Here is a 101,162-nt window from a genome sequence, read left to right as displayed (position 1 = left end):
TGGGGGGTGGAGGGGGAGTTGGAGTTCGTGGGGCGGTCGGATGATCAGGTGAAGGTGCGGGGGGTGCGGGTGGAGTTGGGTGAGGTGGAGGTGGTGGTGCGGGGGAGTGGGTTGGTGGGGGATGTGGTGGTGGTGGTGCGTGAGGATCGGGTGGGGGAGCGGCGGTTGGTGGCGTATGTGGTGCCGTTGGTGGGTGGTGCGGGGGTGGATGTGGTGGGGTTGCGGCGTGTGGTGGGGGAGCGGTTGCCGGAGGCGATGGTGCCGTTGGTGGTGGTGGTGGAGGGGTTGCCGTTGACGGTGAACGGGAAGGTGGATCGGGGGGCGTTGCCGGTTCCGGACGGGTCGCGGCCGGTGACGGGTGGGGTGTTCGTGGCGCCGGTGGGGCCGGTGCAGGAGACGATCGCGCGGGTCTGGGCGCAGGTGTTGGGGGTGGACCGGGTCGGGGCGGAGGACAACTTCTTCGAACTCGGCGGCGACTCGATCCTCAGCATCAAGGCCGTCCACCGGGCCGGCCGTCTGGGGATCCACCTCACACCCCGGATGATGTTCCGTCACCAGACCGTCGCCCGGCTCGCCGCGAACCTCGGGCGGGACGTCCCCGGGGGCGCCGCCGCCACGACGGGCCGCGCCGTCGTGTCCCCGCTGAACGAGAGCACCGCCGACCGCGCCGTCTTCTGCTTCCCGGTGATCGCGGGGAACGTCACCGGCTACGTCCCGCTGGCCCGGGCGCTGCGGGACGAGGCCCGGGTGCTCGGCGTCGAACTCTCCTGGTGGGACGCACCGGACGGCGCCGAGTGGGACATCCGGGCGATGGCCCGCAGCTGCGCCGAGGCGATCCGGAGCAGCCGGCCCGGGGGCCGCTACCTGCTGGTGGGCTGGTCGTTCGGCGGTGTCCTGGCGACCGAGACGGCGCGGATCCTCGACGCGGCCGGGCACGCCGTGCGGGTCGTCGCGCTGGACACCCTCTTCCCCGGGGCCGGGTACCGGGCCGCCTCGCGCGGGACCGCCCGGACCATCGACGCCGTCCTCGCCCACCTGGCGGGAGGCCGGGAGCCGGACCGCGCTCTGCCGGACGACGTGCTCGCCCGGCTGCGTTCGCTGAACATCCCCCCGGAGCTGTACGAGGTCGCCGGCGACGACCTGGTGCGCCACCTGACCGTGATGCGGGGGCTCGGCACGGCCATCAGGGCCTACGCCCCCGCACCGGTGGACTTCCCCGTCACCCTCTACGAGGCGGCGGACCGGGTGCTGCCGGACTGGGTCGAGGGAACGGTCAAGGAGACGTGGCGCCCGTACGTGTCCGGCCTCGACGTGCGCGGCACCCCGGGCGACCACTACTCCTTCCTGCGCTACCCGATCGTCCGCTCCCTCGCCGAGAGCCTCCGCCAGGACATCCGCGACCACGCCTGAGCCCGCCCGCCGCCCCGGGGGTCAGGAGCTGTGCACGGGCAGCCCGCGCTCCCCGGGCGCGTCCACCCGCGGCGCGGTGCGCTCCGGCCGGGCCGGGAGCATCCTGACCGTGAGCACGTACCCGACACCGCTGGCGAGCGCCACGAGGGGGATCGGCAGCACCGTGTCGGGCAGGGCGAGGAAGGCCAGGGCGCCGAGTGCCGACCAGGCGAGGGCGAGGATGTTCACGCCGCCGGTGTAGCGGTAGGGCCCGTGCGGGTCGAAGAGGGCCGGCACGTCGAGGCGGCCGCGCTTGATGACGACGTAGTCGGCCAGGATCACACCGACGAGGGGGGCGAAGACGTTGCCCATCGCCGACATGGAGTCGTTGAAGCCGTCGATGAGCGCGGGGAAGGCGGCCAGGGCCGTTCCCGCGGCGGCGACCACCAGGGTCGACCAGAAGCGCCCCAGCCGGGTGGCGAGGTTCGCCAGCGCCAGGCCGCCCGTGTAGACGTTCAGCACGTTGACCGTCCAGTTGTCCAGGAGCAGCACGACCAGCACGAGCACCAGCGTGACCGGGCCGACGCCGAGACCGGGGATCACCTCGAAGGCGTTCGCCGTCGTGCCGAGGCTCGCGGCGGCGGCGTAGGCGCCGAAGAAGGCGGATCCGGCCGTTCCGAGCAGGGCGGCGGCCATGGTGCCGATCCACATGTCCTTGCGGGACTTCGAGTAGCGGCAGTAGTCGGCCGCGTCCGTCACCTGGCTGAACCACGCCGCCGCGACGGCGTTCACCCACACCGCGAACACCGCCCACTTCCAGCCGGCCGACCCGGAGTAGGAGAACACCTCGCTCGGCGCGAACCCCGGCGCCCGGTGGTTGGCGAGCAGCCACAGGAGGTAGCCGAGGATCACGAGCTTGACCGGGAAGGCCACCTTCGACAGCCACTTGAGGGACCCGTAGCCGAAGAGCGCGACGGACGCCTGGAGCACCGCGAAGGCGAGGCTGACGGCGATGAGCGGGGGCTTCACCCCGAGCCACGCGTCGAGCACGGCCAGGATGCCCATGGCGCCGGCCAGCGTCTGGAAGGCGAACCAGAAGGCCGAGCTGACGGCGCGCAGCAGGGAGACCAGCCAGCGGGAGGCCGCGATGCCGAGGAACGCCCGGGTCGACACGATCCCGGGCAGGCCGTAGTCGACGCCGACGGTGGCCATGACGGTGTAGGCGCAGAAGGCGATGAGGACGCCCAGCACCTGGGCGGTGACCGCGGCCCAGAACGAGAGCCCCGAGACCACGGCGAGTCCGCCGATGAGGATGAGGCCGGGGTTGAGCATCACGTTGAAGATGATCTGGAACAGGTCGTACCAGCGCACGGTGCGCTGGTCGTCCGGGACGGGTTCGACGCCGTAGCGCTCCACGCCCTTCGGCTGGCGGTAGGCGTCGGGCTGTCCGTCTTCGGGGCTTCGTGCACCGGGAACGTCGGTGGGCATGGGGGGCCTCCGGTCTGGGGCGCGGGGGAGGGGACGGAGGAGAGCGGGGGGCGACGCCTCGCGGGCGGGGGGATGCACCCCGGCGCCCCGGACCGGGGTCCGGGGGCGGGGTGCCCTGCACGGGTGGGGGAGGCGGCCCCGCGAGGGGGAGGGACCCGTACGGGTCAGGACGCGGGGGAGGCGGTGCCGCACCAGCGGGTGGCGAGGACGGCGTAGGTGCGGGCCGCGAGCCAGACCTCGTCGAGGTCGACGTACTCGTCGTTGCCGTGGGCGACGCGCAGGTCGCCGGGGCCGAAGACGACGGACGGCACACCGGTCCGGGTGAACACGGTCGCGTCGCACACGCCGTAGAGCCCGGTGTAGGAGGGCTGGTCGGAGAAGCCGGTGCCCCGGGCCGCGGTCCGGTAGGCGCCGGCGACGGACTGGCTGATGCTGTCGTCGGGCGAGGTGACGAACGGGTCCCAGTTGAGCTTCCACTCGCAGTGCGGGCGGTGCTCGCGCAGCCACGGATCGGCGTCGGCCGCACGGTCGATGACGGCCTGGATCTCGGCCCGCACGTCCTCGGGGGAGCGCTCGGGGTGGTACATGACCCCGTACTCGATGGTGGCCGTGTCGGACAGGGCGAACGGGACGGTCAGGTCACCGGGGCCGCCGCGCATGGCACCGGGCAGCAGGGAGAAGTGGCCGTTGTACCAGAGGTCGTGCCGCTGGGTGCGGGCCCACTCGTCCTCCAGCGCGCGCAGCGCCCGGTAGACGAGGAAGACCTTGTCGATGGCGTTCACGCCGATCGCGTCGCCGGGCTGGGTGGGGTGGACGGTGGCGCCGCGCATGGAGCCGTGCACCTTCTTGCCCTCGACCGTGACCGAGAACCACAGCAGTCCGGGGCTGGCGACCACGATCGACAGCGGGGTGGGCGGCGCGCTCGGCTCCGAGACCACCGCGGCGTCCGCGACGTACCCGCGCTCGACCACCGCGCCCGTCCCGCAGGCGTGGTCACCGGTCTCCTCCCCGACCACGGCCTGCAGTTGCAGCTCTCCACCGAGCTCGATCCCGGCCTCGCGCAGGGCGATCGCGGCATAGGCCTGGGCGACCAGCCCGGACTTCTGGTCGGTGGTCCCGCGGCCGTACATCCGGGAACCCACGACTTCGCCGGAGAACGGCGGGGCCTTGGCCCACCCGGCCGGATCCCCGCCGGGGACGACGTCCACATGACCGTTGAAGAGCAGCGAGCTGCCGCCGCCCCGGCCGGCGATCCGGCCGACGGCGTTCTCGCGGCCCGCCTCCACGGCGAAGACGTCCACCGATGCCCCGGCGCGGCGGTAGAGGTCGGCGAGCAGCGCGGTCGCCTCGCCTTCCCGGCCGACGTGCTCCTTGTACTCGATTCCTGGGTACTTCGGGCTCACGGACGGGATCCGGACCAGCTCCTGCAGGCTCGCCGTCATCTCGTCGCGCAGTCCGTCGACGACGGACAGCAGCCGGTTCAAGCGGGAAGTTTCTTCGGGGGAGCTCATGACGCCTCCATTGGCGCGCTCGGAAGGTGCGGCGCCCGCGACCGTCTCGGTGCCGGGCCTCGCCGCTTGGCCAGAATGAAACAGGCGGTAGGTTTCGCCTGTCAATAGCCGATTTCGAAACAGACGTTACATCCAGGGATCGTCAAGTGGCCTGCGCGCGGCGTGGTTCGGCGTCGACGGGCGCGTGTAACGAATGTTTCAGTGGGCCCGGTTTTGGTAGCCTGGAGAAATGGAGATGATACCGGGGGGGCACGCGTCGGTGCGGAAGCTGCTGCTCTCCGCCATGGACGGACTCAGCAACGGCGAACGCAAGGTCGCGCGCGCGGTGCTGGCCCAGTACCCCACGGCCGGCCTCACCACCGTCGCCGACCTGGCCGCCGGTGCCGGCGTGAGCTCGGCGACGGTGGTCCGCTTCGTCACCCGGCTCGGCTTCTCCGGATTCCCGGCCTTCCAGCGCGCCCTGGTCCACGAGCTGAACGGGGAACTGGGCTCCCCGGTGAAGCAGTACGCCGAGAAGGCGCCGGTCTCCGCGAAGGGCGTGCTGCCGGAGACGCAGCGGGCCTTCGCGCAGGTGCTGGAGGCCACCTACGCGGAGCTGCCGGAGTCGGAGTTCGCCACCCTGGTCAGGCTCCTCGGCGATCCGGCCCGGAGCGTACGCGTGACCGGGGGCCGGTTCAGCCGGCTCCTGGCCGAGTACCTGGTCATCCACCTGTGGCAGCTGCGCGCGGACGTCGACGTGATCGGCCAGGAGGAGATGGAGCGTCGCCGGGCACTCGCCGACGCCGACGCCGGCACGGTGCTGCTCGTCCTCGACTACCGCCGCTACAGCGAGTCCAGTCTCCGTTTCAGTGAGGGAATGGCGGCCCGGGGCGCCACCGTGTGCCTGATGACGGACAACTGGCTCTCGCCCATCGCCAAGCTGGCCAAGGTCGTCCTCCCGGCGCGGGTGCAGTCCACCTCGCCCTTCGACTCCCTCGTGGCCGCGATGGCGCTCTGCGAGAGCCTGGTGGCCGCGGTGACGGACGCGGTGGGCGCGGCGGGCCGGGAGCGCATGGAACGGTTCGAGACGGCGACCGAGCGCGCCTGACCGCACGGCCGGGTGCGCCGTCCCGCTCCGGGGCCGGTCGCCGCCGCGGCCGCGCTATCCGGCCGGCACCCCCGGGGCGCCGGCGTGGCTCCCCGGGGCCCCGGCCCCGTCCTTCAGGGCGGCAGCCGTTCCGAGGTACCCCGCCATCAGGGCGGTGGCGAGCGCGCGGACGTCCGCGTCCTCGGGCAGGAACCGCGAGGAGTGCAGCGGCTCGGACGTCCCGGTGCCGACGAACAGCATGACCGAGGGCACGCGTTCGCAGAAGTACGAGAAGTCGTCCGAGCCCAGGGAGCGCAGGTTCCCGGAGACCGCGACCCCCCGGCGCTCCAGTGCGTGCGTGATGCTCCGCACCAGGGCCGGGTCGTTCTCCAGCACGGGCTCCCCGTGGGTGAGGGTCACCGCCGCGGTGCAGGCGTGGGCCCGCGCGACGGACTCGGCGACCTCCGTGATCCGCCGGTGGATCAGCTCCCGGGTCGAGGACGCCAGCGCCCGGACGGTGCCGGTCGCCCGCGCCGTGCCGGCGATCACGTTCGCGGCGTTGCCCGCCGCGAACGACGACACCCCCACGACGGCGGGAGCCATCGGATCGACGGACCGGCTCACCACGCTCTGGAGCGCGACGACGATCTCGGCCAGCGCCAGCAGCGCGTCGTTGGTCAGATGCGGGTACGCGGCGTGTCCGGGCCTGCCCCGCACGACGATCTCGAACTCGTCGGACGAGCCGTTGACGCCCCCCGCGGTGCACGCCACCTCGCCCCGGGCCAGCAGCGGCTGGACGTGGACGCCCACCATGGCGGCGCACCGCTCGGCGTCGAGGACGCCGCTGGTGGTGATGTCCCGCGCCCCGGACGGGTATGTCTCCTCGCGCGGCTGCAACACGGCGAGCAGCGGGACCGGAGGCCCGGTCTCGGCCAGCGCGCCCGCCACGGCGACGAGTGCGGCGAGGTGGGCGTCATGACCGCACGCGTGCATGACGCCCGGGCGGGCCGACGCCCAGCCGACACCGGTCTCCTCGGTGACGGGCAGCGCGTCCATCTCCCCGCGCACGCCGATCGCCGGTCCCGGCCCGCCGATGCGCAGCACGGCACCGGTCTCGGCTGCCTTCACCGCCGCACCGGCCCCCGGCAGCGCGGCCAGCACCGTGTCCCGGGTCGACGCCTCGTCACCCGACAGATCGGGTTCGCGGTGCAGCCGGCGCCTCAGGTCGAGCGCCGCGGGGAGGTGCCGGTCCAGGGCGGACCACAGGGCTTCGCAGGTGTCCGGGTCAGTCATGCGGCAGTCCGTAGAGGCGCTGCGCGTTGGTGCGTCCGATCATCGTCGCGACGCGCACGGCGTCGGCCTCGGCCCACTCGCCCTCCTCGACCCAGGCGCCGAGCGCCCGGGACATGCCGCGCCGCCAGAGCACCGCGCCCAGGTGGTGCAGTTCGGGCGGTCCCCAGGCGTCGGAGGAGTACAGCACCTTGGTGAAGGGGGCCAGTTCGAGGCTCTCGGCGACGACGGCGGTGGAGGCGGCGCCCGTGTAGTTCACGCCCAGGCCGACGTCGAAGTGGACGTGCGGGAACACCTGGGCGAGGAAGCCGGCGTTGCGGTGGAACGGGTAGCAGTGCAGCAGCACGACATCGCTTCCGGCGCCCTCGATCTCCTTCAGCCAGGGCATCAGCAGCAGCGGGTCGCACCGCCGCAGATCCAGGTCGGGGTCGCCGTACCCGGCGTGCAACTGCAGGGGCAGACCGGTGTCCACGCCCGTCCACAGCGCCATGCGCAGCAGCACCGGGTCGGTCACGCGGACGGGGGCGCCCGCCGCCAGGTCGCGCAGCCAGGCACCGGCCGCCCGCTCCACCTCCCGGGCGGAGGGGCGGGCGGGGGCGAAGTCGAAGCCGTAGCGGTAGGCGATGATCGACTTCAGGCCGACCGCCGATGCGGTGGCCCCGGCGAGCGCCGCCCGGAAGTCCTCGGCGAGACGCGCGGCGCTGCTCGTCGGCGCGACGTCCTCAAGAACGGTCTCCAGGCGCACGATCTCGGAGAACCGGGCGGGCAGGCGCCCGGCGAGCGTGCCGGGCGACAGCAGCTCGTCGCTCTTGAAGCCGGTGTCCAGCAGCCAGTCGCTGACGCCGGCCCCGGCGAGGAAGAGGTCCGACAGTTCTTCCGGGGTGCGCTCGGACCGCGCGCTCCAGTACGCCTCCGCCGACGCGTGCGCGGGCAGGCCGAGCAGCGGTGCGCAGTGGCGGCGGATCGCGAAGCCGATCTGCGAGTCGAACTGGGTGACCCCGGCCGGCAGGGGGCGGTCGGATTCGGTGATCAGCGTCTCGAACTGCCCCCGGGTCACCGGCGAGGCGAGCGGGGCGTGGACGTGGTGGTCGACCAGCGGCAGCGCGGCGATGCGGCGGCGCAGCTCGGTGGGCGTCCTCCCGGTGGCCGTCTGCTCAGTAGACATCGGCGACCCGCCCGCACACGTCCCGCTCGTCCAGACCCGCGACCGCGGCCAGCTCCGACCGTTTCACCGAGCGGTGGGTCTCCAGCAGCTCGGCGGAGAACCAGCCGGACACCACGTCGTCCTTGTCGAGTTCGAGGAGCGCCTCCTCCAGCCCGCCGGGCAGGGAGGGGACCTCCGCGAGGTCCGCCTCCCCGGCCTCCTCGGGCCAGACCCGGGGCTGCGCGTAGTCCGCCTCCACCCCGCGCAGTCCGGCCCGGACCAGCACGCCGAGGACCAGCCACGGGTTGGCCGTCGCGTCCGCGGCGCGGTACTCCAGGTTGAACTGGTCGGCGGCCACGCCGCCGCCCAGGCTGCTCGTCGGGCAGATCCGCAGCAGCGCCTCCCGGTTGCGCTCGGCCAGGAACACCCCGGCGGAGCTCCAGCGGTGGGGCGTCAGCCGCAGGTACGAACTGGGACTGCCCGCCGTGAACGAGAGCAGCGCCCGCGCGTGCCGGAGGATCCCCGCGCTGAACCGCCCGCCCAGCTCGGAGAGCCCGCCGGGACGGGAGGCGTCGAACAGGACCGGCCGCCCGGTCGCCGCGTCGCGCAGCGAGAGGTGGACGTGCACGCCGTTGCCGCTGCCCTCGGGGTGCAGCAGCGGCGCGAACGTGGCCCGGTGCCCGTACTGCGACGCGAGGTCCCGGACCACCTCCCGCAGGACGACCGCGCGGTCCGCGGCGGTCATGCCGTCCGAGGGGCGCAGGGTGATCTCGTACTGGTCGGTGCCGAACTCCGGCAGCCAGGTCTCCGGTTCGAGCCCCATCCGGTCCAACAGCGACACCAGCTCGCTGCCGAACGGCTCGGCGGACCGGAACCGGGCGAAGGAGAACGGGGCGCCGCTGTCGAGTCCGGGGATCATGAACTCGTGCTCGAAGGTGGCCACCACCTCCAGTCCGGTGGCCCGCCGCAGGTCGTCGAGCGCCCTGCGGGCGAAGCCGCGCGGACAGTTCTCCCACGGCGTGCCGTCCGGCAGCACCTGGTCGGCGAGGTACAGCCGCACTCCCGGCAGGTCGCCCCGGGCGGGGATGTCCACCCCGCTGGACTCGGCCGGCAGCAACTTCAGGTCCCCGGTCGAGCCGAACGGATTCGGCGCGACCTCCCCGAACGCCGTCACCGCCAGATCGGCCGGAACCCATCCCAGCCCACGCCGCAGCACCCCGTCCGCCGCATTGCCCGGCGCGGCACGCCCCCGGGTGAAGCCGGACAGGTCATTGGTCGCCACGAACACCGTGGTGGGTGAAGAACTCATGTCTACCTCTTCGTTCGGGCCACGTTCCCGCGTCGAGAGTTACAAACATTTCAGACATGGTCAAGGGCGTATGGTGTGGAATCTTCGTTTCATCTGCCTGCTCGTGAGGCGAGCGAGTCGAGTTCGACGGACTGATCCTCTGAGCCCGATCCCGCCGATACACTCGCAGGTCACGAAGCATCGGCCCCGCACGCGCGGGGATTGCTCCGTGTCGCGCCCGGCAGGCGCGCACCTCGACCCATCGGCCCCGCACGCGCGGGGATTGCTCCAAGCGCGACATCGTCGACTCGGCACGGCTCCCATCGGCCCCGCACGCGCGGGGATTGCTCCCGGTGCGTGACCGCCCCGTACTCAGCCTCGGAGCCGTGGTCGTCCGGCTCCACGGGCCGCAGGAGACCGAGCGGGAATCCCTCGTCGAATGCGACTGAACGAGGAACGGTGGCGCTGTGCGGGAGGCGGGGCGCGCGCCCGGCGCACGCTGTGGCGTTCGTGCGCCCTGGTGCGGCCCGGCCCGGGCGGTCAAGCTTCCCGAGGCGGCCCGGTGGCCGACCGGCTCATCGTCAGACTGATTCGCACGCCGATCGGCGAGTGGCGGCCTCTCGCGCGGGACGGGCCGTCGGCCGGTGTGTCACGCGGAGAGGTGGACTCGCATGACAGTGATCCGCAGCGAACCGGACGCACCCCCGGGGGCCCGGCGTCATCGGCGGTCGCGGCACCGGGCGGCGGCCGCCGCGCTGGCCGGCGCGCTCGCCGCTCTGGGCGTGCTCGCGCCCGCCGCGCCCGCGTCCCCGGCGCACGCCACCGCCGGGAGCCCCGCGCACCGGCTGGTCTACGTCGCCAACCTGCGCGGCAACTCCGTCACGGCGTACGACCCGTCGACCAATGCGGCCGTGGCTACCATTCCGGTCGGCACTGCCCCCGAGGGGGTGGCGGTCTCCCCGGACGGCACCCAGGCCTACGTCGTCAACGACGGCAGCAACACCGTGTCGGTGATCGACACCGCCTCCAACGCGGTCGCCGCGACCATCCCGGTCGGCCGGCTGCCCGGCCCGGTGGCGTTCTCCCCGGACGGCTCGCGTGCCTACGTCGGGCACTACGTCAACCCGCGCACCGGCGGGGTGGATGTCATCGACACCGCCACCAGGACGGTCACCACGACCGTCCTGGTCGGCAGCCAGCCGTTCGGCATCGCGCTGACGCCCGACGGGGCACGCGCCTACGTCGCGAACCTCCTCGGCGATTCCGTCTCGGTGATCGACACGGCCAACGACACGCTGATCGCCTCCATCGCCGGCCCCGGCGTCCGCAGCCCCGCCGCCGTGGCGGTCACCCCCGACGGCAGCCGCGCCTACACCGCGAACTTCAACAGCGGGAACGTGTCCGTCATCGACACCGCGAGCAACACGATCACCGCCACCATTGCCGTCGGGTCCGGCCCCGGGAGCGTGTCGATCGCCCCCGACGGCGCCCTCGCCTACGTGGCGAACCAGAACGCCAACACGGTGTCGGTGATCGACACTGCGAGCGGCACCGTCAGCGACACCATCGCGGTCGGCGCCACGCCTGTCGGCGTGCTGGCCGACCCGGCCGGCGGCGTCGCCTACGTGACCAACGGCCGGGCCGACACGGTGTCGGTGATCGACACCGCCACCCGCACCGTCACCGCGACCGCCGCCACGGGGAAGAACCCGTACGGTCTGGCCACGGCCACCGTCGCGCCCACCGTCGCCGGGGTGCGCCCGGGCCACGGCCCTGCGGCCGGCGGCGGCACCGTCACGATCACCGGCACCCACCTGGCCGGCACCAGGACGGTCCTGTTCGGCACCACACCGGCGACCGGCGTCACCGTCGTTGACGACTTCACCGTCCGGGCGACCGCGCCGCCGGGGACCGCCGGCGCGGTGGACATCACGGTGGCCACCCCCGCCGGCACCAGCGCCGTCACCGGTGCGGCCCGGTACACCTACGAGTACCCCTTCAGCGGCTTCCGCCCGCCGGTCGCCGACCCGCCCGCCGTCAACCAGGGCCACGCCGGAAGGGCGTTCCCGATGAAGTTCTCGCTGGGCGGCGACCGCGGCCCGGCCGTCATCGCCCGCGGCTACCCGACCGCCCGGGAGATCGACTGCACCACCGGCGAACCCCTCGGCGGGCCCGCACCGGCCGGCACCCCGGGGAACAGCGGACTGCGGTACGAGGCGGCGACCGACACCTACACCTATGTGTGGAAGACCTCCGCCTCCCACGCCGGAACCTGCCGGCTGTTCACCCTGGGCCTGACCGACGGCACCACCCACACGGCCCTGTTCCGCCTCGACTGACCACCCGCCAACGGCACGCCGGCCCCGGCCCCGGCCCCGCTGGGACGATCAGCACTCCCGGCGACCGTCACCGAGCCGGATGTCCGTGGCCGCCACGGCCGCCACGGACATCCGGCCCCGCCGACTCGACCGACGAGGCGCCCGCCGCGTCGGAGCCCGGGACCCGGAGTCCCTGCGCATGCTCGCTGACCTCGGCCCTCATGCCGCCCGCTACGCGGACCGGCCCAGGGCTCTGGCCGCCGACAACGACCGCTGGGACCCGCGCCAAGGCGGCGCACGCGCTCTGGGCCACGACGGTGATTGCGAGATCAGCGTCCCGGCCATGACGAGCGTCATCCGGGAACTGGCCGACGGAACCTACTACCCGGTCATGCTCCCCGCCGTTCGTCACCTGGCCCGGGTCGGCCACGCTGCCGACGGACTGATTCTCTCAGCCCGATCCCGCCGATAGACTCGCAGGTCACGAAGTATCGGCCCCGCACACGCGGGGATTGCTCCGCGAAGGGGTCCGTGTGCGCGACCTTCAGGTCATCGGCCCCGCACACGCGGGGATTGCTCTGCCGTACACCGGAAATCTGATCCGCATGCAGAATCGGCCCCGCACACGCGGGGATTGCTCCTGGCCGACGCCGCCGCCCTCTCCCGCGCCCAGATCGGCCCCGCACACGCGGGGATTGCTCCCGGGGCCGGCCCCGCCGAGTTCGCGGCCGTGAATCGGCCCCGCACACGCGGGGATTGCTCCCGCATCGTGGCGGGCAGCCGCGAGCAGATGCTATCGGCCCCGCACACGCGGGGATTGCTCCCTGCTGGCTCGGTGGCAGCCTCCCGTTGGCGCACGCCCGGATGCTCATGGCCGACGCCGTCGAGGCCGAGGTGGCCCGGCTCGGGTCCTGACGGCGGCAGCGGCAGCCGCAGCGCCAGGGCGCGGCGTAGCGCTGCGTGCACCACTGTTCTCGGATCCGTCACCGCGCATCCCTCGGTTTGACTGACTTTTCAGTCAGTGCGACGCTGATTCCGGGGTCGGGGTACTGCCGACGGCTCGTTCCCGTCGTTGCGCCGGTGCGCCACGACGCGAGGAGCCGACGCGGCGGAGCATCCTTCCCGACGACGGGTCCCGGGCGCCGGAGGCGTCCGCACGACCGCACCCCCGTACCACCGCACGATCTGGAGACCTGGTGACCCACTACCGCGACGACCGTTCCACCGAGGCCTGCCCCTGGGTCCCCGCCGACGACGTCCCGCACGCGCGGACCTGGATGTCCTGGCCCTCCCGCCGGGGCGTGTGGGGGCTGCGCCTCGGCGGGATCCAGGAGGACATCGCACTGATCGCGAGCACGATCGCCGAGTTCGAGCCGGTGGTCATGTGCGCCCCCGACGACCACACGGCGAAGAAGGCCAGGTCCTGGTGCGGCTCGGAGGTGGAGGTGACGACCGCGATCCCCACCGACGACCTGTGGATGCGCGACATCGCCCCGGTGTTCCGCCGGGACGGGCACGGCGGCCTGGAGGCCGTCGTCCTCAACTTCAACGGCTGGGGCAACAAGCAGGTCCACCACGACGACGCCCGCGTCGCCGAGCGCCTCGCCACCCTCCGCGGCCTGCGCCACTCCTACGCGGACTTCGTCGGCGAGGGCGGCGCGATCGAGACCGACGGGGACGGCACCGTGATGGCCACCGAGAGCAGCCTGGTCAACAAGAACCGCAACCGCGGCATGAGCCGGGACGAGATCGAGGACGCCGTCCTGGAGGCCTACGGCGCCGACACCATGATCTGGCTGCCCGGGATCAAGGGCCAGGACATCACCGACGACCACGTCGACGTCACCTCCCGGTTCATCCGGCCCGGTGTGGTGATGGTCCAGCTGCCGCCGGCGGGACGCGACGACGCCTGGGCGCGGGACGCGCGCGAGCAGTTCGCCATCCTGTCGGCCGCCACCGACGCCCGGGGCCGCCGCCTCCAGGTCATCCCCGTGCAGGGCCCGGACAGCGTCCGTTCCCGCAGCACGACGTTCGTCGACTCCTACCTCAACTTCCACGTCGTCAACGGCGGTGTCATCACGGCCCGGTTCGGCGACCGCTACAAGGACGCCGCCGCGAAGGAGGCGCTCGCGGCGGCCTTCCCCGGCCGCGAGGTGGTGCAGCTCGACGTCGACCGCCTGATGGCCGGAGGCGGCGGCATCCACTGCTCGACCATGCACGAACCGCTGCCGTAGCCGGCAGCACCCGACGCCCCGCTCGAAGTCCCGCGCCCACCCCCGGACGGAAGACCCCCATGCCCACCGCCCTGCCCCGCCGTACCCTGCTGCGCTCCCTCGCCGGTGCGAGCCTGCTCGCTGCCGGTCTGACCGCCTGCTCCGCCCTCGACGACCCCGACGCCCCCGCCGACACCCCCGCCGACACCCCCACCGGCGGCCCCTCCGCCGACCCCACCGGCGGGAGCACCCCCGCGGCGCCCTCGCAGCCCGGCGCCCCCGGCACCCCCGCCGCCTCCGGCGGGCGCCGCCTCGGCGCGGAGTGGGAGAAGCACGTCCGCACGGTGATGTCCTGGCCGGCCTCCGAGGACGTCTGGGGCGATCAGCTCTCGGACGTCCGCAAGGACATCGCCGCCCTCGCCCAGGCCGTCGCCGCCCGCGAGCCGGTCGTCCTGATGGCCCGCCCCGAGCAGCGGGACGCCGCGCGGAAGGCCTGCGGCTCGGCGGTCGAGGTCGTCCCGATCCCCGTCGACGACCTGTGGGCCCGCGACACCGTGCCCGTGTTCGTCGAGGAGGGCGGAAAGGTCAAGGGCGTCGACTTCAACTTCAACGGCTGGGGCGGCAAGCAGAAGCCGCACGCCAACGACAGCAAGGTCGCCCGTGCCGTGCTGGCCTCGTACGGCATCGAGCGCATCGGGACCGGGCTGGTGGCCGAGGGCGGGTCCTTCGAGACGGACGGCCAGGGCACGCTGCTGATCACCGAGAGCTCCATCGTCAACGACAACCGCAACCGGGGCATGAGCCGCGACCGGATCGAGGCCGAGCTGAAGACGCTCCTCGGCGTCACGAAGGTCATCTGGCTGGCCGGGGTCAAGGGCGAGGACATCACCGACGCCCACGTCGACTGCCTCACCCGCTTCGTCGCCCCCGGCGTCGTCCTGCTCGACCAGGCCTTCCCCGGCACCCCGTCCGACGTCTGGTCCCGCTCGGCCGACCAGGCCCGGTCCGTCCTGGCGGGGGCCACCGACGCCCGTGGCAGGAAGCTGGAGGTCATCGAACTCCAGCAGCCCGACCCGGACCGGATCACCGGGCACGGCGACGCCTTCGTCTCCTCCTACATGAACTTCTACATCGGCTCGAAGGGCGTCTACCTGCCGAGGTTCGGCGACGCCCGGGCCGACGACCGCGCCCAGCAGATCCTCAAGCAGCACTTCCCCGACCGCGAGATCGTCCCCGTGAAGATCGACGCGATCGCCTCCGGCGGTGGCGGCATCCACTGCGCCACCCACGACATCCCCGCCGTCGGCTGACCGGAGCGTCGGCCGACCGGAGTGCCGGCCTCGGCCGACCGGAACGCCGGCCTCACGAGGCGGCGGCGGGCTGCTGCTGCGTCGCGCAGTGGATGCCCCCGCCGCCGGAGGCGATGTGGTCGATGCTCAGCTGGATGACCTTCCGCCCGGGGTGGAGGTCGCCGATGATGCCGACGGCGCGGTCGTCGGCGGCCTTGTCGCCGAAGCGGGGGACGATGACGCCGCCGTTGCAGACGTAGTAGTTGAGGTAGGTGGCTAGGAAGTCCTTGCCGGAGCCCTCGATCAGGTTGAAGTCCGGCTCGGGCAGCTCGACGATCCTGAGGGTCCGCCCGCGCGCGTCGGTCGCGGTCGCGAGGACCTGCCGGGCCTGGTCGGAGGCGGTGGTCCAGACGTCCGGCGGGGTGTCGGCGGCCGGGCGGTGCAGCAGGACGGTGCCGGGGTCGGCGAACCGGGCGAGGGCGTCGATGTGGCAGTCGGTGATGTCCTGACCGGCGACCCCCTTGAACCACAGCACCTTCTCGACGCCGAACAGCTCCTTGAAGGCGGCCTCGATCTGGTCCCGGCTCCTGCCGGGATTGCGGTTGTCGTTGACCCAGCAGCTCTCGGTGGCCATCAGCGTCCCGTCGCCGTCCACCTCGATGCCGCCGCCCTCCCCGATGATCGGTGCCTGGACGCGCGCGATGCCGTAGTGGTCGAGCAGCGTGCGGGCGACCAGGCTGTCCGCGGCGTGCGTCTGCTTGTCCCCCCAGCCGTTGAATCCGAGGTCGACCCCGGCGAGCCCCGGCCCGCCCGTGACGAAGGTCGGGCCGGTGTCCCGCGCCCACAGGTCGTCGACCATCAGATCGATCACCTCGACCGACGAGCCGCACAGCTGCCGCGCCTCGGCGGCCTGGTCGGGCCGGGCCATCAGGACGACGGGTTCGAACCCGGCGACGGCCCGGGCCAGACCGGCGATGTCCTGCCGCACCCCGGGCAGTTGGTCACCCCACACCTCCTCCAGGGCCGGCCAGGACATGAAGGTCCGGGTGTGCGGCCGCGACTCGGCGGGCATCGCCCGCGCGGCGCTCGCCGTCCCGCTCGCCGTCCCGCTCGCCGCGCCCCCGCCCGGGCTCGCCCCGCTCGCCCCGGACTCCTCGCCCCCTCCGCCACCACCGGAGGAGCACCCGCCCGCCACCGCCAGCGCGGCGAGCGCCGCCCCGGAGCGCAGGAGCGAGCGGCGGGACGGCCGGCGGTGGGTCATGGGGCCTCGTTCCGGTAGGTGCCTGGGAGAACAGCTCGCACGCTACTGACCGCCCGGTCAGGGCCCGCCGCGGCACGCCCCGCCATCCGGGCGAATCGCCCGGGCGCCTGCGCCTCGGTACCCGCGGCCACGATGCCCACCCATCCGAAGACGCCCCGGGGAGCCGCATGCGGTGAACCGCCCGGTGCGAGTGCCCGGTCGACGGTCTCGGCGATCCCGCGCGGACCTCCGGGGGCGGCGCGCGTGGTGGTCACCCCGCCGTTGACCGGTTGACCGGTTGACCAGTTGACCGGTTCGCCGGTTCGCCGGTTCACCAGGGCACGACGCCGGCGTCCTCGAAGAACTGGCCCGTGGGGCCGTCGTCGGGCAGGGTCGCGAGGGCGACGGCGACGGCCGCGCCCTGCCGGGGGGTGCGCACGCCCTGGAAGCCGTTGAGGTCGGTCGCGACGTAGCCGGGGCAGCAGGCATTGATCAGGATGTTCGTGCCGCTCAACTCCCGGGCGTACTGGAGGGTGACGGCATTGAGGAAGGTCTTCGACGGCGCGTACGCCACGGCCGGCGGACCGGGGGCCGCCCCGCCGGCGGCCCCCGACTGCCGGGCGAGGGAGCCGACGCTGCTGGACATGTTCACGATCCGCGGCGAGGCGGAGCGGCGCAGCAGCGGCATCATCGCGTTGGTGACCCGGACGACGCCGATGACGTTGGTCTCCACGACCGTGCGGATGGTGGCGGGGTCGACCCGGGTGGGCTCCTGGGGCGCGCCGCCGGCGATGGCGGCGTTGTTGACGAGCACATCGAGGTGCCCGGCCCGGTCCTCGATCAGCCGCGCGGCGGCCGTGGTGCTCGCGTCGTCGGTCACGTCCAGCGGCACGCCGAACGCGTCGACGCCGGCCGCGCGCAGCGCCTCGACGGCGGCCTCGCGGCGCCGCTCGTCACGGGCGCCGACGCCGACGCTCCAGCCGAGGGCGCCCAGGCCCGCGGCGATCTCGTAGCCGATGCCCTTGTTCGCGCCGGTGACCAGCGCGATCGTTCGTTCGCTCATGGGGACCATGCTGCTCCCGGGCCCCGGCGGGGGTCCAAGACCGATCGGGTGGGTGGCGATACCCTCCGGGTATCGATCCGGAGTACCGTGCCCGGATGGAGACCAGGGAACTGCGCTACTTCGTCGCTGTCGCCGAGGAGTTGCACTTCGGGCGCGCCGCGCAGCGGCTCGGGATCGCACAGCCGCCGCTGTCCCGGGCGATCCAGCAGCTCGAACGCCGACTCGGCGCGGCGCTGCTGGACCGGACCGGCCGCACCGTCACGCTGACCGAGGCCGGCGCGGTGCTGCTGGCCGAGGGCCGGGCGGCCCTCGACGCGGTCGAAGCGGCCGAGCGCCGGACCCGCCGTGCCGCCCTTCCCCCGACCGGCCGTCCCGGCCTGGTCCTGGTCGCCAAGGCCAGCGCGTCCCGCGAACTGCTGGCGGAACTCCTGGACGCGTACGCCGCCGGACCCGGCGCGGTCCCCGTCGACGTCATCCTGTGCGGCCCGGCCGAGCAGGAGCGGCTGCTGCGCGACGGCCGGGCCGACGTGGCGCTGCTGCACCGGCCGTTCGACTTGACGGCCGGGTTCCACACCGAGGAACTCGGTACGGAGGGCCAGGTGGTGGTCCTGCCGGCCGGGCATCCGCTCGCGGTCCGCACCGAGCTGCACATGGCCGACATCGTCGGGTTGCCCGGGCTGCCCCTGCCGCGCTGGCCCGGCCCCGACGGCAGCCACCCGCCCGGCCCCGGCCCCCAGGTCCGCGACCACGAGCAGCTGCTGCAACTCGTCGCGCTCGGCCGCGCCTGCGCGCTCTCGCCGGAGTCGTGCCGGGCCCGACTGCACGGTGACCTCGCCGCCGTGCCCGTGCTGGACGCCCCGAAGGTCACCACCGTGATCGCCTGGCCGCCGCACAGCCGGTCCAGGGCCGTCGCCGACCTCGTCCGGACGGCGACCGGCCTGCGGTAGCGGAAGCGGCCGCCCGGCTTGATCATTCGAGAATTCCCGCACTATTATCGTGCGGGAATAGTCGAACGATTCAAGGAGGTGGCTGCCGATGGCGCCGTCACGGGTGTACGAGCATCCCGGGGTCGACGAGATCGCGATCCCGCGGGTGCTCTTCGCGCTGAGCGAGCCGCTGCGGCTGTCGATGGTGCGGATGCTCGCGGAACGCGGCGAGGTGGACAGCATCGAGCTGGGCCCGGACCTGCCGCGGTCGACGCTCACGCACCACACCGGCCTGCTGCGCGAATCCGGGGTGGTGTTCGTGCGCGCCGAGGGGCGCAAGTGCATGATCCGGCTGCGCCGCGAGGACCTGGACGCGCGGTTCCCGGGCCTGATCGGCACGGTCCTCGACGGGTACCGGGAAGCCGGCGCCTCCGCCGGGGAGACGGCCTCGACCGGGGCGGACGCTTCGACCGGGGCGGACGCGTGATCCGCCGCCTCTGGCCGCTGGTCGCGGCCGCGATCGCGCTGGGTGTCGACGCCTACGTCCTCGCCGGAGTGCTGCCCGAGATCGCCGACTCGCTCGCCACGACGGTCGCGGCGGTCGGCCTGGGCGTCACGGCCTTCACCGCGGCCTACGCCCTGGCCGGGCCCCTGCTGTCGGGAACGCTGATCCGGGGGAGTACCGCCGGGGCGCTGCTGATCGCGCTGGGCGTCTTCAACCTCGGCAACCTCGTCACCGCGGTCGCGCCGGGGATCGAGGTCTTCCTCGCCTCACGGGTGATCACGGGCGCCGGCGCCGGCGTGCTCACCGCGGTGGCGACCGCGGCCGCCGCCGCGATGGCTGCCGACCACGAACGCGGGCGCGCCATGGCCATGGTGACGTTCGGGCTGTCCACCGGGACGGTCGCCGGAGTGCCGGTCGGGATGGTCATCGGCCACCAGCTGAACTGGCGCTGGACGATGGGCCTGGTCGTCGCCGTCGGCCTGCTCGGCATGGGGGCGCTGGCCGCCAGGGCGCGCACGATCCCGGCACTGCCCGCTTCGCGCGGTCCCGCCTTCACGGTGCTGAGGTCGTCGAGGACCCTCAGCGGTGTCACCGCCGCGTTCCTCCTCGGCGTGGCCAGCCTCGGGCTCTACACCTACCTGCTGCCCATGGCCGAGGCCCGGGGGCTTGAGGGCTGGGGCTTCGCCCTGGTGTGGGCCTGGGGCATCGGCGGGGTCGCCGGCTCCGCCCTGATCGGCAGACCGCTGGACGCCCACGGGCCCCGCGCGCTGCTCCTCGTCCTGCCCGCCGGGCTGCTCGCGAGCTTCGCCGCCCTGTGGATCTTCACCTCCCCGGCCGTGTGGCTGGTCGCGGCGGCGTGCTGGGGAGCGGTGGGGTGGGCGAGCGTCCCCACCCTGCAGCAGGCCCTGACCGGGGACCGTCCCGAGCAGGCGATGCCGGTCGTCGCGTTCCAGATGGCCGCGATGTACCTCGGCTCCGCCGCGGGCGCCGCCGCCGGCAGCGCTCTGCTCGCCGGCCACGTCGATCCGGGCGACCTGCCCGTCTGGGCGCTGGTGCCCGCAGCAGTGGCGCTGCTCCTCACCGGGCGGCTCGCCATCGCCGGCCCGCGGCCTCGCGTCCGACGCGGCGTCACGCCCCTCGTCTGCCACGAGGCCGGGGGCGGAGGCCTGTCCGGCGGGTGAGGAGGCCGCGGCCGCCGCTGGTCGGGGGGCCCGGTCCGGCACGACAGGGCGGCAGCGGTCACCGCCGTCGGACGCCCAGGATCTGACGCCGGAGCAGGACGACGTCGGGGTGTGCTTGTCGGCGTTTCGGATCCCCCGGGCCTGTCGGGGGCCGCGCCCGGTGACCTCGGTCCGGCCATGGCGGCCGGAGGGGGCTTCCCGCCGGACGGCACCGGGGCGGACCTGCGCGAGAATGAGCCCGACAGGGACCGGATCCGTGCCGACCCCACCGCCGTGACCGGGCGTCGCGGCGCTCACCGGCGCAGCAGCCGATACGGTGCCGTACCGGCTGCTGTGCACGTTGCCGGCTGTGCATGTTGCCGTGGGAGGCGCGCGGGCGTACCGAGGGGATCGATGTGGCGACGACCACCGTGGACGTGGCAGTTCCCGACGCGCTGCGGCCGGTCGTGGATGTGGCGGCGTTGCCGGCGGCCCCCGGTGACGCGGGGCCGGCGTGGCTGGTGCTGTCCGGCGGCGGACGGCTGGCGCGGTGGACGCCGACGACCGGCGAGGTGCGGGGCGTGGCCCGGTACCGGGCGGAGAGGCCGGCGGCCGAGTACGGCGGCGGCGTTCGCCTGCGGCTCCATGTGTCCCGGTGCGGCCGTTGGGCGGCGGTGGCGCAGGACCGCGGCCGGTACGGCACCGTCGTCGATCTCGCCACCGGTTCACCGGCGTTGACGTTGGACGGCGGGGACTACTGCTGCGAGACCGGCCCGTTCGCGTTGGCGTTCGCCGAACACGACGGCCGGCCGGTCGTCGTCCACCGGACGAACTGGAACCGGTTGGACGTCACCGATCCCGCGTCCGGCGAGGTGCTCACGGCGCGGGACACCCCGGACGGCGACGAGGAGGACGCGGAGCACGACCTCGACTACTTCCACGGCGCGCTGTTGCCGAGCCCCGACGGGACCCGTGTCTACGACGGCGGTTGGGTGTGGCAGCCGTGCGGGATGCCTGCGGTGTGGAGCCTGACCACCTGGCTGCACGACAACCCGTACGAGTCCGAGGACGGCCCCAGCCATGCGGTGTATCCCGAGGTCTCGCAGTGGAACGGGCCGGTGGTGTGGATCGACGACGAGCGGATCGCGGTGTACGACCGGGACGACGCCGGCCGCGGTACCGTCCACGTCCTCGACCCCACCGCGATCCGACGGCGCTCGCCGGGCGTCCGATGGATCGAGGCGGTCGCGACGTTCCCCTGGCCGGTCGGCGATCTCGGCTTCTTCACCGACGGCGAGCATCTGCTGATCGCCGGCGAGGCCGGTCTGCAGGGCGTCGACATCACCAGCGGACAGCGGGTGTTCGCGATCGACGGGTTCCGCCCGGCGCGTCAGGATCGGCACACCGGAGCGCTGATCCAGGTCGGCAGCGCCCAGGCCCGGTTGTGGACGCCGCCGGAGTGGACGGCGCGCGCCGGCTGAGCTGCCACGTCCCGCAGATCGCCGCCGGAGAAGTCCAGGCCCGTCCCCCGTTCGAGTCCCGACCCGGGCGACCACCCGGCCGAGGGCCGGGCCCGGTCACGGCCAGGTGGCCGGCCGGACGGTCACGGCCGCGGTGACGGCGAGCCCGTCGATTCATCGGGCGGAGGCCGGGCGGGGAACGGGTCATCACCTGATCCGGCGCGCGGGCCGGCCCGGGTATTCATTGCGGTGTACGCGTCATAGAGTGTGAGGTCGTGGGCCGGACGGGCGGGTGATCGGCCGCTGTCGCCCCCCTTTCAACGGGCGAGGCCCCCGGCGCCGGGCGCGCGTGTCTCCACTTCCGCCCCCGCCGTCGTCCCAAAGCCCAGGTCAGCGGCGTGAGACACCGTCAGCCGCCGGTGAAACGGCGTCAAGCCCCGGGGAGCCGCCGATTCTCCGCCTACCTTTGAGCCGAGCCCGGAACTCGCTCCGAGGCCCACCACTCACACCGGTCATCGCTGCCGCACCCGTCGGCGGCGGTCGCCGCACGACCACCCATGGGGGACGAACCATGAAGAAGACCACCGCCGCCCTCGGCCTCATCGGGACGCTCGCCGCGTCCACGATCGCCCTCGCGCCGTCGGCCTCCGCGCTGAGCTGCCAGGAGGACACCCTCTACACCGGTCAGCGCACCGTCGGGTGGACCACCACCAAGGCCAACGACGCCTGCCGGGACGTCAACCTGGTGTTCGCGGGCGCCTCGGGCGGCCGGCACAACGACGGCTACGAGGGCATGTACGTCGACGCCAACGGCAACTGGCAGGCCGCCGCGTCCGGCTACCACTGGCTGAACGACGGCTCCTACAGCCTGGGCTCCGTCGTCCTGATCTCCAACCTGACCTCGGGCCGCACCTTCGGTGTCGCCGCGTACCAGTCCGGCTGGGGCGTCGTGAAGGTCCAGCACTGACATCCGGGGCCGGCGCGGCCCCGCCCGTCCCACCCCGCCGGCAGGCGCCCCGCGCCCGGGGCGCCTGCCGGCACCACCTCCACCACCGGCCACCACCCGAAGAGGACGGCACGTTGCGACGCCCCACCCGGCACCCCCGTCGGCCCGCCGGCATCGTCCAGGCATGCGTGGGCGCCGTCCTGCTCCTCGGCGCGACGGCCTGTGCGAGCACGGCCACCGGCCCGGCCGCGCCGACCGCCGCCCGCTCGGCCGTGCCCCGGCCGCCGATCCCCGTGACCTGGACGATGCCGACGGACGTCTCGGCCATGCTGCTGCCGTCGACCGGCGCGGAGACCCGCTGGTCCCAGGGCCTGGACACCTTCACCACCCTGGTGGCGAACGCCGCGACCCGCTCCTGCGCCCGCTCCCGGGGCCTCGCGGAACCCGTGACGACGCCCGGGATGTTCTTCCGCGTCATGGACATCCCCGACCTGCCCTTCATCCAGGCCCACGGCTTCGACGGCGGCCTGGCCCCCGGCGAGTCCGCCTCCGCCGCCGGCGCGGCCCCGGGCCGCTCCACCCCCGGACCCGAGCAGCAGCAGTGCTTCGAGGACGGCGCGAAGGCCATGCGGGAACTGAAGGACCTCTACGCCCCGCTGCAGGCCCAGTGGTTCACTGCGGCGGCCGCCCTGCGGCGCCACCAGGAGGTCGACGCGGCCTACCGGCAGCTCGACGGCTGCCTCGCCGGGCACGGCGTGCGGGCCAAGGGGGAGGAGGCGTTCTTCGCGGTCGTCGACCAGAGCATCCAGGCCGCCGACGCCCCCGCCGTCTCCCGCCTCGGCGAGGTGTACGCGACCTGCATGGCCCCGGTCGAAGCCGTCCGCGAGCCACTGCGCGCCAAGCTCCGCGACGACTTCCGCGCCGGGCACCGCTCCGAGATCGACACCCTGGGCGACAGCGTCCCCCGCAAGGTCCACGAACTGGAGGAGCGCTACAGCCTCCGGATCTCCTTCCCCTCGCCCTGAGCGGACTCACGCCAGGAAGTCCTCGATCAGCTCGGCCGGGTTGGCGGCCCTGGTGGCCTCCTCCTCCCAGCCCGGGCAGTCCATGTCGAACACGACCACGGGCAGCGGACGGCCGAAGATCCTCGTGACGGTGCCGCTCTCGTGGAGGTGACGGGCGAGGCCGACGACGGCGTCGTGGAAGTGGAGTTCGAGAAGGCCGGACTTCGCGCGAAGCCCGTCGTCCGCCGGCATCCGGCCGAGATCGAACTCGCCGTCGTACCAGATGCCGAGGTCCCTGGCCTCCGCCTCGTAGAGCGGGCCGCCGACCCGGTCCTCAGGAACGTTGCCGAGCCTGTCGAAGCCGTCGAGGATCCAGAAGGCGTAGTTCCAGCGCACCTCCCGGCGATCGGAGCCCAGGCGCATCTGCTCCTCGTACCGGCTCTCCGTGTTGTAGCCGATGTCCACGTACGGACGGCGGTTGTCGGCGTCGATGCGCCAGATGTTGAAGGCCAGGACGTAGATCTCGTGCTTCAGTTGCTCGGGGACGCGCTCCAGGATGCCGGTGGCGGCCTGCCGCAGGTGCGTCCGGAAACTCTGCCGTTCTGTCACGGTGACAGCGTCTCACCCACCCAGCCCCGGGGCCCCGCCGTGCACGCCGTTCTCCCGGCTCAGCGCCCCGGCGCCGCCGGGAGGACCGCGGCGTGAGGCGCGGCCCACAGCGGGACCACGTCGAGGGTGGGGTGGCTGCGGGGGGCGTCCCTGGTGACGGGGATGGAGGCGGTGGTGGTCCGCAGGCCGGTCCTGGCGCGGGGGGTCGTGGCGTTCACGGAGGTCATGGTCGTCAACCTACCGGCCGGGACTGACAGACCGTCCCCTCCCGCCCGGGCCGCCGGCGGGAACAGCACGGCCGGCGGCAGGACGGGCAGCGCCGAGGTGATGGCGCGCAGCCACGACCGCACCCGCGAGCCGGGGGCGCGGTCGCGACTCCCGTTCCATCGGCGGCCTTCGCGATCGGTGCGGGCAACGGCCGGCTACGCGTCGGGATGCTGCGGCAGGGCGAGCCAGTCCGACCACGAGATCTCGCGGCCGAGGAAGCGTGGCTGCTCGAACGGCCAGTCGGCGGCGATCCACTGCGGCACCAGCGCGTCGAGGGCCTGCTCGACCGCGCTGCCCACCAGCTCGTCGACCACCCACCAGGAGATCTCGCCGTCCGCGCCGGCCCGCTCCGGCGGGTCGATGTAGACGCAGCCGAGCAGAGCGGTCTCCGCCGCGTCGAACAGCGCGTAGTTGAAGGACTGGTGTGCGGCGATCTCCTTCTCGTGCCGCAACAGGTCGGCCCGGTCGGCCTCGTAGGTCATGGTGGCGGCCGGCCAGCCCCAGGCCGGGCCGAAGACGGTCCACAGCCGCTCGCGCGAACCCATCACCGCCGGATAGTCGAGCGGGGCGTCCGACTCCCGGATCGGCCGCAGGTGGTGGCCACCCCCCGGCAGCGGTACCAGGACGGGGTGGACGAAGTCATCGGGAAGCCAGCTCATGGCGCCCGACCGTAGCAGCGCGCGGCCGTCCGCTCCTCCGGATTTTCCCCGGGGGCCGACGGCGCCTCCGCCCCCGCGTCCCCACGCACACCGACCCGGCGGCCCCGGTGGGTGACAGGCGGTAGTCGGCGCAGGGACCCGGGAGGGGTTGCCGGAGCCCGGGTGCGGCCGCTGCTGGACAGCGGGTGAACGGACGCCGGCCACCCCGGGAACGCGGGGGTGGGGCAAATCGACCGTTGCTCCGACATGTCGGCCACCCGCCCCGATTGTTCAGGATCCCTGCAAAACCCCTCAAGACCGTTGACACCGCGTAACGGCCCGAGTAGCGTCACTGATCATCCCGCTGATAATACGTATTATCAGCGCCGGCCTTGCCGCCTCCGGAGGAGTTCCCCCGTGTCAAGGATCACGCAGCGTGACATCGCTCGCCTCGCCGGCGTCAGCCAGGCGGTGGTCTCGCTCGTGCTGAACAACAGGACCGACGCGACGACCCGCATCGCTCCCGAGACCAGACAGCGCGTCCTCGACGTGATCCGGGAGACCGGCTACGCGGCCGACCCCGTGGCCCGCCGCATGGTGCGTCAGCTCAACCAGATCATCGGCGTGTTCACCTACGAATCGGTGTTCCCGAGCACCAGCGCCGACTTCTACTACCCGTTCCTGCGCGGCATCGAGGAGTGCGCCGAGCAGCTCAGGTGCGACCTGCTGCTGTTCACCAGCGCTCCGGTCGTCGACGGGCGGCGCAAGGTGTTCCACGAGAACAACCGGCTGCGGATCGCCGACGGCTGCATCCTGCTCGGCCGTGACATCCCGCACGACGAGCTGGCCCGGCTGAATCGCGAGAACTACCCGTTCGTGGCAGTCGGCCGACGCGACGACGCGGGTGGCCCGGTGCCCTGCGTGGGGGCGGACTACGCCGCCGCCACGCAGAAGCTGGTCGAGCGGGCCCGGGAGCTCGGGCACCGCGAGTTCGCCTACGTCGGGGCGGGGGAGGGAGCGGAGTCCGCCGACGACCGGATGAAGGGGTTCCGCGCCGGCACCGGAGGGAGCGGCCGGCACGAGCGGACGGCCGGCCGGTCCGCGGGGGAGACCTTGGACGCGCTGCTCGCCGCCGGGGTCACCACCGCCGTGGTCGAGGGCTACGCCGACGGGGTCGCGCTGATCCGGGCCGCCCGGGAGCGGGGCGTCGACGTGCCCGGTGACCTGTCGGTCGTGGTGACCGGCGTCCCGGCCGATTCGGCGGACGCCGACATCACGAGCACCGGGTTCCGCATTCCGCGCCGGGAGATGGGCTGGCAGTCGGTGGAACTCCTCGCCGCCTTACTGGAGGACCGGTCGACCACCACGCTCCAGCGGCTTCTGCCGTGCCACTTCGTCGAGGGGCAGACCCTCGGCGAACCGAGAAAGGACCGTTCTTGACCGAGATACGCAGTGACGTGCTGGTGGTCGGCGGAGGGCTGGGCGGCGTCGCCGCGGCGCTCGCCGCCGCCCGCGCCGGCCGGACCGTGGTGCTGACCGAGGAGTTCGACTGGATCGGCGGGCAGCTCACCAGCCAGGCCGTGCCGCCGGACGAGCACTCCTGGGTGGAGCAGTTCGGCGTCACCGCCGGCTACCGCGCCCTGCGCGACGGCATCCGCGACTACTACCGCCGGCACTACCCGCTCACCGAACGGGCCAGGGCCCGCCTCGAACTGAACCCCGGCGGGGGCTGGGTGAGCAAGCTCTGCCACGAACCGCGGGTCGCGCTGGCGGTCATCGAGGCGATGCTCGCGCCCCACCGCGCCGCCGGGCGCCTCACCGTCCTCCAGCCGTACCGGCCGACCGCCGCCGACACCGACGGCGACCGGGTGACCGCGGTGACCCTGACCCACCGCGACACCGGCGAGAAGATCCACGCCACCGCCGCCTACGTGCTGGACGCCACCGAGACCGGCGACCTGCTGCCGCTCACCGGCACCGAGTACGTCACCGGCTTCGAGTCCGCCGCCGACACCGGCGAGCCGAGCGCCCCGCAGGTCGCCCAGCCGCTGAACATGCAGGCCGTGTCGGTGTGCTTCGCGATGGACCACGTCGACGGCGACCACACCATCGACAAGCCCGCGGACTACGACTTCTGGCGGTCCTACCAGCCCGAGGTGTGGGGCGGACCGCTGCTGTCCTGGCAGTACCCGCACCCCAGGACGCTGGAGCGCGTCGGGCACGACTTCAGCCCCAACCCCAGCGACGACCCGCTGACGGTCAACGCCGACCAGCGCGTCAACCCCGGCAACGCCAACCTGTGGACGTTCCGCCGGATCGCCGCCCGCGGCACCTTCACCGACGGCGCCTACGCCAGCGACATCACCCTGGTCAACTGGCCGATGATCGACTACCTCGAAGGCCCGGTCCTCGACGTCCCCGATGCCGCCGACCACCTGCGCCGGGCCAGGGAACTGAGCTTCGCCTTCCTGTACTGGATGCAGACCGAGGCGCCCCGCCCGGACGGCGGCACCGGATTCCCGGGGCTGCGGCTGCGCGGCGACGTCACCGGCGGCGCCGACGGCCTGGCCCAGGCCCCGTACATCCGCGAGGCGCGCCGGATCAAGGCCGACTACACCGTCGTCGAGCAGGACCTCTCGCTCGCCGTCCGCGGGGAGCGGGGCGCCGTGCGCTACCCGGACTCCGTCGGCCTGGGCATGTACCGGATCGACCTGCACCCCTCGACGGGCGGCGACACCTACATCGACGTCGGCTGCAGCCCGTTCGAGATCCCGCTGGGCGCGCTCCTCCCGCAGAGGGTCGAGAACCTCCTGCCCGCCGGCAAGAACATCGGCACCACCCACATCACCAACGGCGCCTACCGGGTCCACCCGGTCGAGTGGAACATCGGGGAGGCCGCCGGCGCGCTCGCCGCCTTCTGCCTCGACCGCGGGACCCGCCCCCGCTCGGTCCGGGAGAACCCCGACCTGCTCTCGGCCTTCCAGGACCAGCTCACCGCGGCCGGCGTCGAACTGCGCTGGCCCGACATCACGGGCTACTAGGCCCCACGCACCACCGAGGAGAACACCATGTCGATTCGAAGAGGGCTGGCCACGGTCGCCGCCGCGATGTCCGCAACGCTGGTCCTGGCCGCCTGCGGTGGAGAGGGCTCGGAGGGCGAGAAGGGCCCGGTGAGCCTGCGGATGACGGTCTGGACCTCCAACAAGCCGCACCTGACGCTCTTCAACGAGATCGCCGCCGAGTACATGGCGGCCCACCCCGAGGTCAAGGAGATCAAGTTCGACCCGCTGCCGTTCGACAGCTACAGCACGGCGCTCACCACCCAGATGACCGGCGGCAACGCCCCCGACCTCGCGTGGGTCTTCGAGACGGACGCGGCCGACTTCGTCAGCTCCGGGGCCCTGGTGCCGCTCGACGACACCCTGAAGCAGACCGGCGGCTACGAGTACGACGACCTGATCCCGAGCACCACCAAGCTCTGGAAGCGCGACGACAAGCTGTACGCGTACCCGTTCTCCACCTCGCCGTTCGGTGTCTTCGTCAACCACGACCTGCTGAAGGCCGCCGGCCAGCAGACCCCGGCCGAGCTCATCGGGGCGGGCACGTGGAACTGGGCGACCGTGCTCGCCGAGGGCGCCGAGGTGCACCGCGCCACCGGCAAGGCCGGCATGGTGATCCGTGACTTCGAGTACAAGGAGTGGGGCAACGCGGCCACCTTCTGGGGCGGCTGGAAGGCCGAGCCCTGGAGTGCCGACGGCAAGACCTGCACCTTCGACAGCCAGCCGATGGTCGACGCGATGACCGCCCTGCACAAGGGGATATTCGAGGACAAGGCGATGCCGGGCCCCGGCGAGTCCGCCGACTTCTTCACCGGCGACGCGGCGATGACCATCACCCAGATCAGCCGGGCCTCGCTGCTGGACGGCGCCAAGTTCGACTGGGACCTGGTGCCGCTGCCGGCCGGACCGGGCGGCGACTACTCGGTGATCGGCCAGGCCGGCATAGGCGTCGTCAAGCGGGGCGGCCACACCAAGGAGGCCAAGGACTTCCTCGCCTACTTCACCAACCCGCAGAACTCCGCCAAGCTCGCCGCCTACTTCCCGCCGCCCCGGGAGTCCCAGCTCACCGCGGAGAACCTGGCCAAGACCAACCCGCTGCTGAAGAACGAGCAGCTCGACAGCGTGGTCGTCAGCGGCGTCAAGAAGGGCGTGGTCAAGCCGGGCCACGCCGGCCAGGCCGAACTCGCCCAGCGGGTCCGCGCCGGACTCGACCCGCTGTGGACGCCGAACGCCGACGTCAAGGGCGTGCTCGGCGACCTGTGCAAGAACATCTCCCCGCTGCTGGGGAAGTGACCATGTCCGTCTCCCCGCGAACAGCGGTGGCAGACCCGCCCGAGAGCGGGTCCGCCACCGCGGGGCAGCCGCCGCGACGTCCGTTCTGGACCCGGCGCCGACGTGACCAGCTCGCCGGCCTCGCGTTCATCGCGCCCCAACTCCTCGGCAGCGCCGTCTTCGTGCTGCTGCCCATCGCCCTGGTCCTCCGGTACAGCCTGTACGAGTGGAACGTGCTGGCCGGCGACTTCCACTACACCGGCGGCGACAACTACACCCAGCTGCTGGACGACGCCAACCTGCCCCAGGTCCTGAAGTCCACGGCCCTGTTCTCGGTCGGCCTGGTGGTGCTCAACCTCTCCCTGGCCCTCCTGCTCGCCGTCCTGCTCAACCAGAAGCTGCGCGGAATGACGGTGTTCCGCACGCTCTTCTTCTCCCCCGTCGTGGTGTCGCTGGTCGCCTGGACCATCGTGTGGGGCTTCCTGCTCCAGAACAACGGCGGCATCAACGGCCTGCTGCGCACCGTCGGCATCGACGGACCCAACTGGCTGCGCGGCGAGGGCACCGCCATGCTCTCGGTCATCGTCGTCCAGGTGTTCAAGAACGTCGGTCTGAACATGGTGCTGTTCCTGGCCGCGCTCCAGGGCGTGCCCAAGGAGCTGTACGAGGCGGCCCGGGTCGACGGGGCCGGCGCGTGGACCCGGTTCCGGTCCATCACCCTGCCGCTGATCAGCCCGACGATCCTGCTGACGTCGGTGATCACCATCGTGGGTTCGCTCCAGGTGTTCGCGCAGATCGCGGTGCTCACCCAGGGCGGCCCGAAGCTGTCCACCACCGTGCTCGTCTACTACCTCTACCAGCAGGCCTTCCAGTTCCATCACTTCGGCTACGGCGCGACCCTGTCCATCCTGCTGCTGCTGATCGTGCTGGCGCTCACCGTGCTGCAGTGGCAGATGCGCAAGAGGTGGGTCTTCTATGAATCGTAAAATCCCGCCGCGCACCCGGGTCGCCCTGTACGGCCTGCTCTGCGTGCTCGCGATCCCCTTCGTCTTCCCGACCTGGTGGATGGTCACGTCGTCGTTCAAGCCCATCGGCGACATCTTCTCCTACCCGCCGAAGCTCTTCCCGGCCAACCCGACGTTCTCGGCCTACCGGGACGTCTTCGACGGCCGCCCGTTCGTCCAGCAGTACGTCAACAGCCTCTACATCGCCGCGCTGGTGACGGCGGGGACGATGATCGTGTCCTCGCTCGCCGGCTACGCCTTCGCCCGCATCAGGTTCCGCGGCCAGAACGCGCTGTTCCTGGTGGTGCTGGTGGGCCTGCTCATCCCGAGCGAGGTCACCATCGTCCCGCTCTTCCAGATGTTCAACGACCTCGGCCTGGTCAACACCCACTGGCCGCTGATCCTGGTGCCGATCTTCGGCGCGCCGAGCGTCATGGCCACGTTCATCATGCGGCAGTTCTTCATCAGCCTGCCCAACGAGCTGGAGGAGGCCGCCCGGATCGACGGCATCGGCTACTTCGGCACGTTCTGGCGGATCGCGCTGCCGCTGGCCAGGCCGGCGCTCGGCGCCGTCGGGATCTTCACCTTCCTGCAGAGCTGGAACCTCTACCTGGAGCCGGTGGTGTACCTCTCCTCGCCGGAGAAGTTCACCCTGCCGCAGGCGCTCACCCAGTACGTGGACTCCTACGGCGGGGCCATGTGGAACGTCCAGCTCGCCGCGGCGTCGCTGACCGCGGTCCCGGTGCTGATCGTGTTCGTCATCGCCCAGAAGCAGTTCATCGAGGGCCTCGCCCATACGGGGCTGAAGTGAACGCCACACTCGGCATCGACATCGGCGGCACCAAGACGCTGGCCGCCCTCGTCGGACCCGACGGCGCCGTGCTCGACCGGGCACGGGCCGACACCCCGGCCGCGCAGGGCCCGGACGCGGTGCTGCGGACCGCCGCCGACCTGGCCCGGCGCCTCGGCGGCGCCGGTCCGGTCGGCGTCGGCGCCGCGGGTCTCATCGACCCGGCGACCGGCGTCGTCCGGTACGCGACCGACTCCCTTCCCGGCTGGGCCGGGACACCGGTGGCCGACGCGCTGGCCCGGCGCATCGGCCGGCCCGTGGTGGTGGACAACGACGTCAACGCCGCCGCCCTCGGCGAGAGCTGGGCCGGGGCCGCCCGCGGTCGCGCACACGTGCTGCTGGTCGCGGTCGGCACCGGCCTCGGCGGCGGACTGGTCCGCGGCGGCGCCGTCGACCACGGGGCGCGCGGCGGCGCCGGGGAGACGGCTCATCTGCCGGCTCCGGACGCCGACGAGCTGCCCTGCGGCTGCGGGCGCACCGGGCACCTGGAGGGCGTGGCCTCCGGCACCGGGCTCGCCCGCGCCTACCGGCTGCGCACCGGGGTGGACGTCACCGGCCGCGAGGTCGCCGCCCGCTGCGCCGCCGGCGACCCGGCCGCCGTGGAGGTCCTCGCCACCGCCGGCCACGCGCTCGGCCGGGCCCTCGCGGGTCTGGTGGCGCTGCTCGATCCGCAGACGGTGGTGGTGGCCGGTGGGGCCGGCCGAGCGCTGCTGCCGTACGCCCGGAGCGCGTACGACGCCGAGCGGCTGCCGGTCCACGCCGACGTGTCGCTGGTCCCGGCGGCGCTCGGTGACGCGGCGGTCGCCGTCGGCGCGGCCCGGGCGGCGATGGTCCGGCGAGCCGTGTGCCCGCCGTCCGGTCCGGGGCCCGCCGGTCCGGGGCCTGCCGGTCCGGGGCCTGCCGGCCCGGGATCCACCGGTCCGGGGCGGGTCGACCCCGGCTCTGTCAGTCACGGCTCTGCCGGTCCCGGTCCTGCCGAACGCGGCCCCCGGCCGTAGTCGGTCACCTTCCCGCACGCACCACCGAAACGGAGCCCCAGTGAACGTTCTCGACACCCTCCGCGGCGGACTGGTGGTCTCCTGCCAGCCGCTGCCGGACGAACCCGCCGACCCGATGCGCGACGCATCCGTCCAGGCGAAGGTCGCCGCCGCCGCGGTCCTCGGCGGCGCGGCCGGCATCCGCGCCAACAGTCCCGAGGACATCGCCGCCGTGCGGGCGGCGGTGGACGTGCCGGTCATCGGCCTGTGGAAGGACGGCCCCGGGCCGGTCGTGATCACGCCGACCGGCAGGCACGTCCGAGCCGTCGCGCAGGCCGGGGCGCACCTGGTCGCCGTCGACGCCACCGACCGTTCGCGCCCCGAGCCGTTCGCGGCCGTCGTCGCCGCCGCGCACGCCGCCGGCGTCCTCGTCCTGGCGGACGTGTCCACCGAGGCGGAGGGACGGGCCGCGGCCGACGCGGGCGCCGACGCCGTCGCCACCACGCTCTCCGGCTACACCGCGCACACCCCGAAGACCCCGGGGCCCGACCTCGGCCTGCTGGAACGCCTCGCCGGGCGGCTGTCCGTTCCGGTGATCGCCGAGGGCCGCTACCGCACGGCGGACGACCTGCGACGCGCCTACGCCGCCGGGGCGCACGCCGTGGTGGTGGGAAACGCCATCACCTCACCCCTCTACCTGACCAGGGAGCTGGCCCGTTCGGCTCCCGCTCACGCCGACGCGAACGGAGTGCACCCCTGATGAGAAGACGTACGGTCCTTACCGCCGGAGCCGCCGTCCTGGCCGCCCCGCTGCTGGGCCTCACCCCGCAGACGGCCACCGCGGCCCCACGTCCGAGCCGCCGGATCGCCCTCGTCCCGCTCGACGACCGGCCCGTCAACGTCTACTGCCCCACCATGACCGCCGCCGTCGCCGGCGTCGACCTCGTACTGCCGCCGCGCGAGACCCTCGGCCGCTTCTTCCGGCCCGGGGACGGCGCGGCCGTCGCCCGCTGGCTGGGCTCGGCCGGCGCGGACGAGTACGTGATCTCGGTCAGCATGCTCGCCTACGGCGGCCTGATCGCCTCCCGCACGGGTGCGCCCACCCTCGAATCGGCGCGGGCCAACATCGCGGCGATCCGGGCCCTGCGGGCGGCCCGGCCGAGCGCGCAGATCGTGGTCCACGACACCATCCAGCGCCTCGCGCTGACCCCCGGCAACCCCGACCTCGAACAGTACGTGGCCGCGCTGGTCGAGTGGGCCAAGCTGTACGACCAGGTGGAGAACCTCGGCCGGGAGGACCTGCGGCCCCGGCTCACGGCCGTGCGGGCCACCATCCCGGACGCGGTGGTCGACGACTACCTGAAGGCGCGGGCCCGCAACCACGAGGTCAACCGGCAGATGGTCGAGTGGGTCGCCGACGGCACCATCAGCCATCTGGTGCTCTCCGAGGACGACACCGCCCCGGTGGGCCTGGCCCGGGCCGAACGCGTCGAGCTCGAAAAGCTGGTCGAGCGGCTGGGGGTCGGCTCGCGGGTCGAGGTCTTCCCCGGCGCGGACGAGGTCGACGCGCTGCTGGTCGCCCGGCTGATCGCCGCGGGCACCTCGCCCACCTACCGGGTGGAGTACGCCGGGATCTCCGGCGAGCAGTGGACGGCGGAACTCGAAGGCATCCCGTTCGCGGAGAACATCCGCCGGCACGTGAAGTCCGTCGGCGGCACCGTCGTCGACGGCCGCGCCGACCTGGTGCTCATGGTCAACACCCCTTCGGCGACAGGGGACCGGCGCGCCGCCGACCTCGCCGCGTTCGCCCGCCGGGTCGCCGGGCTGACGGCGGCCGGGGAGTCGGTCGTCGTGGTGGACCCGGTCTTCGTCAACCGCGCCGACCACGACCTGGTGGCCGAACTGGAGCAGCGCGTCGACCTCGCCGCGCTGCTGTCGTACTCCGGCTGGAACACCGGCGGCAACGCCCTCGGTCTGGCCCTGGCCCACGGCACCGCCCGCTGGGCCTTCCTGAAGCGCTCGACCAGCGGAATGGGGGTGCCGGCGCTGACCGGGCCGGGCCGGGCGCACGCGGAGTACCTGCTCTACCGGTTCGTCAAGGACGACCACTGGAAGAACGTCATCCAGAAGGCCGCCTACGCGGAGGCCAGGTCCAGGGGCTGGAACCCGTTGAACCTGACGGCCGAGCAGAAGGCCGTCTTCGACGGCTGGGTCCGGGACCGCCTGGCCCCGGTGACCCGGCAGTACTTCACCGACCACTTCGCCGGCCACCGCCTCCTCCTCGGCCGCCGCGGCGCGACCAGCCGCACCGCCGAGCTCGCCGCCGTCGGTGACATCCACATCGAACTGCCGTGGGACCGCCTCTTCGAGGTGACGCTCGAACCCCACCTCACCCTGGCCTGAGGGGCCGTCGTGATCGGGCTGGTCCCCGGGCGCGCGGTCGGCGCTGCGGCGGCCGGCCTCAAGTGCCGGCCGGGCTCCGACGCGGTCGACGGGGTCGGCGTGCACGCGGTCGGCGGGGCGGTCGGTTCGACGCCGATCGGCTTCCTCGCCACCGGGCACGTCGGCTCCCGGCGCCGCCCTGCGTGATGCACAAGACCGGACCGGGGTTCCGGGGCCGGCCGAACTACGTCACATGACGGAAGCGGCCGCCCATGGAGCGTTCCTATGGTGGGGCCGGCACACCGTTGCCGGCACACCGTCATGTCCTCGGCGTGGACGGGAGAACCTGACACCGGCGGCCGCATCGGACCGGGAACCGGAGCCGTCCACGACGCCTCCGTGAACGAGGACGATGCCTCCGCGGTGCTCCCGCCCGCTCCTCGGACCACGCGATGCCCGGGGGACGGGGACCGGCCGACGCCCGGTCCCCTTCCCCCGGCCCGCCCTCGAAAGGGAACCGAGATGCGCACGGAAGTCTCCGAACCGCCCGCCACCCGCCCGCTGCACCGTCGCGTCCTCGTGCTCGCGGCGCTTCTCGTCGCACTCGCGACCTCCCTCCTGGCGCCGGGTCCGGCCCGGGCCGACGTCAACGACCACGACATCGGTCACGTCTGGCTGAACCTGGGCTCGCCGGGCTCCTCCGCCCAGAACAACTACGCGGCCTTCGTCAACAGCCTGCGGCAGGCCGCCGGGCACGAGTACCGCAACGGCGTCTGGCAGACCCAGTCGCAGCCGACCAGCCGGCTGATCCGCATCGACCTCACCTCGCCGGACGGCCGCACGGTGTGGCTCTGGGTCACGCCGCACGACCTGTACCTGCGGGGCTTCACCAGCCAGGCCAACGGGACGACCTACTTCTTCAACGACTTCACGGACTTCCCCAACCTCTTCCAGGCCCTGAGCGGCCACCCGTTGCTGCCCCCGAACCACAGCCTCAGCCAGCTGTCCTTCGGCTCCAACTACAACGCCATGCGGCAGGCCGCGGGCCGCGGGCGTGAGTCGATGCCGATCGGGTGGAACGACCTCACGGCCTCGATCGACAACCTCGCGAGCACGGGCTACCCGTACGGCGCCGCGCAGCAGAACGTCGCCAGGTCGCTGATGTTCATGATCCAGTTCACCTCCGAGGCCGCGCGGTTCTGGGACGTCTACGGCGTCACCCGGGACATCCAGGGCGGCAACCGGCCGGTGTACCAGGGGCTCCCCGAGCGGCAGCAGTACCTGGAGAACGCCTGGGACCAGATCTCCCGGTACGCCTACGACGTCAGCAACAACCCCAACACCCCGTCGGTCAACGTCACCGGGGTCGGCACGTTCTACTCCTTCGGCGACGTGCAGCGCTGGATGGCGATGCTGATCGGTGTCACCAGCCAGGTCAGCTCCACCGGCGACTGGAACCACGCCGAGCTCTGACCCGGCGGCCCGGACCCGGACCCGGACCCGGACCCGGAGCGGCCGAGGCCGACCACCGACGGCGGCCGGGCGTCCCGGCCTGCGCCTGTGCTCCTGCGTCGAAGGGGGTCTGGCCGGGCGGATCCGTCCGTCGGCGGTCAGCGCGGCGGACGTTCCACTCCCTCCAGCGCGTCGCGGAGGGAGGCCCGGCTGGTGATACCGAGCTTGGGGAAGGCCTGGTAGAGATGGGTGGAAACGGTGCGGGGGGAGAGGTAGAGCCTGGCGCCGATCTGTTTGTTGGACAGTCCCAGGGCGGCGAGGCTGGCGATCTCCCACTGCTGCGGCGTCAGCGGCCCCCGGTCGCCGACGCCGCGGGCCGGGGCGCCGCAGGCGCGCAGTTCCGCGCCGGCGCGCTCCGCCCAGGGGACGGCCCCGAGCCAGCCGAAGGCCTCGCCCGCGGCAGCCAGGTGGTGCCGGGCCTGCGCGGGGGCCTTGGCCCGGCGCAGGCGTTCGCCGTAGTAGAGGCGGATCCGGGCCCGCTCGAACGGCCAGCGTTCGGATCCCGCGACCGCCAGCGCCTCCCGGTACCGCGCCTCGGCCTCGTCGTCGTCCGGGGCCGCGAGACCGGCTGCGGCGAGCACGACCATCCTCAGCCGCGGCGAGACCGTGTCCAGGCCCGCGGCCCGTGCGGCGGCCACGTGGTTCAGCGCCCGGTCGCGTCGTCCGGTGCGCACCGCGGCCTCGGCGGCGTCGAGGAAGACCCACAGGGCCTGTCCGACGAAGGGCGCCAGTGTTCCCGGTGCGGAGATGACGCTCAGGTGCCGGTTCGCCTGCTCGAACTCGCCCTGCGCCAGGGCGATCGTCGCCCGGACCTGCGCGGCGTACCGGCGTACGGCCCCGGCCCGCCGGGAGCCGGCCCACTGGTCCATCCGGTCGGCGCAGGCCCGGGCGGCGTCGAAGTCGCCGCAGGCCGCGGACACGCAGCCGAGGGTGAACGTCGCCGTCCACGATCGCAGCGGACAGTCGAACTCCTCGCAGAGGTCCAGCGCCTCACGGCAGAGGCGCCGCGCCTCCGGCCACCGTCCGGAGAACCAGGCGTGATTGCTCAGCAGGGACAGGGCCTGGATCGCCGGGAGGATGTTCTCGCCCCGGCCGCCCCCGGCCGCCGTGCGCCGCAGCGACTCCTCGACCAGTCCCAGGCGGTCGCCGTAGGCGCAGGCGGTGCCCACTCTCAGGATCCGGACCGGGTCCCGCTCGGTGGTCAGTGCCGCGGCCGCGGCGTCGAGCCGCGCCCAGTCCGACGGCCGGGCCCGGGCCGGGTCCCCGAAGACGGTCCGCATGAGGTGGAGGGTGTCCGGCAGGGGGTCGAGCCCGGTCACCAGAACGTCGAAGTCCGCCCACAGCTCGGAACGCCCGCCGTACACGCAGACCATGAGCAGCGCTGCCAGTGCCTCCGGCAGGGCCGCGTCCGGGATCCGGGCCGACCGCCGCTGCTCGATGGCCCCGTAGAGCAGCCGGAAGGCCGTGTCGACATCACCGTAGCTGTTGAGCAGGAACACCGAGGCCGCCATCGCCTGGGGGAGCGAGTCGGCACCGGGGTCCGCCTCACGGGCGTCCTCCAGCAGACGGGGGACCTCGCGCAGGCCCCCCGTCAGGCTGGCGCCGACGTACGCCGCGCCGGCCAGCAGACGGGCGCGCTCCGCACCGGTCGGGCTCAGCCCGGCGGCGCGGACCAGGGCCTCCACCGCGTTCGGCCCGTCGCCGCGGCGGGCGCTGACCTCGGCGACCTCCTCCAGGAGGGCCGCGATCTCCGCATCGGGGCCGATCGAGGCCTGCGCCAGGTGCCAGACCCGCTGTTCGGGCACACCGGTCCACGCCTCGGCCAGCGCGCGGTGCACGCCGCGCCGCTGGTCACTGGAGGCCAGGTCGACCACGGCCGAGCGGATCAGCGAGTGTCGGAAGCCCAACCGGCCGGTGGCGTCGTCGATGTGGACCAGCCGCACGCGCTCGGCCGGCGCCAGGTGCTTCAGACCGCACCGGCCCGCCACGGCGCGTCGCACCACCTGGAGGTTGCCGCTGCCCTCCAGCGCCGCGACGAGCAACAGGTGCCGGGTCGGGGCCGGCAGGGTCCTGACCCGGGCGGCGAAGGCCGCCTGCAGCCTCTGGGTCAGCGGGATGCTCCGCGGGAGCGGCGCGGCCGCGGTGCGTTGAGGGTCGGTCAGGGCCGCGGGGAGTTCCAGCAGGGCCAGGGGATTGCCCTCGGCATCGGCGATCAGCCGGCGGCGGACCCGTGGGGCCAGTGCCGGGAACCGGCGGGTCAGGAGCGCCTCGGAGTCGGCCGGGCTCAGCGGGCCCAGTTCGTGGACCGGTAGTCCACCGTGGTCGAAGAAGCCCTCCTCCCCGGCTCTGGCGGCGCACACCAACCCCGCGCCGCTCCCCGGGAGTCGTCGTGCGACCCGTTCCAGGACCGCGGCGCTGGAACAGTCCAGCCACTGCACGTCGTCGAGGACGAGCAGGACGGGCCGGTGGTCGGACATGACCTTGAGGAGCAGGACCACGGCCTCGGCGACCGCGTCGGGGCCGGGGGCGGCCCCCGGCTCGACGCCCAGCGCCGCGGCCAGGGCAGGAGCCCCGGTCGCGGCGCGGCTCAGCTCGCGCGTGGCCGTCAGCAGCTGTGACAGGGCCGAGTAGCTCGTTCGGGCACGGTACTGGACACCGGTGGCGCGCAGGACCTGGAGCTTCCGGGCGGTCGCCCTGGCGGCGACGGCCTCCAGCAGTGCCGTCTTGCCCACCCCTGGCTCGCCCAGCAGCACCACGGACCCGCCCGATTCCGGGACGGCGGCGATGAACTCGTCGAACCGGGCCAGGTCCGGTGACCGGCCGACCAGCGATCCGTGCGGGTCGTCCGGTGTCCTGTCCGGGGCCGATTCGTCGAGCATGCTGCCGTGCCTCCACTCGGGCGGTCTGGATGCCTCCATTGAAGTCGCGGCGAGTGCCCACGGGCCAGGCAGAAGCTCGTGCGGACGTGCGGTGTCGGTCCGCCGGTCCGCCTCGGCCGCTCCGCCGGCGCCCCTGCCGTCGTCTGCGGGGCCGGACATCCGGCCCTGTGGGCGACACGATGTCGCCGACCTCATCCGCGTCGCCGCCAGGGCGGTCGCCTGACGCGGCCACGGACCGGGGCCGTTCCCTCAGCGGCGGCCCCGAACCCTCCGGGGGCGGACGAGGTCGAGCAGTCCCGCTGCCCGCGCCCGGGCAGCGGCGGGGAACAGCGCGCCCGCCCCCGGGACGGCCGAGTCGGCAGGCGCGGATCGCTGCGAGGAGTCATAGTGTCGGTACTCGGTGAAGTTCTCGCCGTCATGGGCCCGCCGGCGCAGGTCCGGGCCGAGCAGGCCTCCCCTGATGCCCACGAAAGAGGAAGATCATGGCCGGCAGGGCCAGCATCGTTTTCGCCCACGGACTCTGGGCCGACGGGTCGTGCTTCAACAAGCTCATCCCCGCGCTCCAGGCAGAGGGCCACCAGGTGTCCGCTTCGCAGCACGGCCTCGACTCCCTCGCGGGTGACGTCGCGTGCGTCACCCGCTCCATCGATCACGTCCCCGGTCCGGTCGTGCTGGTCGGCCACTCCTACGGCGGCACGCTGATCACCAAGGCCGGCACCCACGACCGGGTGGGCGCCCTGGTCTACATCGCCGCGCTCGCCCCCAGCGAGGAGGAGACCTCGCAGGACCAGCAGGACACGTTCGCCCGCACGCCCGTCTTCGAGCACGTCGACGTCGCCGACGGCCGCATCTGGCTCCTGGAGCCGGGCCTCGGCGACTTCTGCGGCGATCTGCCCGAAGCCGAGCAGAAGCTCGTCCTCGCGACGGGTGCCGTGCCGGTCCCCGACCTGTTCGACCAGCAGGTCCCCGGCACCGCCTGGCGCACGAAGCCGAGCTGGTACATCGTCGCGAACAACGACCGCACGGTGAACCCGGACCTGGAGCGGGCCGCCGCCGAGCGCATGGGCGCCAAGACCTACGCCGTCGACAGCAGCCACGTACCGATGCTCTCGCACCCCGATCTCGTCCTCGACGTCATCCGCGACGCCGCGAAGACCCTTGAGGCGTAGAGCCGTCGCCGAAGCGGTGTGAGGTCCCCGCGCGACGCTCCGCCGCACCTCCACCGGCCTCGGCGGCCGCACCGGGCCCCGGCCGCCGTGCAGGGCACCCGGGCGGACGTCCGCCCGGCGAACCCGCGCGCTGCGCAGGGACGCCCCGCCGTGAGTGCCGCACTCACCCAAGGTGCCGTTCCCGGGCGGCGACGGCGGGGACCGTCCAGGACGGGCGGGTGTTGACCTGGGTCACGGTGGCTCCGGCCAACCGCTTGTAGCGGGTCGCGATCTTCTCGGCCTCCCCGACGGGCAGCGCCCCGTCGTGCTCCTCGGCCAGCGCGATGGACTTCTCCGGTCCCAGGTCCCGGTTGGCCAGCACGATCGCGTTGACGGTCGGCCGGCGCATCCGGTCGTAGCGGCGGAGCGCGGCCTCGGCGTCGTCGTCCCGGGCGAGGCACCAGGCCAGCACCCGGCTGTCGACGACGGACTGCGAGCCGCCGTTCATGCCCATCGGGAACATCGGGTGTGCGGCGTCGCCGAGGAGGGTGACCCGTCCGACGCTCCAGCGCGGCAGGGGGTTGCGGTCGGTCATCGGGTACTCGTAGACCGCCGAGGAGTCCTCGGCGAGCGCGCCGAGGTCGATCCACGGCAGGTTCCACGAAGCCAGCCCGGCGCGGGCCTCGTCCACGCCGATGCGACGGCCGGGGCCGCCCGGAGGCGGGGCTCCGTGCCGGACCTCCAGCACCCAGTTCAGCAGGGCGTCGGTGCCCGCGGTCGCGGGGTCCTCGATGGGGTAGGCGACGAACTTCGCGCCGGGGGTCCCTCCGGCCACCACGATCGACCGGCCGTCGAGGACGTGCGGGTGTCGTGCGACCCCGCGCCACATGTGGACGCTGTTCCCGGGCGGGAGGCACTCGTCGGGGTACAGCCGGCTGCGGACCACGGAGTCGATGCCGTCCGCGCCGACCAGCACGTCGGCGTCGTCGAGCACGGGCAGACCGCTCGACCGGTCCAGGAAGTGGGAGCGTACGCCGTCCGCGCTCTGTTCGAAGCGTTGGAACAGCAGGCCGGTACGGACGCAGGCCGGTCCCAGCCGCTCGCGCACCGCTGCCAGCAGCAGCATCTGGAGGCGGCCGCGGTGCACGGAGTACTGCGGCCAGCGGTACCCGGCCGCGCGGCCGAGCGGCTCCTCCCAGACGGTCCCGCCCGCCCGGTCGCGGTAGCTCAACAGGTGCGGGGCCAGGGCGACGGAGGCCAGCCCGCCGCCCAGACCGAGTTCGGAGAGCTCCCGGACGGCGTGCGGCAGCAGGTTGATCCCGACACCGATCGCCTCGATCGACCGTGCTGCCTCGTACACCCGCGGCGCGAAGCCCGCGGCGTGCAGGCTCAGGGCGCAGGTGAGCCCGGCGATGCCGCCGCCGACGACGGTCACTCTCATCTGCCTGTCCTCGCCTTTTCGCCGGGGCCGCGGGTCGGCCGGCACACTGCCACCAGCCTCGGGGCCCCGGTCGACGGTTGTCCAATACATGGTGGTGATGACAGCCGTCACGATCACTGATCGCACGAAAGACCGCCGAGCCGGTGCGCGATCGGTCGCGACCCGTCGCAACCGGGTTTCCCGGCGGAGAAGTTGATAATTTGTCAGCCATGGAGCTCCGTACGCTGGAGTACTTCGTCGCGGTGGCGGAGGAGCGGTCGTTCACGAAGGCGGCGGCCCGCTGTCACGTCGTGCAGCCCGCGATCAGCCAGCAGATCCAGGCCCTGGAGAGGGAACTGGGGGAGCCCCTGTTCGAGCGGCTGCCCCGGCAGGTGGTCCTCACCTCCGGTGGCGCCGCCCTGCTCCCGCATGCCCGTGCCTGTCTGGCGGCGGCCGCGTCGGCCGCCCTGGAGTTCGCGGACCGGTCCGGTCTGCTCGGCGGCTCGTTGGCACTGGGGACCGTCGGCGGCCTGGACGGAACCGTCGTTCCCCGGCTGCTGGGGGAGTACCACCGCCGGTATCCGCGGGTCTCGGTGAGCCTCGCCGGGGCGTCGAGCCCCTCGCTGCTGGCGAAGGTCCGCGACGGGGAGGTCGACGCGGCCGTGGTCGCGGGACCACCGGAGGGCGAACCCGCCGCCGTCGCCTCGCGGGTGCTCCTGGAGGACCGGATCGTCGCGGTCCTCCCCGCCGGAAGCCGGCCCGCGAACCGTCCGATGACCCTCGACGAGGCGGTCCGGAGCCCGGTCATCAGCTACGGTCCCGACAGCGGAGTGCATGCGTTCGTCCACCAGGCCTTCGCGGCGGAGGGACTGCGGCTGGACATCGCCTATGCGACGAACGACGTCGCCCTCCAACTGGCCCTGGTCGCCGAGCGGATCGGTATCGCCCTGACCTCCCGCGCGAGTCCGGTCCTCGCGGCCGACCGGCGATTCGTCGTCGTGCCGATGGAGCCCGCCATCCGCCTGCGGAAGGTGTTCGTCTGGCGGGCGGGCACCCGGCCGGGTGCGCCGTTGCGGGCCTTCCTCGATCTGTGGACGGAGCTGTCCGCCCGCCCGCCGCGCGACGGCGGTTCGGCGGTTCACGCGGAGCGGACCGTCCCCCGGTAGCGGCGGGGGGAGAGGCCCGTGGTGCGTGTGAACGCATTGCCGAACGCGCTCTCGGGGCCGTCGAGGCCGGAACCCGCTCCGATCTGCGCGGGCGCGGCCTGTACCGGGCCGTGTTCACCCACGCGCTCGCCCGGGCGAAGGAGCGCGGCTACCGGGGGGCCGTCATGGACGTCGACTCCACCATCGCCATGGCGACCGGGGGCCTTGACGAACGCCTCGGCGCCGCACCTGGACCGGACACGTGCTGGACCTCACCGGCGGCGCCGATCGGCTGCGCTCCGCCACGGGTATCGGGTGAGGCCGGATCGTGGCCGGATTCACAGCTGAATCCCAGGTTCCTCCCCGAAACCTGAAAGGGACGCCCTCTAGCTTGAGTGCTCTTCGAGCGGGACCCGAGCCAAGGAGAGATTGTCATGTCCACGTCGTTATCGGGGGCGTTCCCGTCGGGAATGCCGAGTGGCGATCGGGTGGTAGCGGGTGACTCCGGGCGGTCGGCGCGCGGGTGGCGCGGGCTGCTGGTGGGTTCCGGAGGGGGGCCGCGCTGGGCGCGGCCGGCGCTGTGGGGTCTGTTGCTGGTCGCCGCGGTGCTCTACCTGTGGGGGCTGGGCGCGTCGGGGAACGCCAACTCGTTCTACGCGGCGTCGACGTGGGCGGGCACCCGGAGTTGGAAGGCGCTGTTCTTCGCCTCGCTCGATCCCGGCAACGCGATCACGGTGGACAAACCCCCGGCGTCGCTGTGGGTGATGGCGCTCTCCGGGCGGATCTTCGGCTTCAGCAGTTGGAGCATGCTGGTGCCGCAGGCGCTGGAGGGGGTGCTTTCGGTCGCGCTGCTCCACTCGGCGGTGCGGCGCTGGTTCGGGCCGGTGGCCGGGCTGTTGGCCGGCTTCGTGCTGGCCGTCACGCCGGTGGCGGCACTGATGTTCCGGTTCAACAACCCGGACGCGATGCTGGTGCTGCTCATGATGCTGGCCTGCTGGGCCACGGTCCGGTCGGTCGAGGCGGGGCAGGCGCGCTGGGTGGTGCTCGCGGGCGGGGCGGTGGGCTTCGCTTTCCTGGCGAAGATGCTGCAGGGCTATGTGATCGTCCCCGCGCTGGTGCTGGTCCACCTGTGGGCGGCGCCGGTCTCCCTGGGCAAACGGTTCCTGAACATGCTCTGGGGCGCGCTGTCGATCGCCGTCTCGACCGGTTGGTTCGTGCTGGTGGTCGCGCTCTGGCCGGCCTCGTCCCGCCCGTTCATCGGTGGCTCGCGCAACAACAGCGAGTGGCAGTTGGCCGTCGGCTACAACGGACTGGGCCGGATCTTCGGCGGCGACGGCAACCCGTCGGGCGGGGGTCCTGGCGGCGGGATGCCCGGTGGCGGCCCCGGGGGGATGCCCGGCGGGCCGGGCGGAGGCATGTTCGGCGGCGACACCGGAATCACCCGGATGTTCAGCCCGAGCTTCGGCGGGGAGGTCGCGTGGCTGCTGCCGACCGCCCTGGTCGCCCTGGTCGCCCTGGTGATCTTCACCTGGCGCGCGCCGCGCACCGACCGGGTCCGTGCGGCGGCGCTGCTGTGGGGCGGCTGGCTCGTGATCAACGGTGTGATCTTCAGCTTCATGAGCGGGATCATCCACCCCTACTACGCCGTGGCGCTCGCCCCGCCGATCGGGGCGCTGGTCGGCATCGGTGCGTGCGAGATGTGGCGGCGGCGCGACGTTCCGTGGGCCCGGGTCGTGCTGGCGCTGATGACCGCCGCGGCCGGAGCCTCGGCGTTCCTCCTCCTGGGCCGGGACTCGTCCTGGCTGCCGTGGCTGCGCTGGACGCTGCTGGGGGCGTCCGCCGTCGGAGCGGTGGCGCTGGTCGCGGCGGCGCAGGCGCGGCGCGCGGTGACGGTGACCGCGGTGATGGCCTCGCTGGTCGGTGGTCTCGGCGGTTCCACCGCGTGGGCGGTGGCCACCGCGTCCCAGCCGCACGGCGGCCCCATCCCGGCCTCGGGGCCGAACGGCGCGGGCGGGCCGGGCGGGTTCGGCGCTCCGCCCGGAGCCGTTCCGCCCGGAGCCGTTCCGCCCGGTGGCGGCGTCGGGACGCCCCCGGCCGCGGGCGGGGTGTTCGGCCCGGGCGGACCCGACGGCGGTGGCGTCGCCCCCGCGCTGGTACGGCTGTTGAAGGAGACGGACAGCCGGTGGGCGGCGGCGACGGTCGGTGCCCAGCAGGCGGCGAGCCTGCAACTCGCCAGCCACAAGGCGGTGATGGCGATGGGCGGTTTCAGTGGGGGTGACAACTCGCCGACGCTGGAGCAGTTCAAGCAGTACGTCGCCAGGGGCGAGATCCGCTACCTGGTCGCCGGAGGCCGGATGCCCGGCCGGGGGCCGGCTCCTGCGGTCCCGTCGGCCCCAGCGGCGTCCGCCGGACCCGGCGGGGGGAGCGCGAGCGGGACCCCGGCCGCCCCCGGCGGTCCGGGTGGCGGGCCGCAGCCGCCCGGCGCCGGTCCGACCGGCGTGCCCGGTGCGCCCGGTGCGCCCGGCCCGACTGGCGCGCCCGGCTCGACTGGTGCGCCCGGTGCGCCTGGGGGCCCCGCCACGTCCGGAGGCTTCCCCGGATTCCCGGGTGGCCGTCCCGGCGGTGTGTTCGGCGGCGGCGACGGCAATCAGATCGGCCGGATCGAGGCGTGGGTCGAGGAGCACTACCAGAAGATCACCGTGGACACCGGGACGGTCTACGACCTCACCCGGCAGAAGAACTGAGCCGGTGTCACCACGAGGGCCGGCCGGCGCACCCCGCTGGCCGGCCCTCCGCCGTCCCGGCCGGGAGCCCCGTCGGAGGTGCACTCCGACGGGGCTCCCGTGGTCGGGCCCCGGGCTGACGCCATGGGGCCGGGCCGGGGGAGTCCCGACGGCGACGGACTCCCCGACCCGCCGGCGGCATCCGTTCACCGGCGGGTGCCGACGGCTCCCGAGCCGGCCGTTCCGCCCGGCGGCCTGATGGTTTGTTTTTCAAACTCACACCCCTATAGTGAGTCCGTCCTGTTTTCAAACTCTGCGGCCCGGGCGCTCCGTGGGGCCGATCGAACGAGGAGGCCGCATGAGGGCTTCACCATCCACCGCCACGGGTGCCACCGGCGAGGCGTCCGACCGGGCGGTGCCCGCGGAACGCGGCGACGCCCGCGACAGCCGCCCCTGGCCGGTCCTCGTCGCCGCCTGCCTGGGGCTGTTCACGGTGTTCCTCCAGACCACCGAGACCATCGGCACGCTCGGCGCCGTTCAGGCCGGACTGCGCGTCGAGCCCGCCGACATGGTCTGGGTGCCGAGCATGTACACCCTGGTGGTGGCCTCCTGCGTCCTGGGCGGGGGAGCGCTGGCCGACCGGTGGGGGCGCCGGCGCGTCTTCCTCGCCGGAGCGGCGGCGATGGCCGCGGGCGGTCTGGTCCTCACGCTGGCCGGCGACCTCGCCGCCGTTCTCATCGGCCAGGCGGTCGCCGGCCTGGGCGGCGCCCTGATCACCCCCAGCTCGCTCGCGCTGATCACCCACGCCGTCCGCGATCCGCGCCGCCGCGCCGGGGCGATCTCCGCGTGGGCGGCCGCCTCCGGGCTGGGCCTGGCCGTCGGACCCCTGGTCGCGGGCCTCGCGCTGCGCTGGTGGACCTGGCACACGGCGTTCTGGCTGAACATCGTGATGGCCGGCCTCGCCGCGGCGGTCGCGCTGGTCCGCGTCCCCGAGTCCCGCAACCCGGCCGCCCGGCGTCTGGACCTGGCAGGACAGGCCACCGCCGCCGCCGGACTCGCCTTGCTGGTCTTCTGGCTGATCGACGGCGGCCACCACGGCTACGGCTCCGCACGGGCCGTGGCCGCCGCCGCGGCGGCCGTCCTCCTGCTGGCCGCCTTCATCGCCGTCGAACTGCGCCACAGTGCCCCCATGGTCGACCTTCGGCTGATGCGCGACCCCTCCTACAGCGCCTCCCTCCTGCTGGCCGGGGCCGTCCTGTTCGGCTTCGTCGGCCTCTCCCTCCTCCAGGTCATGTGGCTGGAGCGGGTGCGGGGGCTGACCGCCCTCCAGGTGGGCGTCCAACTCCTCGCGGAATTCGGGGCGTTCATCGCGGCCTCGGTGCTGGCCGGGATGGCCGTGCGCCGGCTGGGCCCGCGGGTCCTGATCGCGGCGGGCCTCCTGCTGGCCGCAGCCGGGGCCGCACTGTTCGCCCGGATCGAACCGGACACCGCGTTCACCGGGTACGCCGCCGCCTTCGTCCTGTTCGGCCTCGGCTGCGGCCTCGCCAACGCCCCCTCCACCGCGCTCGCCGTCAGCCACGTCCCGCACGGCCGCGAGGGGGAGGCGGGCGGCACGGTCAACGCCGCCCGCCAGATCGGCGCCGTCCTCGGCACCAGCATCCTCGGCACGCTGATCACCTCGGGCTTCGCGGAGCGCCTCACCCGCGTCCGGGACCCGCGCGCCGCTTTCACCGACGCCGTCGGCCACGCCACCGGGGTCGCGGTGGCGGTCCTGCTCCTCGGCGCGGCCGTGGCGATCGGGCTGTCGGCACGCTCCCGCCGCACCCGCCGCACGGCCGTCACCGGCTGACCCCGGCCGTCCACGTGCGGGCGGACGGCCGCTGGGAACGGGATCGTCCCTGTTCCCAGCGGCCCGGGGCTGCCGCCCGGTCCGCGAAGTCGGCGGCTGTGCGGCCGGTGGCGCCACCCGCCGTCGGAACACGGGTGTCCTCGACGCAGATCGCGGCGCTCCGCCCCGCGCGAGTCGGGCCGACGCGCGGGCACCGGCGGCAGCCGGGCCGTGGCGGGCCTCGCGCCGCGCAGCCGTGGGCCGTACCCCGGGGCCCGGACGGGCAGGACCGGGGCCGAGGGGTTCACCGGGCGTAGTCGACCTCGGGGAAGTCGGGGGAGGGGCCGTCGAGCAGGCGCCCCCGGTCGCGGAGGTGGAGGTCGAAGAAGGCCCGCGGGTAGGCGCGTTGGAACGCCTGTGCCCGGTGCCCGGGAATCGTTCCGACCTCCATCTCCAGATCGGGCGGTGTCATGCCCAGGAGAGGGGCGAGCAGCGGAAGGATCAGCACATCGTCGCCGAACGACAGGTGCGCGGCTCCCCGTAGGGTGAGGTGCAGGCGCCAGCCGCGCAGACGCGACCAGAACGCGCGCAGGGCGGGGTTGCTCTCCATGCCGCCCTTGCCCAGGGTGTCCACGACCAGGAACGGACGGTCGAGCCCGGCGTCCACCACCGGGCCCGCCGCGCCCCCGTCCAGGCTCGCTCCCGCCGTGATCCGCCCGTCGGTGAGCATCGTCGCGGCGGTGGTGGCCCCGCCCAGGGAGTGGCCGAGCATCCCGACGCGCCGCAGGTCGGGCGCCCCGCGCATGCCTGGGGGCAGCGGGGTGCGGCAGACGCCGGGGTGGCCACCCGAGGCGAGGACGGCGAGCCGGTCCAGGACGAAGCGGATGTCGGCGGTACGGACCGCGAGGGCCTTGGCGTAGTCGCTGATCCCGCCCAGCGGATTCGTCTCGACGCGTCCGCCGGGGAAGGCGACTGCCGCCGCGTCGTAGGTGTGGTCGACGGTGACCACCAGGAAGCCGTGACTGGCGAGGTCCTCCGCGATGCCGGTGCCGAACGACCGTGACGCGTCGGCGCCGGGAGAGTAGAGCACGACGGGCAGGGGGCCCGGTGGGCCGCCGACGGGAGCGCCGTCGTGGCCGTGGGTGCCCCCCAGTCGCACCCGGCCGGGAGGCAGGTGGAGAAGGCTCAGGTACCGGTCGGCCGCGGCGGGAGGCATCCAGGGAACGGTGGGGCGGCCCGCGGGGCCGCGGGCGGGGTACCAGATGCTGATCATCAGTTCACGGCACGGGCGGGAGGGCACCCAGGGGTCCGGCCGCGCGGTGTCGGCCAGGTGCAGCGCGATCGTACCCAGCGGGTACGGTCCGTCCGGGGCGGGCAGCTGGAACCGCACGGGTTCCTCCTGCCCCGGCCGCGCGACGGCCACCGGCGCGAGCGGACCCGGGATCATGGCGGCGGCGGCCAGTCCGGCGCACGAGGACAGCAGTGTTCTCCGGTTCATGGTTCCACTGTTCCGTCCGACGGGCCGGGCGGCTTCGCTCCCGGGGAGGAACCCGGTGTCAGCCCAGGAGGGTACGCCGGGCATCAGCCGCACGGATGACTCAGCCCACGAGATGACGTCCTCCGGGCTGACCGGCCCCGGGCCCCCGCCTGGATAGCGTGGCCGGCATGGGCGAAGGGGAGTCACGGCCGCTGGTGGCCGGGCGTCTGCGGGACGGACAGTGGCACGGCGTGGACACGGTCGCGGCCGTGCTCCTCGCCCTGGCGTTCGGCGCGAGCGAGACGCGGAGCGGTGGCTGGGGCGCGGGAGCCATGGCGGTGGCGGTCTGGCTGCCGGTCGCGGTACGGCGCAGACGGCCGGTTCGGGTGCTGTACACGGTCCTGGCCGGAGCGGTCCTCGCCCTGGCGTTCACCGGGTGGGAGGAGTCCTGGGTCCCCGTCGGGGCCGCCCTGTACACGGTGGCGGCGCGCGAACCGCGGCGCCGGTCCGCGACGGCGCTCGGCTGCTCGCTGGGCGCCGTCGCGGCGGCCATGGCCCTCGTACCGCGACCGGTCCCGGCCTCCGGGGTCGCGTGGGGGGTCGTCTTCGCGTCCTTGATGATGACCCTGCCCTGGCTGGTGGGGACCGCGCTGAGGGAGCAGCGGTCGTACGCGGAACTCGCCGCCCGGCAGGCCGTGACGGACGAGCGCCTGCGGATCGCCCGCGAGCTCCACGACGTGGTGGCCCATCACCTGACGGTCATCACGGTACGGGCCGAGGTGGCCTGCGCGGTGGCCCCCACCGACCCGCAGGAGGCCGGGCGGACCCTCGCACTGGTCGGGACGGCGGGCCGGACGGCGCTCACCGAGATGCGCCGCATGCTCGGCGTTCTGCGATCACCCGGCGACGGAGCCGAGTTGGGGGCCGCCCCCGGTCTGGCGGACCTGCCCGCGCTGGTGGACGGTGCGGGCCCGCGCGTGGAGCTGTCCGTCGACCCGCGTCCACCGCTCCCCCCGGGTGTGGAACTGGCGGTCTACCGGATCGTTCAGGAAGCCCTCACCAATGTCGTCCGGCACGCGGGATCGGCGGACTGCCGGGTGAACCTGACCCGGACGGGCCCCGAGGCGGTCGAGATCGAGGTCGTCAACGACGCGCCGTCCCGGCCCCCGGCCCGCCTCCCGGCCCGGCGTCCTGGCGGCGGGCACGGAATCGTCGGGATGCGGGAGCGGGCGGCCATGTGCGGCGGGACCCTCTCCGCCGGCCCCCTGGCGACGGGCGGGTTCCGGGTGCATGCGCGGCTGCCCTGCGGATCGGAGACAGCCCGGTGAACCGGCCGGTCCGGGTGCTCGTCGCCGATGACCAAGCGCTGTTGCGGGAGGGCTTCCGCCTGCTCATCGAGAGCGTGCCGGACCTCACCGTCGCGGGCGAGGCCGTCAGCGGGCAGCAGGCCGTCGAACTCGCCCTGCGGCTGCGGCCCGACGTCGTGCTGATGGACATCCGCATGCCGGGCATGGACGGTTTGGAGGCCACCCGGCGCATCTGCGCGGACCCGGACGCCGCCGGCACCCGGGTGCTGGTCCTCACCACGTTCGATCTGGACGAGTACGTGTACGCGGCACTCCGCGGCGGAGCCAGCGGATTCCTCCTGAAGGACATCCTCCCCGCCGACCTGCTGACGGCCCTGCGGGTGGTCGCCTCCGGTGACGCCCTGCTCGCGCCTGCGGTCACCCGTCGGCTGATCCGCGAGTTCGCCGGACGCCACGAGCCGCGCCCGCCACTCGCGCGGGAGCTCGCGGGCGTGACCCCACGCGAACGGGAGGTTCTCCGCTTGGTGGCCCGGGGGCTTCCCAACCGCGCGATCGCCGAGCATCTGGGGCTGAGCATCGCGACCGTCAAGACCCATGTCCGGCGGCTGCTGGCCAAGCTCCACGCCCATGACCGGGCCCAGATGGTCGTCATCGCCTACGAGACAGGCGTGGTCACCGCGGGTGGGAACCTCCCGCCCGCAGACTGACGCCTCACCGGCCGGGACGGTGGACCCGGACGAAGGGGACACCCCCGTAGGCTCCGGGTCGCCCGGGGGCGCCTGTGCGGACCCGCTCCCCGGAGGGACGTCGGCCTCCCTCAGCGGTCGTCCTGGGCCCTTGCCCCTCCGTCGGCCACGGGGCGGCCCCGTCCTCGGGCCCGGGCGGTGACGACGGCGTCGTCGTGGTGGTCCGGCGTTGAGCGTTGAGCAGAACGCCACGACCACGCCACCGTGTCCGGCCGCCGGCGGTCACCGTCCGCCGGCGCAGGCCTCGGCCTCCGCCAGGTAGCGGGCCACCGGCCCCAGGGTCAGCAGCCCGCTGGCCGCGCCGGCGTGTTCGGTCCGGGCCGGGCGCAGGGCCGTCGCGGCGCGGGCGGCGGTCCGGTGTTCGCCGAGGCGGACGGCGGCGTGGGCGGTCAGGCACCAGAGCGCCTCCTGAAGGTGGTCGCGGGGCGGTTCGGGCGCCGTGGTGAGGGCGGTGCGGGCTTCCTCGGTCCGGCGGTGGGCGAGCAGCACCAGGGGCTCCGTCCAGGGGCGATAGGGGCCCCAGTCGAGGGCGGGGTCGGTGGGTGCGGGCCGGCCGTGCAGGAGGCGCAGGCCCAGCAGGGCGAGGGCGAACAGGCCGCGGTGGAGTCCCGGCATGCCGGCCGTCGCGGCGAGGGCGTCCTCGGCGGCGCGGTAGTGGGCCGCGGCGGTGGCGGCGGTCGGTCCGCCGGGTTCGGTGCTGCGGGCGGCCGTGGCCCGGGCCCGGAACCAGGCGGTGAGGACGGGGACGAGGGAGGCCTCGGTGGCGGCGGCGAGCTCCTCGGCGGCCGCGGCGTGCGCGGTGGCGGCGTCGAGGTCGCCGAGGGCGGAGGCGGACTGCAGGCGGACGAGCCGGCCCAGCACGGCGAAGTTCGGCAGGTCGTGCCGGGTGGCCAGGTCGAGGATCTCGGCGCCGGTCGCGTCCCGGGCGGCCGCCAGCCCGGGCCGGGTGAAGGACTGCAGGAAGACGCCGTTGAGGGCGAACACCAGCAGGGCGGGGTCGCCCAGCTCCCGGGCCAGCGCCTCCGCTTCGCGCGCCGCCCGTCCGGCGTGCTCCAGGGCGCCGTCCGGCAGGTCGGCGCTGCGGCTCTCGACCGCGACGGTGGCCAGCAGACGGGCACGCAGTTCGGCGGGGCCGTCGGGGCCGAGCGCGGCGAGCGTGCGTTCGGCCGCTTCGACGACGGCACGGGACTGCTCCGGGTCGTCCGCCCGGCTCCAGAGGGCGGGCACGTCGTAGGCGCCGATGACGCGGGCGGTCAGGGTGGTGTCCCCGGTGCGCTCCGCCGCCCGGACGGCGGCGAGGCGGTCGCGCCGCGAGTGGGCCAGGGCGTCGCCGCCGGCCAGGGCCAGGGTGCGGGCCAGCTCCACGGTGGTGCGCGGGCCGAGCCGCAGGCCGCCGGTCCACCCGGGCGCCGGGGGCGGGGGTGTCGTGGGCGGGGGTGTCGGGGTGCCGCGGAGGATGTCGGTCTCCAGGCGCCGGAGCTCGGCCCCGGGGTCCAGCCCGAGCTGGTCCGCGAGCATGGCGCGGGCGCGGCGCAGGGTGGCCAGCGCGTCCGCCTGGCGGCCCGCCCGGTGCAGGGCGCGGGCCAGCAGTCCCCAGGCCGGTTCGCGCCACGGGTGCTCGGCGACGTGGGCGCCGAGTTCGGCGACGAGGTCGGCCCCCGAGCCCGCGTCGAGCAGGAGACGGGCGCGCAGTTCCGTCGCCTCCAGGCGCAGCTCCTCCAGCCTGGTCCGCTCGCGCCGGGCCCATGCGGAGGCGGCCACGTCGGCGTAGGCCGGGCCGCGCCAGGCCGCGAGGGCCGCGTCGAGGTCGGCCAGCGCGCCGGGGGTGCGCCGGGCGCGCGCCAGGGCGTCCTCGAACCGGTGGACGTCCACGTCCTCGCGCGGCAGGCGCAGGGCGTAGCCGGGGCCCTCGGTGACCAGGACGCGCGGCGGGGTGCGGGGCGGCCGCTCGGGTTCGACGGCGCGGCGCAGCGCGGCGACGAAGGTGCGCAGCGCCCCGATGGCGCGCACCGGAGGCTCGGCCCACAGGTCGTCCACGAGGGTGTCGGTGGCGACCATCCGTCCCTCGGCGGCGACGAGCCGGGCGAGCACCTCGCGGTGGCGCGGTCCGCCCAGGTCGACGGGCGTGCCGTCGTCGTGGAGGGCCCGTACGGCGCCGAGCACGTCGATTCGCATGCCCCCATCTTCCGGGTCCGGGCCCCGTGGCGTCGAAGCGCACTGATCGGCTGCTGATCGCCGTCGTCCACGCTGGTCGCACCAACCCCCCAGACCGGGGCCCTCCCGGTCCACCGACCCCAGGAAGGGGCTTCTCGTGACGCTCGCCATCCCCGGCTTCGACCACGTCCGCCTGCCCGGCACGGACGGAGTGGAGCTGGCTGCCGCCGTCGGCGGCAGCGGCAGCCCCGTCGTGCTGCTGCACGGCTTCCCGCAGACCCACCTGATGTGGCGGCACGTCGCCGGGCGGCTCGCCGACCGGTACACGGTGATCTGTCCCGACCTGCGCGGCTACGGCGCCAGCGACAAGCCGGCCGCCACCGGCCCCGAGGTGTACGCCAAGCGCGCCATGGCCGCGGACGTGGTCGCCCTGGCGGCGGCGCTCGGCCACGAGCGCTTCGCCCTGGTCGGCCACGACCGGGGCGCCCTGGTCGCCTTCCGGGCCGGCCTGGACCACCCGGAGACGATCACCCACCTGGGTATTCTCGACGTCGTGCCGACACTGGACATGTGGGACGTGCTGCACGGCGTCCCGGCGGCGGTCGGCTACCACCTCTTCCTGATGGCGCAGCCGCCCGGGCTGCCGGAGACGATGATCGCCAACAGCGCGGACGCGTTCTTCGGCTCGTTCCTCGACGCCTGGGCGAACGACCCGGCCGCGCTGCCGCCGGAGGTGCGCGCCGAGTACCTGCGGGCGAGCGGTGCGGCGGTGCCGTCGATCGTCGCGGACTACCGGGCCTCGGCAGGCACCGACGTCACCCACGACCGGGCGGACCTGGACGCCGGGTCGCAGCTGGCGATGCCCGTGACGGTGATCCAGCAGGACTGGGGCGCCCGGCTGGGCTACGACGCCGCCGGGGTGTGGCGGGCCTGGGCCCCGGACCTGGAGCACCGGCTGACCGGGGCCGGCCACTTCATGGCGGAGGAGGCGCCCGACGAGGTCGCGGGGGCGATCCGCGACCTGCTGCTCCGCTGAACCGGCCCCCCGCCTGCGGGAGGGAGCCGGAGCACCGGGCGCCTGCCTGCCTGCCCGCTGGTCCGCCTGCCCGCCGGTCCGCTGGCCCGCCTGCCCGCCGGTTCAGCCCCGGAGGGTGGCGAGCCAGTCGGTCAGCAGCCGGTTGACCTCGTCGGGGCGCTCCTGCTGGATCCAGTGGCCGCAGCCGTCCAGGAGGTGGGAGGCGGTCAGCCCGGGGAGGGTCGCGGGGTGGGCGTCGACGGCGTCGGACATCCAGGTGGTGGAGGCGTCCAGGGTCCCGCCGATGAACAGGGACGGCTGCCTGATCGGGGCCCCGCGGTACGGGGCGAGGTCCTCCCAGTCCCGGTCCATGTTCCGGTAGCGGTTGAGTGCGCCGGTGAACCCCGTGCGCTCGAACTCCGCAGCGTAGAAGTCGAGTTCACCTTCACTCAGCCAGGCCGGGAGGACGTCCGCGGGGAAGCGGTCGCGCAGTCGGCCGCCGGGGGTGACGAAGTGCGGGTCGGCTTCGTGCGGTGCGGGCATGGTGTCGGCGGACAGGGCTGCGTAGAAGCCCGCGAGCCAGCCCCGGACGTCGGGTTCGATCTCCGCCTCGGCGCGGCCGGGCTCCTGGAAGTAGGAGACGTAGAACTCCTGGCCGGGCCCCCCGACGTGGCTGAAGACCTCGGTGGGGCGGGGGCCGCCGGGCGGTGCGTAGGGCACGCTCAGCAGGCCGACGGCCCGGAAGACCTCGGGGCGGAGCAGGGCGGAGGCGGCGGCGATGTTGGAGCCCCAGTCGTGGCCGACGACCACCGCCGATTCCTCGCCGAGGGCGCGGACGGCGGCGGCGTTGTCCTCCACCAGGTCGAGCATCCGGTAGGCGTCGGCGGCCTCCGGCCTGGAGGAGCGGCCGTAGCCGCGCACGTCGATCGCCACCGCCCGGTAGCCGGCCGCGGCCAGGGCCGGGAGTTGGTGGCGCCAGGAGTACCAGGACTCGGGGAAGCCGTGCACGAGCAGGACGAGCGGGCCGGTGCCCTGCTCGACCAGGTGCAGGCGCCCGGCCGGGGTCCGGACGGTGCGGTGGCGGGACTCGGCGGTCGGCTCGGGCTGCATGGCTTCTCCTCGGTTCGCGGTGGAGGCGGTGACCTGTCGATCCTGCGGCGCGGCACCCGCTCGGCGCGACGACCGTTGCCGATCTGGCAAACTCGCAGAACAGGGCGGTGCGAGGCGAAGGAGGGCGAAGGTGGCAGCCGACGACGCAGGCAGCGCGCCGACCGGGATGGGGCCCCGGCTGCGGGCCGCGCGCGAACGCCGCGGCGCGACGCTCGCCGCCGTCGGCCGCGCCACCGGCATCTCCACCAGCACGCTGTCCCGGATCGAGACCGGCCGGCGCAGTCCCACGCTGGACGTGCTGCTGCGCCTGTCCGAGGAGTACGGCGCCTCCCTGGACGAACTGGCCGGCCGGACGCCCGCCCCCGCCGCCGAGCCGCAGGTCAGAGTGCCGCTGAGCTTCGGCGATGCCAAGGCGGTGCTGCCGCTGACCCGGTACGTCGGCGGCCTGCACGTCCACAAGCACGTCCTGCCCGCCCTCGACGGCCCGGCGACGCGGCCCCGCCAGGTCTCCCACGACGGCTACGAGTGGCTGTGCGTCCTGTACGGGCGGCTGTGGCTCGCGCTCGCCGGCCAGGACCTCGTCCTGACCCCCGGGGAGGTCGCCGAGTTCGACACCCGGACCCCGCACGGAACGGCCAACGCAGGCCCTGGCGGCCCGGTCGAGTACCTGGTCGTGTTCGGACCGCAGGGCGAGCGCCTGCGGTCGCGCACCCCGTCGGCGGCCGCCCGCGGCGGTGCCGGGGGGAAAGCCGCCGAGTGAGCGGCCGTGACGCGCCGCAGGCGCGCAGGCGGCAGCAACCACGCCGCTCCGCCCGGCCCCACCCGCCCCGTCGTCCCGCTCTTGACCGGTGTCCGGCTCCGCAGGTTCGCCCGGCTTCCCGTGCCGGCCGGTCCCTCGGGTGCGGGTGCGGGTGCGGCCTGGATGGACGGCGGACGTCACTCGTCGGTGATCATCCTCCACGCCTCCCGGACCAAGGTCCTGCCGGCTTCGACACACACTCCGCGCAGGAAGGCGCGGCGCAGCGGTGCCACGTCGGCGGGCTCCTCGGGGTGCTCGGGGACCGGGACGGGGCGGGACGCGGCATCGGCCCGCCGACCGTCAGGTCGGCGGGCCATCGTGATCGTTGAAGGTTCGTCGGTGCCCAGGAAGGCGGCTGGTGGTCTACGCGCGCGTCACCGAGGGGCGGGGGCGTTCACGCCGCGGACCGGACGTTGATCGCGTGGCTGAGGGCGGTCTGCTCTTCGTCGGGAAGGCGACGCTCGGCGTGGAGCATGCGCAGGGCGGTGGTGATGCGTTCCTCGTCGTCGGGTGTGCCGAGGCTGCCCATGTACGGGGGCAGCAGCAGACTCAGGGCTTCGAGGTCCGTGCGTGCGCAGAGCCTGGTGAGGAGTTCGCCGACCGGGTCTTCGTGCTGCTGTGGTGCGGCCGGAGTGGTGGCGCGCAGTCCTGCGGCGATGCGGTAGCGGAGCCATTGCTGGTGGGGGCCGGCGGGGACATCGTCGATGTGCTTGGCGGCGGACTCGAAGTGTTCGCGGGCCTGGTCGATCTGGCCCAGGTCCCGGTGGGCTCGGGCCATGTTGCCGTGGAGGGAGGCGTAGAAGCCGCGGACACGGCCGTCGCCGACCTTGTCGGCTCGGTTCAGGCACTCCTGGTTCCAGTGCAGGGTCTCCTGTGGCGTGGGCTGGTGCCGGGCGAGGTAGTGCGCGGCGATGCAGGCGTCGTAGTCGTCCTCGGCCGCTTCCCAAGCTCGCAGGAACAGGTCCCGGGCTCGGTCGTCTTGTCCTTCGGTCTCGGCCTGCATGCCCTGGACGCACAGCTGCACGACGATGTTCTCGGGGTCGGTCATGGTTCTCCTGAGAAGATGAGGGTGCGGTGTTGACGGAAGATCAGCCGGAGGTGTGCAGGGGGACCGGCATGACCAGGGTGGTGAAGCTGCCCTGGTCCGCGGAGCGCACCACGACGGGTCGGTCTGCGGCGGCGATCTCCAGCAGGACGTCGGGCCCGACGCCGGCCTCCAGAGCGGGAGCCAGGACGGCAGGGTCGAAGCCGATCCGCTGCGGCAGGTCTTGATGGCAGACCGCGGACAGGGTGGCGGCATTGGAGTGATCGGCCAGAGAGATGGTCATCTCGTCGCCGGCGAAGCTCAGAGCGATACGTGCAGCGTCGCCATGACTGTTGACCGCGTCGCGAAGGGCCAGGCGGTCCACGATCACGCGGTATTCGGGCGGGGTCAGAGCCGAGAGCATCTCGCGGTGGTCAGGGAACGGGTCATCGACCGTCACCAGGACACGGGACTCCGACGTACTGCGTGCTCGGGTCCCGTCCGGTCCGACCTGGATGGTGACCTGGTGGAATCGCGCCGCCCATTGCCCGAACTCGATCAGGTCAGCCGCGTGCACCAGCAGACGGCAGGGCCCTCCATCGAGAGCCGCAGGTCTCAGGACACGCATCGACAGGCGATAGCGATCGGTAGCCACCAGGTGGACCTCGCCGTCATCGATCTCGATGAGGACGCAGCCAAGTGCAGGGTGTTCCACGTCGGAGGCTGCGGCCGGCACCACCTGGCGTACCGAACTGGCCAACTCCACGCCGTCGATTCGCGCTTCCGTCATGCTGCCGGCGGTCGACAGGGAACGCAGAACCGCCGCGATGGCGGCCTTGGCCGTCCGCGTCCGGTCCTGCATCCTCTCCAAGTGCCGCTCCAGCACCTCCCGGCCCTCGCGCTCGGGCCCGTCGAGCACCAGGGCAACCTCAGCCAGCGGCACTCCCGCTTCTCGCAGACCGCGTAGGAGAGCGGCACGGGCCTCCTGAGCAGGACTGTAGAAGCGGTATCCAGTCACACCGTCAACCCACGCTGGCCGCAGGACACGGCAGTCGTCGTAGAAACGCAGGGCGCTCGGAGCGAGACCGACCCGCCGCGCGAAGGCGCTGATACTCAGGAGTTCTGTGGTGCCGTCCATGGCCCCGATTGTCGACGTTCATCCAACTTGAAGGTCAACTCGCCCTTCGGCCGGTTCCACGCCACCACCTGGCACGGGGAGCTCTCCCAGCGTCAACCCCCGAAGGACTTCGAGAGCCGACCACTAAGGATTCTGGCGCAGCCCCAGGTACCCAGGGCAGTGGTCACATCTGTCCTGTCGTCTGTCGTCTGTCGCCTGTCGCGGCCCTGCGGTCAGGACTATGACCGACTCGGATTCGCTTGCCGCAGAGCGGCTGCGCAGCGTCGGCCGTTGACTGGCCTACGGCGCCAACGGTCACCGCAGTCGCGCGGCGGCGGGTCCGCGGGCGGTGCGGGCACGGGCTGGATGCGGTTCAGTCGTTGATGCCCGCCACCGTGACCGGGCCCGGAGCTGTCGGTAGCTGCCTTGGCGGACCCTGTGGTCGGTTGGCCGGCCTGCTGCGGCAAGATCCCAAGCCGGCTCAAGCAGTTCATCAACTCGACGGGCGACCCGAGGCAAGCAGGGGCGAAGGTCGCCACGTAGTGAACCGGTCAGGTCGCCTGAGCGGGTCGCTTGAGGAGGTCACCATCTGTCCTATATGGCCTCTAGCCTGCGGTTTATGCAGAAACACGAGGACGGCGTCGAGATCCTTGTCCCCGCGAGCCCGGCCGAGCTGGAGGCGTGGCTCGAAGAGCATCACGGGGAGAAGGCCGCGCTCTGGGTGAAGATCGCCAAGAAGCATACCGGCGTCTCGTCGCTCACCTGGGAAGAGATGGTCGACACGGTGCTCTGCTTCGGCTGGATCGACGGTCAGCGACGAGGCTTCGACGACTCGTACTTTCTGCAGCGCACGACACCCCGCCGCCCCCGCTCCGTCTGGTCGCAGGTGAACGTCGACAAGGCCGAGGCCCTGATCGCGGCAGGCCGGATGCGCCCCCGCGGGCTGGCCGAGGTCGAGGCGGCGCGGGCGGACGGCCGCTGGGAGAAGGCATACGCCTCGCAGAAGAGCGCCACCGCGCCACCGGATCTCGTCGAAGCCCTCGACGCGAACCCTGCAGCGCGGGTGTTCTACGACACGCTCGGCAAGTCCGATCAGTTCGCCCTGTACCTCGGTCTGGTCACCGCCCGTACCGAGAAGACACGGCTGGCCCGCTTGGAGCGGATGGTGGCGTCGATGGCAAGGTCCGAGCGGCCATCATGATCGACCGCTCGGGCCACGCGCAGATCAAGGGCATCAAGGCCCGCGGAGGCCCTGAGGGAGCCCCAAGAAGGCGCTGTCACCAAGCGCAACCGTCGTCTCGCGTCTCGGCGATCCCAGTGTCAGATCTTCATTCCGCACAGGGCCCCCGCGCAAAGAGTTCATGATTCAACAGCCCGAACTCTTCGGGAACTCTGCCTAACTGATCGTTTCAGAATGCCATTCTGTGGAGCTGCTGGCGGCCCGTGGAACAATCCCTTCAGTCACGGACTCAGGGGGTTGGCGCCGGATGGAACGGGTTGGGGCTGCACGGGAACTCGTGCTTGGTTACGTCCACGCTCTGAACGCGATTGGCGAGGCCATGAGGGCGGCGATCCCCTCGCTTGAGCGACTCGCAGATGTCCTCGACCTGGTTCGTTCGCGCCGGATCATCAGCCGGAGCGGGCACGTCGGCACGTACGCGTACAAGGTCCATGGGGCCGGGTGTCGCTTCGTGAGCGACAACGGCACCGAGGTTGATGTGGACTTCGCAGCTGACGGGAACGAGGTCTTCGACCTCTGGCGGCTGCACCAGTACGGGCGGAGCCTGCCGGAGCCTCTTGACGTCACGGATGAGGACCTGCAGACGGCGGTGCGGTCGCTGCAACCGCTTCTGGCCGAGGTGCGGCCGGGGTGGTTCAGCGTAGCCAGCTGATCGCTTCAGGAGGAGGTGTGCAGGCGGCGCAGGCATATGAGGCTGCAGGCCAGTTCGAGCAGGCCCTGGTGGAGATCGGCGCGTCGCTCGTAGTGCCGGTTGCCGCCGGTGAGGGTGACGGCGAGCGGGGTTCCGTGGCGGTCGACAATCAGGTGGTGCTTGGAGCCGGGGCGGGAGCGGTCGACGGGTGAGGGGCCGACGTGGTCCCCCCTTTGAGGGCCCGGACGTGCGACCCGTCCACGGAGCAGTCGTCCAGGTCCAGCAGGCCTGCGCGGCGAAGCTCAGCCAACAGGGCGGCATGCAGGCGCGGCCAGACACCGGCCTCGGTCCAGTCCCGTAGCCGGCGCCAGGCCGTAACTCCGGAGCAGCCCACCGTCTCGGCCGGGACGTCGCGCCAGGCGACACCGGTCCGCAGGACGTACAGGACGCCGGCGAGGGCCGCTCGGTCCGGAACGCGAAGCCGCCCTGGATGCCGACGTCGTTCGGGAGCGGGTAGCAGCAACGGGGCCACCCGCTCCCACAGGTCGTCAGGAACAAGATCAGCACGCACCCGGACACCCTGTCGACCAAGATCGTCGAGCACACGACCTGCGGCTCAACTCCTTCTGAAACGATCAGTAAGCCCAATCGCCCCGAAAGGCAACAGCACACCACCCGAGGGTTACTCCAGTCCACGTGGCGTCGTTGACGTTGCCCGGGTGGGCACGGTCGCCGGCGGCAAGCCCCGGCCGTCGACCAGTGGCGGGGAGCCAGTGTGGTGGTGCCGCTGGCGGTGGTGCTGAGTCTGCCTGCGGGGCCGAGGGTGAGCCGTTCCCTCCGCGGCGGTGTCAGAGGAAGTAGAGGCGGTTCAGCGGCACCTCCTCGGCCGGGTCGGAGTGCAGCGGGGCGCCGTCGAGGGTGACCAGGCCCCGCTGGCCGTCGACCAGGATCTGCCCGAGGCGGCTGTTGCGGACCAGGTCGGCCGGCCCGATGCCGCGGGTGTGGCGGACCGGGACGCGCCGGCGCCGGGTGGTCATGGTGTCGTACGGGCGGGTGGTGGTGCCCGCTTCGGCGGCGGCGCGGCTGGTGAAGGCCACCGAGAGGTCGGCCGGGGTGGCGCCGTGGGCGCCGAACAACGGCCCCAGGACGAGGGGCTGGCAGCTCTCGGTGGCGGCATTGGGGTCGCCGGTGACGCCGTAGGCGGGGAAGCCGGCCTTGAGCACCATGTACGGCTTGGCGCCGAAGGAGGCCGGGTGCCAGAGCACCAGGTCGGCGAGCTTCCCGACCTCGACGGAGCCGACCTCGTGCGAGAGCCCATGGGCGATGGCGGGGTTGATGGTCAGCTTGGCGATGTAGCGCAGCACCCGCTCGTTGTCGTCGGAGGGGCCGTCGCCCTCCATCGGGCCGCGTTCGGCCTTCATCTTGCCGGCCATCGCGAAGGTGCGGCGCACGGTCTCGCCGGCCCGGCCCATGCCCTGGGCGTCGGAGGAGGTGATGCCGATGGCCCCGAGGTCGTGCAGGACGTCCTCGGCGCCCATGGTGCCGCCGCGGATGCGGTCGCGGGCCATTGCGGCGTCGCCGGGCAGGTCGGTCTTGAGGCCGTGGACGGAGACGATCATGCCGTAGTGCTCGGCGATCGCGTCCCGGCCGTAGGGCAGGGTGGGGTTGGTGGAGGAACCGATGACGTTCGGCACGCCGGCCATCTTGAGGACGTTGGGGACGTGTCCGCCGCCGCAGCCCTCGATGTGGAAGGCGTGGATGGTCCGCCCTTCGAGCACGCGCAGGGTGTCCTCGACCGACAGGCACTCGTTCAACCCGTCGGTGTGCAGGGCGACCTGGACGTCATGGGCCTCGGCCACGGACAGCGCGGTGTCCAGCGCCCGGGTGTGCGCCCCCATGTCCTCGTGCACCTTGAACCCGCAGGCGCCGCCCTCGGCCAGCGCCTCGACGAGCGGCGCGGGGTGGGAGGAGGAGCCGCGGCCCAGGAAGCCGATGTTGACGGGCCAGGCGTCGAAGGCGTTGAAGGCGTGGCGCAGCGCCCAGGGGGAGTTGACGCCGACGCCCCAGGCGGGGCCGAACTCCTGGCCGATGATGGTGGTGACCCCGGAGGCCAGCGAGGCCTCCATGATCCGGGGGGACATCAGGTGGACGTGGGTGTCGATGGCCCCGGCGGTGAGGATCAGGCCCTCGCCGGAGACGATCGCCGTCCCGGTGCCGACCACCACCTCCACGCCCTCCAGGGTGTCCGGGTTGCCGGCCCGCCCGACGGCGGCGATCCGGCCCTCCCGGATGCCGATCGAGGTCTTGCGGATCCCCTGCACGGCATCGATCACCAGCACGTTGCTGATCACCAGGTCGCAGGTGTCCCGGACAGCCGCGGCCTTGAGGTGCAGGCCGTCGCGGGCGGTCTTGCCGAAGCCGACCAGGAACTCGTCGCCCGGCCGCTGGGAGTCGGACTCGACGCGGACGACCAGCCCGCTGTCGCCGAGCCGGACCCGGTCGCCGGCCCGCGGGCCGTGCACGGCGGCGTACTCGGACGCCTCGATCGCCTCGATCGCCTCGCTGTTGCTGTTCATCGCCGGTTCTCCTCTGCCTGACCCGCCTCGTTGTCACGGTTCGCCCCGAGGTAGCCCTGTTCGGCCGCCCGGCGCAGTGCCTCCCGTCGGACCCGCGGCGAGTCCAGCGGTCCGTCCACCAGCCCGGCGAAGCCGATCGCGACCCGCTCGCCGCCGATCGGGACCAGGCCGACCTCGACGTCCGCGCCGGGGTCGAAGCGCACCGAGGAGCCGGCCGGGACAGCCAGGTGCATGCCGTAGGCGGCGGCCCGGTCGAAGGCCAGGCGCGGGTTGGTTTCGAAGAAGTGGAAGTGGGAGGTGACCGAGACCGGCACGTCCGCGGTGTTGCGGACGGTGAGGGTGAGGTCCGGTGCGGGCGCAGGCTCGGCGGCGCCGTCGGGGAGCACGGCGCCCGGTGCGGCCTCGCCCAGGCCGCCGCCGCCGAACGGGTCGGGTATCACGGCGAGCCGGGTGCCGTCCTGGAACACCGCCTCGACCTGGATCTCGGTGACCAGGTCGGGGACGCCGGGCAGGACGTCGCCGGGGGCGAGGACGGCACGGCCGCGCCGGACGGCCTCGGCCAGCCGCACGCCGTCGCGGGCGGCCTCGCAGACGGTGTCCGAAATCAGCGCGGTGGCCTCGGGGACGTTCAGCCGCAGTCCGCGGGCACGGCGGGCGCGGGCGAGTTCGGCGGCGGTGAAGATCAGCAGCCGGTCGCGTTCGGTGGGGGTCAGTTGCACGGGGGTCCCTTCTCCCTCGGTGCGGAGCGGCGGGGTGGGCGGGAGGGGCGGGAGGGGTCAGCCGGCGGACGGCTCGGCGGTGGCATGCGCGGAGGGTTGCGCGGCGGGCGTGGAGGACGGGGTGGCGGGCTCCGCCGCATCGTCGCCGACCGCATCGTCGCCGACCGCGGCGCAGGCGGTCGCGCCGACGGCGATCAGGCCGGCGCCGGCGCGGGAACGCAGCACCGTGCGGCGCGCGAGGGGGGACTGGGACACGGTGGACTCCGGTGGGCCGAGGGTGGATCCGGTCCGGCACGGCGGCGAGCCTCCGGGGAGTGCTGTGCGGGGCGCCGGTCGGCGGCGGGCGCAGCGGCCCGGCGTCGCCGGAACGTCACTCTTCCATTGACTGAAAAATCAGTCAAGTTTGACGATGAAGGCGCCCGAACCACCCCGATACGACCCGGGCCTCCCCCCACAGGGCCCGGTCCCGACGACGAAAGGCCAGGTGAGGCGAGGATGCTTCGCCATGGACCGGAGCCCTGGCACCTGCTGGTGGTGCTGGCGGTCGTGGTGCTGCTGTTCGGTTCGAAGAAGCTGCCCGAGATGGCGCGCGGACTGGGGAAGTCGATGCGCATCCTCAAGGCGGAGACGGCCGCCATGCGGGAGGAGGACCGGCCTGCCGCCGAACCGGCGGCCGCCCCGTCGGCCGCGACCGGGACGCCCGGTACGGTGGCGTCCACCTCAGGCAAGTCGACCGGCACGGCCCCCGCCCCGGGGACCGGCGCTCCCGGCACGCCCCAGGCGGCCCGCCGGCTGCTCTGATCCCGGGCCGTCGACCAGCGCCGAGAGTCCGTCGCCCCCACCCGTGCCGTGAGGGGACGGGCTCTCGGCCGTTCCCGGAGGTGTCAGCCGTTGCGGCGGTAGTGGTCCAGCGAGACGCTGACCGGCCCGTCCGCGCCCGCCGTCGACAGCACCCGGACCACCGCCAGTTCCTTGCCGTCCGCGGACCGGAGGCAGAAGGCCCCGCGCGCTCCCAGGGCGCTGAACGGCAGCCGTGCGGTCGGCCGGCTGCCGAGCCCCTGGAGGCACTCGGCGAGGCCGAGGCCGGAGTCCCGGCCGATGTAGGAGTCGGCGGTCTCCGGCACGAGGAACTCGCTGTCGGTGCGCCCGACGTACCAGTTCGCGGTGTCGACCGGCACCACCGTGCCGGAGGTCAGGTCGAACTCGTAGCCCGGGTCCGCCGAGGTGAGTTCGACGGCGCGGTAGTCGGGGGTGAAGGCGGCAGCGGGGGGCGGCGGCGTCGTGCGGCTCGGCGCGGCGGTGGCGGAGGGCGAGCGGGTGGAACCGGACGGGCCGGTCGGCGTCGGTGTGGCGACGGGCGTGCCCGGTGCGGGAGAGCCGACGACCGGGGCGTCGGCCGTGGCGGCCTCCACCGGGTCCGGGTCGTCCAGCACGAAGGCGGTGGCCACCGCGCCGACGGCGAGGGCGACCACGGCGATCAGGGACGCGCGCCCCCGGGGCCGCCGCAGCCGTGTCGCCGGCGTGGCCGGAGCGGGTGTCGCCGCAGCGGCGGCGGACGTGCCCGGGACGGCGGCGAGCCGCGTGGGCGTCGGCGCGGCGGCTGGGGCCGGCATCGTCGCGGCCGGGTTCAGCCCCGGTCCGGAGGCCTGGGCGGGTACCTGCGGCAGCTCGGCGTGCCGGGTGATCTGGCTGGTCAGCGGCTGTGGCAGCCAGTCCTCGCCGAACCGCGGCTGACCGCCGACGGCAGGGTGCCCGGCCGCGGCGGCGATCACCTCGGCGGTGGTCGGCCGGTCCTCGGGGCGCTTGGCCAGGCAGCGCCGGAGCAGGTCGCGCAGGGCCTCGGGCACGTGGTCGAGGGCGGGTTCCTCGTGGACCGTCCGGTAGAGCGTCGCCGGATGCGGGCCGTCGCCGAAGGGCGGGGCGCCGCCCGCGACGTGGACGGCCAGGGCGCCGAGCGCCCAGACGTCGGTGGCGCTGGTCGCGGCCTGTTCGGTGGCCTGTTCGGGGGCCATGTAGGCGGGGGAGCCGATGTGCAGCCCGGTGCCGGTCAGGGCGACGGCGTCGGCCGCCCGGGCGATGCCGAAGTCGATGACCCGGGGGCCGTCCGCGGCGATCAGTACGTTGGCGGGCTTGAGGTCGCGGTGGACCACCCCGCTGGCGTGGATCGCCTGGAGCGCCTCGGCGATCCCGGCCATCAGCAGCAGCACGGTGCGCTCGGGAAGCGGACCGAAGTGCTGCACCACCTGCTGGAGCGAGGGGCCGGGCACGTAGGTGGTGGCCAGCCAGGGGGTGGGGGCGTCCGGGCCGGCGTCGACCAGCTGGGCGGTGAAGAGCCCGTGGATGAGCCGGGCGCTGGCCACCTCCTGGGCGAACCGGGCCCGGAAGTCCGGGTCCCCGGCCAGCTCGGGGCGCACCACCTTGAGGGCCACCGGGCGCCCGCCGGGAGTGTAGGCGAGGTAGACCAGGCCCATCCCGCCCGCGCCGAGCCGCGCGTACAGCCGGTGGCCGCCGACCTCGCGCGGGTCGTCCGCGGTCAGGGCCTGGAAGACGGGCTGGAGGGCGAAGGGGGATCGGTCAGCGGACATGCGGGCTGCCTCTCTCGGCGGACGGGGACGGGACGGTGGAGCCGGGCCGCCAGGGTGTGGGCAGGCGAGGCCTGTCCGCGCCGCAGAGTTTAGAGGTTTCGTCAGGATCAGCCGAATCCGCCCCCGGTGGCCGGGGCCGCCCGATCCGATCGAGGGGCTTCCAGCTCGACCTCGACTGCGCCGCGGAGCACTCGGCGTGCCTGCTCGATCGACAGCGAACCGCTCAGCCAGCGTACGCTGAGGCCTTCCACCAGCGCGGTCAGACGTTCGGCGGCGGCCGCGTGGGAGGGTGCGGTGCCGTCCGGGTCGGCCTGGGAGAGCAGTCCGGCGATGTCGTGCACCCAGCCGTGGGTGCTGCGGGCGAGGTCCTGGCGCAGCTCCGGTTCGAACACGGCGGTGGCCCGCAGCTCGCCCCAGGCGGTGCTGTTCTCGCGGACCTCGGTGGTGTCCTGGAGCTCCAGCAGCAGGACCTGTTCGAGGTCGGCGAGCGGGTCCTTGGACGGGTTGCGGCCCTGGTGGGGGGCGGTGCGGTCCTCGGCGGTGTAGTGGTCGGCGCGGTCGCCGATGTACTCCAGCGTCTGCCGCAGGACCCCCGCCCGGTCGGTGAAGTGGTAGTAGATCAGTGCGATGGACACGCCGGCCTCGGAGGCCAGCTCGCCCATGCGCAGTCCACGTACCCCGCGTCGGGCGATGACACGGGTGGCGGCCTGGAGTATGCCTGTCCGGCGGTCTGACATGGGCGCCCACTGTACCTGCCCTGGAGGCGATCGTGGAGAAAGTCTGATTGTTTTGTCAGTTCGTTTCTCTTGATCTGCCCCACAGGGTTGACTGGATTTTCAGTTAGATGCAGGATGCGGGGCAACCCTCACACCTCCCACCACTTCCAGGGAGCGTTTCATGACCATCTCCACGTCTCCCGAGGTCGCTTCCACGACCTCGCGCAGAAGACTGCTCCAGTTCGGAGCCGCAGCCCTGCCGGTGCTCGCCCTCGGCGCGGTGCTGCCCACCGCCGCCCCTGCGGCGGGCGCCGGTTTCCGGGCGGCCCCCGCCACCCCGCAGCTGCGGATGCCGGCCGAGACCGACCGGCACGACCGCACCTTCATGGCCTGGCCGGCCCGGTCCACGATCTGGGGCCGACAGCTCTCCGGCGTCCGCGACGACATCGCCCGGGTCGCCCACGCGATCTCCATGTACGAGCCGGTCGTCGTGGTGGCCCGCCCGAGCCAGGCCGCTGACGCCCGGTACTGGCTGGGCCGGGGCAGCGCCTACGGCATCACCGTGCTGGAGATCGCCAACGACGACCTGTGGATCCGGGACTTCGGCCCGACCTTCCTCACCGCCCCGGGCGCGGTCGCCGGGCTCGACACCAACTTCAACGGCTGGGGCAAGAGCGGCACGCCCTACTACCAGCCCTACGCCGATGACGCCGCCGTCGCGGCCACCCTGCTCCATGGCTACGGCGTCAACCGGATCGCCGCCCCGTTCACCGGCGAGGGCGGCTCGCTGGAGACGGACGGCCAGGGCACCCTGCTGGCCACCGTCAGCTCGCTGGTCAACGCCAACCGCAACCCCGGCAGGTCCCGGGCCCAGGTCGAGCAGGCCCTCAAGGCCGGCCTCGGCGTGAGCAAGGTGATCTGGCTCCCGGGCCTGGCCGGCCAGGACATCACCGATTGCCACATCGACTGCCTGGCCCGCTTCACCGCGCCCGGCAAGGTCATCCTCGACCAGCCCGGTCCGGGCACCGCGCAGATCTGGATCGACGTCTACCAGGAGTCCAAGCGGATCCTGGCGAACGCCACCGACGCCCGGGGCCGCCCGCTGGCCGTCACGGAACTGCCTGGACCGGACCGGCAGTTGATCCGCGGCAGGGGCAGGGACTTCCTGTCCAGCTACACCAACTACTACACCGCCAACGGCGCCGTTTTCGCCCCGCAGTTCGGCGACGCGGCGGCCGACGGAACTGCCTACGCGATCCTCCAGGCCGCCCACCCGGACCGCGACGTCGTCCAGCTGAACATCGACAACATCGCCGGCGGCGGTGGCGGCATCCACTGCGCGACCCAGTCCCAGCCCAGCGTCCCGGCTGCCTGAGTCACCGCCCGAGTCTCCCGGCGGCCCGCAGGCCGACCCCACGGAGCGGGCCGCCGGGTCCACCGTCCCACCCGTACACCGTTCCACCCGCACACCGTTCCACCCGTACACCCGATCCCGAAGAGGTATCCCGTGACCGTCCCGTACCGCATGCCCGCCGAGTGGACCGAGCACGAGGGCTGCCTGATGGCCTGGCCCGTCCGCGAGGACCTGTGGGGCGCCACGCTCGCCGAGGTGAAGCGCGAGTACGCCGAAGTCGCCCGCACCATCGCCGAGTTCGAGCCGGTGACGATAGTCGCTCCGCCCGGCCACGGCGAGGAGGCGCTCGCCCTGTGCGGCGCCGGCGGCGTCACCGTCGTCGAGCTGCCGCTGGACGACTCCTGGTTCCGCGACTCCGCGCCGATCTTCGTACTCGACGGCGAGGGCCGCCGGGCCGGCGTGGACTTCCGCTTCAACGCCTGGGGCGGCAAGCACCACCCCTGGGACGCCGACGACCGGCTCAGCGGCCTGCTGCTGGAGCACCTTCAGGTCCCGGCCGTCCGCTCCGAGATGATCCTCGAAGGCGGCGCGATCACCGTCGACGGCGAGGGCACCCTGATCACCACCGAGCAGTGCCTGCTGCACCCCAACCGCAACCCCGGCCTGAGCCGCGAGGAGATCGAGGTCGAGCTCAAGCAGCGCCTCGGCGTCACCAAGGTGATCTGGCTGCCCTACGGCGGACTGCTGGACACCGAGACCGACGGACACGTGGACGGCGTGTGCGCCTTCGCCGCCCCCGGCAAGGTCGTGGTCCAGCTCCCGGCCGACCCGGAGCACCCCGACTACGCCCGGATGCGGGCCAACCGCGCCGTGCTGGAGCACTCCACCGACGCCCAGGGCCGCCCCTTCGAGATCGTCGACGTCCCGCAGACCGCGTTCGTGGAGGTCGACGGCCGGGAGGTCGAGGTCGGCTACCTCAACTACTACCTGGCCAACGGCGCGGTCGTCGTCCCGGTCGCCGATCACCCCGCGGACGAGGGTGCCCTCGCGGTGCTGGCCGGGGCGTACCCGGGCCGCAAGGTCGTCGGCGTCCGCTCCCGGGTCATCGCCTGGGGCGGCGGCGGAATCCACTGCATCACCCAGCAGGTCCCGGCCGCCCGCGTCTGACGTCCCACCCCGCGCGGTCCCCACGGCCTTGCCCCGCTCCGACCGAAAGCCCACCCTCATGACCCTCACTCCCGCGAGACGCACCCCCTCCCCGGACCGGCTCGTCCTCGCCACCACGGCCGTCCTCTCGGCCGCGGCCCTGGTCGCGGCCTGCTCCGGCCCGCCGCGCAACGGCGGCGACCAGGCCGACGTCCAGCTCTCCGCCACCACGCCGACCGCCGAGGGCGACATCGACTCCTTCACCTGGGCCACCTACGCCGAGCCGCCCACGCTCGACTACGTCCAGGCCTTCGACTACCCGCAGAACACCATCCTGTCCAACGTCTGCGAGAGCCTGATGCGCTGGACGCCCCAGCTCACGCCGGCCCCCGGACTGGCCGAGAAGGCCTCCAACCCGGACCCGGCCACCTGGGTCTACGACCTGCGCTCCGGCGTGCACTTCCATGACGGCTCGGTGATGACCGCCGACGACGTGGTCTACAGCCTCGGCCGCCAGACCGCCCCGGACAACGCCGCGGCCTGGGCCCAGACCTTCCAGAACGTCGACTCGATCACCGCGACCGGCCCGCTCCAGGTCACCGTCAGACTTAAGCGCCCCGACTCCCAGTTCCCGCAGTACATGGCCACCGCGGCCGGCGTGGTCGCCGCCAAGGCCGGGGTCGAGTCGGCGGGCAAGGACTACGGCACCACCGGTGGCCTGGACTGCACCGGCCCGTTCAAGCTCGGCGCCTGGGCCAAGGGCCAGTCGATCGAGCTGGAGCGGTTCGACGACTACTGGGGCACCAAGGCCAAGGCCGGGAAAGCCGTCTTCCGTTTCCTCACCGATCCCTCCGCCCGCACCAACGCGATGCTCAGCGGGGAGGTCGACGGCGGCTACCTGATCCCCACCGAGAGCTACGACCGGCTCAGGAAGAGCGGCCCGGGCACGCTGTACTTCGGCGAGGGCCTGAGCACCGTCAACCTCAACGTCGCCAACCTGCGGGGCGTGCTCGGCGACGTCCGGGTCCGCAAGGCGCTGTCGCTGTCGCTGGACCGCTCCGGCTTCGTGAGGACCGGCCTGGCCGGCGCCGGCACCGTCACCGGCTCGCTCACCACCAGGGCTGCCTGGGCCGGGGCCCCCGACGACGTCCGCAAGGGCGCCTTCGAGAACCTCACCCCCACCGCCCAGGACATCGAGCAGGCCAAGGCGCTGATCAAGGAGGCCGGTGCGAGCGGCAGGACCGTCACCGTCGCGACCAGCACCATCGGCCAGGACGTCTCGCTGCTCGCCACCGCCGTCCAGTCGGCCGGCGCGCAGATCGGGCTGAACGTCCGGCTCAAGACGATCGCCCCGAACGCCTTCACCGCGCTGTTCACCGACCCCGAGGCCCGCGAGGGCCTGGACCTCTTCCCCGAGACCTACTACAACTCGGTGACCGACCCGCTCGACCTGCTCGCCAACTTCAAGACCGGCGCGTACCAGAACTTCGGCGGCCACACCGATCCGACGTACGACGACCTGGTCGACCGTGCCACCGCCGAGTACGACCCGGCCAAGCGCGCCGCGATCGAGGCCGAGCTCCAGCAGACCGCCTCCCGGCAGCTGCTCTGGATCCCGGTCGCCGAGTGGCCCACCTCGCTGTTCCTGAACAAGCGGATCACCGGCGCCCCGACCACCATCTCGTACATGTACTACCCGTGGGCCGCCGACGTGGGGGCCGCACGGTGAGCTTCCTCCGATTCGCCGTCCGGCGGCTGGTCGAGATGGCGGCCACCCTGCTCGGTGCCTCCTTCGTGGTCTTCGGCGCGATGTACCTCGCGCCGGGCAACCCGGCGAGCTTCCTGCTGTCCGGCCGGTCGGCCTCCCCGGAGGCCCTCCACGCGATCAACGCGCAGTACCACCTCGACGACCCGTTCCTGGTCCGCTACCTCCGGTGGCTGGGCCAGGTCCTCCGGGGCGACTTCGGACGCTCCATCACCTACCGCACCGACGTCTCCAGGCTGCTCGCGGACCGGCTCCCGGCGACCGTGCTGCTGGTGGCCATGGCCCTGGTGGTCGTGATCGTCGTCGGCCTGGTGCTCGGCCGGATCGGCGCGGTACGTGGCGGCGCGACCGACGCCACCATCCTGGTCACCACCACCTTCGCCCTCGGGACCCCCTCCTTCGTCGCGGCAGTCCTGCTCCAGGGCCTGTTCGGGGTGAAGCTGGGCTGGTTCCCGACCAGCGGCGCCGGCGAGGGCCTCGGAGACATGCTCTGGCACCTCAGCCTGCCGGCGATCGCCCTCGCGCTGTACCTGATCGGCATGCTCGCCCGGGTCACCCGCTCGGCGATGCTGGAGGCCCTGGAGGGCGAGCACGTCACCGTCGCGCGCAGCCGGGGCGTCCCGGAACGCGAGGTGATCAGCCGTCACGTGTTCCGCAACGCGCTGGGCACCGTGCTGACCACCGGCGGCCTGATCGTCTCCACGCTGCTGGTCTGCACGATCCTGGTGGAGTCCGCGTTCGGTATCGGCGGCCTCGGCCAGCTCCTCGAACTGTCCAGCACCACCAAGGATTTCCCGACCGTCCAGGCCATCTCGCTGATCATCGTCGCCCTGTTCATGACGGTGAACCTGATCGTCGACCTGCTCCACCCGCTGGTCGACCCCCGGGTCACCCTGGGTTCCAGGAGGTCCGGCGCATGAGTACCGGTCTCACCCGACGGCCGGGCCTCACCCGCCGCCCGGGCCTCGCCCGGCTCAGGTCCGCCGGCGGACCGCTGCACCTGGTCTGCCTCGGCTTCGCCGCCCTCCTGGTGCTCGCCGCGCTGCTCGCGCCCTGGCTCGCGCCCTACGACCCGAGCGCCGTCGACCTGGGCAACGCACTCGCCGGGCCCTCGCCCGACCACCTGCTCGGCGCCGACGCAGCCGGGCGCGACACCCTCTCCCGGCTGCTGAGCGGCGCCCGCACCTCGCTGCTCGGCCCGCTCGGCGTGGTGGTCTTCTCCACCGTCGCCGGCCTCGCGGTCGGCCTCGCCGCCGGCTGGCGCGGCGGCTGGCTCGACTCCGTGCTCTCCCGCAGCACCGAACTGGTCTTCGCCTTCCCCGGCATGCTGCTCGCCATCCTGATCGTCTCGGTGTACGGGGAGGGCCTGATGGCCCCCGTCGTCGCCCTGACGATCGCCTACCTGCCCTATGTCTCCCGCCTCACCCGCTCACTGGTGCTGGCCGAACGGACCCGCCCCTACGTCTCCGCGTACCAGGTCCAGGGCCACTCCGCGGTGCAGATCTGCCTTCGGCACGTCCTGCCCAACATCGCGCCGATCGTGCTCGCCCAGTCCGCGGTCAACTTCGGCTACGCCCTGATGGACCTCGCCGGCCTCTCGTTCCTCGGGCTCGGCGTCCCCGCGCTCACCCCCGACTGGGGGCGGATGGTCTTCGACGGCCAGACGGCGATCCAGCACGGCTACCCGCTCTCCGCGATCCTGCCGTGTGCCCTGATCGTGCTCACCGTCGTCGCCTTCAACGTGGTCGGCGAGCGCTGGGCCGACCAGGTCGCCCGGAGGTCGGCATGAACGGGAAACACGTCAACGACCACCGCACCACCGGAGGGACCGCGTGAACGCCCTCGACATCCAGGGCCTCCGGCTCCGACTGCCCGGCACCGCCCGCCCCGTCCTCGACGGCGTCGACCTCACCGTCGGTGCCGGCGAGACGGTCGCCCTGGTCGGCGAGTCCGGCTCCGGCAAGACCCTCACCTCCCGCAGCGCCCTCGGCCTGCTGCCACCCGGCGCCGAGGCCGACGGGAAGGTCCTGGTCGACGGCCAGGACGTCCTGGCCATGGACCCCGGCCGGCTGCGCACCCTGCGCGCCGGCCGGGCCGCGATGATCTTCCAGGACCCCCGGGCCGCCATCAACCCGCTGCGCCGGATCGGCGACTTCCTCACCGAGAGCGTGCGGCTCACCGGCACGATGAGCGCCGCGGACGCCGACCGGCGGGCCGTGGAACTCCTCGACGCCGTGGGCCTCAAGCCGGACCTGCTGCGCCGCTACCCCGGCCGGCTGTCCGGTGGCATGCTGCAGCGCGTGATGATCGCCGCCGCCCTGATGGGCGACCCGGTGCTGCTGCTCGCCGACGAACCCACCACGGCGCTCGACGTCACCAGTCAGGCCGAGGTGGCCGCCCTGCTCGGCCGGCTGCGCGAACGCTTCGACACCGGCCTGCTGTTCGTCACCCACGACCTCGGCCTCGCCGCCGCGATCAGCGACCGGGTCTATGTGATGTACGCCGGGCGGATCGCCGAACACGGCCCCGCCGAGGCGCTGTTCGAGCGGCCCCGCCATCCGTACACTGCCGCGCTGCTCGCGGCCACCCCGGCACTGGACGCCCCGGCCGGCCGGCTCTCCGCCATCGACGGCCAACCACCGGACCTTCGGAGGGCGTTGACCGGCTGCGCGTTCGCCGAACGCTGCCGCCACGCGACCGGGATCTGCCGCGAACAGGTGCCCGCCCAGCAGGGCGGGCACCCGGCCGCCTGCCACCACCCGCTCGAAGGGAGCCGCACCGATGGCTGAGCCCGTTCTGCGGGTCAGCGGCCTGCACCGCACCTTTGGCACCGTGCAGGCCGTGGACGACGTCTCCTTCACCCTCGACGCCGGCGCCTCGCTCGGCATCGTCGGCGAGTCCGGCTCCGGCAAGACCACCACCGCCCGGATCGTGGTCGGCCTCGAACAGGCCGACGCGGGCGACGTGCTGGTCCACGGCCGGCTCCGGAGCGGCCGCGCCCGGAGCAAGGCCGAACGGCTGGCCCGCGCCCGCGAGGTCCAGATGGTCTTCCAGGACCCGTACCTCTCCCTGGACCCGCGCACCAGCGTCGAGGCCGTGCTCCGCGAGACCCTGCGGTTGCACTTCCCCGACACCGGCCACCCGGCCCGGATCCGGGAACTCCTCGACCAGGTCGGCCTGGGCACCCGGGCTGCCGAGGCACTGCCCCGGCAGCTCTCCGGCGGCCAGCGCCAGCGCGTCGCCATCGCCCGGGCACTGGCCGTGCGACCGGCCGTGCTGGTCCTGGACGAGGCGGTCGCCGCGCTGGACGTCTCGGTCCAGGCGCAGGTGCTCAACCTCCTCGCCGACATCCGCGAGGAGACCGGCATCGGCTTCCTCTTCATCACCCACGACCTCGGCGTGGTCCGCTGCGTCACCGACCAGGTCGTCGTGATGCGGCATGGGCGGATCGTCGAATCCGGCCCCACCGCCCGCGTCCTGGACTCACCGGAGCACGCCTACACCAGGCTGCTGCTGGAGTCCGTCCCCCGGCCCGGCTGGGATCCCGACCGGATCGCCGCCGCCCGCCGCGCACTGTGAGACGGCCCGGGCCCCGGCAGGTGGTGGGACCTGCCGGGCCCCGGGACCAGCAAGACTCGCCCCCGGGTCCGAGAGGGCGCCGGGCGCTCTGCATTCCCCCGGACGGCGGAGCCACGCCGCGCCGGACCCCGACCGCTTGATCGTGCGGGCGATCAGGGCGATGTCCTCCTGGACGCCGCCCAGGCGCAGTCCCCGTACGCCCCGGCGGGAGGGCCAGGACATCCAGGTCCGCGCGTGCGGGACGTCGTCAGCGGGCACCCACGGATAGGTCCCGGCGGAGTGGGCGTCGTGGTAGCCGGTCATGAGGGGCTCCAGTTCGTGCGAAGGTGCCGGGCCAGGGTGCGAGGGCCGCCAGAACCACTCTTCGCGAGGCGACGCACCGGCGCACACGGGGAGCGGGCCGGCGGCAGCACCCATCCTGCGTGGTCAGGGCTCGCCATGACTGAAAACTCAGTCAGACTCGACGACGCGTCATGACTCCGTGGTGGGGTGCGTGTGTGGAGCGTGACGAATGGGGCGCAGTGGCCCCGGTGGCGCCCCGGCGCGGGACCCGGCAGGGCCTGATCAGGTGCTGCTCAGGACCCGAGTCGGGATACCTCGGCGTCGATCGCATCCAGCATCAGCGTTCTGGCGTGCGCCAGCGGCAGGCTGCCGCTGAGCCAGCGGGTGCTCAGTCCCTCCAGCAGCGCGGTCAGTCGCTCCGCCGCGCCGGCCAGCGCGACCGCCGAGGACATCGGCTGCGCCGCGCCCAGCAGTTCGGCGATCTCCTGGACCCAGACCCGGGTGGCCCGCGCCAGGTCCTCGCGCAGGGTTTCGTCGAACACCGCGCTGGCCCGCAGCTCGCCCCAGGCGGTGCTGTTCTCCCGGACCTCGACGGTGTCCTGGAGTTCCAGCAGCAGTGTCTGCTCCAACTCCTCGCGGGCGGTCAGCGGCGGCGCGTCCGCGGCGCGCTCGGTCGTGTAGCGTTCGGCCCGGTCGTTGATGAACTCCAGCGTCTGGCGGAGGATCCCGGTGCGGTCCTTGAAGTGGTAGTAGATCAGCGCGGTGGACACGCCCGCCTCGGCGGCGAGCTCCTCCACGCGCAGCCCGCGCACCCCGCGCCGCGCGATCACCCGCGCCGCTGCTTCCATGATCGACGTTTTACGGCTAGACATGATCCACCACCTTACCCGCGGGTCGGGGGAAGGTCGCCCGCTGTGCTGAAAGTCCCGTCAGTCGGGACACGGGGCCGGGAGCGGCGGGCAAGCTGGGGCACGGGGGAGGAACGCTTCGACCCCGCTGCTTCATAGAGGTCGTTCCGTCGAGTCGGGCGAGAACACCCATGAGCACCTGGACGGCCTGCCCTACCTGGGCCAGGTCGTCACCGAAGCCCTCCGGCTGTATTCCTCGGGCTGGTTCCTCACGCGCACCACTGAACTCGCCGGTGTGCCGCTGGCCGCCGGCACCTCATCGGATTCAGCACCTATGCGATCCACCGCGAGGACGCCCACCTCCCCGACCCCGAACGCTTCGACCCCGACCGCACCACCTGCATCCCCTTCAAGCTGAATCGTTTCCAGTAGATCAGCCGACCTCCACTCAGGGCGCGCTGATCGCCGGTGCAGTCCGTGCGCAGGGCAATGGCGGCTGCGATCGTCACTCTGTGCAGGTTGTGCGACGACCGCGGCGGCCGAAGTCGATGGCTCGAACTTCGCGAAGCGCTAAGGGAGTTGGTCGATATCGAAGACCACGGTCACCGGGGCGTGGTCGGACCACCGCTCGGCGTGGGTGGCGGCGCGTTCGACGTAGGCTTCGACGGCCTTGGCGGCGAGCGTGGGGGTGGTGACCTGGAGGTCGATGCGCCAACCGGTGTCGTTGTCGAAGGCGCGGCCGCGGTAGGACCACCAGGAGTAGGGGCCGGTGCGGTCGGGGTGGAGGTGGCGGACGACGTCGGTGTAGCCGGCCTCGTCGTAGACGCGGGAGAGCCAGGCGCGCTCCTCGGGGAGGAAGCCGGCGGACTTCTGGTTGGCCTTCCAGTTCTTGAGGTCCTCGGGGCGGTGGGCGATGTTCCAGTCGCCGCAGACCACGACCTCGCGGCCGTCGGCGGCGGCGCGGGTGCGGAGTTTGTGGAGGTGGACGAGGAACTCCGCCATGAAGCGTTCCTTCTCGTCCTGGCGTTCGGTGCCGACTTCGCCGGAGGGGAGGTAGAGGCTGGCCACGGTCAGGCCGGGGAGGTCGATTTCGACGTACCTGCCCGAATTGTCGAATTCCGCCGACTCGAAGCCGATGACCGTGCGGGTCGGCTCCGTGCGGGAGAGGATCGCCACGCCGGCCCGGCCCTTGGCGGCGGCCGGGGCCCAGACCGCGTGCCAGCCGTCCAGGTCCCGCAGTTCCACGGGGAGCTGCTCGGGCTCGGAGCGCACCTCCTGCAGGCAGACCACGTCCGCCTCGGTGGCGGCCAGCCACTCGATGAATCCCTTCTTGGCCGCCGCCCGGATTCCGTTCACGTTCACACTCGTCACCACGATCACCCGGGCAGCCTACCTACTGCGCCGTGCGGGGGAGTGCCACGACGCGTCCGGTTGCGGAGCTGACGTGAACGCACCATGAAACTGTGCGGGAGTCCCTCCGCGCCGCGCCATTGGTCTTGACCATCTCCCGATCGAACCCCTAGGGTCACTTACTGCAAGGACCTTTAATAAAGAAGGACGGAAAAAGCCCGCTCTCCCACCTGCCGCAACAGCGGACAGCGGGCCGGGATCCGCCCTCTTTCAGCAGGGCGGAAGACACCAGGGTGGAGGACACGGTGGGAACCACAGGACAGCTCACGGCAGTACCGGAACCGAAGTACTGGCACCTGCGCACGGTGCTGCTCCGCGCCATCGACACGGAGTTCACCATCGGCCAGGTCCTGCCGAACGAGCGCGAGCTCGCCGCCCGCTTCGGCGTCGCCCGGGCCACCCTGCGGCAGGCGCTGGACCAGCTGGAGCTGGAGGGCCGACTGGTCCGCCGGCGCGGCATCGGCACCCTGATCGCCGCCCCCCGGGTAGGCGTCCCGGTGAACCGGCAGGAGGAGGGCTGGCCCGGTGCCGCCCGCAGCCAGGCCTGGCGCACCGTCGACTGCACCACCGCCCCGGCCGCCCGGCGGCTGGCCGAGGCGCTCGGCGTCGCCGAGGGTGCGCCGGTGCACACCGTGCGCCGGGTGCGCCTCGTGCAGGGGCGGGCCGTGGCGACCGAGTCGCTGCACGTGCCCGCCGCCGCGCTGCCGCACCTGCCCGGCTTCCGGGCCGAGAGCGACCGTGCCCGTTCGGTGCTGCGCCAGCTGGAGCGCCTGGAGGTCGACGGTGAGTCCCGCTCCGTCGAGCTGGGCGTCGCCGAGGCCGAGCAGGCCGCCCTGCTGGAGCGTCCGCCCGGCTCGCCGGTGCTGGTGATGACCACGCAGTACGCCGCGGCCGGCCGACTCGTCGCGCTCGCCGTCTCCACCTACCGTGCGGACACCTGCAAGCTGACCTTCGGCGAGACCGGCCTCGTCGAGGTCACCCCCGTCGGCGCCGCCCCCGTGGGCGCGGCCGCCGCCTCCTGAACCATTCCCGAAAACCCTCAGGCCCAGGTCCGAGCGCCCCGCCAGGCGCCCGGGCCTGGGCCGTTTTCCGGCCGGGGAGCAGGGGAGCCAGGGGGCGAGGGGGAGTCGGGGAGCCGGGGAGCGAGGCGGAACGGGGAGCGCCGGGCGGGAACGCCGCCGCCCCGCCGCCTCCGGACCGGAGACCGCGGGGCGGGCGTGAGCTGCTCAGGCCCGGGCCGAACCCGCCTCCGCCGTCGGGGGGTTGACGGCGAAGAGCTGCTCCTCGACCTGGTCGAGGGCCACCCGCAGGGCGCCCATCGCGACGACCTCCGAGCCCAGGGCGGCCAGCGCCACCTCCGGGGCGCGCAGGGTGAACTGGGCGAGGCGTTCGCGCAGGGGGTCGAGGACGCCGTCCAGGCCGGCCGCCCAGCCGCCGATCACCACCAGCTGCGGGTCGATGGCCAGCACCAGGGCGGCGACGCTCTGCACCAGGCGGGTCAGGAAGCGGTCGGTCGCGACCTTCGCCACCGCGTCGCCCTCGCGGGCCAGCTTCAGCACCCGCGCCACTGCCGCCTCGTCCAGCGGGTTGAGCGGCTTGCCGGTGGTGGAGAGCAACCGTTCCGGCGTCACCTCCTGGCCCAGCAGGTGCAGCGCGCCGATCTCGCCGGCCGCGCCGCCGAAGCCCCGGTGGAGACGGCCGTTGATGAGCGAGCCGGCGCCCGGGCTCAGGCCCGCCATGACGAACACGACGTCGTCGGCGCCGACCGCCGCGCCCTGCCAGTGCTCGGCGATCGCGGCGAGGTTGGCGTCGTTCTCGATCATCACCGGGCAGCGGAACGAGCGCCGCAGCCGCGCCCCGAGGTCCAGCCCCGTCCACCCGGGCATCGCGGTGCCCAACTGCACGGTGCCGTCCCGGTCGACGATGCCGGGCGTGCCGACGCCCACCGCCCACAGGTTGTCCCGGGAGACGCCCGCCTTGCGCAGCACCTCCGCGACCACCGACCGCACCGCGGTGAGCCGCTCCTCCGCGTCCAGGGTCTCGTCGACCGGCCGGAAGTGGCTGCCCACCACCTCACCGGCGAGGTCGGCGAGGATGATCCGGATGTCGTGCACCCCGATCTCGATGCCCAGGATGTGCCCGGCCTCCGCACGGAACCGGAACCACCGGGCCGGCCGCCCGCGCCGACCGGCGCCGGGCTGACTGCCCGGCTGCGGCTGCTCGACCTCGGCGACCAGGCCGGTCTCCACCAGCCCCTCGATCACGCCCTCGACCGTCGGCCGCGACAGCCCGGTGTCACCGACCAGCTTGGTCAGGGTCACCGCATGGCCCTCGCGCAGCGCCCGGAGGGTCACCGCGGCGTTGATCCGCCGCAGGAGTGAGGAGTCGCCACCGGTGAGTCTGTCCGTCAAGACGCTGCCCTTCGCCGTTCCGCGCGACTGCCCTTTCGCGCGTGCCGTGTACACGGGCACCACCGGGCGACGCCACCGGCCGGTCGCGCCGGCGGCCGCCCCCGGGCGGACCCGCGGGATTCGGCCGCCCGGCGGGAACGGCACGGCGGTGCTGTGTTGCCTGCGCCGGTCCGGGTGACCTCAGCCGGATGCTACCGGGGCCCCGCCCCGCCCGGCGAGCATCTTCCCAGCTCATCCAGGCTTCGGTATCGAAATGGTACGGATCGGGTGGCAGTGCGTGACCCTGCCCTTTCCGCCCTGCCGTCAGAGCAGGCCACCGGTCGCCCCGAGGTTCTGCCCGGACACCCACCGGCCGTCCGGCCCGACCAGGAACGCGATCACGTCGGCGACGTCCGCCGGCTGCCCGAGCCGCCGCAGCGGCGTCAGCCCGGCCACCGCCTCCAGCGCCTGCGGGGGATTGGTGGCGCGCAGCAGATCGGTCTCCACCGGCCCGGGGGAGACGGTGTTGCAGGTGATCCCGCGCGGCCCGAGCTCCACCGCCGCGGCCTGCGTCAGCTGCTCCAGCGCGCCCTTGCCGGCGAGGTACGGGGCGATGCCGGGGACCGGGCGGCGGGTGTTGAGGGTGGAGACGTTGACGATCCGCCCGCCGTCGCGCATGTGCCGGGCCGCGTAGCGCAACGTCAGGAACACCGCACGGGTGTTGACGGCGAGCATGGCGTCGAAGTCCGCCGGGTCGGTCTCGGCGAGCGGCGCGGGGGTGAAGGCGCGCGCCGCGTTGTTGACGAGGACGTCGAGGCCGCCCAGCTCCTCCTGGGCCGCGGCCATCAGCCACTCCGCACCGTCCGGCGCGCCGAGGTCGGCCCGCACCGCGTGCGCGCGCCCGGCGCCCCGCGCGGTCACCGCGCGCACCACCTCCTGTGCCGCCGCGTCGTCGTGCGCGTACCCGAACACCACGTCCGCACCGTCCGCCGCCAGCCGCTCCACCACGGCCCGCCCGATCCCGCGCGATCCGCCCGTGACGACCGCCGCCCGGCCCGCGAGCACCCCGTCCGCCATCCCGACACCCCGTCTCCGGCCGGCCGCACACCGGCCCCGGGGAGAACCTACCGCCCGGGCCGGGCCCGATCGGCGAGGCGCTCCTCAGGCGCCGACGTGCAGCTGCAGTCCGCTGTTCGAGGGGTCGGTCGGGGCCGCCGCGTGTCCCGGGGCCGGCGCAGCGGTGCTTGTGCGCGGGACTTGAGAACCGATGATGTGTCAAAAATGATGAGAAACATCGCGAATGGGATCCTCCGCCGGGCCGTCGGCCCGCTCGTGGGCGTGCGTCCGTGTGGAAGAGCCGGACTTCCATCCGGCCCGGGCCGCAGGGCGGTTGACCGGGCGGGTGCGTGGTGCGGGGCCGGTCCCGGGGGCCGGGTGCGGCGGGGTGGGCGGAGCAACTGCTCACGGGGCTTATGCTGCTGCGCATGCTGAGCGAGACACGCCCGGTGGGTTCGGGGGCGGCCATCTTGTCGGATCAGGAGTTCGTGCGGGCGCAGACCCGGATCGGGCCGGTGCCGTTCGTGCCGGAGGTGCGCCTGCACATGGCGGAGGACGCCATCGCGCTGTGGGAGACCACCGAGTCCGCGCGCGGGGAGCGCGGGCTGCCGCCGCCGTTCTGGGCGTTCGCCTGGGCGGGTGGCGTCGGGGTGGCGCGGTACGTGCTGGACCACCCGGAGCTGGTCGCCGGGCGGACGGTGCTGGACCTCGCGGCGGGTTCCGGGCTGGTCGGCGTCGCGGCGGCGCTGCGCGGTGCCCGTGCGGTGCGGGCCGCCGAGATCGACGCGTACGCCGTCGCCGCCATCGAGGTCAACGCGGCCGCCAACGGGGTGGAGGTGGCCGCCGCCGTCGAGGACCTGCTGGACGGCGACGGTGCGCCGGCCGAGGTGGTGCTCGCCGGGGACGTCTTCTACGAGCGGGCGATGGCGGCCCGGTTCCTGCCGTTCCTGCAGCGCGCCCGGGCGCGGGGCGCGGTGGTGATCGTCGGCGACCCGGGTCGCGCGTACCTGCCGCGCGAGCGGTTCACCGCGCTGGCGGCGTACGACGTGCCGGTGGTCGCGGATCTGGAGGACGCGGCGCTGAAGACCACCACGGTGTGGGAGCTGGCGGGCGCCTGAGCGTCCGGCGGCCGGAATTCCGCGCGCGGCGCCGCGGGGCGCTGGTAGACAGCCACCCATGATCGATGTCACCCTGCGCACCGCGGGCCCCGCCGAGATCCCCGCCGTGCTCGCCCTCTGGGCCCGTGCCGCCAAGGGCACCAGCATCACCGACGACGCCGACGGCGTGGCGGCGCTGCTCGCCCGCGACCCGGGATGCCTGCTGGTGGCCGTCCGGGCGGACGACCCGGCCGTGCTGCTCGGCACCGTCATCGCGGGCTGGGACGGCTGGCGCTGCCACCTCTACCGGCTCGCCGTCGACCCGGAGCACCGCCGGCGCGGCATCGGCGCCGCGCTGCTGGCGGCCGCGGAGGAACGGTTCGCCGCGCTCGGCGGGCGGCGGGCGGACGCGATGGTGCTGGACGGCAACGCGCTCGGCCACCGGACCTGGCGGGCCGCCGGGTACGGGCCGCAGCCCCAGTGGACGCGCTGGGTGAAGCCGCTGGCGGCGGGGCCGGAGCAGGCCGGCTGACGGCCCGCGCGGGCCCGCGCGATCGCCCCCGGCCCGTCCACGGGCGTGTCCGGAGCCGTCCGGGTCCGTCCGGGCCCGTCCGAGCCGGGCCGTCGCCCCTGGGAGCGGGCCGGACGCGGTGGCAGCATCGCCCCGGCCGGGCTCCGGACCACGGGGCCCGGCCGTCGACGAGCGGCCGGCGGTGGCACGCGCCGGCCCGGTCCAGGGAGGGAAACCATGAGGAAGACCAGCCGCAGGGTCACCGCGGGAGTCGCCGTCGCCGTCGCGGCCGGCGCACTGCTGCCGCTGACCGTCTCCGGTACCGCCGAAGCCGCCGGCAGCGGCGGCTGCCGGGACTGGACCGCGCCCGGCGCCTACCCGAGCGGGGTCCAGCTGCGCCCGTGCAACATCTCCTTCAACGGGGCGGACGGCTACGGCTACGTGAACAGTCCGCAGACCGACATCCGGGTCTACCTCCAGGTCGGCTGGCGGCCGGCGTCGCAGGCGGGCGAGCCCACCAGCTTCAGCGCGGTGCTCAACGCCGGGCTGGTCGACCGGAAGTACAACGCGTACGTCGGGGACATCTACGTGGGCGGGGCGCCGGGGTACTGCTTCTACACCCGGATGTGGTACACGAACGGCAGCTACACCTCGGGCTGGACGGAGTCGCCGCCCACCTGCTTCTGACGCCGCTCCACCGGAGCCCTCCCCGGCCGGGCCGCGACGCCGCGCGCCCGGCCGGGTTGGGCCGAGCGGGTGGGTCCTGCGGCCGCCGGGGCGGTGTCGGCGGGCCGGGGAGGGCGCGGGCGGGAGGCTGGTGGCTCCGGAGCGGGCAGGCGGTCGGGAGGGCGTGTGGGTGGTCGCGGTGGAGCGGCGGGCGGCGGTCCCGACGCCGGGGTCCTCGGCACCGCGCTCGGCGTGGTCCTGGCGTTCTCGCTCGCGGAGGGCTCCTGGGAGTGGTTCTCCACCTACCTGGGGCTGACGCTCCTCGCGGTCGTCCTGGCCTTCGGGCGCGTCCCGGTGCGGACGGCCGCCGGCTACGGGTGGAACCTGGCGGCGTACTCCCTGGTGGTGGGCCTGTGTGCGGCGCTCGCGCTGGCGCCGGCCCTGCAGCGGTGGGACTGGCTGTTCCCGATGCCGGGCACGCGGGAGGGCTGCGTGCAGGCCGGCCGCTACGAGAGCCTGCACGCGCGGGCCGCCCTGGGCGACCTCGCCGGGCAGGACGCGGTGGCGCTGGCGTTCGCGCAGGACCAGCAGAGCCGGGTGGCGGTGGACGACTGCCTGGCGGCGACGACCACCCGGTGGCTGCCGGTGTACGCGCTCGGGGCGGCGCTGCTGGTGGGCGGGGGCGCGTGGGCGTGGGGGAGGGCGCGGCGGGAGGGGTGAGCTGCCGGCCCCTCGCCGGATGGGCGCGAACGGCTGGCGGGGGCCGGGGCGGCGTGGTGCGCTGGAGCCATCCGCACACGAACCGACATCACCCCGGAAGTGAGCCACGCCGTCATGACCGCTTCGACCGGCCGCCCGACCCCGACCGCCGAACTCCTCGCCCGGATCCCCGACTTCGAGCAGGCCCTCGCCCTCTACCGCGGCCTGGAACCGGAGTCCGCGATCAACCTGTCCGTCGCGGAGAACGTCCTCGTCTACGAGGGCTCGATGCAGAAGATGATCTTCGCCAACATCGACCTGCTGCCGGAGGAGTACATCCACTACGCCACCCCGTACGGCGCCCTGGAACTGCGCGAGCCGGTCGCGGCCCTGCTGGCCAAGGCCTTCGACGCGCCGGTCTCGCCGGACGACGTGTTCGGCACGGGCGGCGTCGGCTCCGCGCTGGAGTGCCTCGCGTTCGCGCTGCAGTCCCCGCCGAGGGAGGGGGAGGCCGGGCCGCCGCCGTTGAAGGAGGGGGACGCCGTCCTGCTGCCGGCGCCGTACTGGCAGGGGTTCAACTGGTCGTTCGAGCAGCGCCCGAAGCTTAAGTGCGTGCCGGTGGGGCTTCCGACCCGGGGGCCGGACCGGTTCCGGCTGACCCTGGACGTGATCAAGGAGGCGTACTTCAAGTACAACCGGCTGTTCGGCGAGTTCCCCCGGCTGCTCGCGCTCACCAACCCGCACAACCCGCTGGGCGTCAACTACGGTCTGCCGCTGCTCGACGAGATCTACGCCTGGGTGCTCGACGAGACCGACATGCACATCATCTCCGACGAGATCTACTGCCACTCGCAGGTGGCCGGCGTGCGGGTGCCGTTCACGAGCGCGTTCGCGCTGGACGCGTACACGCGGGCGCCGGAGCGGATCCACGTGGTGTGGGGCTTCGCCAAGGACTTCGGGCTCTCGGGCTTCCGGACCGGCTTCGTGGTGTCGAAGTACGGGCCGGTGCGCCGGGCGATGACCGGTGCGACGGACATCGAGGAGAAGACCCACTCGATGTCGTGGTTCACCCCGGTCGACTCGCTGAAGCACTACGTCCTCGGCGAGGTGCTGGAGGGCACGGTGAACGGCGGCACGGAGCTGTACACCACCTACGCGATGCGGCAGTACCAGGAGATGCTGAGCGAGAGCTTCGAGCAGGTGCGGGCGAAGCTGGTCGAGAAGGGGATCGACTTCGTCCACACGGAGGGCGACAACCCGGCCCAGTTCTTCTGGCTGGACCTGACGGCCTACCTGGGCAAGCGCTCGGGCGAGGCGCCCTGCGATCCGCAGAAGTTCACGCCGCCCAACGACATGGACCCCGACGAGCAGTGGCTCTTCGAGTACCTGCGCTGCGAGCCCACCGAGGTCACCCTCCTGCCGGGCCAGACCATGCACAGCCCCGCGCCCGGCTTCTTCCGCCTGTGCTTCACGGCCTACCGGCCGGACGTGGTCTGTCAGGCGATCGACCGGGTGGCCGACGCCCTGGCCCGGCTGGGGTAGCCGGCGGCGGAACGGCCGGCCCCGGGGGACGGGCGCCTCCGGGGCCGGCCCGCGCCCGCGCTGCGGAAACCCGGTTGACGCGGGGTGGACGATGGCAGGGTGATCGACAGGGAACGTGCGATCGGGCTCGTCGAGTCCTATCTGGAGAGCGAGCGGCCTGCGGCGGGCGAGCGGCCTGCGGGGCCCGGCCCCGAGCCCGGGTCGGAGCGGGTCGTCCACGCCGTCGAGGAGCACGAGGTCGGGTGGCTGGTGTTCTGGGGCCCCTCCCCGGACGACCGCGCCCGCAGCGCGCACGACAGACCCGTCGGCGGCCACAGCCATGTGCTCGTGGACCGGTACGACGGCAGCCTGCACTACGTCGCCGAGGCCTGGTGGCAGCCCGAGGGGTGGGAGGACCACTACCTGCTCCAGACCAAGGGCGTCCGGCGCCCCGATCCGCTGGCCGCCGAGGTCCGCGCCCTGGTGCGCTCCGCCGGGGTCGTGGCCGCGATGCGGGAGCTGCGCAGGCGGGCCCCTCGACTGGGGCTGCCGCAGGCCAGGGCCTACATCACGGCGGTGCGCGACGGCGCCGAGCCGCCGGAGGAACTGGCGGCCCTCACCCGCAAGGAACCGCTCGCGCCGTTCTGGCCCGTCGACACCCTGGCCGGTCCGGTGACCTAGCGGTCCGGCCGGTCCGGCCGGCATGGATCATGACGAACGGTCACGACACGCCTCGTCCTTCGGCGCCGCCGCCGTAGCCGCCGTCGCCTGCGCCGAGCACCGGCCCGACGACGCGCAGGCCGCCGTGCGACGGGCGCTCGAAGCGGCCCCCGGCCCCCGGGTGCTCGACCTCGGCGCCGGGACCGGCAAACCGACCGCCGCACCGGTGGCCCCGGGCGCCGACGTGGTCGCCGTCGAGCCGGACCCGGCGAGGCCGGCCCGGGCCGGAGCGGGGAGCTCAGGCGCCCGGTCCTTCCGCCGGTCCCTCCCCGCTCAGCGCGCGGGCCTCCGCGAGCTCCTGGGCGGCCATCACCTCGTCACCGTGTTCGAACGCCCAGGCGCCCACCACCTCGATGGGGGCGAGGAAGGAGCGGCCGAGCGCGGTCAGCCGGTACTCGACGCGGGGCGGGGCACCGGGCACCGCGCGGCGCTCGACCAGGCCGTTGAACTGCAGGCGGCGCAGGGTCTCGGTGAGCACCTTGGAGCTGATGCCGCCGATCCGCCCGCGCAGTTCCACCGGGCGCAGCGGGCCGTCGCGCAGGGCCCGGAGGACCACCGCGTTCCAGGTGTTGGCGAGCAGGTCGAAGGCGAGCCGGGCGCGGCAGTCGGCGAGGAAGGCGTTGGTGGTCACGTACCGAATGGTGCCCGACGGGTTCCCTAACGTCGCAGGAGACGGTCCCGAACGACGAACGGAGAGCAGCCCGATGAGGATCGGTGTGCTGGGCACGGGCAACATGGCGGACGCGCTCGCCACCCACTGGGTGCGGGCCGGGCACGAGGTGACGGTCGGTGGGCGCGACGCCGACCGGGCGCAGCGGCTCGCGCGGCGGATCGGGGGCGGGGCGCAGGCCGCCGGGCTGCGGGCGGCGGCCGCGGCCGGTGAGGTGGTGCTGGCCGCGCTGCCCTTCGGGGCCGGTGCGGAGGTGGTGCGGGACCTGCGCGCGGAGCTGGACGGCACGGTGCTGGTCGACTGCTCCAACCCCGTCGGCCCCGGCTTCCGGCTGCTGACCGAGGGCGGTCCCTCGGCGGCGCGCCGGCTCGCCGAGGCCGCCCCCGGCGCCGAGGTGGTGAAGGCCTTCAACCTCTGCCACGAGGACGTGTGGCGGCTGCGGCCACCGGTGTTCGACGGCCGGCCGCTGGCGGTGCCGCTGTGCGGGGACGGCGCGCAGGCCCTCGCCCTGGTGTCCGGGCTGGTGCGGGACACCGGCTGCCGGCCGCTGGCCGCCGGCGGGCTGGACCGGGCGGGCCTGTTGGAGGCGACCGCCGCGCTGTTCATCGGCCTCTGGGTCGGCGAGGGCGCCGACGCGCAGGCGATCGCCCCGCCGCTGGCGTACGCGACCGGCGGCGCGCTCGACCCGGGCGGCCCGCTCAGCCCAGGGGACGCGGCTGCGGACGGACGGTGAGGATCTGCTCGGCCTGGCCGACCGGGCCGTCCACGTCGTGCAGCACGGTGCTGGTGAGGCCCTGGCCGGCCGGGCCGAAGGTGACGGTGGTGTCCAGGCCGGTCCACGGCCCGCGCGGCGCGCGGTGGAGGTGGATCGTCAGGTCGACGTTGGGGAACATCCACGCGGCCGGGTCCTGCTGCGGGGCGATGCCGTTGGCGGTGTCCACCAGGGCGACGAACGAGGCCAGCGGGCTGCTGGGCTCGCCCGCGACCAGGTCGACGCCCGAGGTCAGCCAGGCCGTCGCGCGGCCCCGGCGGGCCGGCGGCACCCGGCGGACCTCGATGGAGGAGATGTAGCCGCCGTCCCACGCGTCGCCCATGGTCCAGACGGGGAGGTCCTCGGGCGCGGGCAGCGGCTCGCGCGGACTGTCGGCGACGGCCGAGGTGTCCAGGGTCGCCAGCAGCCACGCGCGGGCCCGCACGACGGCGCGGCCGCCCGTGGTCACGGCCGCTTCGAGGAGTTCGATGGTGCGGCCCGGGCGGAGGGTGCGCACGGTGATCTCGCACTCGTCGAGCGCGATCCGCCCGAGGATGTCGTAGCTGATCCGCGCGAGCGTCAGACCGCCGGGGCGCCCGTCGAGGTACCGGTCGACGGCGTGCACCACCAGGCCGGCCAGCGGGCTGAAGTGCTGCTCGTCGGCGCTCCACGCCCCGCCCGCGTGCGCGGTGGGCTTGAACGTGTGCTCGCCCGTCCGCTCGTAGTAGCTCTCGCGCGCGATCGTGCTGGTGGTCACGGGTGCCGTCTCCTTGAGCGGGGCAGGTGCATCGTTCCCGAATCGTAGGCGGGCGGGGCGGCGGGGGTCGCCGTGATCTGGCCCACAGCGGGACGAACCGGGGGCGACCGGGACGAGGGGCGCACGACGGCGCAGTACCGCGACGACCACGGCGCGGACGTCGATCGCGGTGCCCCGCGGCGCGGTGCCGTACGGTGGGCCGCGGGGCCCACGCCCGCCGCCCCGGCGTTCCCGGTCGACGGCGTTCCCGCTCGGCGGCGTTCCCGCTCGATGGCGGCCCCGCCCCCCGTGCGGGGCCGGCACCGAGCGGCACCCGTTCAGCATGGGGCAGGGAGGCGGGCGGCTCCTTGTACGAAAGCGAACCCGGTGGGCCGCGGCGGGGAGTCCGCGCGCCGAGGGCGAGGAGGGGACATGGGGGCGAGGAGCGGCGGGACGGCCGACGAGCGGGGCGAGAACGTCGAACGGCGGCCACCGTCGTGGATGCGCGGTGACGTGGTCAGGGTCCGCGGGTACCGGTCGGTCGGCGTCCAGAACCCGAGGGTCACGCTGCCCAGCGCCGCCGTGACCCTGCTGGTGGGCTGGGGCGAACCGCTGCACATCCGTCAGGGTCTCGGCGGCACGGGGCGCGCGGAGACGCGGCAGGCGATGATCGCCGGCCTGCAGACGGCACCGGTGCTGGCGGGGTTCCGGGGGTCGGGCCTCGCCGTGGAGATCGAGTTCACGGCCGTCGGGGCGTCCCGGGTCCTCGGCCTGCCGCTGCACCTGCTCACCAACACCGCCGCCCACCCGGACGAGGCGATGGGCCCGGGCTGGACCGCGCGGCTCACCGAACGGCTGGCGCAGGCGCCGGACTGGGACGCCCGCTGGGCCGTCGTGGACGACGCCCTCGCACCACGGCTCGCCGCCGCCCCGTCCGCCCCGGGGCTGGCCGTCGAGGCCTGGCAGCGGCTGCGCGAGGCGCACGGCGGGCTGACCGCGCGGGAACTCGCCGCCGCGACCGGTCGCGGCGAGCGCCGGCTCCAGCGCGTCTTCCGGGACCACGTCGGCGTGCCGCCGCAGACGGTGTCCCGGATCCTCCGCTTCCAGCGCGCGCTCGCCCTCTCCGGCCGGGCGGCCCACCTCTCCCTCACCGAGGTGGCGGCGATGAGCGGCTACCACGACCAGGCCCACATGAACCGCGACTTCCGCGCCCTGGCCGGCCGGACGCCCGGCGAACTGCGCCTCGTCGCCGACCGGTTGACGGCCGGGGCCGGGGGCGGGGGCGCGGCGGCGCGGGAACCCGGCTGCCTGAGCGACTTCTTCGAGGCCGGCGCCGCGGACTGGTAGGCGTGGCAGCGCCGGGCGGCGTGGGCGGGCGGGCGGTGTGGCTGCTGGTGGCGGTGTTGTGGGCCGGGTCGGCGTTCGGGGGGAGCGTGGCGCTGACGCTCGCGGCGTTGGTGTTCCTCCTCAAGTGACCCGGGAAACCGTTGCGGGTGATCGCGAACCGGTCTTGAATGGTCCGGACCACAACGGGAGGGGTGCGAACCGATGACGGTTCCTCAGCGGACGATCGTCCTGGGCACATTGGGTTTCGGCACGATCGTCGACGAGGAGACCTCGTTCCGGCTCCTGGACCACTACGTCGAGCGCGGCGGGACGGTCCTGGACACCGCGAACAACTACGCCTTCTGGCTCGACGGCGCCACCGGGGACGAGAGCGAAGCCGTCATCGGCCGCTGGCTGGCCAGCCGCGGGGCGCGCGACCGGGTCGTCATCAGCACCAAGGTGGGCGCCCGGCCCATGGTGCCCGGGGCCGGGCTGGAGGCGGCGGAGGGGCTGTCCGCGAAGGCGGTCCTGGCCGGCATCGAGGGCAGCCTGCGGCGCCTCGGCACGGACCACGTCGACGTCTACTGGACGCACATCGAGGACCGCTCGGTGCCGCTCGCCGAGACCGTGCAGACCCTGGCCGGGCTGGTGACCTCGGGCAGGGCGGGCGCGGTCGGCGCCAGCAACCACGCCGTGTGGCGGGTCGAGCGGGCCCGCGCGCTCGCCGGTGACGGCCCGCGCTACGCGCACCTGCAGTACCGGTACTCCTACCTCCAGCCGCGCTTCGACGTGCCGCTGCCCTCCTCGGCCCATGTGCACGTGACGTCCGAACTCCTGGACTACGTACGCTCCGAGGGTGATCTGCGGCTCTGGGTCTACAGCCCGATCCTGTCCGGCGGCCTCACCCGCGACGACGTCGCGATCGGCGCCGCCTACGACCACCCGGGCACGCCGAAGCGCCTCGCCGCCCTGCGCGCCGTCGCCGAGGAGACCGGCGCCACCGTCAACCAGGTGGCACTCAGCTGGCTGCTCGACCACGAGGCGGGGATCCTGCCGCTGGTCGGGGTGAGCAAGGTCGCCCAGCTCGACGAGGCGCTCGGCGCGCTCGACGTGACGCTGACGCCGGAGCAGCGCAGGCGCCTGGACGGGGCCGCCCTGTAGCGCCGTCCGCGGGGGCCGGGCCCGGTGGTCGGGCGGTCAGCGGCGCAGGGAGATCCGCAGGTCCTGGGCCCGGTGGTCGGACAGTCCCCGGTCGTCGACGAAGGCGTAACGCCGCACGGCGAGGCCCCGGTTGGTGAACGCCCAGTCCAGGCGCCACCAGTCGGTGCCGAGGACGCCGCCCCAGCTGCCGGGGTAGAGCTCGCCGCTCGCCGAGCGGGCGTCGTCGAAGCGGGCGCGCAGTGGGTCGAGGTCGGCCATGGCGGGGCTGGTGTTGAAGTCACCGGCGATCAGCAGGGGGTTCGGGTTGGCGGCGGCGTCGCGCTCCAGGGCCGTGAACTGTTCGCGGCGGGCGGTGTCGGCCTCCCGGACCACCCGGTAGAACGCGCCGTCGAACACCGACTCCCGGGGTTCCACCTGCACCGGGATGTGCACGTTGTAGAAGGACACCGTGCGCCCGTGCACATCGACGTCGGTGCGCAGTACCTTGCGCCGGTCGAACCGCTCCGCCCAGGGCGCGTCCGGGGCGAGCGCCGGGCCGACCGGTGGCGCGGCGAGCACGGGGAAGCGGGAGAGGGTGATCAGCTCACCGTCGGCCACCACCTGGTAGCCGGGGAACTCCCGGTGGATGCGGTCGAGTTGGTCGACCTCGTGGTGGGAGCCGTGCGACCATTCCAGGTATTCCTGGAGCAGGTAGACGTCGGCGTCGCGGGAGCGCAGGAAGCGGTAGAAGGCGTCCGGGTCGTCGGTGGTGTCCCAGTACTCGGTGTTCCAGGAGAACACCGAGAGTTCCGGCCCGGCCGCCGGGGCCGCCGCGGCCGGCGAACCGGGCACCAGGGCCGACCAGTTGAGGCCCGCCCGGGGCAGTCCGGCGACCAGCAGCGCGACGGCCGCCGGCACCAGCCAGCGCCGCGCCGCCCGGGCCGGGACCGTCCACACCAGGGCGAGCAGGGCCACCGGGACGGCGAGGAAGAGCAGCGGCGGCGCCAGCGCGGGTATCAGCCAGAACCACCACCGGCCGTTCGCCAGGAAGTCCAGCAGCAGGAAGACCGCCCACAGCCCGACGAGGCCGGCCGACAGCCGTGAGCCGCCCGAAGACCGAAAGCGCGGGGAATCGGAATCCGGATCCATGCGGCGGAGCCTAGCAGCCGGCCGGAACGCCGGAATTCCGCCGTCCGGTTCGGTGGCGAACGCGCCGGGAATCCCCGGGAAAAGGCCGGAACGCGGGTGCACTCACGGGGGGGGATCGCCTGTGGGCCACCGGCCGAGGGCGGGCCGTCCCTCAGCCGCTGTTGCTCAGCGCGTAGGTGCGGAAAGTGGCCAGCAGCGGCAGCACGTCGGTCTTGCTCGGCTCCTCGGTGACGGCCCGCATGGCGTCGATCACCGCGTGGGCGATCACCTTCACCACGGCGAGGTCGTCCCCGGCCGTCTCGCCCCAGGCGCAGAGCGTCCGGGTGAGCAGGGCGCTCATCCGGGCGCCGATGTTGGAGCTCACCGCGTCGGTGAGTTCGGCCAGTTCCTCGTCGGTCATGCTGGAGCGCAGCCCGAAGGCCAGCGCCATCAGCGTGTCGACCGCGTGCTCGCCGTACAGCGCGACCAGGGCGGCGAGTGGCCGTTCGGCCGGTCCCCGCGCGGCCAGCGCGGTCAGGGCCTCGTCGTCGTCCTTCCAAGCCGCTTCGAGCGCCGCCAGGGCCCGCAGGGCCTCGTCCACCATCAGGCCATCGCCATCCGTCATGCCGAGAACGGTATTGAGCGCCACCGCGCGCCGGGCCGCCTCGGGGCGGGATCTCACCCGTTCGAGCGACAATCGCGGCGTTCCGTCGCGCGGACGGGTCGCGCGGGCCCGAGGGCGGACGAGGCAGGCCCGGCACCGGCCGGGCGGCTCAGCCGGCGCCGTGCGCGGCGGTGAACGCGGCGGCGTCCCAGCGGCCGTGCAGCGCGGGTGCGAGCGCCTCGACGGCGAGCGCGGGGAAGTCCCCGGACCGGCCGGCGTGCTGCGGCAGCGCGCCGAGCAGCGGGGCGCCCGCCACGCGCGGCAGGTCGGCCAGGTTGCAGCGGTCCGCGAGGGCGGGGGAGTCCGGCCAGGCGCCGACCACCACGCCGAGCAGCGGCAGCCGGCGCGCGGCGAGCGCCTGCGCCGTCAGCGCCGTGGTGTTGAGCGTGCCGAGCCCGGCGGAGGCGACCAGCAGCACCTCGGCGGGCAGGCCGAGGGCGCGCACGGCGCGGGCCTGGTCGGCCAGCGTGCGGCCCTGTTCGTCGTAGCGGACCAGCAGTCCGCCCGCGCCCTCGACCAGCACCAGGTCGTGCCGCTCGGCGAGGCCGGCCACCTCCTTGGCCACGTCCTCCGCCGCCAGGCACGGCAGCCCGGAGCGGCGGGCGGCCGTGTCCGGCGCCAACGGCTCGGGGTAGCGGGCGAGTTCACGCAGCGTCAGCCGGTCCGGCGCCGGGGCGGCGGGCCCGGCCAGCCGGCCGACCTCCGCGGCGTCCCCCGGCTCGTCCGGTGCGACGCCGGTCTGCCCGGGCTTGAGCACCGCGACCCGCAGCCCGGCGCGCAGCGCGCTCGCGGCGACGGCCGCCGTGGTGACGGTCTTGCCGACCTCGGTGCCCGTGCCCGTCACGAAGACGACCCGGCCGGCCGTCGCCTCCCCGTCCCGCACGTCCGCCGTTCCTTCCCCGGTCCGGATCCCCGCCGTCCCGCTCATCCGGCCACCGCCGCCGCCGTCACGGCCGCGGCGATCCGCGCCACGTCCTCGTCGCCGGTCACGTACGGCGGCATCGTGTAGACGAGGTCCCGGAAGGGGCGCAGCCAGACGCCCTCCCGCGCGGCGGCCGCGGTCGCCGCCGCCATGTCCACCGGGTGGTCCAGCTGGACGACGCCGATCGCGCCGAGCACCCGGACGTCCTTGACGCCGGGCAGTGCGGCCGCGTCCGCCAGGCCCGCGCGCAGCCCGCCCTCGATCCGTCCGACCTCGCCGCGCCAGTCCTGGTCGAGCAGCAGGCCGATCGAGGCGTTGGCGACGGCCGCGGCCAGCGGGTTGCCCATGAACGTGGGCCCGTGCGCGAGCACGGGCATCTCGCCGCGGCTGATGCCGTCGGCGACCTCCGCCGTGCAGAGCGTGGCCGCCAGGGTGAGGTAGCCGCCGGTCAGCGCCTTGCCCAGGCACATGACGTCCGGCGCGATGCCCGCGTGGTCGGCGGCGAACAGGGCGCCGCTGCGGCCGAAGCCGGTGGCGATCTCGTCGAAGACCAGCAGGACCTCGTGCCGGTCGCACAGGTCGCGCAGCATTCGCAGGTGGGCGGGGGAGTGGAAGCGCATTCCGCCGGCGCCCTGCACCACCGGCTCGACGATCACGGCCGCCAGCTCGTCGGCATGACGCTCCATCAATTCCGCGAATCCGTCCGCGTACTGCGCGTCGAGCGGGGCGTCGAAGCCGGCCGGCGGCTCGGGCGCGAACAGCTGCTCGGGCAGCACCCCGCCCCACAGGTGGTGCATGCCGCCCTGCGGGTCACACACCGACATCGGGTGGAAGGTGTCCCCGTGGTAGCCGCCGCGCCAGGTCAGCACCCGCCGCTTGGCCGGCCGGCCCACCGACTGCCAGTACTGCAGGCACATCTTCAGCGCGACCTCGACGGACACCGAGCCGGAGTCGGCGAGGAAGACGTGCCGCAGCGGCTCCGGGGTGATCTCGACCAGGGTGGCGGCGAGCCGCACGGCGGGCTCGTGGGTGAGCCCGCCGAACATCACGTGGCTCATCCGGCCCAGCTGCCCGCGCACCGCCTCGTCGAGCACCGGGTGCCCGTAGCCGTGGATCGCCGCCCACCAGGACGACATGCCGTCCACGAGTTCGCGGTGCCCGCCCGGGGCGGGTGCGGCGAGCCGCAGCCGCACGCCGGAGGCGGACTCCACCACGTACGGGATGGAGGTGCCGGGCATCGGCCCGTACGGGTGCCAGACGTGCGCCCGGTCGAGCGCGAGCAGGGTGTCCGTGGACAGCTGGGTCATGGGGAGGGGGCTTTCCGGGGTGTTCGGGGGCTGCGGCGGTGGGGCTCAGGCGTTCGGCGCCAGCTCGGTGCCGGCGCCGCGGCGGCGCACCCGCACCAGGTCGGTGCGCGCCTCGTCCGCCCCGGCCGGCTCGCTGTCGGCCGGCTCGGTGGCAGCCGCCTCCGGGCCGGTCGCGGCCTCGCCGTGGGCGTGCCCGCCGCACGGGCCGCAGCCGCCGCCGCTGCCGCAGCCGCCCGCCGCCGGGGCCGCCGCCCCGCAGCCGCCGGACGCCTGCGCCGCGATGTCCGCCCGGTGCCGGGGCAGGGTGCCCTCGCCCATGCCCTCCACCTCGAAGCCGGCGTCCCGGATCATGTCGAGGTCGGCCTGCCCGGCCTGGCCCTCGCTGGTCAGGTAGTCGCCCAGGAAGATGGAGTTGGCGATGTGCAGGCCCAGCGGCTGCAGGCTGCGCAGGTGCACCTCGCGTCCGCCGGCGATCCGCACCTCGGTGTCCGGGTTGACGAACCGCACCATCGCCAGGATCCGCAGGCAGCGCTGCGGGGTGAGGTTCCACTCCTTGGCCAGCGGCGTGCCCTCGAAGGGGATGAGGAAGTTCACCGGCACCGAGTCCGAGCCCAGCTCGCGCAGCGCGAACACCACGTCCACCAGGTCGTCGTCGCTCTCGCCCATGCCGGCGATCAGGCCCGAGCAGGCCGACAGGCCCGCGCCGTGCGCCTTCTGCACGGTGTCCACCCGGTCCGCGTAGGTGTGGGTGGTGGCGATGTCGCCGTAGGTGCCCTCGGAGGTGTTCAGGTTGTGGTTGTAGGCGTCGACGCCGGCCGCCTTCAGCCGCTCGGCCTGGTTGTCGGAGAGCAGGCCCAGGCAGGCGCAGACCTCCACCGCCGGGTCGGCCTCCTTGATGGCGGCCACCGTGTCGGTCACCCGGTCGATGTCACGGTCCGTCGGGCCGCGGCCGCTCGCCACCAGGCAGACCCGCTTGGCGCCGCCCGACACGCCCGCCTTCGCCGCCTCGGCGGCCTGGCCCGGCTTCAGCCAGGTGTACTTCAGGATCTCGGCCTTGGAGCCCAGGCGCTGCGAACAGTACGAGCAGTCCTCCGGGCACAGCCCGCTCTTCAGGTTCACCAGGTAGTTGAGCTTCACCCGGCGGCCGAACCACCGCCGGCGCACCCGACCGGCGGCCGCGACGACGTCGAGCAGGTCGTCGTCGGTGGTGGCGAGAACGGCGAGCGCCTCCTCGCGGGTGGGGGTCTCCCCACGCAGGCCCTTGGCGGTGAGGGTATCGAGCAGATCCATGGGGCTGATCCTGCCTGCTGCCCCGCGACGGACGCCAGAGGAAACCCACCAGAAGATCCCCGGGAAGCTGTGCGAGTTGTCACAGTGTCGCAGCTCACGGTAGTGGCGCAGGTCACGTCGGGTGCCGGGGGCTCCCCGGGGCCCCTCGCGGGCCCCCGACCCCGTGATCTTCACCACCCGTGACCTGCATACAATCTGCCGCATGACCACGCAGGGGGAGCGCGCCCCGTCATCGGCAGAACGACCGGACGGGCTATCGGCAGAGCACACGTCCCAGCGGCAACCCGGGTCGTACCGGGCCAGACGCGTGACCGCCCGACGGGTCGTCGGCTGGGTCACCGTCGCGGGCGTGGTGGCGGCCGGCGGCTGGATCGTCACCCGCCCCACGCCCGGTGACTACATACCGGGGCTCGGCCCCTCCAGCAAGGAGGCGTCCAAGACCCCGCCGATCGTCGGCGACCCGCCGGCGCGCACCGTCGCCGACCCCGAGGCCCTCGACGTCGACGTGTACTTCCCCGCCCAGCGGATCGTCGAGTCGGGCAGCTACAAGGGCAAGCGCTCCGGGGTGCGGCGCGGCGAGAACTGCACCGAGGTGCTCCAGGACCGCACCCTGGAGCTGCTGCGGGAGGCCGGCTGCAAGGGCTACCTGGCCGTCAGCTTCACCGCGCAGGAGAAGCCGGTGCTCAGCAGCATCACCCTGCTGCGCTTCGCCGACGCCCCGACGGCCGCCAAGGCCGCCGAGTCGCTGCGGGCCAAGCCGGGTTCGGTGGCCTTCATCCTCCCGGACGCCTCCACTGCCCCCGCCCTGCCCACCGCCCTGGCCCGGCCCGCGACCGAGCCGCGGGTCGAACTCGTCGGCCACTACGTGACGGTGACCAGCTCGCGGCCCGCCGAGGCGCACCCCGGGGCGATCGTCGCCACCGGTGCGGGCACCGGCTCGCCGAGTCCGTCCGGCGCCTCGGTGAGCCCGCTGCCGGTGCCCTCGCCGAGCGCCGCCAACCTCGACCAGCTGCTCGACGAGGCCACCCGGGCCATCTCGTTCACCGCCGGCGCACCGTTCGTCTGGATGTAACGGTCCGGCCGGTCCGCGGTGGAGCCTCCCTCGCCGGGACGGCTCCACCGCACCGCCGCACCACCGTTCGGGCGTTCCGGCGCGCGCCGGTGCCGGGCCGGCGGTGCGTCAGCCGTCCAGCCGGTCCACGGCCGTGACCCGCAGCACCGCGCGGCCCTCCTCGTCCGAGCCGTAGAGGTCGACCTCGGCGCTGATGCCCCAGTCGTGGTCGCCCTCCGGGTCGTCGAAGATCTGCCGGACCCGCCAGGCGGAGTCCTCCTCCTCGATGATCAGCATCTTGGGGCCGCGCGCGTCCGGACCGGTGCCCAGGTCGTCGTACTCCTCCCAGTACCCGTCCATGGCGTCCGCCCAGCGGTCCGCGTCCCAGCCGTACTCGCCGTCGAGCGCGCCGAGCTCCTCGTAGTGCTCCAGCGCGCACAGCTCCACCCGGCGGAACAGCTCGTTGCGCACCAGCACCCGGAAGGCCCGCGCGTTCGCGGTGACCGGCGCCGGCTTCTCGTCCAGCGTCACCTCGGCGGCCTGCGGCTCGGTCGGGTTGGCCAGCTGCTCCCACTCGTCGAGCAGGCTGGAGTCGACCTGGCGGACCAGCTCGCCGAGCCAGGCGATGACGTCCTTCAGGTCGTCGGTCTTGACGTCCTCGGGGACGGTCTGCTCCAGCGCCTTGTACGCGCCGGCCAGGTAGCGCAGCACGATGCCCTCGGTGCGGGCCAGCTCGTAGTGGCCGACGTAGTCCGAGAAGGTCATCGCCCGCTCGTACAGGTCGCGCACCACCGACTTCGGCTGCAGCTGGTGGTCACCGATCCACGGGTGGGCCCGGCGGTACACCTCGTAGGCGTGGGTGAGCAGCTCCTCCAGCGGCTTCGGGTAGGTGATCTCCTGGAGCCGCTCCATGCGCTCCTCGTACTCGATGCCGTCGCGCTTCATCTCGCCGACGGCCTCGCCGCGCGCCTTGTTCTGCTGCGAGGCGAGGATCTGGCGCGGGTCGTCCAGGGTCGCCTCGACCACCGACACCACGTCCATCGCGTACGACGGCGAGGCCGGGTCCAGCAGCTCGAAGGCGGCCAGCGCGAAGGTGGACAGCGGCTGGTTGAGCGCGAAGTTCTCCTGGAGGTCCAGGGTCAGGCGCACGATCCGGCCCTCGGCGTCCGGCTCCGGCAGCCGCTCCACCACGCCGCCCTCCAGCAGGGAGCGGTAGATGGCGATCGCGGTGCGGATGTGCCGGCGCTGCGCGGCGCGGTCCTCGTGGTTGTCGGTGAGCAGCTTGCGCATCGCCTCGAAAGCGTTGCCGGGCCGGCCGATCACCGACAGCAGCATCGCGTGGCTCACCTTGAAGCGGGAGACCAGCGGCTCGGGGTCGGCGGCGATCAGCTTCTCGAAGGTCTCCTCGGACCAGCCGACGAAGCCCTCCGGCGCCTTCTTGCGGACGATCTTGCGCTTCTTCTTCGGGTCGTCGCCCGCCTTGGCGACGGCCTTCTCGTTCTCGATGACGTGCTCGGGCGCCTGCGCCACCACCTGACCGACGGTGTCGAACCCGGCCCGCCCGGCGCGCCCGGCGATCTGGTGGAACTCCCGCGCGCGCAGGATCCGCACCCGCTGCCCGTCGTACTTCGACAGCGCGGTGAACAGCACCGTGCGGATCGGCACGTTGACGCCCACGCCCAGCGTGTCCGTCCCGCAGATCACCTTCAGAAGGCCCGCCTGGGCGAGGCGTTCGACCAGCCGCCGGTACTTCGGCAGCATGCCCGCGTGGTGCACACCGATCCCGTGGCGGACGTAACGCGACAGGTTGCGGCCGAACTTGGTGGTGAAACGGAAGTTGCCGATCAGCTCGGCGATGGCGTCCTTCTCCGCCTTCGAGCTCATGTTGATGCTCATCAGCGACTGCGCCCGCTCCACCGCCTCCTTCTGCGTGAAGTGCACGACGTACACCGGCGCCTGGCCGGTCTTCAGCAGCTCCTCCAGCGTGTCGTGCATCGTGGTGCGCCGGTACTCGTAGAACAGCGGCACCGGACGCGTCGCGTTGCGCACCACGGTGGTCGGCCGCCCGGTGCGCCGGGTGAGGTCCTCCTCGAAGCGCCGCACGTCGCCCAGCGTCGCCGACATCAGCAGGAACTGCGCCTGCGGCAGCTCCAGCAGCGGGATCTGCCATGCCCAGCCGCGGTCCGGCTCCGCGTAGAAGTGGAACTCGTCCATGACCACCTGGCCGATGTCGGCCCGGGCCCCGTCGCGCAGCGCGATCTGCGCCAGCACCTCCGCCGTGCAGCAGATGATCGGCGCCGTCGGGTTCACCGACGCGTCACCGGTCATCATGCCGACCTGCTCGGTCCCGAACATCTTCACCAGGTCGAAGAACTTCTCCGACACCAGGGCCTTGATCGGCGCGGTGTAGAAGGTGCGCTGCCCCTCCGCGAGCGCCGCGAAGTGCGCACCCGCCGCCACCAGGCTCTTGCCGGAGCCGGTCGGCGTCGCCAGGATCACGTTGTTGCCCGACACCAGCTCGATCAGCGCCTCCTCCTGCGCCGGGTACAGCGAGATCCCGCGCTCCTGCGTCCAGGCGGCGAACGTCTCGTACAGCGCGTCGGGCGTGGCGGGCTTCGGCATCAGATCAAGGAGGGTCACCCGGCTATCTTGCCTGCTCGCCGCCACCCCCGGCAAAGCTACCCCGCCACCACGGGCGCCCGCTCGCCGATCCGCACGTCGGGGCACCCCTCCTGCCGGACGATCTCCCGGGCGGTGCGGTGCGCCACGTCGACGAAGACCTGGGTCCGCTTCTTCGCGGACAGGTCGGACAGGAAGAAGGCCCCCGAGACGGAGATCTTCCGGTAGACGTTCCGGGCCAGGGGCTGTCGGCCGCTGTCGCAGGGGAACGTCAGGACCGGCTGGAGACCCTCCTGCAGCCAGCCCTTGACCCCGGTACCGAAGTCGATCGGCAGGTACCTCGACCTCCCCGGGTCCGGGGCGGCGTCGTACATCTCCAGGTCTGAACGGTACGAGCGCTCGTCGGTCTGGAAGACATTGACGACTACGGCGGTGTAGCCGGGCTGCCACGCGATGCCGCACTGGGCGTGGGAGCTTCTTCCGGACAGGTCGCCGATGACCTCGGTCTCGTGCCCCTTCCCGTCGTCACCCACCAGCGGTCGGACCTGGTCCCGTTCGATCAGCCCCCAGCAGGCGCTCGCCGGCAGTTCCACCGATTGCCACGGCTTCCACACCCACAGTCCGCCCCCGATGAGCACCAGCGCCGTGAACACGGCTGCGACGGCCAGCCTGCCGCGATTGCGCCGCACCACTTCAGTCCTCCTTCTTCGGATGGGTGACCTGCCACGGGATTCCGGTGCCGTTGGTGAACGCGCCCTTGATCTGGCCTTCCACGACGGGGGCCAGGTCGTTGAGGTACTTCCGTTCGAGGCCGGCCCGGCCTGCCGCGTCACGGATCGCGTCCTGGACGGACCCCTGGGCACCCTCCAACGCCGCGTTGTACGCCACCTGCGCGTCGTTGGCGGTCTTCGGCCTGGTGTTCACCTCGTAGCTCTCGGCGACACCGTCCATGATCTTGTCGACCATCTCGTTGGCGACCGGGCCGATGACCGGTGCCCGGTCCACGATCTGTCCGGCCGTGGCCCCCCAGATCGTGCCGGCCCATTCGCGTGTGGTCTTGACGGCCGAGTTGAAGTCCTCGTCCCTGTCGTTTCCGGCAGTGATGACCTCGTCGACCATGCCCTTGCTGAGGAGACCGGCGACCGTGCCGCCGGGCTGTGCGGACGCGAGGGCGGCGGCGGTCAGGTCGCCGTGGTCGGCGGGGTGCAGCAGCACGTCGTTGATCGCCGCAGTGGTGTACGCCTGCTGCGCGGCGGCCACCGCGGCGTAGGCCTCCGGGTTGTGGCCGAGGGTGACCAGCAGCCGCTGCACCTCGATCTCCGTGAGCTCGGCGATCTTCCCGTTGATCGGCAGCACGGTGGACGGAGGGGCCAGCGCGGTCTGCACGTCGCCCATGTAGGCACCGGCCATCTTGCCGAGGGACTCCTGCAGCTCGCCGAAGAGCGCCTTGTCCTTGTCGTAGAGCAGCGCGGACGCGTTCTCCCCGCCGAAGAGGCCCACCGTCGTCCGCATCACCTGCGCCATCTCCTTGCTGTGCGGCGGCAGCGGCCCCGTCTCGTCGTCGTACGCCCGCCCGGTCGCCGCCGCCTCCAGGGCGTGGCCGAGCGCCTCCACCTGCATCGGGCCGGCCTTGCCGTTGTTCGGCCCGAGCGGGTAGGAGACGTCGCGCAGCGGCGAGCGGTCGCCCGTGTCGGTGAGCAGTTTGAAGTAGAGGTTCGTCCCGCCGGTGCTCTTCACCGATCCGTCCGGCCAGTACGTCGTCGGCGGGTCGGTGAAGAACCTGGTGGCGGCGTCCGGGCTGTGCCCGAGCGCGTTCAGCACCGAGCCCATCGGGTTGAACCCGTGGTAGTTGCCCTTCTCGTCCGGCGTGCCGGTGAACCAGAATTCCTGGAACGGCGCGCCGCCCTTCATCGCCACCGCGTCCCACCGGGCCGGGTTCTCCTGGGTGAGCTGGGTGACGTGCTCGGCGATCGGCTTCAGGAAGGCGGCGTCGTAGTTCCCGTGCTTCAGGATGTTGCCGAGGATCTGGTAGCCGTACGGGCTGGAGTCGTAGTCGGCGCCGGGCCCGAGCTGGATGTGCCGGCTGCCGGCCCGGCGCAGTCGGTCGCCCCAGTCCGGGGGCAGGTGCGGCTGCTGCCCGGTGCTGGTCGCGGTGGCCAGGGTGAGGCCGAGTCCCTCCTGGATGCCCTTGACGGCGGCCTTGCGGGCCGGGCTGTCGGCGAGGTCGCCGCTCTGCGCCAGCGCGCCGTAGGAGGCGAGGAAGGTGCCCGGGTCCTGGCCGCCGT

At 73.6% G+C, this 101,162-nt stretch carries 89 protein-coding genes, 1 pseudogene and 2 CRISPR repeat arrays (1 of these 92 running past the window's edge); of the genes and pseudogenes, 52 read left to right on the top strand and 38 right to left on the bottom strand.

Translation table 11 applies throughout. The features are described from left to right. Positions 1-44: 44 nt before the first annotated feature. Positions 45-455, bottom strand: coding sequence for a hypothetical protein (locus ACFVVL_RS03640; protein ID WP_387671101.1), 411 nt, complete (start codon positions 453-455; stop codon positions 45-47). Here ACFVVL_RS03640 and ACFVVL_RS03635 point away from each other — a divergent pair. After that, positions 430-1,410, top strand: coding sequence for an alpha/beta fold hydrolase (locus tag ACFVVL_RS03635; protein WP_387671099.1), 981 nt, complete (start codon positions 430-432; stop codon positions 1,408-1,410). The genes ACFVVL_RS03640 and ACFVVL_RS03635 overlap by 26 nt on opposite strands. Before the next feature lie 21 nt (positions 1,411-1,431). Here ACFVVL_RS03635 and ACFVVL_RS03630 read toward each other — a convergent pair whose 3' ends face one another. Continuing rightward, positions 1,432-2,877: a purine-cytosine permease family protein gene (locus ACFVVL_RS03630; protein ID WP_387671097.1), complete on the bottom strand. Its 1,446-nt coding sequence runs from the start codon at positions 2,875-2,877 to the stop codon at positions 1,432-1,434. Between the two features lie 164 nt (positions 2,878-3,041). Continuing rightward, positions 3,042-4,388, bottom strand: a complete 1,347-nt coding sequence (locus tag ACFVVL_RS03625; RefSeq protein ID WP_380288788.1) for a M20 family metallopeptidase — start codon at positions 4,386-4,388, stop codon at positions 3,042-3,044. Positions 4,389-4,617: 229 nt separating this feature from the next. Between ACFVVL_RS03625 and ACFVVL_RS03620 the strand changes: the two genes are divergently transcribed. Further along, a complete protein-coding gene (locus ACFVVL_RS03620) occupies positions 4,618-5,475 on the top strand; it encodes a MurR/RpiR family transcriptional regulator (protein WP_380288786.1) in 858 nt (285 codons plus the stop codon). 54 nt (positions 5,476-5,529) lie between these two features. On the opposite strand, the gene ACFVVL_RS03615 is transcribed toward ACFVVL_RS03620, so the two are convergent. The 3 genes from ACFVVL_RS03615 to ACFVVL_RS03605 are packed head-to-tail and all read right to left on the bottom strand — an operon-like array spanning position 5,530 to position 9,197. Beyond that, positions 5,530-6,747 carry a M20 family metallopeptidase gene (locus ACFVVL_RS03615; protein WP_387671095.1) on the bottom strand — a complete coding sequence of 406 codons (1,218 nt, stop codon included), beginning with the start codon at positions 6,745-6,747 and terminating at the stop codon, positions 5,530-5,532. Then, positions 6,740-7,909, bottom strand: a complete 1,170-nt coding sequence (locus ACFVVL_RS03610) for an amidohydrolase family protein (protein ID WP_380288782.1) — start codon at positions 7,907-7,909, stop codon at positions 6,740-6,742. Before ACFVVL_RS03610 ends, ACFVVL_RS03615 begins: the two co-directional genes overlap by 8 nt. Further along, on the bottom strand, positions 7,899-9,197 hold the full coding sequence (locus ACFVVL_RS03605) for a glutamine synthetase (RefSeq protein WP_387671092.1): 1,299 nt from the start codon (positions 9,195-9,197) through the stop codon (positions 7,899-7,901). Before ACFVVL_RS03605 ends, ACFVVL_RS03610 begins: the two co-directional genes overlap by 11 nt. A gap of 178 nt (positions 9,198-9,375) precedes the next feature. After that, positions 9,376-9,527: a CRISPR direct-repeat array (repeat unit 30 nt; unit sequence CATCGGCCCCGCACGCGCGGGGATTGCTCC). Positions 9,528-9,847: 320 nt separating this feature from the next. Here ACFVVL_RS03605 and ACFVVL_RS03600 point away from each other — a divergent pair. The 4 genes from ACFVVL_RS03600 (at position 9,848) to ACFVVL_RS03585 (ending at position 15,017) form a co-directional block, all read left to right on the top strand. Further along, positions 9,848-11,515: a PxKF domain-containing protein gene (locus tag ACFVVL_RS03600; RefSeq protein WP_387671090.1), complete on the top strand. Its 1,668-nt coding sequence runs from the start codon at positions 9,848-9,850 to the stop codon at positions 11,513-11,515. A gap of 178 nt (positions 11,516-11,693) precedes the next feature. Further along, a complete protein-coding gene (locus tag ACFVVL_RS03595) occupies positions 11,694-11,966 on the top strand; it encodes a hypothetical protein (protein WP_387671088.1) in 273 nt (90 codons plus the stop codon). An 18-nt stretch (positions 11,967-11,984) separates the two neighbouring features. Next, a CRISPR array of direct repeats spans positions 11,985-12,318; the repeat unit is 28 nt; unit sequence ATCGGCCCCGCACACGCGGGGATTGCTC. Between the two features lie 372 nt (positions 12,319-12,690). Continuing rightward, positions 12,691-13,728 carry an agmatine/peptidylarginine deiminase gene (locus tag ACFVVL_RS03590; protein WP_380288774.1) on the top strand — a complete coding sequence of 346 codons (1,038 nt, stop codon included), beginning with the start codon at positions 12,691-12,693 and terminating at the stop codon, positions 13,726-13,728. A gap of 59 nt (positions 13,729-13,787) precedes the next feature. Then, on the top strand, positions 13,788-15,017 hold the full coding sequence (locus ACFVVL_RS03585; RefSeq protein WP_387671087.1) for an agmatine deiminase family protein: 1,230 nt from the start codon (positions 13,788-13,790) through the stop codon (positions 15,015-15,017). A gap of 52 nt (positions 15,018-15,069) precedes the next feature. Here the strand turns inward: ACFVVL_RS03585 and ACFVVL_RS03580 are convergent, their stop codons facing one another. Both ACFVVL_RS03580 and ACFVVL_RS03575 read right to left on the bottom strand, forming a co-directional pair. After that, positions 15,070-16,257 carry an agmatine deiminase family protein gene (locus tag ACFVVL_RS03580; RefSeq protein ID WP_387671085.1) on the bottom strand — a complete coding sequence of 396 codons (1,188 nt, stop codon included), beginning with the start codon at positions 16,255-16,257 and terminating at the stop codon, positions 15,070-15,072. Between the two features lie 310 nt (positions 16,258-16,567). Beyond that, positions 16,568-17,299, bottom strand: coding sequence for an SDR family NAD(P)-dependent oxidoreductase (locus ACFVVL_RS03575; RefSeq protein ID WP_387671083.1), 732 nt, complete (start codon positions 17,297-17,299; stop codon positions 16,568-16,570). Positions 17,300-17,394: 95 nt separating this feature from the next. Here ACFVVL_RS03575 and ACFVVL_RS03570 point away from each other — a divergent pair, with 95 nt between their 5' ends. The 6 genes from ACFVVL_RS03570 to ACFVVL_RS03545 all read left to right on the top strand — a co-directional run bounded on the left by ACFVVL_RS03570 (position 17,395) and on the right by ACFVVL_RS03545 (position 23,321). Continuing rightward, a complete protein-coding gene (locus tag ACFVVL_RS03570; RefSeq protein WP_387671082.1) occupies positions 17,395-18,246 on the top strand; it encodes a LysR family transcriptional regulator in 852 nt (283 codons plus the stop codon). A gap of 88 nt (positions 18,247-18,334) precedes the next feature. Continuing rightward, positions 18,335-18,712 carry an ArsR/SmtB family transcription factor gene (locus ACFVVL_RS03565; RefSeq protein ID WP_387671080.1) on the top strand — a complete coding sequence of 126 codons (378 nt, stop codon included), beginning with the start codon at positions 18,335-18,337 and terminating at the stop codon, positions 18,710-18,712. Next, positions 18,709-19,911, top strand: a complete 1,203-nt coding sequence (locus ACFVVL_RS03560) for an MFS transporter (protein WP_387671078.1) — start codon at positions 18,709-18,711, stop codon at positions 19,909-19,911. The genes ACFVVL_RS03565 and ACFVVL_RS03560 overlap by 4 nt, the downstream gene beginning before the upstream one ends. Positions 19,912-20,306: 395 nt before the next feature. Beyond that, on the top strand, positions 20,307-21,371 hold the full coding sequence (locus tag ACFVVL_RS03555; protein ID WP_387671076.1) for a hypothetical protein: 1,065 nt from the start codon (positions 20,307-20,309) through the stop codon (positions 21,369-21,371). A 550-nt stretch (positions 21,372-21,921) separates the two neighbouring features. After that, the gene (locus ACFVVL_RS03550; RefSeq protein WP_380288758.1) at positions 21,922-22,317 is read left to right on the top strand and encodes a hypothetical protein; all 396 of its coding nucleotides are present in this window, start codon (positions 21,922-21,924) and stop codon (positions 22,315-22,317) included. A 167-nt stretch (positions 22,318-22,484) separates the two neighbouring features. Beyond that, a complete protein-coding gene (locus ACFVVL_RS03545; protein WP_387671074.1) occupies positions 22,485-23,321 on the top strand; it encodes a hypothetical protein in 837 nt (278 codons plus the stop codon). Between the two features lie 6 nt (positions 23,322-23,327). Here the strand turns inward: ACFVVL_RS03545 and ACFVVL_RS03540 are convergent, their stop codons facing one another. The 3 genes from ACFVVL_RS03540 to ACFVVL_RS03530 all read right to left on the bottom strand — a co-directional run bounded on the left by ACFVVL_RS03540 (position 23,328) and on the right by ACFVVL_RS03530 (position 24,835). Beyond that, positions 23,328-23,909 carry a hypothetical protein gene (locus ACFVVL_RS03540; RefSeq protein WP_387671072.1) on the bottom strand — a complete coding sequence of 194 codons (582 nt, stop codon included), beginning with the start codon at positions 23,907-23,909 and terminating at the stop codon, positions 23,328-23,330. A gap of 59 nt (positions 23,910-23,968) precedes the next feature. Next, on the bottom strand, positions 23,969-24,136 hold the full coding sequence (locus tag ACFVVL_RS03535) for a hypothetical protein (RefSeq protein ID WP_380288752.1): 168 nt from the start codon (positions 24,134-24,136) through the stop codon (positions 23,969-23,971). 195 nt (positions 24,137-24,331) lie between these two features. After that, positions 24,332-24,835, bottom strand: a complete 504-nt coding sequence (locus ACFVVL_RS03530; protein WP_387671070.1) for a GNAT family N-acetyltransferase — start codon at positions 24,833-24,835, stop codon at positions 24,332-24,334. A gap of 396 nt (positions 24,836-25,231) precedes the next feature. Here ACFVVL_RS03530 and ACFVVL_RS03525 point away from each other — a divergent pair, with 396 nt between their 5' ends. From ACFVVL_RS03525 to ACFVVL_RS03480, 10 genes are all read left to right on the top strand, one after another. Next, the gene (locus tag ACFVVL_RS03525) at positions 25,232-26,254 is read left to right on the top strand and encodes a LacI family DNA-binding transcriptional regulator (protein ID WP_387671068.1); all 1,023 of its coding nucleotides are present in this window, start codon (positions 25,232-25,234) and stop codon (positions 26,252-26,254) included. Between the two features lie 5 nt (positions 26,255-26,259). Continuing rightward, positions 26,260-27,855 (top strand): FAD-dependent oxidoreductase, encoded by a 1,596-nt coding sequence (locus ACFVVL_RS03520; RefSeq protein WP_387671126.1) that lies wholly within the window; start codon positions 26,260-26,262, stop codon positions 27,853-27,855. A gap of 27 nt (positions 27,856-27,882) precedes the next feature. Further along, entirely contained in the window at positions 27,883-29,166 is a 1,284-nt protein-coding gene (locus ACFVVL_RS03515; RefSeq protein ID WP_387671066.1) for an ABC transporter substrate-binding protein, read from the top strand. Between the two features lie 2 nt (positions 29,167-29,168). After that, the gene (locus tag ACFVVL_RS03510; RefSeq protein ID WP_380288744.1) at positions 29,169-30,131 is read left to right on the top strand and encodes a carbohydrate ABC transporter permease; all 963 of its coding nucleotides are present in this window, start codon (positions 29,169-29,171) and stop codon (positions 30,129-30,131) included. Further along, the gene (locus ACFVVL_RS03505) at positions 30,121-30,960 is read left to right on the top strand and encodes a carbohydrate ABC transporter permease (RefSeq protein WP_380288742.1); all 840 of its coding nucleotides are present in this window, start codon (positions 30,121-30,123) and stop codon (positions 30,958-30,960) included. The genes ACFVVL_RS03510 and ACFVVL_RS03505 overlap by 11 nt, the downstream gene beginning before the upstream one ends. After that, positions 30,957-31,997 (top strand): ROK family protein, encoded by a 1,041-nt coding sequence (locus ACFVVL_RS03500; RefSeq protein ID WP_387671063.1) that lies wholly within the window; start codon positions 30,957-30,959, stop codon positions 31,995-31,997. The genes ACFVVL_RS03505 and ACFVVL_RS03500 overlap by 4 nt, the downstream gene beginning before the upstream one ends. Before the next feature lie 40 nt (positions 31,998-32,037). Continuing rightward, on the top strand, positions 32,038-32,736 hold the full coding sequence (locus ACFVVL_RS03495; RefSeq protein ID WP_380288738.1) for an N-acetylmannosamine-6-phosphate 2-epimerase: 699 nt from the start codon (positions 32,038-32,040) through the stop codon (positions 32,734-32,736). Beyond that, positions 32,736-34,379: a DUF4127 family protein gene (locus ACFVVL_RS03490; RefSeq protein ID WP_387671061.1), complete on the top strand. Its 1,644-nt coding sequence runs from the start codon at positions 32,736-32,738 to the stop codon at positions 34,377-34,379. The genes ACFVVL_RS03495 and ACFVVL_RS03490 overlap by 1 nt, the downstream gene beginning before the upstream one ends. A 9-nt stretch (positions 34,380-34,388) precedes the next feature. After that, on the top strand, positions 34,389-34,565 hold the full coding sequence (locus ACFVVL_RS03485; protein WP_387671059.1) for a hypothetical protein: 177 nt from the start codon (positions 34,389-34,391) through the stop codon (positions 34,563-34,565). 315 nt (positions 34,566-34,880) lie between these two features. Beyond that, positions 34,881-35,831, top strand: a complete 951-nt coding sequence (locus tag ACFVVL_RS03480; RefSeq protein ID WP_380288732.1) for a ribosome-inactivating family protein — start codon at positions 34,881-34,883, stop codon at positions 35,829-35,831. Positions 35,832-35,968: 137 nt separating this feature from the next. Here ACFVVL_RS03480 and ACFVVL_RS03475 read toward each other — a convergent pair whose 3' ends face one another. Then, on the bottom strand, positions 35,969-38,749 hold the full coding sequence (locus tag ACFVVL_RS03475; protein WP_387671056.1) for an AAA family ATPase: 2,781 nt from the start codon (positions 38,747-38,749) through the stop codon (positions 35,969-35,971). A gap of 482 nt (positions 38,750-39,231) precedes the next feature. Between ACFVVL_RS03475 and ACFVVL_RS03470 the strand changes: the two genes are divergently transcribed. Then, positions 39,232-39,918 (top strand): alpha/beta fold hydrolase, encoded by a 687-nt coding sequence (locus ACFVVL_RS03470; protein WP_387671054.1) that lies wholly within the window; start codon positions 39,232-39,234, stop codon positions 39,916-39,918. A gap of 163 nt (positions 39,919-40,081) precedes the next feature. Here ACFVVL_RS03470 and ACFVVL_RS03465 read toward each other — a convergent pair whose 3' ends face one another. Continuing rightward, positions 40,082-41,338 (bottom strand): FAD-dependent monooxygenase, encoded by a 1,257-nt coding sequence (locus tag ACFVVL_RS03465; RefSeq protein WP_387671052.1) that lies wholly within the window; start codon positions 41,336-41,338, stop codon positions 40,082-40,084. Between the two features lie 209 nt (positions 41,339-41,547). Between ACFVVL_RS03465 and ACFVVL_RS03460 the strand changes: the two genes are divergently transcribed. From ACFVVL_RS03460 to ACFVVL_RS03450, 3 genes are all read left to right on the top strand, one after another. Further along, a complete protein-coding gene (locus tag ACFVVL_RS03460) occupies positions 41,548-42,483 on the top strand; it encodes a LysR family transcriptional regulator (RefSeq protein ID WP_380288724.1) in 936 nt (311 codons plus the stop codon). A gap of 518 nt (positions 42,484-43,001) precedes the next feature. Next, on the top strand, positions 43,002-45,206 hold the full coding sequence (locus tag ACFVVL_RS03455; RefSeq protein ID WP_387671050.1) for a glycosyltransferase family 39 protein: 2,205 nt from the start codon (positions 43,002-43,004) through the stop codon (positions 45,204-45,206). A 337-nt stretch (positions 45,207-45,543) separates the two neighbouring features. Beyond that, entirely contained in the window at positions 45,544-47,034 is a 1,491-nt protein-coding gene (locus ACFVVL_RS03450) for an MFS transporter (protein WP_387671048.1), read from the top strand. A gap of 283 nt (positions 47,035-47,317) precedes the next feature. Here ACFVVL_RS03450 and ACFVVL_RS03445 read toward each other — a convergent pair whose 3' ends face one another. Then, positions 47,318-48,511, bottom strand: coding sequence for an alpha/beta hydrolase family protein (locus ACFVVL_RS03445; protein WP_387671046.1), 1,194 nt, complete (start codon positions 48,509-48,511; stop codon positions 47,318-47,320). A 167-nt stretch (positions 48,512-48,678) separates the two neighbouring features. Here ACFVVL_RS03445 and ACFVVL_RS03440 point away from each other — a divergent pair, with 167 nt between their 5' ends. Further along, positions 48,679-49,818, top strand: coding sequence for a sensor histidine kinase (locus tag ACFVVL_RS03440; protein ID WP_387671044.1), 1,140 nt, complete (start codon positions 48,679-48,681; stop codon positions 49,816-49,818). Then, entirely contained in the window at positions 49,815-50,504 is a 690-nt protein-coding gene (locus ACFVVL_RS03435) for a response regulator (RefSeq protein ID WP_387671042.1), read from the top strand. Before ACFVVL_RS03440 ends, ACFVVL_RS03435 begins: the two co-directional genes overlap by 4 nt. 261 nt (positions 50,505-50,765) lie before the next feature. Here ACFVVL_RS03435 and ACFVVL_RS03430 read toward each other — a convergent pair whose 3' ends face one another. Beyond that, positions 50,766-52,718, bottom strand: coding sequence for a BTAD domain-containing putative transcriptional regulator (locus tag ACFVVL_RS03430; RefSeq protein WP_387671040.1), 1,953 nt, complete (start codon positions 52,716-52,718; stop codon positions 50,766-50,768). Between the two features lie 136 nt (positions 52,719-52,854). Between ACFVVL_RS03430 and ACFVVL_RS03425 the strand changes: the two genes are divergently transcribed. Next, a complete protein-coding gene (locus ACFVVL_RS03425) occupies positions 52,855-53,733 on the top strand; it encodes an alpha/beta fold hydrolase (RefSeq protein ID WP_387671038.1) in 879 nt (292 codons plus the stop codon). Positions 53,734-53,835: 102 nt separating this feature from the next. On the opposite strand, the gene ACFVVL_RS03420 is transcribed toward ACFVVL_RS03425, so the two are convergent. Next, on the bottom strand, positions 53,836-54,822 hold the full coding sequence (locus tag ACFVVL_RS03420; RefSeq protein WP_387671036.1) for an alpha/beta fold hydrolase: 987 nt from the start codon (positions 54,820-54,822) through the stop codon (positions 53,836-53,838). A 166-nt stretch (positions 54,823-54,988) separates the two neighbouring features. Here ACFVVL_RS03420 and ACFVVL_RS03415 point away from each other — a divergent pair, with 166 nt between their 5' ends. Next, complete coding sequence (locus tag ACFVVL_RS03415; RefSeq protein ID WP_387671124.1) at positions 54,989-55,582, top strand: helix-turn-helix domain-containing protein; 594 nt, start codon at positions 54,989-54,991, stop codon at positions 55,580-55,582. A 433-nt stretch (positions 55,583-56,015) separates the two neighbouring features. On the opposite strand, the gene ACFVVL_RS03410 is transcribed toward ACFVVL_RS03415, so the two are convergent. After that, entirely contained in the window at positions 56,016-56,669 is a 654-nt protein-coding gene (locus ACFVVL_RS03410) for a hypothetical protein (RefSeq protein WP_387671034.1), read from the bottom strand. Between the two features lie 40 nt (positions 56,670-56,709). Continuing rightward, positions 56,710-57,783, bottom strand: coding sequence for a MerR family transcriptional regulator (locus ACFVVL_RS03405; protein WP_387671033.1), 1,074 nt, complete (start codon positions 57,781-57,783; stop codon positions 56,710-56,712). A gap of 598 nt (positions 57,784-58,381) precedes the next feature. On the opposite strand from ACFVVL_RS03405, the gene ACFVVL_RS03400 reads away from it, so the two are divergent. Together ACFVVL_RS03400 and ACFVVL_RS03395 are read left to right on the top strand one after the other, a co-directional pair. Beyond that, positions 58,382-58,963, top strand: coding sequence for a YdeI family protein (locus tag ACFVVL_RS03400; protein WP_387671031.1), 582 nt, complete (start codon positions 58,382-58,384; stop codon positions 58,961-58,963). Between the two features lie 223 nt (positions 58,964-59,186). Further along, positions 59,187-59,654, top strand: a complete 468-nt coding sequence (locus ACFVVL_RS03395; protein WP_387671029.1) for a DUF6896 domain-containing protein — start codon at positions 59,187-59,189, stop codon at positions 59,652-59,654. A gap of 5 nt (positions 59,655-59,659) precedes the next feature. Here ACFVVL_RS03395 and ACFVVL_RS03390 read toward each other — a convergent pair. From ACFVVL_RS03390 to ACFVVL_RS03375, 4 genes and pseudogenes are all read right to left on the bottom strand, one after another. Further along, a pseudogene (locus ACFVVL_RS03390) lies at positions 59,660-60,204 on the bottom strand (IS5 family transposase). Positions 60,205-60,481: 277 nt separating this feature from the next. Further along, positions 60,482-62,209: an urease subunit alpha gene (locus tag ACFVVL_RS03385; protein WP_387671027.1), complete on the bottom strand. Its 1,728-nt coding sequence runs from the start codon at positions 62,207-62,209 to the stop codon at positions 60,482-60,484. Further along, entirely contained in the window at positions 62,206-62,928 is a 723-nt protein-coding gene (ureA, locus tag ACFVVL_RS03380) for an urease subunit gamma (protein ID WP_387671025.1), read from the bottom strand. Before ureA ends, ACFVVL_RS03385 begins: the two co-directional genes overlap by 4 nt. Before the next feature lie 57 nt (positions 62,929-62,985). After that, positions 62,986-63,183, bottom strand: coding sequence for a hypothetical protein (locus ACFVVL_RS03375; RefSeq protein ID WP_387671023.1), 198 nt, complete (start codon positions 63,181-63,183; stop codon positions 62,986-62,988). A 240-nt stretch (positions 63,184-63,423) separates the two neighbouring features. On the opposite strand from ACFVVL_RS03375, the gene tatA reads away from it, so the two are divergent. Then, positions 63,424-63,729, top strand: coding sequence for a Sec-independent protein translocase subunit TatA (gene tatA / locus ACFVVL_RS03370; RefSeq protein WP_387671021.1), 306 nt, complete (start codon positions 63,424-63,426; stop codon positions 63,727-63,729). A gap of 83 nt (positions 63,730-63,812) precedes the next feature. Here tatA and ACFVVL_RS03365 read toward each other — a convergent pair whose 3' ends face one another. Together ACFVVL_RS03365 and ACFVVL_RS03360 are read right to left on the bottom strand one after the other, a co-directional pair. Further along, a complete protein-coding gene (locus ACFVVL_RS03365) occupies positions 63,813-65,513 on the bottom strand; it encodes a serine/threonine-protein kinase (protein ID WP_387671019.1) in 1,701 nt (566 codons plus the stop codon). Between the two features lie 107 nt (positions 65,514-65,620). Next, positions 65,621-66,250 carry a TetR/AcrR family transcriptional regulator gene (locus tag ACFVVL_RS03360; RefSeq protein WP_380290262.1) on the bottom strand — a complete coding sequence of 210 codons (630 nt, stop codon included), beginning with the start codon at positions 66,248-66,250 and terminating at the stop codon, positions 65,621-65,623. Positions 66,251-66,410: 160 nt separating this feature from the next. Here ACFVVL_RS03360 and ACFVVL_RS03355 point away from each other — a divergent pair, with 160 nt between their 5' ends. From ACFVVL_RS03355 to ACFVVL_RS03325, 7 genes are all read left to right on the top strand, one after another. Next, positions 66,411-67,604 carry an agmatine deiminase family protein gene (locus ACFVVL_RS03355; RefSeq protein WP_387671017.1) on the top strand — a complete coding sequence of 398 codons (1,194 nt, stop codon included), beginning with the start codon at positions 66,411-66,413 and terminating at the stop codon, positions 67,602-67,604. Between the two features lie 132 nt (positions 67,605-67,736). After that, positions 67,737-68,750, top strand: a complete 1,014-nt coding sequence (locus ACFVVL_RS03350) for an agmatine/peptidylarginine deiminase (RefSeq protein WP_387671015.1) — start codon at positions 67,737-67,739, stop codon at positions 68,748-68,750. 58 nt (positions 68,751-68,808) lie between these two features. After that, positions 68,809-70,458 (top strand): ABC transporter substrate-binding protein, encoded by a 1,650-nt coding sequence (locus ACFVVL_RS03345; RefSeq protein WP_387671013.1) that lies wholly within the window; start codon positions 68,809-68,811, stop codon positions 70,456-70,458. After that, positions 70,455-71,414, top strand: a complete 960-nt coding sequence (locus ACFVVL_RS03340; protein WP_387671011.1) for an ABC transporter permease — start codon at positions 70,455-70,457, stop codon at positions 71,412-71,414. The genes ACFVVL_RS03345 and ACFVVL_RS03340 overlap by 4 nt, the downstream gene beginning before the upstream one ends. Next, complete coding sequence (locus ACFVVL_RS03335; RefSeq protein ID WP_387671010.1) at positions 71,411-72,283, top strand: ABC transporter permease; 873 nt, start codon at positions 71,411-71,413, stop codon at positions 72,281-72,283. The genes ACFVVL_RS03340 and ACFVVL_RS03335 overlap by 4 nt, the downstream gene beginning before the upstream one ends. Before the next feature lie 43 nt (positions 72,284-72,326). Continuing rightward, positions 72,327-73,283 (top strand): ABC transporter ATP-binding protein, encoded by a 957-nt coding sequence (locus tag ACFVVL_RS03330; RefSeq protein WP_387671008.1) that lies wholly within the window; start codon positions 72,327-72,329, stop codon positions 73,281-73,283. Further along, positions 73,276-74,073, top strand: coding sequence for an ABC transporter ATP-binding protein (locus tag ACFVVL_RS03325; RefSeq protein WP_387671006.1), 798 nt, complete (start codon positions 73,276-73,278; stop codon positions 74,071-74,073). Before ACFVVL_RS03330 ends, ACFVVL_RS03325 begins: the two co-directional genes overlap by 8 nt. A gap of 575 nt (positions 74,074-74,648) precedes the next feature. Here ACFVVL_RS03325 and ACFVVL_RS03320 read toward each other — a convergent pair. Both ACFVVL_RS03320 and ACFVVL_RS03315 read right to left on the bottom strand, forming a co-directional pair. Next, positions 74,649-75,227 (bottom strand): TetR/AcrR family transcriptional regulator, encoded by a 579-nt coding sequence (locus tag ACFVVL_RS03320; RefSeq protein ID WP_387671004.1) that lies wholly within the window; start codon positions 75,225-75,227, stop codon positions 74,649-74,651. Positions 75,228-75,773: 546 nt separating this feature from the next. Beyond that, positions 75,774-76,583 carry an exodeoxyribonuclease III gene (locus ACFVVL_RS03315; RefSeq protein ID WP_387671002.1) on the bottom strand — a complete coding sequence of 270 codons (810 nt, stop codon included), beginning with the start codon at positions 76,581-76,583 and terminating at the stop codon, positions 75,774-75,776. Positions 76,584-76,858: 275 nt separating this feature from the next. Here ACFVVL_RS03315 and ACFVVL_RS03310 point away from each other — a divergent pair, with 275 nt between their 5' ends. Next, on the top strand, positions 76,859-77,635 hold the full coding sequence (locus ACFVVL_RS03310; protein ID WP_380288914.1) for a GntR family transcriptional regulator: 777 nt from the start codon (positions 76,859-76,861) through the stop codon (positions 77,633-77,635). A gap of 204 nt (positions 77,636-77,839) precedes the next feature. On the opposite strand, the gene ACFVVL_RS03305 is transcribed toward ACFVVL_RS03310, so the two are convergent. Both ACFVVL_RS03305 and ACFVVL_RS03300 read right to left on the bottom strand, forming a co-directional pair. Further along, positions 77,840-79,024: an ROK family protein gene (locus ACFVVL_RS03305; protein WP_380288912.1), complete on the bottom strand. Its 1,185-nt coding sequence runs from the start codon at positions 79,022-79,024 to the stop codon at positions 77,840-77,842. Between the two features lie 303 nt (positions 79,025-79,327). Continuing rightward, the gene (locus tag ACFVVL_RS03300) at positions 79,328-80,080 is read right to left on the bottom strand and encodes an SDR family oxidoreductase (protein ID WP_380288910.1); all 753 of its coding nucleotides are present in this window, start codon (positions 80,078-80,080) and stop codon (positions 79,328-79,330) included. 407 nt (positions 80,081-80,487) lie between these two features. Between ACFVVL_RS03300 and ACFVVL_RS03295 the strand changes: the two genes are divergently transcribed. The 6 genes from ACFVVL_RS03295 to ACFVVL_RS03270 all read left to right on the top strand — a co-directional run bounded on the left by ACFVVL_RS03295 (position 80,488) and on the right by ACFVVL_RS03270 (position 85,234). Beyond that, the gene (locus tag ACFVVL_RS03295) at positions 80,488-81,177 is read left to right on the top strand and encodes a class I SAM-dependent methyltransferase (protein WP_380288908.1); all 690 of its coding nucleotides are present in this window, start codon (positions 80,488-80,490) and stop codon (positions 81,175-81,177) included. A gap of 58 nt (positions 81,178-81,235) precedes the next feature. Further along, positions 81,236-81,688 carry a GNAT family N-acetyltransferase gene (locus ACFVVL_RS03290; RefSeq protein WP_387670999.1) on the top strand — a complete coding sequence of 151 codons (453 nt, stop codon included), beginning with the start codon at positions 81,236-81,238 and terminating at the stop codon, positions 81,686-81,688. Positions 81,689-81,904: 216 nt separating this feature from the next. Beyond that, positions 81,905-82,354, top strand: coding sequence for a hypothetical protein (locus ACFVVL_RS03285; protein ID WP_380288904.1), 450 nt, complete (start codon positions 81,905-81,907; stop codon positions 82,352-82,354). A gap of 165 nt (positions 82,355-82,519) precedes the next feature. Beyond that, entirely contained in the window at positions 82,520-83,053 is a 534-nt protein-coding gene (locus ACFVVL_RS03280; RefSeq protein WP_387670996.1) for a hypothetical protein, read from the top strand. A 114-nt stretch (positions 83,054-83,167) separates the two neighbouring features. Further along, positions 83,168-84,574: an aminotransferase class I/II-fold pyridoxal phosphate-dependent enzyme gene (locus tag ACFVVL_RS03275; protein ID WP_387670995.1), complete on the top strand. Its 1,407-nt coding sequence runs from the start codon at positions 83,168-83,170 to the stop codon at positions 84,572-84,574. A 99-nt stretch (positions 84,575-84,673) separates the two neighbouring features. Further along, complete coding sequence (locus ACFVVL_RS03270; protein WP_387670993.1) at positions 84,674-85,234, top strand: hypothetical protein; 561 nt, start codon at positions 84,674-84,676, stop codon at positions 85,232-85,234. Between the two features lie 277 nt (positions 85,235-85,511). Here ACFVVL_RS03270 and ACFVVL_RS03265 read toward each other — a convergent pair whose 3' ends face one another. After that, positions 85,512-85,904, bottom strand: a complete 393-nt coding sequence (locus tag ACFVVL_RS03265; RefSeq protein WP_380288896.1) for a winged helix-turn-helix transcriptional regulator — start codon at positions 85,902-85,904, stop codon at positions 85,512-85,514. A gap of 73 nt (positions 85,905-85,977) precedes the next feature. On the opposite strand from ACFVVL_RS03265, the gene ACFVVL_RS03260 reads away from it, so the two are divergent. Next, positions 85,978-86,676, top strand: a complete 699-nt coding sequence (locus ACFVVL_RS03260) for an NADPH-dependent F420 reductase (RefSeq protein ID WP_387670991.1) — start codon at positions 85,978-85,980, stop codon at positions 86,674-86,676. Here ACFVVL_RS03260 and ACFVVL_RS03255 read toward each other — a convergent pair. Then, on the bottom strand, positions 86,642-87,451 hold the full coding sequence (locus tag ACFVVL_RS03255) for a thioesterase family protein (RefSeq protein ID WP_387670989.1): 810 nt from the start codon (positions 87,449-87,451) through the stop codon (positions 86,642-86,644). The two genes, ACFVVL_RS03260 and ACFVVL_RS03255, sit on opposite strands and share 35 nt — an antisense overlap. Before the next feature lie 411 nt (positions 87,452-87,862). Between ACFVVL_RS03255 and ACFVVL_RS03250 the strand changes: the two genes are divergently transcribed. From ACFVVL_RS03250 to ACFVVL_RS03240, 3 genes are all read left to right on the top strand, one after another. Beyond that, positions 87,863-88,777 (top strand): helix-turn-helix domain-containing protein, encoded by a 915-nt coding sequence (locus ACFVVL_RS03250; protein ID WP_387670987.1) that lies wholly within the window; start codon positions 87,863-87,865, stop codon positions 88,775-88,777. Between the two features lie 2 nt (positions 88,778-88,779). Beyond that, positions 88,780-88,905, top strand: a complete 126-nt coding sequence (locus tag ACFVVL_RS03245) for a hypothetical protein (RefSeq protein ID WP_387670985.1) — start codon at positions 88,780-88,782, stop codon at positions 88,903-88,905. 73 nt (positions 88,906-88,978) lie between these two features. Then, a complete protein-coding gene (locus tag ACFVVL_RS03240) occupies positions 88,979-89,917 on the top strand; it encodes an aldo/keto reductase (protein WP_387670983.1) in 939 nt (312 codons plus the stop codon). A gap of 36 nt (positions 89,918-89,953) precedes the next feature. Here ACFVVL_RS03240 and ACFVVL_RS03235 read toward each other — a convergent pair whose 3' ends face one another. The 5 genes from ACFVVL_RS03235 to bioB all read right to left on the bottom strand — a co-directional run bounded on the left by ACFVVL_RS03235 (position 89,954) and on the right by bioB (position 95,207). Beyond that, complete coding sequence (locus ACFVVL_RS03235; RefSeq protein WP_387670981.1) at positions 89,954-91,045, bottom strand: endonuclease/exonuclease/phosphatase family protein; 1,092 nt, start codon at positions 91,043-91,045, stop codon at positions 89,954-89,956. 151 nt (positions 91,046-91,196) lie between these two features. Beyond that, complete coding sequence (locus ACFVVL_RS03230) at positions 91,197-91,649, bottom strand: hypothetical protein (RefSeq protein ID WP_380288882.1); 453 nt, start codon at positions 91,647-91,649, stop codon at positions 91,197-91,199. A gap of 148 nt (positions 91,650-91,797) precedes the next feature. After that, on the bottom strand, positions 91,798-92,571 hold the full coding sequence (gene bioD, locus ACFVVL_RS03225; protein ID WP_387670978.1) for a dethiobiotin synthase: 774 nt from the start codon (positions 92,569-92,571) through the stop codon (positions 91,798-91,800). 41 nt (positions 92,572-92,612) lie between these two features. Next, complete coding sequence (locus ACFVVL_RS03220; RefSeq protein ID WP_387670976.1) at positions 92,613-93,917, bottom strand: adenosylmethionine--8-amino-7-oxononanoate transaminase; 1,305 nt, start codon at positions 93,915-93,917, stop codon at positions 92,613-92,615. Between the two features lie 45 nt (positions 93,918-93,962). Then, positions 93,963-95,207, bottom strand: a complete 1,245-nt coding sequence (bioB, locus tag ACFVVL_RS03215; RefSeq protein ID WP_387670974.1) for a biotin synthase BioB — start codon at positions 95,205-95,207, stop codon at positions 93,963-93,965. Between the two features lie 307 nt (positions 95,208-95,514). Here bioB and ACFVVL_RS03210 point away from each other — a divergent pair, with 307 nt between their 5' ends. Further along, complete coding sequence (locus ACFVVL_RS03210; protein WP_380288874.1) at positions 95,515-96,279, top strand: hypothetical protein; 765 nt, start codon at positions 95,515-95,517, stop codon at positions 96,277-96,279. 108 nt (positions 96,280-96,387) lie between these two features. Here ACFVVL_RS03210 and ACFVVL_RS03205 read toward each other — a convergent pair whose 3' ends face one another. The 3 genes in view from ACFVVL_RS03205 to ACFVVL_RS03195 are tightly spaced (at most 56 nt apart) and all read right to left on the bottom strand, a layout consistent with a single transcriptional unit that may run on beyond the window. Continuing rightward, the gene (locus tag ACFVVL_RS03205) at positions 96,388-98,880 is read right to left on the bottom strand and encodes a DEAD/DEAH box helicase (RefSeq protein ID WP_387671122.1); all 2,493 of its coding nucleotides are present in this window, start codon (positions 98,878-98,880) and stop codon (positions 96,388-96,390) included. Positions 98,881-98,936: 56 nt separating this feature from the next. Then, positions 98,937-99,566 (bottom strand): hypothetical protein, encoded by a 630-nt coding sequence (locus tag ACFVVL_RS03200; protein ID WP_387670972.1) that lies wholly within the window; start codon positions 99,564-99,566, stop codon positions 98,937-98,939. A gap of 4 nt (positions 99,567-99,570) precedes the next feature. Continuing rightward, positions 99,571-101,162: the 3' portion of a hypothetical protein gene (locus tag ACFVVL_RS03195; RefSeq protein ID WP_387670970.1), read on the bottom strand. 679 nt of this gene lie beyond the right edge of the window; only the last 1,592 of its 2,271 coding nucleotides appear in the window; its start codon lies off the right edge, out of view; its stop codon occupies positions 99,571-99,573.

Origin of the sequence: Kitasatospora sp. NPDC058115 (assembly GCF_042884635.1) — a bacterium.
Lineage (GTDB): Bacteria > Actinomycetota > Actinomycetes > Streptomycetales > Streptomycetaceae > Kitasatospora.
This window is presented reverse-complemented; position numbering and strand designations above follow the sequence as displayed.

Coding starts and splice junctions, on each gene's coding strand:
- ACFVVL_RS03630 (WP_387671097.1), bottom strand. CDS start 2,877: ATGCCCACCGACGTTCCCGGTGCACGAAGCCCCGAAGACGGACAGCCC.
- ACFVVL_RS03625 (WP_380288788.1), bottom strand. CDS start 4,388: ATGAGCTCCCCCGAAGAAACTTCCCGCTTGAACCGGCTGCTGTCCGTC.
- ACFVVL_RS03620 (WP_380288786.1), top strand. CDS start 4,618: ATGGAGATGATACCGGGGGGGCACGCGTCGGTGCGGAAGCTGCTGCTC.
- ACFVVL_RS03615 (WP_387671095.1), bottom strand. CDS start 6,747: ATGACTGACCCGGACACCTGCGAAGCCCTGTGGTCCGCCCTGGACCGG.
- ACFVVL_RS03610 (WP_380288782.1), bottom strand. CDS start 7,909: ATGTCTACTGAGCAGACGGCCACCGGGAGGACGCCCACCGAGCTGCGC.
- ACFVVL_RS03605 (WP_387671092.1), bottom strand. CDS start 9,197: ATGAGTTCTTCACCCACCACGGTGTTCGTGGCGACCAATGACCTGTCC.
- ACFVVL_RS03600 (WP_387671090.1), top strand. CDS start 9,848: ATGACAGTGATCCGCAGCGAACCGGACGCACCCCCGGGGGCCCGGCGT.
- ACFVVL_RS03595 (WP_387671088.1), top strand. CDS start 11,694: ATGCTCGCTGACCTCGGCCCTCATGCCGCCCGCTACGCGGACCGGCCC.
- ACFVVL_RS03585 (WP_387671087.1), top strand. CDS start 13,788: ATGCCCACCGCCCTGCCCCGCCGTACCCTGCTGCGCTCCCTCGCCGGT.
- ACFVVL_RS03580 (WP_387671085.1), bottom strand. CDS start 16,257: ATGACCCACCGCCGGCCGTCCCGCCGCTCGCTCCTGCGCTCCGGGGCG.
- ACFVVL_RS03575 (WP_387671083.1), bottom strand. CDS start 17,299: ATGAGCGAACGAACGATCGCGCTGGTCACCGGCGCGAACAAGGGCATC.
- ACFVVL_RS03570 (WP_387671082.1), top strand. CDS start 17,395: ATGGAGACCAGGGAACTGCGCTACTTCGTCGCTGTCGCCGAGGAGTTG.
- ACFVVL_RS03565 (WP_387671080.1), top strand. CDS start 18,335: ATGGCGCCGTCACGGGTGTACGAGCATCCCGGGGTCGACGAGATCGCG.
- ACFVVL_RS03550 (WP_380288758.1), top strand. CDS start 21,922: ATGAAGAAGACCACCGCCGCCCTCGGCCTCATCGGGACGCTCGCCGCG.
- ACFVVL_RS03535 (WP_380288752.1), bottom strand. CDS start 24,136: ATGACCTCCGTGAACGCCACGACCCCCCGCGCCAGGACCGGCCTGCGG.
- ACFVVL_RS03530 (WP_387671070.1), bottom strand. CDS start 24,835: ATGAGCTGGCTTCCCGATGACTTCGTCCACCCCGTCCTGGTACCGCTG.
- ACFVVL_RS03515 (WP_387671066.1), top strand. CDS start 27,883: ATGTCGATTCGAAGAGGGCTGGCCACGGTCGCCGCCGCGATGTCCGCA.
- ACFVVL_RS03510 (WP_380288744.1), top strand. CDS start 29,169: ATGTCCGTCTCCCCGCGAACAGCGGTGGCAGACCCGCCCGAGAGCGGG.
- ACFVVL_RS03505 (WP_380288742.1), top strand. CDS start 30,121: ATGAATCGTAAAATCCCGCCGCGCACCCGGGTCGCCCTGTACGGCCTG.
- ACFVVL_RS03490 (WP_387671061.1), top strand. CDS start 32,736: ATGAGAAGACGTACGGTCCTTACCGCCGGAGCCGCCGTCCTGGCCGCC.
- ACFVVL_RS03480 (WP_380288732.1), top strand. CDS start 34,881: ATGCGCACGGAAGTCTCCGAACCGCCCGCCACCCGCCCGCTGCACCGT.
- ACFVVL_RS03475 (WP_387671056.1), bottom strand. CDS start 38,749: ATGCTCGACGAATCGGCCCCGGACAGGACACCGGACGACCCGCACGGA.
- ACFVVL_RS03470 (WP_387671054.1), top strand. CDS start 39,232: ATGGCCGGCAGGGCCAGCATCGTTTTCGCCCACGGACTCTGGGCCGAC.
- ACFVVL_RS03465 (WP_387671052.1), bottom strand. CDS start 41,338: ATGAGAGTGACCGTCGTCGGCGGCGGCATCGCCGGGCTCACCTGCGCC.
- ACFVVL_RS03460 (WP_380288724.1), top strand. CDS start 41,548: ATGGAGCTCCGTACGCTGGAGTACTTCGTCGCGGTGGCGGAGGAGCGG.
- ACFVVL_RS03450 (WP_387671048.1), top strand. CDS start 45,544: ATGAGGGCTTCACCATCCACCGCCACGGGTGCCACCGGCGAGGCGTCC.
- ACFVVL_RS03445 (WP_387671046.1), bottom strand. CDS start 48,511: ATGAACCGGAGAACACTGCTGTCCTCGTGCGCCGGACTGGCCGCCGCC.
- ACFVVL_RS03440 (WP_387671044.1), top strand. CDS start 48,679: ATGGGCGAAGGGGAGTCACGGCCGCTGGTGGCCGGGCGTCTGCGGGAC.
- ACFVVL_RS03430 (WP_387671040.1), bottom strand. CDS start 52,718: ATGCGAATCGACGTGCTCGGCGCCGTACGGGCCCTCCACGACGACGGC.
- ACFVVL_RS03420 (WP_387671036.1), bottom strand. CDS start 54,822: ATGCAGCCCGAGCCGACCGCCGAGTCCCGCCACCGCACCGTCCGGACC.
- ACFVVL_RS03415 (WP_387671124.1), top strand. CDS start 54,989: ATGGGGCCCCGGCTGCGGGCCGCGCGCGAACGCCGCGGCGCGACGCTC.
- ACFVVL_RS03410 (WP_387671034.1), bottom strand. CDS start 56,669: ATGACCGACCCCGAGAACATCGTCGTGCAGCTGTGCGTCCAGGGCATG.
- ACFVVL_RS03405 (WP_387671033.1), bottom strand. CDS start 57,783: ATGGACGGCACCACAGAACTCCTGAGTATCAGCGCCTTCGCGCGGCGG.
- ACFVVL_RS03400 (WP_387671031.1), top strand. CDS start 58,382: ATGCAGAAACACGAGGACGGCGTCGAGATCCTTGTCCCCGCGAGCCCG.
- ACFVVL_RS03385 (WP_387671027.1), bottom strand. CDS start 62,209: ATGAACAGCAACAGCGAGGCGATCGAGGCGATCGAGGCGTCCGAGTAC.
- tatA (WP_387671021.1), top strand. CDS start 63,424: ATGCTTCGCCATGGACCGGAGCCCTGGCACCTGCTGGTGGTGCTGGCG.
- ACFVVL_RS03365 (WP_387671019.1), bottom strand. CDS start 65,513: ATGTCCGCTGACCGATCCCCCTTCGCCCTCCAGCCCGTCTTCCAGGCC.
- ACFVVL_RS03360 (WP_380290262.1), bottom strand. CDS start 66,250: ATGTCAGACCGCCGGACAGGCATACTCCAGGCCGCCACCCGTGTCATC.
- ACFVVL_RS03355 (WP_387671017.1), top strand. CDS start 66,411: ATGACCATCTCCACGTCTCCCGAGGTCGCTTCCACGACCTCGCGCAGA.
- ACFVVL_RS03345 (WP_387671013.1), top strand. CDS start 68,809: ATGACCCTCACTCCCGCGAGACGCACCCCCTCCCCGGACCGGCTCGTC.
- ACFVVL_RS03335 (WP_387671010.1), top strand. CDS start 71,411: ATGAGTACCGGTCTCACCCGACGGCCGGGCCTCACCCGCCGCCCGGGC.
- ACFVVL_RS03325 (WP_387671006.1), top strand. CDS start 73,276: ATGGCTGAGCCCGTTCTGCGGGTCAGCGGCCTGCACCGCACCTTTGGC.
- ACFVVL_RS03320 (WP_387671004.1), bottom strand. CDS start 75,227: ATGTCTAGCCGTAAAACGTCGATCATGGAAGCAGCGGCGCGGGTGATC.
- ACFVVL_RS03300 (WP_380288910.1), bottom strand. CDS start 80,080: ATGGCGGACGGGGTGCTCGCGGGCCGGGCGGCGGTCGTCACGGGCGGA.
- ACFVVL_RS03295 (WP_380288908.1), top strand. CDS start 80,488: ATGCTGAGCGAGACACGCCCGGTGGGTTCGGGGGCGGCCATCTTGTCG.
- ACFVVL_RS03290 (WP_387670999.1), top strand. CDS start 81,236: ATGATCGATGTCACCCTGCGCACCGCGGGCCCCGCCGAGATCCCCGCC.
- ACFVVL_RS03285 (WP_380288904.1), top strand. CDS start 81,905: ATGAGGAAGACCAGCCGCAGGGTCACCGCGGGAGTCGCCGTCGCCGTC.
- ACFVVL_RS03275 (WP_387670995.1), top strand. CDS start 83,168: ATGACCGCTTCGACCGGCCGCCCGACCCCGACCGCCGAACTCCTCGCC.
- ACFVVL_RS03260 (WP_387670991.1), top strand. CDS start 85,978: ATGAGGATCGGTGTGCTGGGCACGGGCAACATGGCGGACGCGCTCGCC.
- ACFVVL_RS03250 (WP_387670987.1), top strand. CDS start 87,863: ATGGGGGCGAGGAGCGGCGGGACGGCCGACGAGCGGGGCGAGAACGTC.
- ACFVVL_RS03240 (WP_387670983.1), top strand. CDS start 88,979: ATGACGGTTCCTCAGCGGACGATCGTCCTGGGCACATTGGGTTTCGGC.
- ACFVVL_RS03235 (WP_387670981.1), bottom strand. CDS start 91,045: ATGGATCCGGATTCCGATTCCCCGCGCTTTCGGTCTTCGGGCGGCTCA.
- ACFVVL_RS03230 (WP_380288882.1), bottom strand. CDS start 91,649: ATGACGGATGGCGATGGCCTGATGGTGGACGAGGCCCTGCGGGCCCTG.
- ACFVVL_RS03220 (WP_387670976.1), bottom strand. CDS start 93,917: ATGACCCAGCTGTCCACGGACACCCTGCTCGCGCTCGACCGGGCGCAC.
- bioB (WP_387670974.1), bottom strand. CDS start 95,207: ATGGATCTGCTCGATACCCTCACCGCCAAGGGCCTGCGTGGGGAGACC.
- ACFVVL_RS03205 (WP_387671122.1), bottom strand. CDS start 98,880: ATGCCGAAGCCCGCCACGCCCGACGCGCTGTACGAGACGTTCGCCGCC.